An 89,273-nucleotide genomic window follows, 5' to 3' on the forward strand; every position below is an offset into this window, starting at 1 on the left:
GATGTGGCCCGCCGAGGATGCCATCGGGAAACGCGTGCGATTGCCGGCGGCACGCGAGACCGACATCGTCGGTGGCAATGGCTGGCGCACTGTCATCGGCGTGGCGCGCGACGCGCGCTTGCGCAACGTGCGCAAGACCACACCGATCGTCTACTTCCCGATCGGTCAAGGCTATTGGCAAGGGTCTTTCGCCGTTCGCAGCCCCTTGCCGCTCGCGACGTTGCTTCCGGCGCTGCGCGCCACCACGCGCGATGCCGATCCCGGGCTCACTTTATGGAACGCTCGAACGATGGGCGAGCTGCTCGATCGTCCACTCGCCGAGCCGCGCGTCAGTGCCCTCTTGATGTCGACCTTTGGGCTCGCCGCGCTGCTGCTCGCCTCGATCGGCCTCTATGGCGTGATGTCATCGCTGGTGCGGGACCAGACGCGCGAGATCGGCATCCGTCTCGCGCTCGGCGCGACCACGTCGGTGGTGCGGCGCGCCGTCCTGGCGCGCGCCGCGATTGTCACCGCGAGCGGCGCGGCGATCGGACTCGTCGTCGCGCTGGCCACGTCGCATCTGCTCGGCGCGCTCCTCTATGGCGTCAGCGCCACGGATCCACTATCGCTCGGCGTCGCGTGCGCGGTGCTATTGGGCGTCGGTGGCGTCGCCGCGTATCTCCCGGCGCGCCGCGCGACCAAGATCGATCCGGCCCGGGCGCTCCGTGAGGGCGACTGACCATTGCTCGACCCAGCGGCAAAGCTGCGAGGTCGGTCTCTAGTGGAGCATGCGACCGCCACGCACAGCCTGCTCCTCGCGACTAGATCCTAAAGGCCCCGCCGGACAGGAACGGCGCGCTCTCACTGGAGTCCAGCTCCACAGCCAAGTCTGCGTCCTCTGCCCAACCGCGTTCGATGAGCTCGCGGCCCGATGCGCAACCACGGATCATGTCGGGCACCCCCGCGCGCGCGGCTTCGAATGCCGTTCGGGCCGCCACGCTTTCGGGTGAGAGGTCGGTCGTGTCCAGATGCGAGAGGATTGCGCCTGCACCAAGCCAATCCTCGAGCGACGGTCGCAACGTGCCATCGGGCCATTTTCACTACCCGCGTTCCGTCAGTCCCGCGGTGCCAACATGGCCGCAAGATCTTTGCGGGAGCGCAGGCTCATGATCGCCGGCTCCTGGTGGAACCATGCCGGCCACGCGCCTTCGTCGAGCGCGTCCCGCACACGCGCGACCGCGTCGTCGGGGCGGCCGAGCAGTGCGGCGAGGCGCGCGCGGTAGACGCTGGCGCTCCAATTGACGCGTGACACCGGCTGCGCGGCGAGCCAGCGGTCGAGCGAGTCCGCGAGCGCGGTGTCGCCGCGTTCGGCTGCCAGCCCGGCGAGCTGCCCGCGAAAATCGACGTTGGCCGAGTCTTCCGCGGCGAGCCCTCGCACGATCTGCTCGGCTTCGGCATAAGCGCCAACCATTTCGAGCGAGCACGCGGCGGTGAAGCGCTCTTCCACGGTCGCGCGCTCGGCGGCCGGACGGCTCCGATACCACGCGACGGCGCGCATCGCGGCTTGGCGCGCGGCAACAGTATCGCCGTGCACCGCGAGCTCGCGCGAAATCCACGTCGCGACCCACGCCGGCGTCGCGGTGTACTGCGGTCGCCCATCGGTGTACGGTGCCAGGCCGATGTCGATCGCCGTCTCGACCGGAAGCGAGAGCGAGCTGTCGATCAACGCCAGCGCGGCGGTTGGCTGCGACAGCGCAGCCAGCGCATCCCCGCGCAGCCACACCCGGCCGAGCGGGGCAGCCGTCGTGAGTCGATTGGCCGCGGCCAATTCCTCGCGATAGCGACCCAGCATGTGGAGCGCTTCGGTGACTGCGCCCCAGTACACAAAGCGCGTGGTATCCGTCATCCAGGCCAGATCGACCGTGGGGTCGACGCGGCCAAGCACATCCAGCGCTCGTTTGGGACGGTTGGCCCACGACGCGGCCGCGGCAGCGGAGAGTTGAGCGCCCGCATCGCCCGGTTGGCGATCCGCCCGCTCCAGCGTCAGCCGAAGCATCTCATCATTGCGTCCGCGGCACCGCGCGTCGGCGATCGCGAGCGTCAGGCGATCGGCATGGTCAATTGCCGGCGAGCGCGCACTGAGGGCGCGCGTGAGGGAGTCCACCAGCGGACAGTTGTTGCTGTTCGCCGCGACGATGGCGGCGCCGAGCGCGGCCGGGCCGAACGCGGAATCGCCGTGCGCCGCGCGTAAAAAGAGCGCTTGGGCTCGAGGCGAGTCGCCATGCCAGTAGGCGTCCCACGCATCCACGTAGTCGCGGTAGACGTCGAACGGCGGCAGCTCGCCCGTTGTTTCCAGACCTTGCGTCGCCCGCACGTCGACGGCTGAGGCGAGGGCGGTCATCACGCGGGATCGTAGCTCGTCGAGCGCGGCAACGGGCGCGCCGACTCGCGATCGGATCGGCCCCACCGCGCGCACGATGCGTCCGGTCTTCACGTCCATCACGTTCGCTTGGAAGAGCAGCGTGTCGCCGGTGCGGTAGTAGCTCCCAGACACCACCATGCCGGCGCCCGTGCGATGCGCGATCGTGATTGGGTCGACCGTCAGGCCAGAGGCCGCGCGCCCCTGCACGAACACCGCGCGCTGGTCCACCACCTCCGCGAGATGAGAGCTCAAGATCCCCTGCGTGAGCCAGTCCTGCGTCATTCGACCGAGCGGGAGCAGCTCGGGGTCGTCGGTGCGATTCTCGAACACGGCGACGAGCACTCGGGCCGGGACGGCGCGTGACTCGGCGCGCGCGGGGCGCATCGATCGAAGGGCTGCGACGCCGATGATCACCGCGACTACGACCGCGGCCGCCCAGGGCCCGATGCGCCGCACCGGGCGGACGCGCCTCGCCGGCGCTTGACGGGGCTCGACCCTGTCAGGCTTGGTCGCCGCGATGACAGGATTCTCTTCTCGTGGCGCGCGCGGCGTCAACGCGCCGCTCCGAATCCGTGTCGCCAGCGCCTCGGTCTCCGCGCTAGGCTTCGCGTCGAATTCCGCGGCCACGTGCTGCGCGAACGACTCGTACAGACGCAGCGCGCCACCGGTGTCGCTGGCTCCAGCGAGGAGTGAGATCGCCCGCCGCAGCAATCCTTCGTCGTCCGGTGCCAGGGCAGACGCTCGCTGAGCCCAGTACGCCGCGGCGGAGACATTGCCCGCGTGGTCCTCGCGCTCGCTCAGCGCAAGGAGCGCACGGCGCACGAGCGCTGTGATGCGGCCGCGCTCGAGCGACAGCCACTCCTCGAACGCTTCGCCCGCCGCCGGGACATGCACGCCGGCGAGGAGCTCGCCGCGGTAGCAGTCGACCGCTTCCTCGTATCGCCCCGCCTCGACCGCGTCGGCGAGCCGCGTGACGTCGCACGTGAGGAGGGCGGGGTCGATCGACACCGCGTCGTTGCCGCGGGCGATGATCACGCCGTCGCCCAGGGTCTCACGAAGATGATAGAGGGTGTTTCTGAGCGCGCGCCTGGCGGCGAACTGATCCATCTCCGGCCAGAACATCGCCGCCAGGCTGTCGCGCCGGTGATAGCCGCCGCCTCCCGAGATGGCCAGATAGGCGAGAAGGGCGAACCGCTTCGGTTGCGCCGGCAGCGAGTCGAGCTCGCGTCCATCTGCACTGCGCACGGCGTGCAGCCCGAGCAGGGTGAGCTCGATCATCGATTCAGACGTTACGCCGCGTTGCGTCGCTCGGCAACAGACGGCGGTCCAACGGCGAAACGACGCACCACAAAGAAATTGGCGCCTCGTGAAGCCGCTGGTGCGTCGCACAGCCCATTCAGGAAAATGACATGATCCGATTGATTCGAACCGCGCTCCCCGGTGTCCTCGTGCTCACGCTGGCGAACCCGCCGGCCGAGCCGCGCCATGCCGTGGTCCTCGCGCCCCCGACAACCCCCGTGGTTCCGGCGCGAACACGCACCTACTACATCGCCGCCGACCAGGTGGACTGGAACTATGTGCCCGGCGCGCGGGACGAGGTCACCGGGCGCCCGTACGCCGACTCCGCCTTCTTGGTCAAGGACAAGCCGCGGCCGGTGAGCACCGTGTACAAGAAGGTGCTGTACCGCGAGTACACCGACGGCGCCTTTCGCACTCTCAAGCTCCGCACGCCCGAGTGGGAGCATCTTGGCTTCCTGGGACCGCTGATTCGCGCCGTAGTCGGCGACACGATCCGCGTCGTGTTCAAGAACAACGGCGACCGCCCGTACAGCGTGCACCCGCACGGCGTCTTATACGACAAGAGTTCCGAAGGCGTGCCGTACAACGACGGTACCAGCGGCGCCGACAAGGCCGACGACGGCGTGCCGCCCGGCGGCACCCATACCTATGTCTGGGTAGTGCCCGAGCGCGCGGGGCCGGGCCCGATGGACGGCAGCTCGGTGATGTGGATGTACCACTCGCACGTCGACGAGGTCCGCGACATCAACACGGGATTGTTCGGTCCCATGATCGTCACGGCGCGGGGCAAAGCGCGCGCCGACGGTTCGCCCGCGGACGTGGACCGCGAGATCATCGCGTCGTTCATGCAGGTGGAGGAGCAGGTCAGTTGGCTGGCGAACGCGAACTTTCATCCGTCGCTCGACTCGCTGATCAAGCTGGGTCCGAAGCCGAATCCGTCGTTGGTCGAGGATGGATACCCCTGGTTCGTGAAGTTCACGATCAACGGGTTCGTCCACGGCAGCATGCCACTCGCGGCGCTCACGATGCGGAAGGGCGAACGCGTGCGCTGGTACCTCATGTCGTCGACCAACGACTTCGATTTTCACGCTCCACACTGGCATGGCAACACGGTCATCCTGAATGGCATGCGCACCGACGTCGCGCAGCTTTCGATGATGCAGATGGCGACGGCCGACATGATCCCCGACGACGTGGGCGTATGGCTCTTTCACTGCCACGTCTCCTTTCATAACGAGGAGGGAATGGCGGTGCGGTATCGGGTGACGCCGTAATGCGCGCGCTTGTGAACGCGTGCCGATTCGTGCTCGTCGCTTCCGCGAGCTCGGCCGTGTTGGCTGCGCTGCGGAGCGAATAGTGAGGCGGCCTTACTTGTGACGAGTCGCCGTCAGGTGCTGCTCACCGGCGACGATGGCGAGTCGGTCGATCTTCCCGGCGTCGCCTTCGAAGGTGATCGTGATGGTGCTCCCGCGCAGGACGAATCGCGTCGGAGTCTCCGCGATCAGTTCGTTCACCGCCGTCTGGTTGCTCTGCTGAAACGCGAGCGCGCGACCGACGCGGGTCACGATGAAGGCGACCGGAGCCAAATCGTACGTGCCGACGTAGCTGTCGAGGACCTTCTCGTCCACGGCGATTCCCTTTTTCGTCGGCCGGGGAACGTAGTTCTCTCCGCGCAACAGCTTGAGCGCCGCATACACGATCTCCGATTGCGCCGGCGGAGTCGCGTCGGGGAGATAGTCGGAGTTCGTCATGTAATAGACGCCGACGCGGGAGTCGAGATCGCCGATCAGGAACGCGCGCTGACCGCCGATCGCGCCGCCGTGGTGGATCAGCGTGTGCCCGCTCGAGCTGTCCTTGACTATCCAGAATCCGAACCCGTAGTCGCCGCCAAAGCGAGGCGTGTGCATCTCGCGCACCGACTCCTCAGATAGGATCCGGTGGCCTTGGAAGACACCGCCGTTGAGTTGCGCGGCGAGGTAGCGGGCCATGTCTTCGGCCGTGAGATAGATGTCGCCCGCGGGATAGACGTCGAAATGCACCTGCACCTCCGGCGCGGGCTTGCCGAACGACCCGCCGGCCTTGTAGGGCAGCGCCATCCGCTCGACCATCTCCGGGGACGGATACACTGGATGCGGCGTCGTCACGCCGAGTGGCTTGAGCACGTGCTCGAGCATGTACGCCTCGTACTCCTGGCCCGAGATCTTCTGCACGAGAAGGCCGGCCGTCCCGTAGCCGAAGTTGTTGTATTCCCACTTCGTCTCGGGCGGCCGAACGGACGAGAGCGACGAGGTCATCGCCTCGAGCGTCTTGGGCAGCTTCCGACCCCAGATCGGTTGCGTCTCCGCGCCGTTCTTGAGCCCCGACCAGTGCGACAGGAGGTGCGTGAACGTCACCGGCTTGTCGGGCTGATCGTGCACCTGGCTCTCGCCGAGGTAGCGATTGATCGGATCGTCCAGCTTGATCTTGCCTTGCTCGACGAGCTGCATCACGGCCGTCGCGGTCACCGACTTGAACGACGAGCCGGTGCTGTAGAGTGTCTCGGTCGTCGCCGGCGTGCGGGTCCGCATGTTGGTGTACCCGAACGCCGCCGTCCAGACGATCGAGTCGCCGCGAACCAGAGCGATCGACATCGACGGCACGCCGTTCTCGGCGAGCGTCTTTTGGATCAGCCCGGAGAGCACGGTTTTCGTCTTCTCGAGATCGAATCGTCCGCTCTGGGCGACCGCCGCGGATCCAGGGAGGACGACGAGCACCAGCAGGGCGAGCTGGCGGAGGTATCGACGCGTCATTGTGTTTCCGCGAGAGTTGGCGGACGGCAGGTGGGCGAGCCAAGCTACGCCACGGCGCGGCCGTTGGATAGGCGAAAGACTTGGTCGGCCTTCGGCAGTTTCGGCGTTCGGCAGTCTCGGCGTTCGGCAGTCTCGGCGTTCGGCCTTCTCACTACGCAGAACCGAATGCCGCCTAGAAACCGAGCCCCAGACGAAGCTGAATTTGGTGGCCCGGTTCCGTCGTTCGAAGCAGCGTGAGTGTCTGCGATCCGTACACCCGGCCGACCCAAATGCCCTCAGCGGTCGCGGAATGCCAGCCGCTCGGCGATTGTCCGCCGAAGTACACTCGGCCGGCCTCGGCGTCGCCGGCGATACCGGCCTGTGCCGGGATCAAGAACTTGAAGCGGGCCAGGGGAATCAGCAGCTCCGAGGTTCCGTAGAGCGACGCGTCGCCCGCGTACCGCTGCGTGTCCATGAAGCGCAGGGTCTCCATCCCTCCGAGCGTCGCCGCCTCGAAGAACGGGAAATCACCCCAGAGTTTCTTGCCACCGGCGCGCACGTTGAGGATCGGATGCGTCGGGATGGGAACGATGAGCGCGGCGCCGAGCGCGAGTGACGCCTCGCCGAACGCCGAGCGCACGTCCATCGCGGATGGGTAGTACGCCCCCTTCGCTTCGACGAGGACGCGGTTGGTGGGGACAGTCGGCTGCGAGCGGTCGTCGTGCCGGTCGTAGCGCGCGTCGAGCAACACGCCGGCTTCAGTGAAATTTCCAAACCCATTCGGGTGGTCTTTCGTCAGAAGCGGACTGCGAGTGCTGTCGGTCGTGGTGTGCTGCAGGACCGGACCGAGCGTGATGTCGGTCCACGAGCCAAACGCGAAGCCGACCGACGGATTCGCCATCCATTGACGCTGGTGCGTCTGGAAGTAGGTGTCGGGCAGCGTGCTATCGGAGGTTGCGTTGCCGAACCCGTGAAAGTTCACGAATTGCAAATCGGACATGCGCCCGTAGAACATCGTATGGAAGGGCGACGACTCGAAGCGCTTGTCCGCCGTGAATACGACACGCGCCCCTTTCCAGAATGCCGCATATTCGGCGTCGAGTCTGAGCATCGACGCGTAGGGTCGGTCCATGAATCCGTAGTCGTACCGCGCAACGCCAATGCGCGGGTCGAGCCCGACCGTGCGGTCGTCGCTGAGGCCGACGAATCCCCGGAACGCTCCGCCGTAGTTCGGCACCGGCTGCGCGAGCCGTCCGTTCCGGCGCTCCAACGGCAAGCGCTCGAAGAGCGTGTCGTCCTCGAAGCCGCTCGTCAGGCCGGCGTCGTAGAATCGCGTGGGGTGTCGAGCGCCACCAACCGCGGACGAATCGACGAATTTGTTATTGCCGTTTCCGCCGATCACGCGCACGAGGATGCTGCTCGCGGACTGCCCCACGACGATGGCGGTGTCGTCGCCACCGTGCAGGTAGACCAGGATCTCGTGCGTCTCGGATGGATAGAACGTGCGTGAGAAATACTGCTTTCCGCCCGACTCGAGTCGCACGTTCACGGGTCCGTCCGGCGTGCGGCTGATGGTCGCCGCGTCGGCGGCATCGGTGCCGTGCACTTCTACGCGCGCGGCGAGCCGGCTGTAGTACTCGTCAGCGGCGGCGGGCATCGCGTCGCGTCGCTGCTTGAGCACCGCGATCGTGTGCGGCGCGATCGATCGATACTCCGGAGGCAGCGCCAGAGTCGCGGCGACGATCACCGAATCGGTCACGCGCCTGGTGAGCTCGCGGGCCACGGAGTCCCACACCGGCTTTTCGAGGCCGGCGAACAGCCGTTCGTCCATGTAGTTGGGGAACGTGAGCCCCGGGATGTCGATCTTCCCGTCGAATTTGACCTGGCTCACGCGCATCAATCGGCCGATGCTGTTCTCGAACCCCGTGGCTGACACGAAGGCGTGATCCCGGTCGCGCGCGATCGGCTCCCACTCATCCTTTGGGCCGGACGCGAGTCGCGCCCACTTCCACTGATCGGCCGTGCCCCGGTCGTTGTCGTTGACCAGGAAGTCCGAGAGCCGCGCCATCAGGAACGCCCGTTCGTCGACGCGCTCCTTGGCCTCGGTGTTGATCAACTTCAAAAGCTCGGGACTGTCGATGATCTTGGTCGCCCCGCCAAAGCCCAGCCGCTCCGCACCGTCGCCTTTCTCTTTTTCTTTTTCCTTCTTGTCGGCGTTCTTCTTGGTGCTGTCCGCGGCGACCGTATCGGCCTTCGCGTTCAGAGTGTCCGTGACGATTTTGCCCGCCGCCTCTTTGGCCTTCTTCTCATCCTTTCCAGCCTTTTCGGTCTTCTCACTCTTCTCGCCTTTGACAGCCAACTCGCTCGCGCCCGCGCGCTCGAGCTTGTCCGCGACCTCGCCCCCCGGGGCCTTCGGCACGTTGGGGAACTCCTCGATCATCCCGAGCTTGTTCGCAAAGTCGCGCCGGAATTCACCCAGGGCGGGATCGTCCGGCATCCACATCAACACGGCGGTTGGGTGCAAGACGCCCGTCGCCGTGAGAATCGGCGCCGTGAGCTGGGCCGCCCCCGGATTCATTTCGCTCACCCCGTCCTGAAACAGCCAGTTGATCGGCGTGTCTTTCAGCTCGGGCGGATCGCCGGTCGCCCCCTTGTCGACCAAACGAAATACCCACTCTTCTCCAGTGCTCGTCGCCAGACGCAGGTTCTTGGTCTGCGCGCCGCCCCCTTCCTTGAGGACGTGGAGGCCGCCGGAGAACGTGTGCAAATCAAGGACGGGTACGCGAACGCTCGTCGCCCAGAGATCGCGATAGCCATCCCCCGCGAACCAGCGGTGAAACGCCCCCGCCCGATATTTCGTGCTCGCAACCGCGGAGACGCTTTCGGCTCGCGCGGCAGCGGCGCGTTCACTGTCGAGTTGGGCGTTCGGCACCAGCCGAGCAGGCGGCTGCTGCGCGATCGTCGCACGTGGGCTGGCGACGCCAATCGTCGATGCGCCAAGTATGGCGCCCGATATGAAACCCCATGTGACTGTGCGCATGCTGCCACCGTTGTGACGTGTGACCATCGAGCTCACGGGAACTCGTGAGGCTCATCACCCCTCGCAACGGAGTCAGCAGAGGCGGCTCAGAGCCGCGGTTGCGGTTGGCGAAACGCACAATCGATACCAGAACGAGCACAGCAAACCGCCGATACGGAACTCTTAACGCCACGCTTTCTCCGTCAGCATGGTTGAACTCAGATCACAGCGGCGCGATTGTCGGCAAATCGTTGAATTCGCCTGTGGCTCACCACGGTGCAGCAGGTTTCGGTCTTCGCCCGTTTCGGTCTTCGCCCGTTTCGGTCTTCGGCCGTTTCGGTGTTGGGCAGTTTTCGGAGTTCGGCAGTTTTCGCAGTTTCGGCCTTCGGCAGTCTCGGCATTCGGCAGTTTCGGCATTCGGCAGTCTCGGCGTTCGGCCCTCTAGCTCCCCTGTCCTTGCGTCCGCCGCGATGTCGGCCCGGTCTGCCGAATGTCGTTGTCCAATGGGGGAGCTCACTCGCGAGGAGTGCCAATGCCGACCGTTCGAACAGTCCGGGTTCCATGGTTGCTCGCTCTGGCGAGCCTCGTTGCGGCATGCAGCGGCGACCCCGCCTCGCCCCCGACGAGCCCAACCTCCAATGCTCCAACCCCACCTCTGACGCCGACACCCAATCCTTCCGCTCCTACTCCCGCGCCCGGCTCGTTCACAATCACGGGCGTCGTCCAAGAAGGGGAGCGCGCGGTCCCCGGCATATACGCGAACGCGTGGGTGCAAGAAACGGGTGGGTTCGGGTACTCCTGGTGGTGGGCGCACGGCCCGCTCCACGCCGACAGCGCGGGACGGTTCGTGATCTCGCATCTGCCCATGGCGGCGCGCGTGTGGCTGCAGGCGTTCGACGTCGCGCATGACCAGCCCTGTGCCGTATCCATCGCGGCCATCCGAGGCGACACGACGGTCAACATCACGGTCGTGTCGACAGCCGCCGCGACGCCGACAGCGCAATCATCGGCGGGCTCGCGGTCGGTGTCCGGCACCGTCGTGACATCAGGTGGCCAGCCGGCCGTGGGCGCGTGGATCGATTTCGAGCCGATCATGGACTTCCCGGCCGCCACGACCCACACTGACGCCGCTGGACGATTCGCCTTGTGCGGCCTGCCCGTCGATGAAGCGGTCTGGCTCGGAGCCGTGTTGGGGTCGAGCGTCGGATACCTGGCCGTGCCCGTCGGTCAGACCGAAGGCCTAAAGATCGTCCTGCCGTGACCATGCGCTCGGCCGTCAGTTCGCTCGCGTAAATGTCGCTCACCGCGGCATAGCAGTTTCCGTCGCCGGCCGTTTCGGTCTTCGGTCGTTTCGGTCTTCGGCCGTTTCGGAGTCCGGCAGTTCCCGTAGCTTCGGCTTTCGGCAGTTTCGGCGTTCGGCAGTCTCGGCGCTCGGCAGTCTCGGCGTTCGGCCTTCTCACCACCCCCGCCGTCTCTCTATCGAGTCCAACGCCCCGAATCGCCGTTGTCGACTCAGCTCACCGTCAACACGATTCGCCCGAGCGGGTGCTTCCGCTGGCCGCACTCGAGCGCGGACGCCGCTTGGTCCAGCGGAAACTCCGCGGCGATCGGGATACGCGCGCGCGTCGCATCCAGGCGCTCGCGCAGCTTGGTGAGGAGGTCGGCACCGGGCAACGTTTGGATGTTGATCGCCTCGATTCCTCGGCTGTGATATGCGGCGGGGTCTGCGGCATACAGCGTCGTCGCCAGTCGCCCACGGTCATGAAGAACGGTTGCGACACGCGACAACTCGGTCGACCGATTCACGAGATCGAGCACACCGTCGATGCCACGTGGATATCGGGCCTTCACGATGCCAACGGTGTCGCCCGCCATGTAGTCGACCGTCTCACCCGCGCCGAGGCCGCGCGCGTACTTCTCCTCCTGGGCTCGCGCGGTGGCGATCACGTGCACGCCGGCCGCGGCGGCGAACTGCGTCACGAAGCTGCCTACCGATCCTGTCGCTCCGATGACCAAGAGCACTTCGTTCGCCTGCATCCGCATCGCGTCAAGTGCGGTCACAGCGGTTTGCCCGCCCATGGGGACGGCCGCGGCGCTCACGAAATCCAGCGACGCGGGTTTTCGCCCGATGAACGACGCCGCCGGACTCACCACGTAGTCCGCGAACGTTCCGTCCAGGAGCACCTGCTTCCAGAGCGTACCGTAGACTTCGTCGCCAGCCCGGAACCCGTCGGCGCCCTCCGCCGCGGTTTCGACCACGCCGGCCATGTCGAAGCCGAGCGTGATCGGAAACCGGTGTTCCTGCATGTCCTTGTACGCGCCGTGCCACAGGCGCCAGTCCGCCGCGTTCACACCGGCGGCGCGGACGCGCACCAATGCCTCGCCACGCTTCGGCTCGGGTTTGGGGATCTGACGCAGCGTCACCGGTGCATCGAATGCGTCGATCATGATTGCTCGCACGACAATTCCTTTGAGTCTTCTCGCGGCGTCGCTGCAACGATGCGGCCAACGACTCTTACATCTTTCCTTGACTTGTCGCGTTGCGGCTGGCGAGCAGGTGAGTGTTCGACGGACGCATGACGTCGTCATATGATGTCCGCCGCGCGATCGCAACATGTGCACCGCCACGCTCACAGCGCAGGGACCACCGTTGTACCTTGGGCCAATTGCGTCGCGCTTGTTGCACGGCACTTTCGTGGCCATGTCACATCATTATTCCGGCCCCGAGTTTGGCTCGCCGCATGACGACGCCCGTCTGGATTTCACCGATTTGTTCGCGTTCCCGAAACCTGGAGACAAGAACGCATCGGTTCTGATCATGGACGTGCACCCGTCCGTCAATGTGAAACCGCCTGGTCCGACGACGACCGACCCGTTCTCGCCCGACGCCGTGTACGAGATCAAGATCGATACGAATGGCGACGACGTCGCCGACATCGCGTATCGATTCCGGTTCTCGCCTCTCAAGGACGGCAAGCAGACGGCAACGTGGCGCAGAGCCGATGGTGACGCCGCTGCCGGCATCGGCGATGAAGGACGGGTGATCGTCGAACACGCGCCGGTGTCGACCGGCCGAGAGGCGCAGATCACGAAGGCCGGCAACTGCCGGTTTTTTGCGGGATGGCGCAGTGATCCGTTCTTCTTCGACGTCGAAGGTGCGCTCGACAACCTGCGTTTCACGGGCAAGGACTATTTCGCCGACAAGGACATCTGCAGCATCGTCGTGGAACTGCCCAATTCAGAGCTGGGATCGAGGCCAGTCCGTCTGTGGGCACGCACGGTGGACGGCCGCACCGGCAAATGGGTCCAAGCCGACCGCGGAGCGCGAGCGCAGCAAACGCCCTTCCTTCCCGGAGACGATCGAGATGCGTACCTCGCCGGCGAGCCCGCGAACGACAGCCGCTTCATCGCTACCTTCGCGCACTCGCTCGAGCACAGTGGCGGATACACGCCCGACGACGCGCGGCGCGTGGCCGGGACGATGTTGCCTGACGTTCTGCCATACGATCCAACACGCCCCGCCGTCTATCCGGTGAACGGGCGGCTGCTTACGGACAGCGTCGTCGAGTACTTCATTCCTCTCTTCTCGAACGGAAAGGTAAAGACGGACAAGACGCGAGCCCACAGCGACCTGCTCTCTGAATTTCCGTATGTCGGACCGCCGCACAACCGCTGATACCCAAGTCCGGCATCAAGTCTTCGGCCTTCGGCCGTCTCGGTTTTGGGCATTTTCGGAGTTCGGAAGTTTCGCACTCTCGGCGTTCGGTAGTTTCGGCGTTCGGCAGTCTCGGCATTCGGTAGTCTCGGCGTTCGGCCTCTCTCACCATGCGCGCCTCGCATCAGCCGAATCGGCCCGCCGTTACCTTCGTCTATCCCGTCACCAGGGGCCGAGTCATGTCGCACACTGTCCTCCGCTCTACCAGCAACGCGATCGTGGTTTCGACGCTCCTCGCGGTGAGCTCAGCGAGTTACGCGAGCGCGGCAACCACTGACTGCGAGACGATGAGCGCCGCGTCGGTCGCCACCGTGCTCGGCGTGCCGAAGGCGAGGGCCAATCCATCGTCGGGGCACAGCAAGCAGCCGCCCGACAACATGGACGTGATTGGGTGCAGTTTTGTCGAGGTCAGCCCCGACCCGCTGGCGAAGACGATGGTGTACTTCGTCTACACGCCCATTCCCAAGGATCTCGCGAGCGTGTTCTCCAGCCTGTCGACGCCGAACATTCCGGGCAAACCGCAGAGCTTCTCGCCCGGCATCGGCACCGGGTCGACCGGGTGGGTTCGCGCTAGTGCCAACGGCGAGACGTACGACGGGAGCATCGTTTTTCACGGAGCAACCAGCATTATCGTTGTGAAAGTTGGCGGCATGCCGAACGCCGACGCGGCGAAAGCTGCGCTCGTCAAAGCGGGCAACATCCTCGCGAAGTCCTAATCGCTCAATCCAACGAAATCGCCATGAACATCCGATTTTCCGCAGCGGCACTCTTAGCTCTGTGCCTCGCCGCGCCGTCGATGGCGCAGAAAACCGTCTCGACTGGAACGGGCAGCGGCGGAAGCCCACACGAAAAAACCACCTGGACGGTCAACGGCGCCACCATCTCGGTCGAATACGGTCGGCCGTACCTCAAGGGAAGGCCGGAGTCGAAGATGATGCCGGCGGGTCAGCCGTGGCGCACAGGCGCCGACGAAGCGACGGTGATTACCACCGACAAGCCGCTCACCTTCGGCGACGTCAAGCTTGCGCCGGGCAGCTACACGATCAACACGGTGCCCGGCGACAGGGAATGGCACCTTGTCCTCGGCAAGCTCGGATCGCCGGGGCAGTGGGGCATCCCGTACTTGGCGAACCTCGAGATCGGTCGCGTTCCAATGAAGCTGGACCACGCGTCGACACCAGCCGAGCAGGTAACAATCTCCATCGACGCGAAATCTCCGACGCTTCGCATCGAATGGGGACGCGTGCGCGCGAGCGTTCCGTTTCACGTAGGCTCGTGAGATAGCGCTCCGGAAACGGTGGACGGGGGGACGGGTGGACGGGTGGACGGGTGGACGGGTGGACCATCGACGCGATTGATGTTCGGGCGATCCTGCGCGAGGCCGCCGAGGACGGCGTCGATCGGCCGCGCATCGAGCTCAATACGATGCGCGCCGGCGCGGGCAAGATCCGCGCGACCTGTCGCTGCGAGATGGCGCTTCGACTCCTCTGCGCGTGGATCGAGGTGGCGGCCCGTACGCCCACCAATGAACGCGGCGCGCGAACGCTGCACGCCGCACGAACGGCGGCCGCCGAGATCTACGCCGCCTACGACGACGTGCGAAACCCGCGACAGATGGCTTTGGCCAAGAGCGGATATGTCGGGCCGGGGTAAGCGGGGTGGCGTGAGCTAGCGGCGGTTCACGCGGCGAGTAGTTTCGACCGCATGGGCCGATGGTTTGGAGCACTCATCGTCGCCGCGCTTGTCGTGGCCTTGCTCTACCTCGCGTCGACGTACCGCTGGGCGTAAGCGGGGTTCGAATCGTCGCGGCGTCTCGCCGGCGAGCAGGCATCGTGTGCTCGCAAACGACTGAGCGTTGAGAGGTATCTGTCCACCCGTCCCCCCGTCCCCCCGTCCACCCGTCCACCTATTCGTATCGCAGAGCCCGAACAGGGTCCAACCGCGACGCCCGGCGAGCAGGAAGGTATCCGGCTCCGAGCGCGACGAAGGCGAGCATCAGCGTCGAGATCGAAACGACGAGCGGATCGTATCCACTCATGCCGAACAACAGCGACTGTACCGGCCTGCCAAACGCGAATGCGCCGGCAACACCGACTGCGCCGCCGGTCAGCGTCATGAGTGCTACCTGTCGAAGCACCATGAGCTGCACCTTCAGCGGATCGGCGCCCAACGCCATGCGCACCCCGAGCTCGCGCGTGCGTTGCATGACGGAGTAGGCCAACACGCCGTACAATCCGATCGCCGCCAGGAGCGTCGCGAGTACGGCGAACCCCGCCGACAGTTCGCCGACGATGCGATCCAGATAGACGTTGTCGCTGACCTGCTGCGGCAGCGTCTTCAGATTCTCGACCGGAAGGTTCGGATCGAGGTGCGCGACGAGCGATCGGACGGCGCGCAGTACCGGCTCCGGATCGCCGGAGGCGCGGACGTAGTAGTACGTGGAGCCAACGGTCGAGTCTTGCGACGCGGGGAGATAGAACACCGGCGGGATCTTTTGTTTTACTTCGCTGTACGCCGCGTCCTTGGCCAGGCCGACGATCAGAATGTCCGGCGCGCGTCCGGCGCGATTCGCCATGAACTTGCCGATTGGATCGCGGCCGAGGCCGAACTTCTTCACGAACGTTTCGTTCACGATCGCCACCTTCTGACTCCCGAGCCGATCGCTGCCGGTGAATTCGCGGCCTGAGAGAATCGGAATGCCCAGCGTCTTGAAGAAGCTCGGGCTCACCTTGTCATAGCGGGAGTTGTCGTCGGTGTCGGGTCCTTTGTGAAAACCCTGCACTTCGATTCCGCGCCCCAGGTTCGAGCTTCCCAGCAGCGGCACGACCGATTCGGCGACTCCCGACACGCCCGGCAGAGCCGCGAGTTCGCGGTCCACATCGTCGAACAGCGCGCGCGTTCGATGCCAGTCGTAGCCGTTTCGCTCCGGTGAAATCGAGAACGTCACGACGTTGTCGGTCTTCACGCCCAAATCCACTCGGCTCACGTTGCGCAGGCTCTTCGTGAAGAGCCCCGCCGCGATCAGCAGCGCCATCGAGAGGGCGATCTGCGTCGTGACCAACCCGTTGCGAACGCGCGATGCCGTCCGCGCTCCCGAATGCGTGCCCGTGCCCTCACGCACGAGGGTCACCAGATCCGGGCGCGTGCTGTGGATGGCAGGGAAGGTCCCGAACAACAAGGCGGTTCCGAGCGACAACGCGGCCGCGAACCCGAGCGCCGCGCCGCTCAGGGGAACGACCAGCGCGTCGGCCGCGCCGGGGGCCACGAATCCCGTGAACGCACCGAGCGTCAGCTTCGCGACGAGCAGGCTGAGCGCGCCGCCCATCACGCCCAGCATCAACGACTCGCTCACCAACTGCGCTACGAGCTGCCTGCGGCTGGCGCCGAGTGTCAGCCGCACGGCGACCTCGAGCGAGCGACTGGCTCCGCGGGCGAGCAGCAGGTTCGCGATGTTCGCGCAAGCGATGAGGAGGACGATGCCCGCGGTTGCAAAGAGCAGGATCAGCGGCGTCTTGGCCTTGCCGTGAATGTCGCTTTGACCTCGGCGTCCATCCTCGAGCACCACTTCCTTGGCCTTGAACTTCGCGAGCGTCTGAGCGCTCATGTCCTTCTGCAGCGGCACTTCGACGTCGGCGATGATCCGATGGTACACGGTGTTCACGGCCTTCGAGGCCGTTTGGATCGTCGTGCCTGGTTTCAAGCGTGCGAACGCGTAGATCCAATAGTCTCGGCGAAAGGTGTATTCGTCCGGGTCGGCCAAGCCTAACGCCGTCTTCATCGTGAGCGGAACGTAGAGCGCGGGTACCGTTCCCAACGTCGTTCCGTTGAAACCCTGAGGCGCAACGCCGATGATGGTAAACGGCTTGCCATTCACGACGATTTGCGTGCCCAGCACGCCCGGGTCGCCGCCAAGCTGGGCCTTCCAATAGCCATAGCCGAGCACCACCGAAAAGTTGGCGCCGACTACCTCGTCGTCTTGTGGCGCGATGAGCCGACCGATGGCCGGCCTGAGGTCCAGCACCGAGAAATAGGATCCGGAGACGAGCATCACGTCGCTGCCACGGGTCTGGCCTCGATACGCGATGTTGCCGGCGACCAGCTCATGGCCCGCGATGCCGGCGAATTCCGTCTGGGCATGCTCCAGATCTCTAAACATCGGATAACTCCAGACGACGTCGCAGGAGCCGGCCTTCGTGCAGGTCTGGTACAGAGGGTTCGGACCCTCGGCGTTGACGTTGACGAGCTCCTCGGGGTGGGGCACGGGGAGCGGTGCGAGCAGCACGTGGTCGAACAGCGAAAAGATCGCGGCGTTGGCGCCGATGCCGAGCGCGAGCGTGAGCACGGCGATCGACGTCACGAACGGCGTCTTGAAAAGCGCCCGAAACGCCAGCTTCAGATTGACCATCTCTACCTCACGTCTGTGTCGTGGAGTCGGTCGTGGAGCCGAGTACCCGTTCGACCCTCAGACAGCGGCGTTCGCGGCAGGGTTGAAGGCGTGGGGCTAACATTTCTTAAGACCCGGCCAGGCAAGGAACCAGGGTTCCTCCCCCGCACACCGCGGCCAGGTAGTAGGTTGAAGACGATGGGTCTACCGTCTGCTCGATTGACGATTGCGCTGCTCTGTGCCTCGGCAGGTGTTGGTTTTGCACAAGGCACGGGGCGCAGTGCCGCTTCGGATTCCGCGGCGAGGGAGCGCGCCCGCGCCGACAGCGCGCGGCTTCCCTATACCACGGCGGACGTTCAATTCATGACGGGGATGATCTCGCATCATGCCCAGGCCATCGTGATGGCCAAGATGGCACCCACGCACGGTGCCAGTTCCGCGGTGCAGACGCTGTGCGGCCGCATCATCAACGCGCAGAACGACGAAATCACGTTGATGCAGAACTGGCTGCGGGATCGAAACCGGCCGGTGCCCGAGGCGAAACCGGTGCCCATGAAGATGATGATGAACGGTCAGGAGATGGTGATGCTCATGCCGGGCATGCTCTCCGACGATCAAATGAAAGCGCTCGACGCCGCGCGCGGCGTCGCGTTTGATACGCTTTTCCTGCGCGGGATGATCCAGCACCATGGTGGCGCGATCACCATGGTCCAGCAGCTCTTTGGTACGCCGGGCGCCGCGCAGGACGAGTCCGTCTTCAAGTTCGCCAACAACGTGAACGTGGATCAGAACACGGAGATTCATCGCATGCAACAGATGTTGTTGCTCGAAGCGATCGAATCTCACAAACCCTAAGCGATACCTACCGAGTTCCGTATGCGATCACTCCGCCTTGCACTCGTGGTTCCCGCGGCGCTTCTTGGCGCCTGCACGCACACGTCCAGCGTTACGCTGTCCGGGGGGCCCGTCCGCCAAGACGCGAGCTTCAACATCGAGCCGATGGCCAAGGCGGCGGCGCCGAATCCTGATACGCGCGTCGGGCTCAAGGCGGGGCTGAACGACGCGGGTCAGGCCAGCTGGAACATGCGGCTGGTCTCGACCACCCCCACGCCCGAGCAGTTCAAGAGCGTGAACTCGGATCTCGGGTTCTTCGGCAAGTACGCGCTTCAGGGAACGTTCGACGGATGGCTGGTCTGGGACGTTTCGAATCCGAGCCATCCGACGCTGCGCAAAGGATACTTCTGCCCGGCGTCGCAGAACGACGTCTCGGTCTACAAGAACCTGCTGTTCATGTCTGCAGAATCCGAGTCGTCGCGCCTCGACTGCAAGCCAGGCGGCATCACGGAGCCGGTCAGCGCCGAGCGAATTCGCGGGCTGCGCATCTTCGACATCAGCGACTTGGACAACCCGAAATACATCACGAGCGTCCAGACGTGCCGCGGATCGCACACGCACACGCTGGTCGTGGATCCCAAGGACGCGAACAACGTCTACGTCTACATATCCGGGTCGTCAGGCATCCGCCCGGCCGCGGAGCTCGCGGGATGCAGCAACAAGCTCCCCGAAAGTGATCCGAATTCCGCGCTGTTCCGCATCGAAGTGATCAAGGTGCCGCTGGCGCACCCGGAGCAGGCGTCGGTCGTGAGCAGCCCGAGAATCTTCAACGACCTCACGGCGCCAGCGCATCATGGGTTGGCGCAAGGCGACGTCGAAGATGAAAAGGCCATGCTCGCGCAGGGCAAATTCCCGATGAGCGTGCTCGGCATCACGATGGAAGCACCGGCGCAAATGGTCGGGCCGCTTTTGGACAGCGCGGCCAAGGCAAATCACGGCGGCGGTCCGGCGAACGGCGCCGACTCCGCCGCGGTGCGAGCGGCGCTGCCGCAAATCGTGCTGAAGCAGTTCGGCATGAGCGCGGGCGCGGACCGCGGCCCGACCCAATGCCACGACATTACCGTGTATCCGGCGATCGGATACGCCGGCGGCGCGTGCGAAGGCTATGGAATGCTGCTCGACATTCACGACCCGGCGCATCCGGTTCGCTTGGATGCCGCCTCCGACTCGAACTTCTCGTACTGGCATTCGGCGACGTTCAACAACGACGGCACCAAGCTGTTGTTCAGCGACGAGTGGGGCGGGGGCAGCGCGCCGAAATGCCGCGCCAGCGATCCGCGCGACTGGGGCGCCGACGCGATCTTCGACATCGTGAACAACAAATTGGTCTTTCAGGGTTACTACAAGCTCTCCGCGCCGCAGACGGCGCAGGAAAACTGCGTGGCGCACAACGGCTCGATCATTCCGGTGCCGGGCCGCGACGTCATGGTGCAGGCGTGGTACCAGGGCGGTGTATCGGTGTTCGATTTCACCGATCCCAAGCACGCCGCCGAAATCGCGTTCTTCGATCGTGGGCCGATCGACCCGAATCGGATGGTGGAAGGCGGCTCGTGGTCCGCGTACTGGTACAACGGCGTGATCGTGAGCTCCGAGATCGCGCGTGGGTTGGACGTGCTCGAGCTAACGCCCAATCCGTTGCTGACGCAGAACGAGCTCGACGCGGCCAAGACGGCGCACGTGGACTATCTCAACGTCCAGGGGCAGCCGCGATATTCGTGGCCGGCCAGTTTCGCCGTCGCGCGCGCCTACGTCGACCAGCTCGATCGATCGAAGGGCCTCAGCGACGCGCGCATCTCGGCGGTTCGCCAGGCGCTGTCGAGCGCCGAGAGCGCATCTGGGTCGGCGCGGAACAGCGCGCTGTCACAGCTCGCGAGTCAGCTGGATGCAGACGCCAGCGGTTCGCGCGATTCCGGGAAAGTGCGGACGCTGGCGGCGGCCGTTCGGGATCTGGCGCAATGAGCGGGTGGACGGGTAGACGGTGGACGGGTGGACCGGCCTACATCCGCCATCCGAGGAGATTCCACTGCAACAGAGACCACGTAAATAGGATTGCAACCACAGTGGCGGCGGTGAAGCGAAGGCGCGCGGCGCGCGTGCCTTCGTCGAGCCCCCACTGCCGGAGCGCATAGAGCGCCGCGCCGAGCACGCAGATCGCCGCCAAGACGGGCAAGACGAGCACGATCTTGAGCGACGTGAGTTTGCCGTTCAGGAGTCCGCCGCCCGAAGCGCTGGCAATCGCCACGACCGCGATCGCGAACACGATCTGGAAAACCGACGCCGTCACCAGCAGCCAACGTCCCGGCAGCGTGTCCTCGCGCCGCGGAGTGCCGAGTCGGCGCCGCACCAATCGGGCGATCGCGGCCAGCACCATGCCGACGAAGACCAGCACGCCGAGGCCGAGAATCATCCAGTGGAGCGTCACCGAGTGGCTGAACGGCACTCGCTCCATCGTCATCATCGGCGTGGGACCAAAGAACGCACGCACGATGTGACCGCCGCTGTCCGCCTGAAACGCGACGAGCGCGTCGCCGAGCTCCTCGCGATAGAGCAGCGGCCCGACGGGCAGTAGGCGCGAGTCGCCGAGCGGCGAGTGCATGAGAAGGCGGCCGCTGTCGGCCTTGATGCGAATGTCGCCGGCGAGGCCGATAGCCTTCTGGAACGTCGTGTACGATCGCCGGTTGAATTCGTACTCGCCCTGGACGCGCCGCGCTTGCGCCGCCGCGTCTGCCGTGATGGCTACGACGGACGGAGTAGACGGATAGTAGTGATCGAGAAACTGTGTGAGGAACTGCGCGAAACTCAGCTCGCCGCCCGTGCTCGTATTATAAGACACGAAAACGCCGAGCCTTTCATCCGGGATGAGCGCGAGGTCGGTGTGGAACCACTGCGTGTCGCCGCCGTGTCCGATGATGCGCAGACCATGGCTCGTTTTCTCGTAGAACCCGAGCGCGAAGCCGGGAAGCCGCGGGTCGTGTCCGAACGCGCGCGCGTGCATGCGCTTCGCGGTCGAGTCGGCAAGAATGCGCTGGCCATTCAGTTCGCCGTCGTTCAGGTGCGCGATCATGAACTTGGCCATGTCCGTCGCGCTGGCGGCAATCGACCCGGCCGGCATGGGCTCGACGATCTCGAACTTTTCCGGCCGATACGAGCCGCCGGCCCACGCGTAGCCGTGCGACATGTCGTCTCGCAGGCGAGCGGGAAGCGGTTGGCGCGTCGTCGTCTGGGTCATCCCCAGCGGCGTGAGCACGTGCTGCTCGATGTAATCGTCCCACGGAATACCGGACACACGCTGTACGACGTATCCGGCGAGCGCCGTGGCATAATTGGAATACGACGCGTATGTGCCAGGCGGCCGGACGCGTCCGGGGATATGCGTCGCGAGCCAGTGGCCGAGCGGAACGAGCTGAGTCGAATCGTCGCTGATGAGGTCTCGTGAGTCTTCCTCGAAGCCCGGCGTGTGGGTCATGATGTGGCGCAGCGTGATCGGCTGCGGGTAAGTCGCCGGAATCTTGAAGTCGAGGTAGTGATTGACGTCGGTGTCGAGGTCGAGCTTTCCTTGCTCGACGAGCTGCATCACCGCGGTCCAGGTGAAGAGCTTGCTGGTGGATCCGATTCGAAAGAGCGACCGGCCGGCATCGACCGGCTGACGCCGCGCGACGTCGGAATAGCCGTAGCCCTTCGCGAACAGGAGGGCGCCGTCCTTCACGACGGAGATGGTCGCGCCGGCGACGTGTTTGTCGCGCAGATTCGCCTCCATGACGCCGTCCACGAATGCCTCGAGCTCGGCACGATCGCGCACGCCGCGCATCGGAGTCGGAGTCGACGCCGGCGGTGTTTCGCTGGGGCTCTTCGCCGTCAATCGACGAGGGGATGTCGCCTGCGCGTGCAGCGCGTTGGACGAAGCGGCGACGAGGCAGATCGCGAGCAGAGAGATGCGATGAGTCATCGTGGGCTCGGGATGAGAGGCGAATCGCGCAGGCGGCAGGGAGGCGCGTTGCATCGCCAATATGTGCCTGGGGCGGCACGACGGCTACGTGGCCGTCCATTCAATACAGTAAGACGCGACGTCATCATATTGCGCGGCGATCAAGCTCCTTGCCGAGCCGTGAAAGCAGATGAAAACGACTTTCGATGTCGCAGGCATTGGCCGACAGGGGGGGAAGGGTTCATGAGAAATGATAGATGGTGGCTCGCGTTGGGGGCGTGCCTCGCGGTGTGCTCCTCGGTTCATCCCTTAGTTGGTCAAACGTGCTACGCGACAGCCGAGTCGTTGACCCCGGCCGGGTGGCGAGCCCCCTCTCCGGCTCACCAGACGCGGCCCGCGTCCGGGCTCAAGTTGGTGCGCGAAATCCCGCTGCCGGGTCCCGCGAACCGGTTCGATTACCAGAGCTTCGATCCGTCCACCGGCCGGATCTACATGAATCACATGAACGCCGGGCGAACCATCGTGTTCGACGCGGACAGCGATCGAATCATCACCGAGATCACCGATGTTCCACGCGCGACCGGTGTGTGGGCGGTGCCGGCGCATCACCAGGTGTACATCTCCGCCGCCGGGGCGCACGAAGTTGCAATCGTCGACGACAAAACGCTCAAGGTCGTGAGTCGAGTCGGTGGAGTGCGCTTCCCGGATGGCATCGCCTACGCTGCAAACGCCGACAAGGTGTTCGTGTCGGATGAATCGGGCGGCGCCGACATGGTCATCGACGCAAAGACGCGAACGAAACGCTCGATGATCGAGCTGGGCGGGGAGGCCGGCAACACGCACTACGATTCGGTGTCGCATTGCGTTCTCGTCGCCGTGCAGACGAAGAATCAGATGGTCGCCATTGACCCGATCAGCGAGAAAATCGTGCAGCGCTACGACCTTCCGGGCTCCGATCACCCACACGGATTCACGATCGACGAGCCGGACCGCCTCGCCTTCGTCTCGAACGAGGGGAATGCGGCCCTGATCGTGCTCGATCTCCGCACCATGAAACCGATCCAACGGCTCAAGGTCGCCGACGATCCGGACGTTCTCGCCTGGGATCCCGCCTGGCGGCGGCTGTATGTTTCGGCGGAGTCGGGGGTAGTATCGGCGTTCTGGCTCGACGGAAACACGCTCGAGCCGATCGGTGAGGTCCGCGCGCCGCACGCCCACACGGTATCGGTCGATCCGCGCACGCATCGCATCTATCTCCCGCTCGAGAACGTTGGCGGCCGTCCGCTGCTTCGCGTCTACGAGCCGGCGCGTTGACACTTTGAGTCTTGCGGTGCCGACTTACGAGAAATGGTGGACGGGTGGACCGGTGGACGGCAAGGGGCGCCCGAAACGGGCGCCCCTTTTTGTTCGCGTGCGGAATGCTCTCAGTTACTTCGCCGCTTTGATCGCCGTCGTGAGCTTGTCGTAGCCGTCCTGGGCCAGCGCGTTGAAGCGCGTATCCTCGTACGCGATCTTGCCGTCCTTGCCGATCACAAACACCGTGCGCTTGAAGTAGGGCCGGGCTGCGCCCTGCGAACCGTACTTGGCCGCCACGTCGCTCTTGGTGTCGGCGATCATCGCGAAGGGGAAGTGCGCATCCTTGGCCCAGCTCGAGTGCGACTGAAGGCTGTCGACCGACGTCGGAAACACCACGACGCCGTCGCCGAACAGCGACGCATATTCGTCGCGGAATTTGTTCAACTCGGCGGTGCAACCCGAGGAGCGATCCGCAGGGTAGAACGCAAGCACGACAACCTTGCCGCGAAGTGCCTTGAGCGACACCGGGATCGACTTACCGGTCGAGTCGGTCGCCGTCGCCGTGAAGTCCGGGGCGAACTCGCCCGCGGCCGGAAACGCGGCGGCGGGTTGACCCGACTGGCTCGGCGCGGCCTGCGCGTGCGCCGCGGCGGCGGAAGCGACCGCGGCGAAACCGGCGAAAGACACGCGAAACAATCGGTTCATACAATCCTCAGTTGGTCGGTCGGTGAAGAACTGCGCCCGGCGTGCGGAGCGCGGTCGAAAAAACCCTGCCGCAATCGCACGACCCCTACAAGCGGAGCTCTGGCGACTATCCCGCTTTTCTGGATTGGATGGCCGCCAGCCGCTTCTTCGCGCTCTGGACCTTCGGCTGGAGCTCCGGATCCGCGTGCTGCCACAGGGTGATGAACGCGGAAAAGTTCGAGGCGGCCTTGTCGAGATTGCCCTTGGCCTCGTACAGCTCGCCGAGCCGCAGCAGCAGCGGCGGCAGGTTCGAGATGTCCGAGTTGATGCGACCCGACGACGTCGTCGCGAGATAGTGTTCCCAGTACGTGATCGCCGAGTCGGGCATGTTCGCGAGGTCGTACGCGCGCCCGATGTCGACGTACAGACAGGTACCGCATTCGCGGGCGGGGCCGTCGGGCAGCGAATCGGATTTCCAGAATTCCGAGACCGCGACCAGTGGTTTATGCTCAGCCAACGCTATCTCCGCGAGCGTGGAGTGATAGGTCGGCACCGCCAGGGCGCGGAGCGTCGAATCCCTCATCTCGGCGTCGTACTTGGCGAGCATGGCGCGCGCTGCGTCGACACGGCCGCCAAGCGCATATGCTTTGGCGAGGGAGAAATAGGGGCGTTGATCCACGGGCCGGGTCGCGAGCGACGTAGCCGCGAGCGCCGCGTCCATCGCGTGCAAGGCGCGCGTCGTGTCGGCGAAGTACCACAGCCTGATGTACGCCACGCCGAGAGAATCGGACAGTGGATTCGGCGGGGTCGGTCCGCGCAGAGCCGCGACAGCCGCTTTGACTTGGTTCGACAGGTCGTGCGCCTGTGTCAGCTGGCCTCGGAGGGTGGCGATGCCGCCCAGGTTACTATATGCGCCGGCCCGAATGAGCGGATTGGGATCGTTGACCTGCGTACGGAACCACGCGTCGGCCGAATCCAACTGCCCGCGCGCGAAAAACGGCAGTGCAGGGAACTGCCGGGCGGCGCTCGAGTTGGGTGCCCGCGTCCTGATTTGGTCGAACAGCTTGGACGCTTCGTCGATCTTGCCCTCGTCAAATAACGTGGAGGCCAGACTCTGGACCGCGACAAGTGGCGCACCGGGCGTCGATGCCGCCTTCTTGTACAGCGACTCCGCCTGCGGCAGTTGCCGGCGCGCTTTGAGAATGTTTGCGAGATTGATCGACGCTATCTGATCGTTCGGATCGATGGCGATAACGTGTTCGAGCGCATCGGCGGCCCTCGCGCGGTTGGGCTCCGGACCGCTCATATAGTAGCTCCCGATCGTGAGATAGCGCTCGCGGTCGGGAAGCTTCGCGCTGAAACGGAGCGCGCTCCGGTACGCGCTGTCGCTCTGCGCGCGCGGCATGCCACTATTGCCCAGCGCGACACCGAGTTTGCGGTAAGCCATCGCGAACGTCGTATCGCGCGCGACCGCTTCGCGAAGCAGCCGTGCCGCCGTCGCGTAATCCGCGTTGAGGTCCGCCGCGCGAACCCCCTCCGCGTATTTCTTGAGCGCCTCGAGCGACGAGGTCGTCACCTGGTCGAGTGCCGGCGCGTCGCGCACGGCCTTGAGCGACTCGCCGATCCGCCCGCGGAGCTTGCGCGTGAGTTTGTCGACCGCGTCGAGCAGCTGGCTCGGGCCGTCGACCGTCTGCTGAAACCCGGCGAGCTCACCGCCGGAGTCCGCCGAGACGAGTCGCAGCGACAACGCATAGCCGCTGCCGAGTGGCGTCACGCTGCCGTCAACGACGGCTTTGGCGCCTTCGCGCTGTGCGACTTCGCGCGCGAGCCCGAGGTCGAGGTTCGTGGACGCCGGCTTCTGCATTCGTTGCAACGCCGCCGCGATCGCGGTCGGCGGCATGATCGAGACGACCTTCGATTGGCCGAGGTTCGTGCGAACCGCCTCCGTCACGACGTGCGACAGCGACGAATCCTTGCCCGCGTTGAAGTCGACGACGAGCAGCCGCTCGCGCCCGGTCATCTTGCCCGCCGCGAGCAGAGAGCCAGCCGGCCCGATGCCGAGCGAACGCAGAATCATCACGACGGCGACGAGGACAACGAAGCTCGCCAGCGCGCCTCCCGTGAAGCGGAACGTGCGCGACCAGTTGAGGCGCGGGCTCACGTTGAGCGCCGTGAGCACCGCCGCGATCCCGCCGATCGCCAGGGCGATGAGCGCGCCGACGAACACCCAGTCCGGCACGCCGAGCGCGATCACCGCGGCCTTGGCCAGCACGGCGACGGCGACGACAAGCGCCGCGTACACGCCGATGCCACGCTTGGCCGCCTGCGGTCCCGCGAAGAACGCCGCCGCGGTCATCGATCCGGAGGTTCCGCTCGCGACGCCGTCGAGCGCAGTCGCGATCTCGCTCGCGTTGGGCCGCCGCGATGGATCCTTCTCGAGACACCGCATCACAAGATCGGCGAGCGCCGCCGGCGTGTCGGGCCGTTTCGTGGCGACTGGCGCTGGCTTCTCGGTCAGATGCGCGACGAGCGTCTTCTGCGGCGACAGCCCCGGGAAAGGCGGTTGGCCTGTCAGGAGCTCGTACGCGACACAGCCGAGCGAATAGATGTCGGCTCGCTGATCCACGTCGGGATCGCCGGCCGCCTGTTCCGGAGAGATGTACGTCGGCGTACCGACGGACGTACCGAGCTGCGTGAGCGACGAATCGGCGGGCGCCGCGGGCGACGGCGCGTCCTTCGCCGCGCTGAGCGCCTTGGCGATGCCGAAGTCGGTGACGACCGCGGTCCCGCCACTCAGCAGCACGTTGTCCGGCTTGATGTCGCGATGGACGATCCCGCGTTCGTGCGCGTACGCGAGCGCGCGGGTGATGTCGCGCAAGACGCCGACGACGTCATGAATCGACAGGCGCGCGCCGTTGGCCAACCGGGTGCGCAGCGACTCACCTTCGACGAACGGCATCGTATAGTACGGGACGCCGTTGAGCTCGCCCGCGGAGAGGACAGGAACGATCTGCGCTTGTTGCAAGCGTGCGGCGACCTGGATCTCTCGCCGGAATCGGTCGACGCTGACTTCAGCGGCGAGCTCGCGCGGAAGGACCTTGACCACCACTTTGCGCCCCAGCGCCTTCTCCTCGGCGAGAAACACGCGCGACATGCCGCCACCGCCGAGCTCGCGTTCGAGCACGTACGCTGAGCCGAGTGAGGACTGGAGCTCGTCGCGAAGGTCTGCCATCGGGGCCGGGGGGGGCCGAAGGGTTGGGCTAAACTACGCACCTGCCCGCGGGACGTAAACAAGCACGGTCGATTTCAAATCGACCTTCTTTGAACAACCATGAACCGTTCACGGAAAAGTTTCGTTCGTCGATACGAGGGAATCACCCTCGGTGCGGCGGTCCTCGCCCTTGCCGCCTGCGGGGGCGAGCTTCCTGACGCTCGATAGCATTCCACGCGGTGCCCGCGATGCACTTGCCGCCCAGGCACCGGACTTCGTGCCTTGGTCCCCGGACGGGTATTTGCCCGCCGCCCGCGACTCGGCTCAGCCGTCGAGCGACGAAGGTCTCAGCATCGTCCGGTCGAGATTCCGGGTGCCCAACGCCGTCGACTATGTCGTCGCCGGTTATGATCGCCGACTGCACGCGTTGCGAATCGTCGCCATTCTCACTCAGCCGGCAGATAGCTCCTACCGGGTGATCAGCGTCTGTGATGGCCCCGAGCGCCCTGACTCGATTGGCGGGCGGCCGGACAGATATCTCTCCGTCGACAGCACGTCCGTCGCCGGGAGGATCCACCTGCTGGTTGTGCCCATCGGTGGAGGGGCACCGGTGAACACTCAGCGCTACGTGTGGGTGCCCGCGCGCGGCGAATTCCTGCTCGTGACGCCGAACTAAGTGCACGTTCGGCGACGCGACCACGCCGATTGGAATTGCGACGAGGCTGTGCTGAAAGACTAATGCGGCTTTGACCGTCGCTCGATCAGGATCACGCCGTTTCCGCCACGCAGCCCGTACGCGGCCCCGCTCGATCCGCGCAGGATATCGATCCGCCGAATGTCCCCGGGGTTGATGCCGGAGAGAACGAGCTCGGTCGGCACATTGGGAGACTGCGCCACGCCGTCGACCACGATCAGTGGATCGCCTCCGCTCACCATCGCTCCGCGGATGCGCACCGTGTATCCGCCGGTGGCCGTGCGAAGCACCTCGACGCCGGGCGCGCGTCCAATGAGCAATTCCTCGACGCGCCCGACCGATGCTGCTTCTTCGTGGGTCGGGAAGATCGATGTGATGGCCGACGTGACGCGCGTACGCGGCAGCTCGCCGTAGCCGATCTGGGCGTCATCGCCCGGCGCCGGCGTTGTCGCGCTCGTGCGCCCCGCACTCACGCAGGCCAGAGCTGCTGAGGCGGCGACTAGCAGGGGAACGATCCTGAATGCCGCCGGTCGGATACCAGTGAACATGCCCGCCTCGCCGAAGATGCCTAGAACTTCTACCTGTCAATAGGTAGATGTTCTAGTGCTCTGGCGTCAAGCGGCGTGTGACGAGATGGCCTGCCCCGTGGACCGACGCCGTGAGCGTGTCCGTGATCAAATCGCGCAATTCGGTCACGATCACGTCGGGCACGTCGTCGCGGGTGAGGAGCTCGCAGAGCGCCGGGAGATCGGCGAGACGCGCACGGAGAGACCAGTCGCCGGCCGGCTCCCAGCCTCCGTCGACGAGTCCCCGCGAGAAATGGGGCTCGTACCGCGACTGTCCCGGCCGCTCGTAACGCAGCATGTTGCCGATATCGGCAAACATGGAACCGGAAAACGCGAACTCCCAATCCAAGATCGCGGCGACGACCCAGCGGCCGCCGTCTTGGCGAACGAAGATGTTCGGCGAGTTGAAATCCCCGTGAACCAGTGATGCTGGTTCACTCGGTGACGCGTGCAGCGGCTCGGTCGCGCGGACGAACGATCGAAGCCGCTCTCGCAACCCGGCGTCGAGCCGTCCAGCGACGACAGGCGATTCGACGAAATGGTCGACGACGCCGACGAGCGACACGCCCGCCAACACGTCGTCCTCCACCGTGAGGCCGGCCGACAATCGACCCGACCTGTCGAACCGGTGGCGTTGCAATCGCGCCAGCAAGCGACCCGCGTCATACGAAGCATCGGCCAACGCCTTCGCGTCGCCGCGCCGCCGAAGCTCTCGCAGCGAAATGCCTTCGATGAACTCGAGAACGCAAAATGGAGGATAGCCGGCCGCGCCTCGCGGCTCGACAAATAACACGCGGGGAACCGGAACGTCGCTCTGCACGAGGTCGAGAATCTTGACCTCTTTCGCGCAGGACTCGGGATTTCGGTCGTAGAAGCGCAGCACAAACTGCTCGGCGGACCCGCTGAGCCGGATCCGGTAGTTCCAGTTCATGATGCCGCCGGCGAGCGGTTCTACCGCCGTCACTGCGACGTCGCCACGCCACGCCGTCAGCAGCGCATCTATAGTAGCGGGCGTCAGCGCCGGCGGTGGTGATACGACCTTCCAAGTCGCTTTGTCGAGATGGTTGGGATTCGTCACGCAAAAAAGAATACCCCGTTCAGACCTCGCGTGGGTTTTCGCACCCTTGTGCGTCGTATGAACATCACGTTTCCTCACGGATGCCTGCCGCCGATCGCATAAGCGAATCCGAGCTCGAACGGATCTACGACGACACGATTGCGGAGCTCTACGGCTTCGTGTCTCGCCGTTGCGGCGGCCAGCGCGAGCTGGCAGAGGACATCACGCAGGAGGCGTGGTTCCGCGCGCTGCGGCATTGGCGCGAGCACGGCGTTCCGACAAACCCGGTCGGCTGGCTGACGACCGTCGCGAAGAATCTGCTGACGAGCTATTTCCGCCGGCATCAACCGACCGCGCTGGACGAAGTCTCGCCGGCGGAGGTTCTCGCCGCGGTGGACGCGAACGCGGTCAGTGAGTCCGCCGAGGTGGCGTCGCTGGTGACGCAGGCGCTCGGGCGCATTCCCGAGGCGGAGGCGAAGCTGCTCGAGACGTTCCACTACGACCGAATGAAGACGTCCCAGCTCGCGGAGCTCTATGGAATCTCCGAGCGGGCCGTCGAGGGGAGGTTGCGGCGCGCGCGCGAACGATTGCGCCGCGAGCTGAAGATCGCCCTCGAGGACTATGAGCAAGGAAACGGGGGTATGGCATGAATCAGCCTGACGATCCACACACACCGACACCCGAGTTTCGGGAATCGCTCAAGCGAGAGCTCAAGCGGGCGTATCGCGCCGAGCTCCAGTTTGGAGTCCGGCCGTCGCGGTCGGCGCCGATTGGAAAGGTCGTCGCGGTGATCGGCATCGCCGCGGGCGCGGTGTTCGCGCTCACGACAGGGCTCGTGCTCGGCATGAACACCGGACCGGCGGCGGCCGAGGCGCTGGCGACCAATCAGCGAGAGGTGGCGGCGACGTCGCTGGCGACGACACGGGCGTTCACCTCGTCGCGATTGGCGTTGGCGCGCGTGGTCTACGACTCGATCCGCCGCGCGTACGCGGCAGGGCAGGCGACGAAGGCGGATCTCGACAAAGCGAAATCGGAGGTGGACACCATGGAAGCAAACGCCGCGCAGGTCGAGGTTGACGCCCGCAGCGCTCCGGCGCCGAAGCCGCGAACCTGCCGTTCCATCTTGAAGGAAGCGCCAGTCAAGAATGCGCTCGCGGCACTCGTCTGCGGAGCGGTGGCATCGGCGCAGACGCCGGCGTCGCGGCAGCAGGGTATTCCAGTCCTCAGCCTGACCGCGCCGGTTGCGCGAACGACGTCGACGTTCGGCGCGATTCTCGGTGTGCGCGAGCTCTCCGACGGACGAGTCCTCGTCAACGACGCGGGCAGACGCCAGCTCAAGATCTTCGATGCGTCGTTGGCCAATGCGACGATCGCATTCGATTCGACGCCCGGAGCGTCGAACAGCTACGGGACGCGGGCCGACCAGATCGTCCCGTATCTCGGCGACTCGACGATCTTCAACCAGGGTTACGGCGAGCCGAAATTGATGTTGGATGGCACGGGGCGCGCTGTGCACGCGATCGCGCTTCCCGACTACAGCGACGGCGCCACGCCATTTCCGGTCCCGTTCGCGGCCCCGCAGGCCTCGGATCCAAAGGGGCGATTGTACGCGCGCGGTGGAACGATGGTCCGGGGGGTGAACGGCGTGGGCGTGACCGCCGATTCAGTCCTCATTCTCCGTGCCGATCTCGAGGCGCGAACGGTGGACGTCGCCGGGGCGCTGCACATCGCCGTCGGAAAAAACCGGGGCGACCCTCCCGAGAATGGCAATCGCGTCGTAACGACCATCATCCAACCGGTGCCGACCGAGGATTCATGGGCGGTGTTGTCCGACGGGACGCTCGCCTTCGTCCGCGGGCGGGATTACCACGTCGATTGGGTGCTGCCGGACGGCGGCATGAAGTCCACGGACAAGCTGCCGTTCGATTGGAAGCGCCTCACCGACGACGAGAAACAAAAGCTCGCGGATTCGGCGAAGGTGGTTTGGGATTCTCTCATGGCGATCCGAAATCGGCGCGTGAACACGCCGGTAAATCCGGGTCGTCCTGACGGGGGAGGCGGCGACGGAGCGAATCAGGGTCGTGGTCGCTCGAGCGGCGGCGTCGACCCGACGGGACAAGCCGGGAGCATTCAGCGAATGATCTCCGTTCCACTCTCCGAGATTCCCGACTACTTCCCGCCAATTCACCGCAACGCCGCACTGGCGGATCTCGACGGCAACCTCTGGGTGCTCACGACGACGACCGCGCAATCGCTTCACGGAGAGTTGGTGTACGACGTGCTGAGTCCAGCACGTGGGCTGTACGAACGCGTGCGCATGCCGGTCGGCCGATCGATCGCCGGGTTCGGCAAAGGCGGCGTCGTATACCTCCAGTCCGGCGACCGTGCGGCTGGGTTCACGCTCGAGCGCGTGAAGCTCGAAACCTCGAAGCCGTCGAAGTAGACACTTCGCCACTCACACAAGCATTCGGCCATGCTGCTCTCGCGCATGGGCGCGGCCGTAGGCGCGCTCTTGATTGCCGCTCACGCCGCGCTGACACCAGTCGCTGCGCGCGCTCAGGTGTCGACCGACATCGTTCGCGGCCGGGTCACCGATACCGATCAAAAGCCCGTGCAGGGCGCCGAGGTGAAAGCGACGTCCTACATGGGACAGGTCTCGAAGACCGCCACCACGGACAAGGGCGGCCGCTTCACGATCATCTTCATAAACGGCGAAGGCGACTACTGGATCGACGTGCGCAAGCTCGGCCTCCAGCCGAAGCGATTCGAGGTCAAGAAGGTCGGCGACGAGGAAGTCATGCTCGCCGACGCGCGGCTGTCGTCGGCCATCGTTTCTCTCGACGCCGTGGACATTCGCGCGCAGCGAACGCGCGCGCTGCCCGACCGGAGCTCGAAGGAGCCCGACGTCGGCGGTGGCGCGCGTCCGCTCACGAACAACCCCGTGTCACCCGACCAAGAGGGCAACCTCGCCGCCATGGCCGCCGCGGCCGGCTTTCAGTTGGTGCCTGGTCTCAATGGCGCGCCCGACATGTACTCGGTCCTCGGTCTCTCGGGCGATCAGAACAACGTGACGTTCAACGGTCTCGGCTCGGGGATCAGCGCGCTGCCGCCCGACGTCCTCGCGACGACGTCGATCAACCCATACCCGTTCGACGTGTCGCGCGGCGGATTCAGCGGAGCGCAGATCTCGATCCTGACGATACCGGGGTCGAACTTTTCGCGCCGCGTGGTCACGAACTCCAGCCTGGCGCCGCAGCTCGAGTGGGCCGACCAGCCGTCGGTTGCGCAGGGAGACCGATATACGAGCGTGCGCGTGGGCGGAAACGCCGCGGGCCCGTTCAAGGTCGATGAGATCTTCTACAACGGCGCGTACAACGTCGGACGGAGACTCAAGGACGTGTCTTCGTTGGTGGACGCGAACGAAGCGGGTCTCATCGCCGCCGGTGTAGCGCCCGATTCAGCTGCGCGGTTGCTGAACGTACTCAGGGCGGACGGTATTTCCGTGAACCGCGGCGGAATTCCTGGGCGGCAGGCGCAGGACGTCGCGCAAGGCCTGTTCAACATGGATCTCATGCCGAGCGCGTCGGGGGCCGGCCACTCGTTCACGTTGGGACTGGCCGGCGACTTTCGGCGAACGAGTCCTGTGGACGTCGTCAGTCCGCTGCTCGCGACGCCGGGCCATGCGGATGCAACGACGTTCTGGGGCGCGAACGCGTCGCTCGTGCACACCAACTACTTCTGGTTCGGCGTGCTCAGCAAGACCACGATCGGTCTCGCCGGACAGAGCACGACCTCGGATCCATACCAGCGGCTGCCCGAAGGCATCGTGTCGGTCGCGTCGGCGTTGCCGCCCCCCGATGGCGGATCGTCCGTGCGGTCGTTGTCCTTCGGGGGCAACGCGCTCACCACGGCGACAGGGAATCGCACGGTTCAAATCACGAACCAGCTGAGTTGGTTCAGCCTCGACAACACCCACACGCTTCGTCTCACGTCGAGCCTCGGTCACGACACGTTCAAGAGCGACGTGGGGCGAGACCTGCTTGGGACCTTCCGCTTCAACTCGTTGAGCGACGTCGCGGCCGGCGTACCCGCGAGCTTCACGCGCACGCTCACGAGCGCCACGCAGTCCGGCGGACAAGTCGTCGGCGCTTTGGCGCTCGGCGACTACTGGCGGCCGAAGCCCGGATTGCAGGTCCAGTACGGCGTGCGCGTGGATGGAGCGCGATTCACCGACGTGCCGGCGGCGAATCCGGCGGTGCAAACGACGTTCGGTATCCCGAACGATCGCTTGCCGAGCGACGCGTACTTCAGCCCGCGCGTCGGCGTGCAGTGGGCGTATGGAACGTCGTCGCAGGTTGCATACGCGCCCGGCGCGGCTCGCCCGCCGCAAGCGGTGATTCATGCCGGAGTCGGCGTCTTTCAGAACGTTGCACCGTCACCGTTCGTCGCCGGGGCGATGAACGCGACCGGGCTCCGGTCGTCGTCGCAATCGATCACGTGCGTCGGATCGGCGGTGCCGTTCCCCGCGTGGGCCTCATTTCTTGGCGATCCGTCGTCGGTTCCGACCCGCTGCGCCCCCGATGGCTCCGCCGGAACTGTCTACGCCACGGGTGCGCCGAACGTCGTGCTGTTCGACCCGGCGTTTCGTGAGCCCCGCGCGTTGCGCGGCGCCGCCGATTGGTCAGGTCCGGTGTTCGACAACCGGTTCGTGCTCGGCGTGCAGGCAATCGTTTCGAACGGTCTCGACCAGGCGAGCGGGTTGGATTTGAATCTCCACCGTTCGCCGGAGTTCTCGCTGCCGGGGGAAGGAAACAGACCCGTGTTCGCCGAGGCAGCGGCGATCGTGCCGTCGACAGGGAGTATCGCCGCGGGCGCTGGGCGTGTGTCTGCCGACTTTGCTCGCGTCTGGATGCAACGATCGGATCTGGCCGTTCACTCTCGACAAGTGAAGGTAGATCTCAAGCCGATCACGGCGAACCTTCGCTTCAAGTGGGATCTCACCTACACATTCCTCGGCGTGCGAGAGCAGTACCGCGGGTTCTCGAGCACGGCGGGCGATCCATTCGCGGTGAGCTGGGGGACGCAGCCGCAGACGCCCCGCCATACGATAGATCTGCGCTGGACGGATCTTCCGATTTTTAACTTCCTCTTCCTGACGACCGTCCTGCATGCGACGTCCGGTGAGCGATTCACGCCGCTCGTCGCGTCGGACGTCAACGGCGACGGGATGGTCAACGATCGCGCGTTCATCTTCGACCCGACGAAGTCGTCGGACTCGCTCGCTTCCGCGATGCGAACACTTCTCGCGACGGGCGCGCCCGCGGCGCGTGCATGTCTCTCGAAGCAGATCGGGCAGTTGGCGTCACGCGCGAGCTGCCAGGCGCCGTGGACGATTGCCAACGCCGTGCAGCTCAAATTCAACCCGGCGAAAGTCGGACTGCCGAAACGCGCGACGATCGCGCTCACGGTAGCCAACCCGCTCGGCATTCTCGACCTGGCGCTGCATGGCGGCGCCGACACGCGCGGGTGGGGACAACAGATTCCCCCGGATGACAACCTGCTCTATGTACGCGGCTACGACCCGACAACCCGCGCGTTCAAGTACGACGTCAACCAGCGCTTCGGTTCGACGCGCCCGCGGGAGTCCGTGACGCACACGCTGCCCTTCGTGAGTCTTCAAGTGAGCGTCGACGTCGGAGTTCCGCGCGAGCGGCAGTTACTCACGCAGCGGCTCGAGGTCGGTCGCACGAGAGAGGGAAGCCGTGCGACCCCCGAGTCGATGAAGAACTTCGCGACGAGCGTGATTCCCAACCCGATGGCGATGGTGCTCACCCAGCAGGAGGAACTGAAGTTGACGCGGGCGCAGGCCGACAGCCTGGCGACGCTCAGCTACAGGTTCTCCCTGTTCGCCGACTCGGTGTGGACGCCGGTCTCCGACTATTTCGTCACGTTGCCGGAGGTGTACAGCCACGGCGAGGCGTACTCGCGATACGTGTCGGCACGCGAACGAACGATCGACTACCTGATGACGCTCGTGCCCGCGGCGAACGGTGTGTTGACCGGAACGCAACGGCGGCAGCTGCCGTTGCAGATAGCCAATTATCTCGACCTGCGAGTCTTGCGGTATCTCCGGTCGTCGTCGGCACCGTGACGGTGACTACAACTGACGGAACAGAGTGCGGATTTCGCGGATAAAGGGCCGGAGTTGGCGGGTACTGCAAAGACTTTTTTGGAACGGCAACTGCAACTGCGACGGCAAGTGCAAGTGCAAGTGCAAGTGCAAGTGCAAGTGCAAGTGCAACTACGTACACCCGCACGCCCGTCCACCAAGTCGTGTAGCGACGTCAGAGCGAGATGCCCCGGCCGAACACGGCGACGAAGAGGAGTCCTACCGCGATCGCGGCGCCAATTGTGATCTTGCTGCGGGGAATCGTGAGCGGGGGGGCGTCGTTGACAGCTGTCGCGCCGCGCATGGTTTGGGCGCCCCACGCGAGTCCGGAGGTGCCTCCCAATGACGCGGCGGTCGAAGAGATGAGGAGTATGAGGACGCCACCGGGATTGAACAGGCCGGCGGCGCATGCGATTAGGACGCCTGTCACGTAGGCGATGAGCGAAAGCTTGTTTGCCAGTTTGTAACGCTCGTCGGCGTCGCCGCGCACGATCGTGGCGAGCAGACGGTAGAGCTGCACGGTGGCCCAGCAGTACGCCGCGAAGCCGCCGGCGGCGATGAGGGTTCGCCAAAGCCACGTCGGATTCTCATCATGGATCACGTCCGCCCAATCGCCGATGTTGGAGACGCCTGAGTAGAAGAAGTAGCCGAGCCCCACCATGATGTTGGTCGCCGCGAAAAGCCAGAGCGCGAATCGTCGCGTGCCGTGATCCGACGAGCGTCTGAAGAGCCACAGCGCGATCGCGCCGGTGATGAGGTTGATGATGGTTCCGCCGGCGGCGACGATCTTGCCCGCGGCCACGCGCGTTGGAGCGACGTTGCAATCGAAGCTGGCCGACGTGAGCCGGAGCGGTGTGCCGCCGACCAACAGGCACGCGCCGCCATGGCCGAGTCCTTCGTGCAACAGCGCGGTGGCCGCGTGGACGATGATCCCCACGGCGATGACGGTCAGCACGTCGACGACGGGCGCAGACGAACCGGTCGTCATCGTGCGGTCGAGGGGATTGGCGGGTGCTGCGGTGGACGAGTGGCTGGCCATGAAGAGCTTCGCTGGTTCTGGCGGGGCGGTTGACCGACAAACTACAGCTGCAACTGACGGAACTGAACGCGGATGTCGCGGATAGAAAAGCGGATATCGCGGATAGCAACAACTTTTTTGTGGAACAACCTCGGGAAGGTCGTGCTGAGGCTCTCGGGCGTCGGTGAGGTGACCTCCAGAACCGCGGGGGGCGCGGGGTTTAGAACGAGAGCCGAACGATCACGTTCATCAAAGGGATCATTCCGAATCGCGTGCGCTCGAGCCGTTTCTGTTCGACGCCTACATCCAGCCGGCCATCCCGCGATCCGATTTCCAACGCGACGAGGCCGCCGCGTTCAGCCGCTGATTGCCCCACGGATGCGTCCACGTCGCTGCCCCACAAGGGACCGGCGCCCGCGCGGGCGTAATATTTCCATTCGCCGCGAACAAAGCCCGCCTCATGCAACGCTGGCGACGCACAGCATTGACCAATTCCGACTGGTTCTATACGTTCCTTCAGGGCATCTGAAGGAGTCGGGCGTGACGGTGGACGAGGATCGCGGCGGGGAACTCGTGCAGGGCACCCTGGAGATGCTGGTCCTCAAGACCCTCGCGCTCGAGCCGATGCACGGCTGGGGAATCGCCCACCGCATCGAGGCCATGTCGGGGCGAGTGTTTCTCGTCACGCAGGGCTCGCTCTACCCGGCGCTCGTCCGCATGAAACGACGCGGATGGATCTCGTCGTCGTGGCAGACCACGGCGAACAATCGCCGCGCGCGCTACTACGCGCTCACGGCGGCGGGTGAACGGCAGTTGTCCGAGCAACGCGCCGCATGGCAGCGCGCCACGTCGGCGGTCAACGCAATCCTCGGCGCGCGTACGGTGCCGGTGAACGCATGAGTCTCTTTTCCGATGTCGTCGAGCGCCTGCGGGCGCTGGCCTTCCGCCGACAAGACGAGCGTGACCTCGACAACGAGCTGCGCTTCCATCTCGAGATGGAAGCCGAGGAGATGCGGCGAAAGGGAATTGCGCCGCAGGAGATTCGACGGCGCACGGTTCTCGCGCTCGGCGGCGTCGACCGCACCAAAGAAGAGGTGCGCGACGCGACCGGTGTTCGATGGCTGAGCGACGCATGGGACGACGCCCGCTTTGCGCTCCGAGTGTTGAGGCAGCGCCCGACCTTCACTGTCACCGCCGTGCTCACGTTGGCCCTCGGCATCGGCGGCACCACGGCGGTGTTCAGCGCCGTGGACGCGGTGCTCATCAAGCCGCTGCCGTACGGTCAGCCGGGGCGGCTCGTCCGGCTGTACTACGTGGATACGCGCCGCAAGATCGACGGTTCGTTCGTCACTCCGGTTCACTATCTGGCCTACCGCGACGGACTGAAATCCTTCGAGAGCCTTGCCGCGCTCAACACGTACGGCGAAAGCGGCGGCGACATCACCGGAGACGAGGGGCGCGGGGCACGCCGCATTCACGTGCTTTACGTCAGCCGCGACTATTTCGACGTCTTACGTTCGCCTCTCGCGGCAGGGCGCCCCTTCGATGCGCAGGATGAGGTCAGCGGCCGAGCGATCGTTCTGAGTGACGCGCTCTGGCGCGACCGGTTCCATCGCGATGCGTCGGCGATGGGACGAACGTTGACGATGAACGGCGTGCCGTACGTCATCACCGGCGTCATGCAGCCGGGATTCACGGATCCCGTCGTGATCGGGGGAGCCGTCGACGCGTGGATCCCGATCGACTTGGCGCCCGGGCGCATTCCGAGCAACGTGGACAACCACTACATGACGGTGATCGGCCGGCTGCGGCCCGGCGTGACGATCACCGCCGCGCAAGCCGAACTCGACGCGCTCGGCGTGCGGCTCTCAGCCGAATATCCCCACACCAAAACCGTGGGGGCGGTGCTCAAGCCGCTGAAAGAGGACGTCGTCGGCGAATCGAGTCGCGCGTTGCAGCTGATGCTCGCCGCCGCCTTCGCGGTGCTGCTGCTCGTCTGCGTGAACGTCGCGAACCTGCTGCTCGTGCGCGGATCCGAGCGTGGACGCGAGTTCGCCCTGCGCGGCGCCCTCGGCGCCGGCGAAACGCGCATTGTGCGGCAACTGCTCATGGAGAGTTTGGTGCTCGCGCTGGCGGGCGACGTCGCGGGTCTTGTCGTCGCGCAGCTCGCGATGCGCGGAATCGTCGCGCTCGGCGGCGGCTCGATTCCGCGGTTGACCGCGCTCTCGCTCGACCCGCGGATCCTCGGCTTTTCAATTCTCATATCATCGGTGTGCGCCATTGCGTGCGGACTCGTCCCGGCGATGCGCGCGGGGCGTTCCGACCCGAACGAGACGCTTCGAGGCGGAGGAGGCGAGTCACGTTCGTCGACCGACGGACGCTCGCACGCCCGTCTGCGCTCGCTGCTCGTGGTCGCGCAGGTCGCGCTCGCCTTCGTGCTCGTCGCCGGCGCCGGGCTGCTCATTGCCAGCGTTCGCCGCCTGCGCGAGCTCGACCTCGGCATTCGCGCCGAGAACGTGCTGACGTTCGAGTTGCATCTGCCGGAGGCTCGCTACGACTCGACGGCGCGCGCCCGTACATATGAAGAGGTCGCGCACCGGTTGGAGGCCATCCCTGGGGTGAGCGCCGCGGGCGGCGTGTCGAAGCTGCCGGCGACGGGCCAGTACAACATTTGGGGTGCCGAAGCCTTGTCGGGACCGCTCGCCGGGACCAAGAGCGCCGACGTCCCGGCGGAGAACCGCGTCGTGTCGGGCGATTACTTCAAGGCGGTTGGAATTCAGATCGTCTCCGGTCGAGCGTTCAACGCCGGCGACGTGCCTTCAGCCCCGCGGCGAGTGATCGTGAGCCAATCGCTCGCGAAGCGGATTTACCCGGGCGTCGATCCGATCGGTCAGACGATCAGCGCCGGCGACGCTACGTGCCTCATCGTCGGTGTCGCGAATGACGTGTCGGTCGATGCCGAGGGTCGCGCGGAGGATTTCGTCTACCACCCGCACGCGCAGTTCGCGGGAGATCGCAATTGGGCGCTGGCTCAGGTGGTGGCCGCGACGACATCGCCGGAAGCGATCGAAGCCGACGTCCGCCGAGTGGTGACGGCGACGGATCCGGAGCTCGTGATGCACCATCCGATGTCGCTCGCCGAGGCGATCGGCCGCGGTGAGGGGCAGCGAACATTCACGCTGCGCCTGCTCGCGAGCTTCGCCGCGATGTCACTCGGGCTTGCGGCACTCGGTCTGTTCGGCGTTCTGTCGTATGGTGTGAAGCTGCGCCGCCGAGAGATCGCCATTCGGGTGGCGCTCGGCGCGGAAGCTCGCGCGATTCGCCGAATGGTGCTGCGGCAGGGGATGTCGATGACGGGGATTGGAATGGTCATTGGGCTGGTTGGCGCGTTGGCAGCGTCGCGATTGATGGCATCGCTGTTGTTTCGAGTGAGCCCCGTCGATCCGCGGATTCTCGCGAGCGCCGCCTGCTGCCTCTTTGTCGTGGGCGGGCTTGCGGCGTATCTGCCGGCAAGCCGCGCGAGCAGCGTCGATCCGAGAACGGCGCTCCAGTAGCCTCCCCCGGTCGTGGCGAAACCACGACCGGCTCCCAGCGTAGGGCTCTGGGCCACCCATCGGCCCGCTCATGCCCCGTTCGCTTCGCGTCGCCCCAGTCGTGTTCGTGTCGCTGGTCGCGACGCCGCTGAACGCGCAAGTCGTTACGGCTCAATACGACAACGCGCGCACCGGGTCGTATACCGCCGAATCGACGCTCACGCCGCGCACCGTATCGCCCGTGACCTTCGGAAAGACCGGCGTCCTCAAAGTGGACGGCGACGTCTACGCGCAAGTGCTGCACCTGCCGTCGGTGGCGATCCCCGGAAAGGGAACGCACGCGGCGATCTTCGTCGCGACGGAGCACAATTCGGTCTACGCGTTCGACGCCGCGAGTGGCGATCCGCTTTGGCGCGCCAACCTTTCCGGTGGTGCGTCGGGCGCGACGCCGCTCTCGATGCGGAACGTACAGTGTCCGTTCATTCGACCGGAGGTTGGAATCACGCCGACCCCCGTGATCGACACGACGACGAGGACGATGTTCGTTCTTGTTCGAACGAAGGAGGGTGGGCGCTACGTTCAGCGGTTGCACGCGCTCGACGTCGCGACTGGGGGGCCGCGGCACGCCGCGGTGGAAATCTCGGCGTTCGTGCCCGGCACCGGTGCCGGCAGCGACCATGGTGTGGTGGCGTTCGACGCGTTGCGCGAGAATCCTCGCGCCGCGCTGCTCCTGGTCGGCGGCCGAGTCGTTTTGAGCTGGGCGTCGTCGTGCGACGTGGGGCCATATCACGGATGGATCATGGCGTACGATGCCAAGACGCTCTCACAGGTCGCCGTTTTCAACACCACGCCCGACGGCAGCGACGGCGGCGTGTGGCAGGGCGACGCCGGTCTCGCGGCTGATGAACGCGGCCGCATCTACGCCATCACGGGGAACGGAACGTTCTCGGCGGGGCGTGCCGGCGGTCGCGACTACGGCGACACCATGCTTCAGTTGACGCTCGGCCCCAAGTCGTTCACCGTGAGCGACTACTTCACGCCCTTCGACCAGAAGCGCCTCGACGAACAGGATGGTGACCTGGGCGCCGGGGGGCCGCTGCTGTTGCCCGACCAGCGGGGCGCGCGCCGGCGTCTCGTGTTCTTCGGAGGAAAGGGCGGCGGCGTCTATCTACTCGACCGTGACCATCTCGGCAAATTCGATTCGACGGGGAATCACGCCGCCGTTCAAACGATGAAGGCGCCGGGTATGGTGATGGGAGCGTCGGCGTATTGGAACGGGCGTGTGTTCAGCCTGTGGAGCAAGGACGTGATCAAAGCGTTTTCGCTCTCGAACGGTCGTCTGAGCGACGCGCCGACGTCGAAGGGGTCGCACGTCTTCACCGATCCCGGTGCGACGCCGACGGTGTCGGCGAACGGAACGAGAGATGGAATCGTGTGGGTCGTCGAGACGAAGACGTGGAACGGTTCCGACCGTCCGGCGATTCTCCGCGCGTACGACGCGCTGGATGTGTCTCGTGAGATCTACACGAGCGAAGCAAATCCGTCGCGTGACCGCGCCGGCACGGCCGTTCGCTTTGCGATGCCGACAGTCGCCGGTGGACGCGTGTATGTAGGAAGCAAGGGCGAGGTGGACGTCTACGGCATCTTGCCTCAGCGCCGCTGATCGGATGGTAGAAAACGGGTGCGACTACGGTGACCGCTGCAATCGTCGCGCATCCTCCCAGCTCGACAACTTCAAGTGCTCGGCGGCGACGCGCAGCGGAGACAAGTGCATCCGATCGACTGCGGCCCAAGTTTCATCCAGATACTGGGTCGGCACGCTGAGCGTCTGGACGTAGTCGCTCGCCCATAGCAAGCGATCCGGCGCGAGGAAAGCGGCGAGCGCACCTTCACTGGCCACGCCGTCGATCGCGAAAACCGTGATGTCGCCGCCGGCAAGCCGGACTGAATCGTTCACGACCCGAACGTGCGGCTTTACCATGGCGCGACGGCGCTCGAGCAGATCGGGGTTCGCGGTCCAGCGGCGATCGATGACGCGTTGGAGAAACTCGCGGTTCGTGCGGTGGGTGAGAATCGTCGCGCCGTTCGCGGCCCAGAATCGGAGGCCCGCGATGTGCGGCCAGGCGATGTCGGTGACGACGAGCGCGACCGGATGCTTGCCGGGAAAGAGCCGGGCGATCCACGCCGAGTCCTCGCGCCCTCGAGTCTCGCCCTGCGTGGCGTCGAAGACATAGACCGTGTCACGAACGAGCGTCACCGTCTCGTTGAACCCGATGTTGTGCAGGATGAACGTCTTCGGTCCGACACGAATGGTGTCGGGATTCGTCGGAGCGAGCCACGACGGCGGGGCGATCGGCATGGCCTCGGCGCGCGACGGGAGAGAGAGTGGCGGCGCGCTGTCGAGCGGAACCAGCCGGATCGCTCCGTACGTGCGCGTCACGTCAGTCGATCCGTCCACGACGCGGAAGCTGCTTGCCGGCCACCGCAGCGCGCCGTCGCGCTGCCACGTGGAGTACAAGTACTCGACGTGGACGGTGCCCCACAAATAGTGAGGCTCGAAGCGGTCCAATTTTACGGGATACCCGGACTTCGGATCGATGAAGAGACGTTCTTCGCCCAGTGGCCCGCGTCTCGAAAGCACGAGGCGCGGATAGTTGCGATACGAGCACGTGGCGGCCGTGTGCACATCAGCCGCGCTGTTCCAATCGGCGAGCGTCGCCCAGACGTCGAGCGGCCGCGCGACGTAGCGGTCTCCGTGCGCGGAGGGAGTCGGCGTCATCACCGTATCGCCCACGACGTACGATGCAGCCGCGCCGCCGAGCGTCGTCATTCCCGGCTGGACGCCGCCGAGCGTGGTGCTCGACGTCGTTCGGTCGACGCCGGTGCGCGGATCGAGCCACGATTCGACCGTGGACACGGCCGCAAGGAACGGCGGTGCGTCGGGGCGATCCGATTCGAATGCGTGGTTGGTGACGTCGAAGCCAGTCATATGCAGGACGCGGCCCGCGGCCGCGTCGAGGCCGATCGCCGAGGCGGCGCTCTGAAGCACGGCGCGAGCGGTGGGAGTCGTCGTCGTGCGGCACTGATCGCCGTGAGAGACCGCGAGGAGTGCGAAGATTGCGCGGAGCATTCGTGAGAATCCGGTTGCCAGGACGCCTTGAATGTCGTGGCTTCGGATGCCTGCCGCGCCGCATTTACAAGATTCTGACTACTTTGCTTTCACTTTTCGAACGTCGCGTGCGGCGCTCACGTACGGTCGACCCGTCCTACCACTGGCCTTGTCGTTGGTCGATCCGCCCGGCCACGATGCGCAGCGGAGCCGTGGCGGCGAGGTACAACGGAGGCGCGAGCAGCGCCCAGACGAGGAGCCAGACCAGCAGGCCAAGCCCACCGATGCCTAGAAGCTCGAGGACGACATGGGTGAGCGCCCATCCGCCCGCCATGGGCAAGCCGATCGTGAGAATGCTCGCCCAGCCCTCGTGCCATCGCACGAACGTCCGTGATCCGCGGAGCCACTGTTGATAGTGGCGGAGCCAGGCAAGCCCCGGGATCGCCAGTCCGTCGACCATGAATTAGAATCGCGCCGCATGCGCGAGTTCGCAACGCCAAGGTCCCGATGCGTGAACGAGACGTCAGCGGCACGACTGGCTTTGCGCGTCCTCCCCGGTCTCTCCCTACCGAGTTCACTAAACTCACGCTAGCGCTCGGTGCGTCCGTAGCTCGACGATGGAGCGAGGTTCCAGTCGAGACTGATGAGAAGTTTCCCTCATCTGGTGGGATCGACCGGGGTCGTCGGGGATGACCGATGCCCCCGTGAGCGATTTTATCGAGGTTTTCACGGGCACCGGGCTCGACAGCCGACGAGACTTGATGGTTCGATGGGTGCGCGGCACGCTCACTGCTTGGATGCCGTAGCATGCGGCCCCCCATCGACTTGGTCGCCATTGCTCGACGCATTCGAGGCCTCATCGCCGGCGCAGATCGCGGAGATTTGGCGGCGACAGCGAGGCGCCTCGGCGTGGATTTGTCGGCGCTCAAGCGGTCGATCGACCTTCGATTTCCGCGGCCGAGCGCTCCGGTCCTAGCGTCGGTCATGCGGGCGTATGCGATTCATCCATTGTGGCTGCTTTACGGGACGCCGGGTCACGCAATCGCCGCCGGGAAAAACACTGAGCGTCAATCCCGCTTGCTGCTCGCGCTGGCCAAGTTCCCGAGAGACTAACCGTCGTCTTTGAAACACGGCGCTTCGAGGATCTGCTGTAGCGTGTCCTCGATTACAGTCTCCTGGTGAGCGTGCGTCGAGCGCTATCACGATCATCGGGAAACAGATGGCTCGCTGTAGCAGGGCGGATTCGCGGGGCGAACGCGCCAGCGCACAGAGGCGTATCTTCAGTTGATACCACCTCTCGACCCCCCCCCACGACCTCCCCCATGTTGCGTCTACGTCTCTTCCCGACCCCACTCGGCGCCGTCGCGGCGATTCCTCTGTTCATGCTCGCCGCTACCCCCGCCAGCGCGCAGGGGCCTCAGCCCGCGGCCAAGGCCGCGCCGGTCTTCGCGAACGGCATGGCACAAGTCGTCCCGGCGTTTGCGGACTCGGCCCAATGGATTCGGCAGGAGCTCTGGGTCGAGACCAACTTGGACAGCGACCACGACGGCAAACCCGACCGCGTTCACGTCGACGTGACCCGGCCGCGTCAGACCGAGACGGAAGGTCTCAAGGTCTCGATTCTCTACGGATCGAGCCCGTACTACGCCGGAACGGCGCGCGGGCAGGTGAATTGGAACGTCCAGCAGGAGTTGAACGACCAGCCGCAGCCGCGCGGCAACATGACGGAGCCTGCCTACGAGCCGAATCGTTCACGGATCTCTAACGCGCTCGTCAACGAGTGGGTGCCGCGCGGCTTTGCCGTCGTGCACTCGGAAGCGCCGGGCACCGGACGATCGCAAGGTTGCCCCACGGTCGGCGACGATCCGGAGCGCCTTCCGATGAAGTTCGTCGTCGATTGGCTCAACGGTCGCGCGAAGGGCTTTACGACCGAGACCGGCAGCGAAGAAGTGAAGGCGACCAGCTGGTCGACGGGCAAGGTCGGCATGATCGGCACTTCATATGAAGGGACGCTTCCGCTCGCGGCGGCGACGACCGGCGTGAAAGGGCTCGAGGTCGTCGTGCCCGTGTCGCCCAACACCTCCTACTACCACTACTACCGCTCGAACGGGCTGGTTCGCTCGCCGGGCGGCTACCTCGGCGAAGACGTCGACGTGTTGTACGACTTCATCGCGAGCGGCGACAGCGCGGGCCGAGCGAATTGCGACGCACTCTATAAGAACGGAATATTCGCGGCGCCAAAGGGCCAAGACCGCGCCACGGGAGACTACAACGACTTCTGGGCGAAGCGCGACCTTTTGCCACACGTGAAGGACATCAAGGCCGCGGTCCTGCTCGCCCATGGGTTCAACGATTACAACGTCGTTCCCGAGCACAGCGTGCGCATCTACAATGAGATGAAGGCGCATGGACTGCCGGTGTCGATGTATCTCCATCAAGGCGGTCATGGCGGCAACCCGCCGGCCGACATGCTGAACCGGTGGTTCAGCCACTATTTGTACGGCGTCGACAACGGCGTCGAGAAGGATCCGCCGGTGTGGATCGTTCAGGACGCGGCGGCGCAGGAGCCGCGCGCGGTGGCGGCTGCCGCGGCAGCCGCGGCAGCGGCTCAGGCGGCGATGCAAGCGGGGGGCGGAGCTGGTCGTGGCGCTGATTCGGCGGCAGCCGGTGCGGGGCGTGGTCGAGGGCGGGGAAGAGGCGGCGTCGTCACGCCGCCGACACCATTCGCGTCGTTCCCTGTTCCAGGTTCGGTGCCGGTGGTGTTTCATCCAAGCACGGGCGGGACGAACATCGCGAACCTCTCGCTCACCAGCGCGCGCAGCGGGGGGACCGACAAGGTGGTCGACGACGTCGGCAAGAGCGGCAGCATGTACGCGATGATGGATCAGTCGCAGAACCGGCTGCTGTACGCGACGCCGACCTTCTCCGATACGGTGCACATCTCCGGAACGCCGAGGGTGACGCTTCGCATCGCGTCGAGTGCGCCGGCGGCGAATCTGAGCGTGTGGCTGGTCATGCTGCCGTACGATTCGGCGCGCGTGGGATCGCAGAGCCACGCGGGATTGATCACGCGCGGCTGGGCGGATCCACAGAACTACAAGGCCCTCACGAAGGGCGGCAACTACGACTCGAAGGCAGCGGGAGAGAAGCTCGCGCCGGGGAAGTTCTACGACCTCACATTCGACCTACAGCCGGACGACGAGTTCGTGCCCGCGGGGAAGCGATTGGCGGTGATGGTCATGTCGAGCGACCGCGAGTTCACGTTGTGGCCGAAGGCGGGCACGGAGCTGACCGTCGATCTCGCGCACTCGTCGTTCTCGGTGCCGATCGTGGGCGGGACGACCGCACTCGAGAAGGCAGGCATGCGTTGAGGAAGTGATGAAAGAGCGCGAAGGCGCGCGCTTGACAGGGCTCGGTCCGATTTACACCTTACCGGAGGTTCTCCGGGGAAGGGGTTCGTGGCCAAAGAGCCGGAAGAGTTGCTGCGCGGCACACTCGACGCGCTGATTCTCAAGACCCTGTCGTGGGGGCCGCGTCACGGCTATGCCGTCGCCGGTTGGATTCGCGAGACGTCCAATGAAGCGCTGGCCGTGGAGGACCGCGCGCTCTACCTCGCGCTCCACCGCCTCGAGGATCGTGGGCTCGTCGAGAGCGAGTGGGGACTGTCCGACAACAACCGCCGCGCGAAGTTCTATCAGCTCACGCCGCGAGGACGAGCGGAGTTGCGCGCCGAGTCGAATCGGCTGACGCGTTACGCGGACGGTCTCTTTCGCGTGCTGAACGCGACGCGCTGGGGTGGAGAGCCCAAATGAGCCGCTTGGAACCACGGTTTCCGGGACTGCGGCGCTTTCTGCGTCTGCGCGACCGGTCGGTACAGGCGGAGGTGGACGACGAAATCGCCTTCCATATGGAGAGTCGCGTGCGTGACCTCGTGGCTCGCGGCGAGCCGGAATCCAATGCGCGCCGAATGGCTGCCGCGCAGTTCGGCGACGTCTACGAGGCTCGCCTGGAGCTTGCCGCGGTCGATCGGCGTCGGCGACGACGGCGGCGGTTGGCCGGCGCGTTCGACGCGGTGGGTCAGGACTTACGCCATGCCGCGCGGTCGCTACGGCGATCGCCGGCGTTCACCGGCGCGGCGATCGCGACGCTTACGGTCGGAATCGGGGCCGCGACGGCGGTCTTCGCCGTCGTCGACGGCGTGTTGCTCCGGCCCCTGCCGTATCGGGACCCGAGCCGGCTGGTGGCCGCGTGGTACGACATGCCCAAGATCAACTTGGCGCATGTTCCGCAGGCGGCGGCGACCTATCTCACGTATCGTGACCTCGCGCGCACACTCGACGGCATCGGGATTTACGTCGAGCAAGAGACGAATGTCGCCGACCGCACCTCGCCGAACGACTCCCAGCGCATGCGGACGACGGTTTGCACCTCGACTCTCCTCAGCGTGTTGGGAGCGTCTCCGCTGCGCGGCCGCGTGTTCACGGAGGTCGACGATCGTCCACAAGCCGCGCCGGTCGTGCTCATCAGCGAATCGGTATGGCGATCTCAGTTCGGCGGGGATCCTTCCATCGTCGGACGCCGCCTCGACGTCGACGGCGTCGCGCGCGAAGTCGTCGGCATCATGCCGCGGAGCTTTCGCTTCCCGAGTGGTGAAACGCAGGTGTGGGTGCCGCTGGGGCTGGACCCGAACAAGCTGCCCGCGAACGCGTTCAACTACAACGCCGTCGCCCGCCTCGCACCCGGCGCGAGCGTTGCCGCCGCGGAGCGGGAGCTCGCGCGACTATTGCCGCGCGTCGCGGAGCGCTTTCCGGATTTCGTTCCAGGCATCACGACGCGCGCGATCATGGACCAGGCGCGGCCTCAGCCGCGCGTCATTCCGTTGTTGGAGGACACGACGGGCGCCGTCGCCGGAACGCTCGGCCTCGTCGCGGCAGCGGCGGTACTGCTGCTACTCGTGACCTGCGTCAACGTCGCCAATCTCTCGCTTGTCCGCTTCGACGCGCGACAGCGCGAGCTCGCCGTGCGTGAGGCGATCGGCGCGGGTACGGCGAGAGTGGTCCGGTATCTTGCGTCGGAGTCGTTGGAGCTGGCGGGGTTCGCCGGACTGCTCGGGCTGTTACTCGGGTGGTGCCTGGTGCGGGCGCTTGTCACGTTCGGACCGACCGACGTACCACGCTTGGCCGAGATCGCGCTCGACTGGCAAGCCGCGGCGTTTGCCGCCGCGGCGGCTCTGCTGAGCGCGATAGGGTGCTGCCTCATTCCCGCGTTTCGTGTCGGCCGCCGTCGCGTGTCATTCCGAGAGACGACGCGTGGCGGAACGGCATCGCGGTGGCAGCACCGTGTGCGCGGGGGTCTCGTGGCGGCGCAAGTCGCGTTCAGTGTGGCGGTGCTCGCGGGCTCGGGACTCCTGTTCCGATCCTTCCAGCGACTTCACGCGGTGCGCCTCGGTTTCGATCCGGATCACGTCGCTACCTATTGGGTCTCGCTGCCGCCGGCGCGGTACGCCGAGCGCGCGGACGTGGCGCGCTATTTCGCGACGCTTGCGAGGCGCGTGGCGCAGGTGCCGGGCGTTCAAAGCGTCGGCGTCACCTCTCGGCTGCCGCTCGAACAGCGGGGCATCAATCAGAATCCGTTCTATCCCGACGGCACGGAGAAGAACGACAAGAAGCTTCCGCCGCTTCAGCTATTCACCACGATCGGGGGAGACTACTTCCGCACGTTGCGCATCCCCCTGCTGACCGGGCGGACGTTCGAGCCGATGGAGACACAGCGGTTCGGCGAGGCCATCATCTCACGCCGAACGGCGGAGCTCTTCTGGAAGGATTCGTCGGGCGCCGCCGCGGTGGGACAACACTTCCGCGCGCTGCCCAACGGGCCGCCTTACACGGTGATCGGCGTGGTGGCTGATGTTCAGGACACGAGCCTCGCGATCGCGTCTTCGCCGACCGTCTATTTCCCCGAGGTCGTGCGACAGGATTCGCTCACACGACAAATCGCGCGCACAATGGCAGTCGTCGCGCGAACGACGTCCGATCCGGCGAAGATCGCGCCCCTCATCGAGCGAGCAGCGCGGGAGATCGATCCGACGCTGCCCACGTACGGCGGGCAAACAATGAGCGAGGCGCTCCGCGCGTCGACGGCCAGGCTGGCGTTCGTGGCGCTCCTTCTCGCTTCTGCCGCACTGATCACCCTCGTCCTGGGCGGCGTCGGCTTATACGGTGTCATGGCGTACGCGGTCGCATTGCGCCAGCGCGAGATCGGCATTCGCATCGCACTCGGCGCGTCGCCGCAGGGTGTGGCGGCGGCGACGACGCGCGGAGGGATGGCGCTGACCGCCATCGGCGTTGCGGCCGGCGTCGTGCTGTTCGGCTTCTCCGCGCGGCTCGTTCGGACGCTGCTGTTCGGCGTCGCGCCGTGGGATCCGGTCGCGATCGGCGGCGCGGCGGCGGTGCTCATGGCGATCGCTCTGCTCGCGAGCTGGGGCCCGGCCCGTCGCGCCGCTCGTGTGAACCCGGTAGATGCGCTGCGGGCCGACTGATCAACCCACGCAACTGGCCGCGGCAGTAAAAGGCTTTCGTCAAGTTCGCGCGCGCACGGGCTTGAGCGACTGTCGCGCTCGCTGAGCGCACTGAGCAGTATCTTTTTCGGGGATCCACGTCACACCCCACGTGTATCACTTGGAAGTCGTCGCCCGACGCGACTCAAACCGTCGGGCGTTTCTTTTTGTCGAGGAGATCGCGAGCGATGAAGCTCTACCACGGCACTGCGAAATTCTTGTTTGGATCGACAGCTCTTCTGATCGGTACGGCGGGCTTTCAGGGCAAGACCAACGCTCCCGCCGCTGCCCCGCAAGCCCTTACCGCTCCGGCGCACGGCGTCGTCGCGGCGAGCACGGCTGCGCCCACCGCGAGCACCGCGTCTTCGCGCGCCAAGACCGCGCTCTCCGCGCTTTCGTCGGCCGTTCGCCGGCTGAGCGATCCGCGGGCGCTCAAGGACGCCTTCAATAGCTATTTCGCGTTCAAGGCGGCCCACCCGAGTCAGGTCAAGAAGCCGTACCTCTACTTCGTTGACTACGGTCTGCCGAACACCACGCCTCGTGGCTACGTGTTCGACATGACGGCGCTGAAGATCATCGACGGTCCGTTCACGGTCGCGCACGGCCGCGGGTCGGGCGCTTCGATTCCGACGCGGTTCTCGAATGCGATCGGAAGCGCGTCGACCTCCTTGGGTCTCTACATCGCCAAAGCGACGTACGCGTTTCACGGCCACGCGAGCGGCCGCCCGTATCAATCGCTCGGCCTCAAGCTGGATGGAGTGTCGACGGGCTTCAACGACAGGGCATTCACTCGTGGCGTCGTCGCTCACGGCGCGCCGTACGTGACGCCGAACAGAGCGGGAATGAGCAAGGGTTGCCCAGCGATGGAGCCCGCCCGCGCGCAGCAACTGCTGCCGAAGCTCGCTGACGGTGGAATGGTGTTCCTGTTCGCGCCCAACGCGAACTGGATGGCGAACGATCCCTGGATCGTCGGCGACTGACGCACTGCCAACGGCGGGACCATTGGTCCCGCCGTTTGTCATTCTAGTCCACGCGTAACGCCGTATTCGGGTCGATCCTCGCCGCCCGAATCGCCGGCGCGAGACTCGCCAACACCGCGACACATCCCGTCACCGCCACAACGGCAACGAACGTGAGCGGATCACTCGGTGTCACGCCCTGAAGCAGTGTGCGAAGCACGCGGGTCAGGAGCAAGGCCGCCACGACGCCGACGCCTAGTCCGGTCATCGCCTGGCGAAGGCCGGACCGAAGCCCGATCGCCATGAGGTCGTTCGGCGTCGCGCCAAGGGCCGCGCGAATTCCAAATTCGTGAAAGCGCGATGCCACCACCTGCGACACGATGCCGAAGATCCCGATCGCCGACAGCAAAAGCGCCACGACGCCGAACATGCCGAGCGTCTGCATCGCGAATCGCTGACCGCCGATCGCGGCGTCGACGATGTCGCGCATCGTCCGAACCTCGGACACCGCGAGCCGCGGATCGGCCGCGTGAACGGCGCCGCGCACGGGAGCGATCAGTGCCTTCGGATCGCCGTCGGTCTGGACGACGAGACTCATCGACCGTCGCGTGCTGCCGGGCGCGACCGCGAACTGCGCCAACGTCGCGTAGAACTGCGGCTTGACCGCGCCAACCAGTGCGTTGTGGTGCACGTCGTCGACGACGCCGACCACGGTGTACCAGCGTGTGGTGTCGCGTCCGCCGATTTGCACGCGTCTGCCGATTGCGCGGCGTCCCGCGAAGTACTGTTGCTCGAACGCACGATTGACGATCATCGCAAGCGGGGCACCCATATCGTCGCCCGCCGTGAACGCGCGCCCCTCTCGCAGCGTCAGTCCCATCGTCTCGAAGTATCCCGGTGTGACGACCTGCCAATCGCCCGGCGCTCCCTGATTCGGCGGGGGCGTGTACCCGTCGATCCTCAGCCCCCAATCGCCCATCTCGGTGGCGAGCGGCAGAAGTCGTACGGCGGCCGCGTGCTTCACTCCGGGCAGCGCCGAGACGCGCCGCTGAACGTCGTTCCAGAACGAAACCACTCGAATCGAATCGGCATACCAGAGCGACGGAGTCGACACGCGCATCGTGAGCACGCCGTCGGCGCGGAATCCGGGATCGATCGACAACAGGTTGCGCACCGTGCGAACCATGAGTCCCGCGCCGGCGACGAGAACGACCGCCAGCGCGATCTCCGCGGCGACGAGCGTCTGCCGCCAACGCAGGCGCGCGCGCCCGCTCGTCGCGCCTCGCCCGCCTTCGCGAAGCTCGCCGGCCGGGGCCAGACGGCGAGCGTGAATCAGTGGAAGAATGCCCGTGATGAGAGCCGTGAAGCCCGCCACCGCCAGCGCGAACGCGAGCACGCTCCAGTCGACCGACGTCTCCGACAGGCGCGGTAGTCCGGCCGGCGCGTTGGCGCGAAGCAGGCGGACGGTGATCGCGGCCAGCGCGATACCCGCCGCCGCGCCGAACGTCGCCAGCACCGCGCTCTCGGTGATGAGTAATCGCGCAAGCCGCTTGTCTCCCGCGCCGAGCGCGACGCGCACCGCGAGCTCGCGGCGGCGTGTTTCGCCGCGAACGAGCAGCAAGCCGGCGACGTTCGCGCAGGCGATCAGCAGCACCAACACCACCGCGCCGAAAACGATCAGGAGAACCGGCTTCACGCGCCCCGTGATCTGCTCGTCCATCGGAATGGCGAACGCGTGGAATCCCACCTTTGCCATGTAGCCGAACTGCTCGAGCTCGGCGACGATTCCGCGCAGCTGCGTGTTCGCCGACGCGGCGGTCGCGCTCGGCGCCAAACGCGCCACGCCGTAGAATCCGTGGCTCGACCCGCCTTTCGGAAACGCGGGCCCCGGAACCGCGCCTTCGTTCGCGGCGTCGGTCGCGAGCGGAAACCACACGTCGGTGCGCTCGCCCGCGGCGTAGTCGAGCGGCATGCGGAATTCAGCCGGCATGACGCCGACGACCGTGGTCGCGTTCCCCTGAATTTGAATCTGACGGCCGACGACCGATGGATCAGCGCCGAAGCGTCGATCCCAAAGCTCATGGCTCAGAATGGCGACGCGCGCGCCTCCCGGACGATCCTCGTCAGCCGAAAAATTCCGGCCGCGCTCGGGGGCGACGCCGAGAATCGGAAGGACGTTCGCCTGGACGCTCGCCGACCTGACGCGTTCGGGCGAATCGCCGTCGATCGACGCCGCGCCGTCGGTATAGATGCCGATGTCCGAGAAGGCCGAGACGCGCGCCTTCCACCCCTCCCACTCGTCATATGAAAGCCACGTGCGATCGAATCCCTTCCACGCGCTCCACACGGCGACGACGCGGTCGGGCTGAGTGTAGGGGAGCGGCTTGAGCAGCACGTGTTTGACGACGCCGAATACCGCGCTCGTCGCGCCGATGCCAATCGCGAGAGTGAGTGTCGCCGCCGACGTGAGGCCGGGCCGATGGCTGAGCGAACGAAGCGCGAACCGCACGTCGCTCCAGGCATCGAAGAACCCGCTCGTGCCACGCTCGTCTCGCGTGTCGTCCTTGTGCCGTTCCACGCCGCCGAAATCCCGTCGGGCCAGACGCCTCGCGTCCCGCTCCGTCATGCCCGTGTCTACACGACGCCGCGTCTCCATCTCGAGATGGAAGCGCATCTCTTCGTCCAGCTCGGCGTCTCGGTGCCGCCGTCGGATCAGCGACGCGAGCGACGAGCCGATCTCGTGGTACCAAGCCATGTCAGGCTCCCTGCAGTGCGTGTTGGAGCACGCGGTTGACGGCCGCCGACGTGCGGTTCCATTCCGCGACTTCAGCGTCGAGCTGCTTTCGCCCTTCGGCGGTGACGCGGTAGTAGCGAGCCCGTCGGTTGTTCTCGCTCGCGCGCCATTCGGCCCGGATCCACCCGCGGCGCAGCATTGCTTGCAGCGCCGGATAGAGCGAGCCCTGGTTCACGTCGAATACGTCGCGCGAGATCTCGCGCAGTCGGAGCGAAAGCCCCCATCCGTGCATCGGTTCCTGGCTCAGGAGCTTGAGGGCGAGCATCTCGAGAGTGCCCCGGACGACCTCCGCCCGCGGCCCGAGTCGGTCATTTGCCATGCCCTTTAGATAACCAAAAGGAGCAAAAGGTTCGAGGGGAACGTGGCGGAACGGTGGCCGCGGGGGGTGGAGAGGCGTGGGCGCCCCACAGGATTCTGTCTCACGCCGCCAGCTCGATGTCCAAGCCGAGCCGAGACCGTGCGCGCACGATGCTCAGCCGGCCCCGGTGATGTGATCGCGGAGCAGCCGCCTTGGTCGAGTCACGACGACCATCGGGCACCGCTCGACGATGACGACGAATCCGCGCTGACGCCGTCTGCGTACATCGAAGACCATGCGCTTACGCTCTGTTTACGTCGGGGGGTAGGCTGTTGCGCGCGAAATCGAGCTGTGTTTGCATCCTGGGATGCGGGAATATCCCTGCGTGTTCTCCAGACGTACGTGGCGAGTCGTCGCGATCGCCGCCGGCGGCATGGCCTGCGCGGCGCCGTCCCAACGCATCGACCCGATGCGCTCGGTGCCCGTCGCGGCGTGTCCGCCAATGGTCGAGCCCCGGTTGCAATTCGAAAGCAGCTTCTGGCTCAACCTTCACAACTTCCTCGTCAAAGAAGCCAAGCGTCGTCAAGGCATCGATGACGCGGGGCCCGGTGCGCGTGGAAACATTCAGGCCGACACGGCCGGGCTACGCGCCCTGACTCAGCCCGAACGCCGGCTGTGGAACGACGCCTTGAGCTACTATGCGGCTCAAGTCCTCACGGACAGCCTGATGGGCGGCGACAGTCTCGTCGCACGAGTGAACGACCGTCTCGCCGCATCGCCCGAGGAGTCGCTCATCGCTTCCGGCCTCGACTCGACGCTTGCCGTCGAGCTGGCGGAAGTGGCGCCGATCTACCGTGCAGTCTGGTGGCCCGTGCACGACGCGCACAACCAGGCGTGGATCAGGGCGTCGCGCGGGCTCGTCGATCGCTACGGTGGCTGTGTGTTCACGCAGTTGGAGCGGGACCTGAAGCGCCCGTGGCCCAAGGCTCCGATCACCATCTACGCCACGACGTACGCGTCGTGGTTCGGCGCGTACACAACCACGGTCGCCGGCCCTCGCGTCACGATCTCGACGAACGCGATCGGGAATCAGGAGACGTACGCGCTCGAGAACATTTTGCACGAGAGCGCGCATGCCGGCGAGTTGCTCGGGCCAGGGGAAGCCGTGATGGCCGCCGACGCCGCGAAGCGCGGGATCCCGCTGGAACGCGAGCTGAGCCACGTCATTCTTTTCTATACGACCGGCGAGATCATCGCGAGCGTGATTCCGGCGCACGTCCCGTACGCGGAGCGGTTCGGCATCTGGTCGCGGAACAGCGAAACGAAGCGACTCGAGGGGATCCTCACCGACAACTGGAAACCGTATCTCGCGGGAACGACCTCCTTCCAGGCCGCGTTGGACGCGGTGGTGCAGCGCTCGCGACGCTAGGTCTCTTGACGCCAGCTCTTTCAAGCAAAGCAGCCGGATGCGCGTGGGAATCCTGGGTTCCGTCTGCGGGTCGCCGCTCGTGCATCTGGTGGGGAAGCCCGGCCGGAGACAGAGTATGTGCGAGGAGCGGTCAACCGAATCACTTCGGGGGAGGGGCGATGTCAGCGATCAGCGTCGTGCGCCGCGGAATGCTTCCATTTGTTCTGTCGCTGGCCAGCGTCGGTCTATCCGGGCAGACGCCCAACGGGCGGCCGTTGGCGATCGAGGACTACTATAAAGTCAAAACGGTTGGCAATCCCGACCTCTCGCCGGACGGTAGGTGGGTCGCGTTCACGGTCAGCACCCGTGTCGAGGCGACGAACGACAACACGAGCGAAGTGTGGCTCGTGGCGTCCGATGCGTCCGGGCCGGCACGACGCGTGAGCGCTGACGGCGCAAACGCCGTGGGCCCTGCGTGGCTCGACGACGGCCGGCTACGCTTCTCCGCCGGCGGACGCGCCTTCGTTCTCCATCCCGCAACGCCGAGTGATGTCACCGAGGACGCCGATGCGCGACAGGCCGGCGCGATCGCGGGGGGCGGGGGTGGGCGTGGCGGAGGCCGAGGTGGGCGCGGAGGTGCCGCGGGGCGGTCGATGCCCAACGCCGCGGGCACCATGAGCGCGATCGTGCGCGATACGCCGCCGCCGAAACGCGAAGCGGTCTACGAATCGGAGTTCGCGAAGCGACACGAAGAGCGCTTCAAGGGCGTCGAGTTCGACTGGATGGATTTTCAGCGCGACGCGGCGCCGTTCCCACTCCCGAACCGCGCCGATCCGCAGGTGAATCCGCCTCAGGAGATCTTCGTCACTCCGACCGGCGGCGCCGAGCGACAACTCACGCACCTCGGCTTGCGGCCGGCGGGGGTGAACTGGAATTCCGCCGGCACCGCGCTCGCGTTCACGGCAGACTCCACGTATCGCAACGAGATGGTGTACGGCCGCAGCGACGTCTGGACGGTGACGGCGGACGGCGCGCTCAAGAAGCTCACGTCGAACCCCGCGTACTCGTACGCAGGCGCGCAGTATTCGCCGGACGGCGCATGGATTCTCACGACGCGGTCGACGCCGACCGACTGGGTGATCGCCAAGGAGATGGACAATGGCGGTCCGGTGGACGTCGTGCTCCTTCCCGCGGGTGGCGGCCGTGAGATCGATCTCACCGAGACGTGGGACTACCTGCCATCGGGGCCGTTCTGGAGCCGAGACGGGAAGTACGTGTACTTCACCGGCGGGGTTGGTGGCACGACGCATCTCTTCCGCGTCCCCGCGCTCGGCGGAAAGGTCGAACAGGTGACGACGGGCCAGCGCCGGTTGAGTGGATTCAGCTTCGACCGCGCGCAGACGCGCATCGCGTACCAGGTCGGAACGTTCGAGGCACCGTCGGAGATCTTCGCCTCTCGGATGGACGGGAGCGGTGAGGTTCAACTCACGCACGTCCAGGACGCTTTTATCCACGAGGTCGCACTGAGCAAGTCGGATCGCCTGAGCTTCGCGAGCGCGGACGGCATGCCGGTCGAGGGGTTCCTGTTGTATCCGTACGGCTATCGCGCGAACGCCGGTCCATACCCGCTCATCGTCAGCAACCACGGCGGCCCTCACTCGGCCAACGAGTACGGCTTCGATTTCAAGAATCAGTATTTCGCGGCGAACGGATACTTCGTGCTCGAGGTGAACTTCCGGAGCTCGACGGGTTACGGCGAGAAGTTCCTATGGGGCACGTGGGGCGCCTGGGGAACGAAGGACGGGCAGGACGTCATGGCCGGCGTCGATTACGCGATCGCGCACTATCCGATCGACCATAAGAAGGTCGCGTCGATCGGGCACTCGTACGGCGGTTTCATGACGAACTGGCTGATCACGCAGTACCCCGACCGATTCGCCGCGGCCGCGTCGGGCGCCGGGATCGCGAATTGGACCAGCGACTACGCCAACTCCGACATCCCGCGAACCAAAGAGACCGAGTTCTACGGTCCGCCGTCGGATCCCAAAGCGCGCGAAATCATGATTCGGCAGTCGCCGATCACGTACGCCAACCGCGTCAGGACACCCACGCTGTTCATCAACGGCGAGATCGACCACCGGGTGCCGTTCTCGGAAAACGAGCAGCTCTATGTGGCGATCAAGAAACAGGGCGTTCCCGCCAAGATGATTCAGTACGCGGGCCAGCCGCACGGCATCGCCGGATCATGGAACAATGTTCATCGAATGCTCAACGAGCGCGCCTGGTTCGACCGGTACGTGAAGGGAGCGACCGTACCCTAGCGAGCGGCGTCGAGGAATCGTCGTCAAACGGATTCACGGCGAACCGAGCCGGTGCGCTCAGTGTGTCGGGATCGGACCGATGGCCAATCGTCCAATTCAGACCGACCAACCGCCGAGGTATGCTGGGGCACTATTCGAGGAGTCGAACGCATGAGTCCCAGCGAAAAACCGGGGCGACCGTCAACGCTGGAGCTCGGCTCACAACCGCCCGTCACACGGCGCGGATTTCTGACGAGTACGCTCGCGTGCGCGGTGCTCGGCGGTCCGACCATCGCCCGGCACCTGCGACAAACTCCTCGCGCGGAGTCGCAGACCGGACTGACGCCGGATGCCGCGCTGCGCGAGCTGGTTGCGGGGAACGCGCGATTCGTCGCCGAGCATCTGACCTCGACCGATCACGATTTGCAGATCCTGCGATCGCACACCGCCGACAAGCAGGAGCCGTTCGCGGGCGTGCTGGCGTGCGCCGACTCTCGCGTGCCGGTCGAGTTGATCTTCGATCAATCGATTGGCCGTGTATTCGTCACGCGAGTCGCGGGCAACATCGTGACTCCGGAAATCATCGCGAGCCTGGAATATGCCGTCGCGGTGCTCGGCATTCGCGCGCTGCTGGTCCTGGGACACTCGGGATGTGGCGCGATCAAAGCGGCGATGAAAGCGGAGACGGTGCCGGGGCAAATCAGCTCGCTGTATCCCTACCTTCGAGGCGCGGTGCAACAATCCGGCGGCAACATCTCCAAGGCGATCGACGCGAATGCGCGGGCGCAGGCCGAGTTGCTTCGGACGTCTTCGACGGTAATTCGTGACGCCGCGAGCAAGGGCGGCATCAAGGTCACGGCCGGCATCTACGACCTCGGCACGGGGAAGGTGACGCTGGCCTGAGACACTCCCCCTCCTTCGTCATCACGAGGCCCTGAGGGCCGCGAGCGGATCGATGCGCACCGCGCGGCGGGCAGGAACGAGGCATGCCGCCAACGCGACGCCAAACAGCGCGATAGTCGCGACGCCGAGCGCCGAAAGACTGTACGGTTGAATTCCGTACAGTTGTGAGCTGACCGCTCGCCCGGCGAGAAGGGCCAGCGGCACTCCGGCCGCGAGACCGATCGCGACGATCGCGAGAGACTGCCGCAGCACGAGGCCGACGACGGCGCTGGGACTTGCCCCCAACGCCACGCGGATCCCGATCTCTGTCGTCCGCGCCGCCACTTGATAGAGCATGACGCCGTACAACCCCACCGCTACGAGACTCAACGCAATAATGCCGAACAGCGTGGCGAGCGTCGCGGCGATTCGCTCGCGTGTGAGTGCGGCATCGATCGACGCGGCGAGGGAAGTCGGTTCCCCTCTGCCGATCCCCGGCGCGATCGCCGAGATGGTTCGCCCCGCCGACGCGGCGATTGTCGCGTCCACGCTCGAACGCATCACGAGCACGAGAAAAGGCCAATCGCCATCGTTGATTGGCACGAAATACATGGGGCGGGCCGGAGACCGTGCATCGGCGAATTTGGCGGCGGCCACAACGCCGACGATTCGGTCTTCGGTGAACGTCGTATCTCCGTCGTCTGCGTCGCGGAATACTTGACCCACCGGATTGCGATCGCCAAAGAACTTCTTGACGAACAAATCGTTGACGACGACATCGCGAATCGCGCCGCGGGGCAGCGTGGCGACCGGGGGACCGATGTCGTGCCCCGTGAGCAGCGGCATGCCGAGGGACTCGAAGTAGTCCGGCGTCACGCCGACGAAGAGCGTGGACGCGCCGTCCGACGGCGCCTGAGCGCCCGGGACCGTGACATTGTCCGTCATAGTCCGCCCGCCGTACACCGGAACGAGCGATGCAAACGCCGCCGTCCGAACCCCCGGGATACCGCGAATGCGTCGGAGCATTTCATTGGCCATCTGCGCCGTCATGGCTTGACGCGCATATGACGTAGCTCGTGTCTCCACGGTGATGGCCAATCGCTGGGCGGGTTCGAACCCGAGCTTCGTATCCTGCAGATTGCGGAGAGTCTGGACGAGCAGCGTCGCTCCGCTCACCAAAAGGACGGCCAGCGCCACCTGGAGCGCGACGAGTCCGCGATCGAGAACGCCGCGGCGGCCTGGTACGGCGCGACGCCCCGCTTGACTGAGCGGCGACAACAAGTCACCGCGCACGAGGTGCGCCGCCGGTGCGACGCCGAACGCAAGCGCTGACGCAACACTCACGACGGTCGTGAATAGGAAGACCGCCGGTCCCACGCTCGGCTGCACGACCATCGCCAGGTCGCCGACATGCTCGGCCGTCAGATACTTCGTGCCCCACCACGCGAGGAGGCCGCCGGCGGCGGCGCCAAGCAGAGAGAGCTGAAGGCTTTCGATCACGAGCTGGCCGGCGAGTCTCGCACGCGACGCGCCGAGCGCGAGTCGCATCGCCAACTCGCCGGTGCGCGCGCTCCCGCGTGCGAGCAGCAGATTCGCGACGTTGGCGCACGCGGCGAGAAGCAACAACCCAACCCCCGCCATCAGCGCCCAGAGGACGCGCCCGAACATTCCGCGCAGGTCCATCTTCGGATGCGGGATGCCGCGACTCACGTCATCGAGCACGAGCCGCGCGGCGACCACGGTTTGTCCTTTGGCCGGCGTGAAAAGCTGGCCCATCGCGCAACAGTGATCCCAGAGCGCGCGAAGCTGTCCCTGCGCGCCCTCGAGCGATTGTGATGCGCCGAGTCGCCCGAATACGGTGAGGCCTTGGCGACGGTCGTTCGCTCCGGCCAGCACGCCGAGTGTCGCCGCGGAGCGGTAAGGAATGAAGAGGGCCGCGAATGCCGGGAATCGCAGCCCGGCGAATCCGGATGGCGTCACGCCGATGACGGAGAAGCGTTGACCCGAGATCGTGATCGTCTTCCCGATCACGTTCGGATCGCCGTTCATGCGGCCGCGCCAAAACCTGTCCGTGAGGACGACGACCGGTGCCGCCGCCTCGTCGTCGGCGGGAGAGATCAGGCGCCCTCGCTCGGCACGCAGGCCCGTGACGCCGAAGTAGCGGCCATCGATGACGTCAGTCGACGCGTTCGCGCCGACGCCGTCGATCTCGACCGGCGCGAACGTCGAACCAAACATGGCCAGCGAAACCGGTCCCGCCGCCAAGGCGTTGAACTCGGACCGCGAGAAGCGGTCGTCGACCCCGTCGGGGCCGAGGTCGCGCTTGAGGTGGATGAGTTGACTCGCCGACGGGACGGGAACTCGAGCGAGTAGAAGACCGTCGAGGAGGCCGAACACGGCCGCGTTCGCGCCGATCCCCACGGCCAGCGACGTCACCGCGACGAGGGTGAAGGCAGGCGAGTGTCGCAGTCCGCGCCACGAGTATCGCCAGTCTTGGAGGAACGCGTCGAGCCGGGGGGCGAGCCAAACGCCCCGCGCTTGCTCGCGCATCGAGGTCTCGTTTCCCATTGCGCGGCGGGCGGCGTCGCGCGCCGCGTCGGCGGTCAGGCCACGCCGTTCGAACTCGGCGGCCACCAAGGCGCGATGCTGCGCGATCTCCTCGCGGAGGTCGTCCTGCTCGGCGCGGAATCGCAGCCAGTAGAGAACGCGGCGGAAAAAACGCATCGGCGTGACCACGCTAAGCGAAGCGGAGGACGGCGCGGATGGCGCCGACCATGCGCTCGAATTCATCCTGTTCGGCGACGAGCTGCTTCCGGCCGATGGCCGTCAGCGTATAGAAGCGCGCCCGGCGGTTGTTCTCCGACGCGCCCCATTCGGCGCGCACGTATCCGTCGAGAAGCAGTCGCTGCAGGGCAGGGTAGAGCGAGCTCTCGCCGACTTGGAGGACGTCGTCGGAGACGGCCCGGAGCCGCTCGGCGATCCCGTATCCATGGAGGCTTCCGCCGCGCAGCGCGCGGAGAATGAGCAGGTCGAGCGTGCCGGGGAGCAACTCGGAGTTCTTGTCGCCGCGGGCCATGTCGCGTCCTCTCCCATCGATAGACGATGGGAAGAATGTGGGGCGACCCGCGGCGCGTCAAGCCCCATCGATAAACGATGGGAAGGGCGGAGGAGATTTTCGGCTCCCCGGCGGCCCCATCCTTGCTTAGGAGGCGACCATGGCCCCAGAGCCGCTGATTACCTGGTCCGAGCCGGTCCAGCAGCTGGTGGCGTTCGTGGGATCGTTCCTCGCCGCGGGCGCGGTTGGGTTTCGGTACACGGCCGCGCGCGCGTTGCGCCTCGCGCCGGGCGAAAAGGAATTCTTCGACTCGTCGCTGCGACGCGCCGGCGCCATCGGAATCGTTGGGGCGGCGGTCGGCCTGACCTTCGCGCTGATGGGACTTCCCGGACTGGCCGCTCGAGCGCACCGGAGCGTCGGTGAGTTGCTGACGTCCGACGCGAGCGCATTGCTCTCCGTGGTCTGCCCCGCGCTCATCCTCGCGGGGGTGGCGCTCGCGTCAGCGAGGGTTCGCCTGGGCTGGCCGCTCGCGGCGTTCGGACTGGTGGCGACCGCGCTGGCGCCGCTCGTCGCGGGACGATGGGCGTCCGTAATCAACCCGATCCATCGTCTCGCCGCAGGTCTCTGGCTCGGGACGTTGTTCATCGTACTCACATGCGCACTGACCCCGCTTCTGCGTCGCGCGGAGCTCAGTGACCGACGCGGGGCGCTCGCCGCCGACATGGTCAATCGCTTTTCGCCGGTGGCGCTCTCGATGGGCGGGATCGTCGTTCTCTTCGGCGTCATCGCGGCGTGGCGCCACCTCCCCACGGTTCCCAGCCTCTGGGAAACCCCTTACGGCAGGACGCTGATCATCAAGTTGGTGTTCGTCGGGAGTGTCTTCCTGCTCGGCGCCTTCAATTGGCGACGCCAACGGCCGTCTCTCGGAACGGAGCCGGCGGCGTTCTCGATTCGCCGTTCGGCGGCGCTCGAGCTGTCCGTCGCCGCGATCGTTCTCATCGTCACGTCGATTTTGGTCAGCCTCCCGTCGCCCAAGCGAGCGCCACCGTCCCGACCGCCCTCGACCGCGGCACAGGCGCCCGGTTCATAGAAAGCGCGGATCAGGGTTTGCTAGTGCACCAGTGTCCGTCTCACGGGTGGATTGATCATGATTGCGATTCACGCGATGTTGCTGTGCGCCACGGCGGCCGGCTGGCCCTGTCACGGGCGCGCGATCCACATAGACACGGAGCCGCGCGCGCTGCTTCCGATCGACACGCCCACAGTGTCGCTGGACACGCCGATCACGCGACGACCGAAGGCGATTCAATACAGCGATTGGTACGCGCGGAGGCTGCTGGTGCATCGCATCGGGAGCTACACGATGCTTCCGCTTTTCGCCGCGGAGTGGTCGCTTGGGCAAAACCTTCTCCAGGATCAGGACCCGCCAAGTTGGATGCGGGGTACGCATCAGGGAGTGGCGGTGGCGATTGGCGCGCTGTTCACGGTGAACACGGTGACCGGCGCTTGGAATTTGTGGGATTCGCGGCACGATCCCGCGGGGAGAACGCGTCGATATCTCCACACGGCCGCGATGCTGGCATCGGACGCCGGGTTCATCTGGGCGGGGGCGGTTGGAGGAGACGCGAACCGATCGCGTGCCAACGCCGATCACCATCGCGCGATCGCGCTGACGTCGATCGGTGTGAGCACGCTCGGCACCGTGATGATGTGGCTGTGGAAGGATTGAGAACTCTCACCTGGCAGCGTGGAGCAGTGTGATGGATAGGCAGCGTGAGGGCCGGGCGGGTTGCCCGTGCATGGCGCGCCGGGCCGACGACATCGATCGGCGCGTGTTCCTCGCCCGAAGCGGAATGACGGCCATCGCGGCCGCTCTCGCGGCGTGCGGTCTCTCGAATACTCCGACGGCGCCCGGAAGCTTGTCGCAGCCGATCACGATCACGCTGTCGCAGCATCCGACGCTGGCCAACGTCGACGGCGTCGCATACGTCGATGCGAACGGAAACCCGCTCGCGATCGTTCGGACGAGCACATCGACGTTTGTCGCGTTGTCGCGAATCTGCCCGCACGCCGGGAGCACCGTCAACACGGCGAGCTACGGGTTCTTGTGCCCGGGACACGGCGCGCAGTTCGATTTCTCGGGGCATTGGCTCGGTGGGCAACGCACGAGCAGCCTCACGTCGTATCCGACACAGTACGACGCGGCGGCTGGAACCGTGATCGTCGGTTAGCCCGTTCCCCGCCGCGCGAGCCCGCCGTTGCGCCACGGAGGACGCAACGGCGGTTGACCGACGTCAGCTCGCCACGAACGGGATCTGAGCCGTGCCGAGCACAGCACCCGATACCGCGTCGACGACGTCCACGTTGAGCGTCAACGTCTTCGCGCCGCGGCGGAATGCCTCGAAGTACACGAACCCCTCGGCGTGTCCGCCTGGGGCCATCACGCCCTCGGGCAGCGCGCGCTGCACCATCTCGGGGGTCGGCAGAGCAACGTTCACATATCGCGTATAGTACGGCCGATAGTAGGCCGGATCGTACGCGAACGCGCCATTGTACCGCGAGAAGCGCGGATACCAGCGCGACAAGTACGGCGCGACGGAGAACCGGCTGAATCCATAATACGGATTCTGAACCGTGTACGACTCGGACAACGTGCCGTCGATGTCGTACGGCGGCATCACCGCGAAGCGGTTGCCCGCGTCATCCGTAAGCGAGATGTGATTGTAGCGAATGATGACCGGCCGAGTCCCGTTGTTCTGGAGCTCCACCAGCATCGGCGTGACCTTCGTGTCGAGATCGGCCGGCTCCCAGTGCCACGCTTTCGTGCGTGCGATCACCTGGACCGAGGCGATGGTCGCCGTGGCGCCTTCGCCTGTTCCCGAGACGCGCGTCGCTCCCGGCGCCGGACTCAACTCGGCGACCGTTCGCGTGCATCCCGAAGCCCACATCGCGCCGGCGGCCGCGCCGACGGCGAGGAAGATTCTGGAATTCATATGTACCTCCTTCAAACAGACAGGGTCATCATTTCCTGCGCTTGCGACGTTTCGTCTTGTCCCTCCTGAGTTCGGTGGTGTCCTCCGGATGGGGCTGAGATGCCCCTCCGTGAATGTCGATCGTTGGCTCGCCGCCTGGCCCGGCTGTCGTGCCGCCCAGCAGTTGTCCGTCGCGATAGATCAGCTCGGATCCGCCCGAGTCTTCGAAGCCCGCCGCGCCGCGTTCTCCCTGGCCCCACGCCGCCGGCGTGCGGATCTCGAGGTGCTTGCCCTTCGGAATGCCGGCCGACATCGGATGGACGCCGGTCGGACCGACTTCGTCGCGTCGGCCGGCGCCGCCGCCGGGCAAGCCGCTTTCGCGGCGGGGGTCGCCGACGGTCTCATGAGTATTCTCTCGAGACGTCTGACGGGGCCGATTGCTCCGGTGGCTCTTGCTTCCCCGGCTGCGGCTGCCGTGACTTCTGCTGCGCACGCTTCCTCCTTGGCACCCAGTGGAAATCATGGGGAGGCGCCACTGGCCGAAGGCCGCAGACTTCGGGCCCGCGGTCATACGAATTGGGGTCGAACGGACCAATTTTTCACGCATCCGGCGACACGATGCCGGCGCGAGATCAAGGCAAACGCATCCGTCGCAACAGTGCTTGAAATCGCGGGTGCGACCGCAGCCCAGCGAACAGAAACGATCCCTTGATGCCATACGCCGCCCCGCTTCGCGCGGCGACCGCCTGCTCGAGCAACTCGATCGCCCGGTCGGCCTCGCCGAGTCCCGTGTACACGTAGGCGAACGTGTAGGGCGAGACGTACGACTTCGTCGCCCGTTCCTCGAGTCGCCGCAGCACGTCGCGCGCGCGATCGGTCTGGCCGGCGAGGCCGTAGGCTTCGCCGAGTTGCCCCAACCAGAACGACGCGCCCTGAGAGATGGAAACGGCCTCTTCGAGCTCGGCCAATCCCTCTTGGCGAGAGCCGCCGAGGAAGAGGGCCCAGCCGAGCGTCGCGCGTGCACGATCGCCCGACGGATCCAGATCCACCGCGATTCGTGCGGCCGTCGTGGCCTGCTCGTACCGTCCGGCGCGCAGCAGCGTCGTTGCCATGTCCAGCCGGTGTGCGAGCGGGTCCAACTCCTGGGCCCGGGCCACGAGCGCCAGCGCGTCGTCGTATCGCTCGGTCGCGGCGCACAGGCGGCCGCACAAGTCGTACGCGTCGGCGCCGCTGGGATTGAGGTCGATCGCCCGCTTGAACGACTCCTCGGCGCCGGCCCAATCCAGCTCACGCGTCATCTTGAGATGGCCGATCGTACAATGCGCTTCACTCGAGTCGGGGTCCAACGTCAATGCGCGATTGGCCGCGGCCGCGGCGTTCTCGAACGCGCGCTCGGGAATCATCGCGCCGATCTCGGCGAGCTCGATGTACGCGAGGGCCTTCGTGGCGTGCGCGAGCGCGAACGACGGATCGCGCGCGATTGCGCGATCGAAGAAATCGATGGCCGTCTCCATCCGCTCGGCAGTGTACTTGATGAGCGCCTGACGGCCGAACAGGAAGAGCTGATACGCCTGGATGTCGCGCGTCGGCTCTTTGCGGACCCGCGATTCTTCGTCGCGGGTCAGCTCCGCCTCGAGCGCCGCCGCGATCTGCAACGCGACGTCGGTCTGAATGTCGAAGATGTCGACGAGCTTGCGATCGTACGTCTCCGCCCACAGGTGCCGGTCGGATTCGGCATCGATCAACTGCGCGACGATGCGCACCCGGTCGCCGGCGCGTCGTACGCTTCCTTCGAGCAGCGTCGTCGCGCCAAGCGTGGCCGCGATCTCGCTGAGGCTCTGCTCGCGCTTCTTGTACGGCATGACCGACGTCCGCGAGATCACCTTGAGCGACCGGATCTTCGAGAGGTGGGCGATCACGTCCTCGGTGATGCCGTCGGCGAAGTACTCGTTCTCGGGGTCGGCGCTGAAGTTGGAAAACGGGAGCACGGCGACGCTCTTCGACCGCCGCTCGCTGGGTGCGGTCAACGCGCGCGCGAAATCCGCGACCGACGCGAAGCGGGCCGCCGGCTCCTTGGCCAACGCTCGCTTGACGGCATCGTCGGCCGCGACGGGCACGGTCGAACCGAGCCGGCGCATCGACGGCGCCGTGTCCATGAGACGGCGCGCGATCATCGCTTGTGAGCTCGGCGCGGCGAAGGGCGGCTCGCCGACGAGCATTTCGTAGACGACGCAGGCGAGGCTGTATTGATCGCTTCTCGCGTCGCTGCCCTCATCGAGCAGCGCTTCGGGACTCATGTACGCGGGCGTGCCGACGATCAGGCCGGTGCCGGTGAGACGCCGGTCGGCGGCGGCGCTCGCGGCGAGGGCGATGCCGAAGTCGGCCACGATCGCTTGGCCCTCGAAGATGAGAATGTTCTCGGGCTTGATGTCGCGATGAATCACGCCGCGCGCGTGCGCGTGCTCGAGCGCCTCGGACACGTCGCGCGCGATCGCGAGGGCGTCGGCGACCGGAAGGTGCCGCTCGCGCTCGAGCCGCTGCCGCAGCGATTCACCTCGCACGAACGGCATCACGTAAAACAGATGTCCACTCGCGGTGCCCGAATCGAAGAGGGGCATGATGTGCGGATGGCTGAGCCGGGCCGCGATTTCGATTTCGCGGAGGAATCGCTCCGGACCGACGGCGTGCGCGAGCTCGGGATCGAGCACCTTGAGCGCGACCTGTCGTCCGTGACGCAAGTCGTCGGCGAGATACACCGTGGCCATGCCCCCGCGCCCGATCTCGCGCTCGATCCGGTATCGGCCGTCGACTGCGGCGCCGATTGCGTCGGCGGACGTGGATTCAGTCACGGTCTTCGATGCGGAGGCTTCGTGGGGATGCCGCGCGGGTGTCGCGGCGTCGTGTCGGGTCCGCGCATGCGAGTCGCGCAAATATGGAGAACCCTCCAATCGCTGTCACGGGGAGCGGCCGCGCCGGGGAATCGCTCTTGCCTTTCGAGAGGGCAGGTATGCGAGCGACAAGGATGTGTCTGCGGTTCCTGAGCCCGGTGTTGTTCCTCGGACTCGCCTGCCGCGGCTCGCGCGACGAACGCGACCGTCTCGTCGCCGCCGACGGCAAGCGGCACTACACGGCGTACACGGCGGCGGGCGAGGTCGAGGATCCCAAAGGCGTCGTCAACATCTACGCGGCGACCGGCGCCAACGCCCTCTCGCCCGTGGCCGCCCGGGCCAAGCCCTTGGTCTACGTACCGAACTCACGTTCGGGAACGGTGAGTGTCATCGACCCGACGACCTACACGGTCGTCACCACCTTCAAGACCGGCAAAGTGCCGCAGCACGTCGTGCCGTCGTACGACCTCACCACGCTGTGGGTTCTCAACAACGGTTCGAGCACGCTCACGCCGATCGATCCGTTCACGGGCAAGGAAGGCACGCCGGTTCACGTGGTCGATCCGTACAACATGTACTACAGCCCCGACGGGCGGCTCGCGATCGTGGTGGCTGAGGGGCACCAACAACTCGATTTTCACGACCCGGTGACGATGGAACTCCTGCAGTCGGTCAAGACCGACTGCCGCGGCATCGACCACATGGAATTCACCGACGACGGCCGTTATGCCATCGCGACGTGCGAGTTCGACGGGCGGCTCCTGAAGGTGGACCTCACCGACAAGAAACCGGTCGAATACCTCGCGCTCGACGATACGTCGGGCGCCATGCCGCAGGACATCCGGTCGTCGCCCGACGGGAGCGTTTTCTTCGTGGCCGACATGAAGGCCGACGGCGTTCGTCTCATCGACCCGATTGCGTTCAGGCAGATCGGCTTTATTCACACGGGGAAGGGAACGCACGGGATCTATCCGAGCCGCGACGGCCGGCTGTTCTACGTGACGAATCGCGGGTGGAACACGCTCATCGCGCACCCACACGGCGAAGGGTCGGTGAGCGTCGTCGACCCGATTGCCCGCAAAGTCGTCTCGACATGGACGATTCTCGGCGGCGGAAGCCCCGACATGGGGAACGTCACGGCCGATGGAAAGGAGTTGTGGGTGAGCGGGCGGTACGACCGCGAGGTCTACGTATTCGATACGGCGACCGGCACGCTCACCCACCGAATTCCGGTCGGCAATGAGCCGCACGGCTTGTGCGTTTGGCCACAGCCGGGGCGGTATTCTCTCGGGCATACGGGGAACATGCGATAGCGCAACGACGCGGACCGGCAAGCCTGTCTTGCGTCCCTCGTGGCTAACTCCTCAATTCCCGAGCGAGTCCCTCTCTCACGGAGCCGCGATGTCCCGCTGTGTCCTCTCGCTCTCGCTCGCCCTCTTCGCGCTTGCCCGCGCCTCGGCGGGGGCGCAAACACAGGCGGGAGCATCGGGCTCTCCTTCGGATCCGTATCTGTGGCTCGAGGATCAGCGCGGCGCTCGCGCCATGGCCTGGGTCGCGACCGAGAACGCGAAGACGATGGCGGTGCTCGAGAAGGACCCTCGCTTCGCGTCGTTGAATCACGACGCGCTCGCCGTGGCGCAGGCGAGCGATCGCATTCCCCGCGTTCACTTTTTGGGCGGCCAGCTCTACAACTTCTGGCAGGACAGCGCGCATGTTCGCGGCATCTGGCGTCGGACGACGCTCGCCAGTTATCGCACGGCATCGCCGCAATGGACGACGGTGCTCGACCTCGACTCCCTCGCGCGCGCCGAAAAGGCGAATTGGGTTTGGGAAGGTGCCGACTGCGCGTTGCCCGCCGAACGAAAGTGCCTGCTCAATCTGTCCGACGGCGGCGAAGACGCGATCACGGTGCGTGAGTTCGACCTCGCGACGCGCTCGTTCCCCAAGAACGGCTTCGTGCTGCCGCACGGGAAACAGAATACCGCGTGGGTCGGCGAAGACACGCTCCTCATTTCGCGCGAATGGAACAAGGGCGAGTTGACGGCGTCGGGCTATCCGTACGTGGTGAAGCGACTCGTGCGCGGGCAGCCGCTTTCCGCGGCGGTGGAAGTGTTCCGCGGGGTCGCCAAGGACGTCTCGGTCGGCCCGGGGAGCATCTACGACGGCGCCGGTCACCGGATCGTGATCGTATATCGAGGTGTCAGCTTTTTTCAAACAGAGTACTACAACGTCGGCACGTCAGGGGTCGCGAAGCTCGCCTTGCCGGCAAAGTCGCAACCCGTCGGCATGGTCGACGGCCAGGTGATCGTCAAGCTGTCGGAGCCATGGGACGAAGGGTCGGCGCACATCCGCACGGGGTCATTGGCGTCCTTCGACGTCGTGAAAGCGGCGACGAGTCCGACGCGCCTCGCTCCGGTCGCGGTCTTCGAGCCCGGACCGCGCGAGTCGGTCGACGGCGCCGCGGCGACGCGTGACCGGCTGGTCGCCACCGTCTATGAAAACGTCCGCGGACGGGCCTTCGTGTTCACGCGCGCGGCCGATGGAACGTGGACGCGCGCGCAACTGTCGCTTCCCGACAACCTGGCGGTCTCGATCTCCGACGTGAACCGGCAAGGCACGGAAGCGTTCGTGAACGTCGCCGGGTTCTTGACGCCGAGCAGCGTCTGGCTCGCCGACGCGCGCGCGGCGACCATCGCCGTGACGAAGACGCTCCGCGCGCAATTCGACGCGTCGCGCGATACGGTCGAGCAGCGAGAGGCGACGTCGAAGGATGGAACCAAAGTGCCGTACTTCGTCGTGCATCCGAAGGCCATGAAGCTCGATGGCGCCAACCCGACGGTCCTGACCGCGTACGGTGGATTCGAGGTCACGAACACGCCGTCCTATTCAGGAACCGTCGGCAAGCTCTGGCTCGAGCACGGCGGCGTGTTCGTTCTCGCCAACATTCGCGGCGGCGGAGAATTCGGACCGGCCTGGCACGAAGCGGGGCTCAAGACGCATCGCCAGGTGATCTACGACGACTTCGCCGCCGTCGCGCAGGATCTGATCTCGCGCAAGATCACGAGTCCGCGCCGCCTCGGCATCATGGGCGGATCGAACGGCGGGCTCCTCATGGGCGTCGAGATGACGCAGCATCCCGATCTCTGGAACGCGGTCGACATTCAGGTGCCGCTCCTCGACATGCTGCGCTACGAGCAGATCGACGCCGGCGCTTCGTGGGTCGGTGAGTACGGCAGCGTGTCCGTCCCGGCCGAGCGCGCGTTTCTCGCGTCGATCTCGCCGTACCAGAACTTGAAGGCCGGCGTGAAGTATCCGGAGCCGCTCATCTGGACGACGACGAAAGACGACCGCGTCGGCCCGCAGCACGCGCGCAAATTCGCGGCGAAGATGGCCGCGATGGGTCTGCCCTACATGTTCTTCGAGGTGACGGAGGGAGGACATGGCGCCGGCGCGAACCTGGCCGAGCAGGCGCACACCTCGGCGCTGGAGTACGTGTATTTCGCGCGCAAGCTCATGAACTGACCGAAGTGGGGACCGGGATTGCTTGAGACTCGGTTCTACAATTTCGCCACGGCGTCCTTCGCGAGCGCGAGCTCGCGGGCCTTCAGCTGGGCCTCCCCGATTGGTTTCAGCTTCAATCCGTCGAGAAGGCGGACGGTGAATACCACGTTGCCTTTGCGCACCACCAGCAGGGGTCCATCGGCGCGATAGATCATGTAGTAGGCGTCATCGCCGAGCCCCGTCACCGGTTCGGTCTTGATGTTCGGAATCGACTTGCCGTTGTTGAATCCGATGAGCGAGCCGATCGACATCGTGACGCGCCGATGACCGACGTCGTGCTTGGGGTCGTCGGACCAGATGCACGCCTTCCCTTTGCCGGAAGGCTCCCCTGGCAGGGACTTCGCTTCGATAGCCGCGCTCACCTGGTCCTGAGTGAGCAGCGAGCACGCGTCGGGATCGGCCGCCACATGGCCGGACCGTGCGTGGCTCGCCGCGACCGACTCCGTTCGGAGCGCCGGGAAGAACGCAACGGCGAGAGCGATAGCGACACTGTAGCGCGGCGACATGTTGGCGGCTCGGCTGAGGAGGTGCCAACATATCGCGGCTCCGGAGCCGGTCGCGAGCGAACTGAGCCGTCGCGAACGGATCATGAAGAGTCCTTTCTGAATCGGGGAAGTCATCCGCGGATCGCGGTCGTCGGGTCGACGCGCGATGCTCTTCTCGCGGGCAGATAGCAGGCGACGGCCGTCGCAACCGCGAGTGCGGCGATGGAAAAGGCCAGCGTTCGCGGGTCGTCGGGCGCGGTGTCGAACAGCAAGCTTCGCATCGCGCGCGTGCCGGCCCACACGCCGCCGAGGGCGAGGGGCAGCGCGAGCGCGAAGAGCACCGCGCCTTCGCGCATCACCATCGCCAGCACGTCCGTCGCGCGCGCGCCGAGCGCCATGCGGACGCCGATCTCGCGCGTGCGTTCGCTGACGCCGTACGCCATCACCGCATACGTCCCCAGCCCCGCCAATAAAAGCGCGAGGAACGAAAAAGCGCTCAGAACCACCGTCGTGAAGCGGTCCGAGACACTGGCCTTGTCGAGCACGTCGCCGATCGTTTGAACGTCGAACAGCGGGACGCCGTTGTCGATGGATTGCACCAGTCGGCGCACTTGGGCGACGATCGGCGCCGAGGTGCCCTCGTAATAGATGACGAGATTGCCGCCGCTTTGCGGCGCCTGCTGGGCGGACAAGAACACCTGCGGACGCGGCGCCTCGCGCAGCGACGGGTCATGCACGTCGCGGACGACGCCCACGATCGTGAACAGCGGGCGGGCGTTTCCACCCAGCCCCACGCGCCTGCCGATTGGATTCGGCGAATGAAGAATCGTTCTCGCCGCGGTCTCGTTGACGATCACCACGAGGTGCGCCGTCGAGTCGGTGTTGTCCGTCGCCGCGAAGTCGCGGCCGGCTGCCATCGAGATTCCCATGGCGCGGAAGTACCCGACGCTCGCGATCCGATAGTCCGCGGTGGGAGCCAATCCCGGAGGCGGCGCCGGATCGCCTTCGACCATGACGGCGGTGGTCACCATGCCGTCGTGAAGCGGGAACCGGTTGATCGTCCCGGCAGCGCGTACGCCGGGAAGGGCGCGTACCTGCTCGAGCAACGATTGATTGTACCGAAAGCGCGACGCGGGCGTCGCGTACGTATTCTGCGGCAGGGCGAACTTCATGCGAACGACGCGATCCCGGCGGAAGCCGGGATCGACGCCGGAGAGTCGAGCAAAACTATTGATGAGGAGTCCGGCGCCCGCCGTCAGCACGAGCGCGAGTACGAGCTCGCCGACGACGAGAGCTCGGTACATGCGGCGCGTGCTGCGCCCGTGTGACATTCGCGCCGACGCGACCAGTGTTCCGCCCGACGTGCCTCGCGCCGCGCCGAGCGCCGGCGCCGCGCCGCACGCGAGTGTCACGACGACGCTGACGGCGAGCGTGAACGCGAGCACGCGTCCGTCGAGCGCGACCGGTCCAAGTCGCGTGATCGACAACGGCAGCAGACTCGAGAGGGCGCGCGTGGCGACCATCGCGAGCGCGACACCCACCGCGCCAGAGGCGATCGCGATCACCGCGCTTTCCACGAGCAGCTGCTGGACGATGGCTCCGGGCGACGCACCCATCGCCATTCGCACCGACAGCTCCTGACGGCGGCTCCACGCGCGGCCGAACATGAGATTCGTCACGTTGGCGCACCCGATGAGAAGCACGGCGCAGACCGCGGCGAACAGTATGAGAATGGGGCGCCGCACCTCGCCGGCCAGATCGTCGCGCAGGGGACGCACGGTGATCCCAAGCGCGCCGTCTTCCTTGGCGTGTTCCTCTCTGAGTTGGGCCGCGATCGGAGCAGCCTCGCGGCGAGCGGCGTCGATGACAACGCCATCGCGAAGCCGCCCGACGACGGAAAGCATGTGCACTTCGCGCCGCTCGAGGTACGTGCCGAGCACAGAGAGCGGGAGTAGCACGTCGACCCTCGCCTGTGGAAACACGAAGCGCGAGCTGAGGACTCCGATCACGACGTAGGGTTTGCCGTCGAACGTGAGCGATTGGCCCACGATCCGCGGGTCGGCTTGCAAGGCACGCGACCAGAAGTCGTGCGACAGGATGACCGTGCCGGCCGCTCCCGGGCGGTCCTCGCCGTCGGCGAAATCGCGGCCGAGCGACGGCGACGCGCCGAGCGTCCGGAGGAAATTCGCCGATACCGCGCCGACGTCGATTCGCTCCATGCCATCGGGTCCGGCGTAGAGCGCATTCCACGACGGAAAAAAGCCGGCGAGCTGCGCGTACGAATGCGTTCGCGCCCGCCAGTCGACATAGTCGCCCACCGAGACCTGATAGTGGTCGTTGCTCTCCTTGGGATTGTCGGACCAGACGGCGACGAGCCGGTCGATCTGGCGGTAGCCCAGGCCGTTGAGGAGCGCCGACTCGACGATGCTGAACACCGACGTCGTCGCGCCGATGCACAGCGCGAGCGTCGTGACGACGACGGCCGTGAACATCGGCGTACGGCGAAGCGACCGAACGGCAAACCAGGCGTCGCCCGCCATGCTGTGCGAGCGACTCTCGTCACCGCGCTCGATGCGGCGTCGGAGCGTCACCGCGTCGACGATCGCGCCGACGCATCGCAGCCGAAGCCGGAATGCATCGCGGGGCGAGCGTCGCGCCTGGGGATCGCCCCGCCAGTTCCACTCCAATTCGGCCAGCCACTCGGCGAGCCATTCCTCGCGTCGGGACGCAGGGAGAGCGTAGGCCGCGAGGCGTACGAGCGTCTCGCCTGGAAGGCGCCCTTGATCGTGCGCGGTCACGTGGTGGCGGGCGTAGCGCCGGGCGCGAGGGTGCGCGCGAGTCCGGGATATCGCTCGTGGGCGTCGCGCAACGCCTGCGAGCCGGCCCCGGTGATCTGGTAGTAGCGTCTCGGCGGCCGCTGCGCGTCGCGCGCGTCGGCGACGGATTCCCACCGCGCGCGAAGCATGCCGGCGTCTTCGAGCCGGCGGAGAATCGGGTAGACCGTCCCGCTCTTGAGTCCCGACACGTCGATGATGTCGAAGCCGTGACGAAAACCACGCGTGACGGCGAGCAGCACGATCGCGGTGGGGTAGGTCAAGCGGAAAGAAGGCATCGGGAGCGGAGGTAGGTAGAACTCTACATAGGTAGAGTAATGCGCGGCCCGCGGCGCCGAAAGAGCGAAAAGGCGAGGATACAAAATCCGAACGGCGCCGAGAGCGGTGCTTCGCTCTGGACGCCGTTCTCAGTCTTCGTCGATGTTCGCCGGTTGTTGCTGTGCCGTCGCTCCCCCTTCGCCGTTCTCTCGCGTCGTCTACTCCTGTTGGCTGACCAGGTCGTCCGTCGCGCGGGCAAGCCGTTCGCGATACGAGCGAATCGTCTCGTCGGCCCGACGGAGCGGAAGCGCGAAACGGGGATCGTCAGGCTGCGCCACGGTGCCCGGGGGATTTTCGTCGAGCATCAGATCGCCTCCGCATTCCTCAACCGCCTCCTCGAACCGCTCCACCTCTTCGAGCACGAGGATCAACGCTTCGGGACTCTCGTCGCCGTTGAGCGCGATGCCGAGCCCTTCCAATCGAGCGATCACCTCGTCAGACGCCCGCTGCAAATCGGCCGATCGCGAAAAGTCTCCGGAGCTGTCCATTCTCGCCATTGGTTCCTCGTCTCGCGTGAAGGGAGTTCGTGGTGGCGCCCATCAGGTCGCATAAATGAAGCCACCAGCGAACGAGCTCAGATGCTCATTTCCACGTAATGGCCAAGCCCGCGTCGACGGTCTGCACGCTGCGCAGTTTCGCGTGCGCGAGCAACGCGTTGGCGAAGACGCTGAGCGCAACCGGCGCGCCGGGAAACGTGATGTCGTACATCGCGCCGAGCTGACCCGCGAGCCCGGCTACGTTGCCATTGCCATCGGGGTCGCCGTTGCCGTAGCCGAGTCCGGCCTTCACGTGAAGTGGGATGACCGGGAGGTGCGCCTGCACGAGCGCCGTGGCGAACGCCACCTGTGATACGCGACCCTTCCAGTAGTCGACTTCCGCGCCCAGACCGAGGCCGGGAAAGAGCGGCCGGACGACTTCGGCCATGAGAACCGGCGCGCCGCTTCCATCGGAGAGGGAAGATTCAGTCGAACCCGACAAACCGGCGCCGGCTCCGACGGAAACGCGGAGCTGCGCCGAAGCCGTCGATGACAGCGTCACGAGCGCGGCGAGCACGAGATGGCGCATGAGCGAAACCTCCAGTGTATAAAGAGAAACAAACGGCACTGGCGTGATCAGTCCGCCGTGCGAGCTTCATACCAGGCAAACGATCGAACGTTCGAAGGTGTGACTCACAATGTCGGCGTGGGGTCGTCCAATCATCGAGCGTTCAGGAGAGGAGCATGCGTCGCTCCGTGATGGCAGGGGTGTTCGCGATGTCGGCCGGCGTGTCGATCAGCGCGCGAGTCGCCGAGTTGCCGCGAGCGAAGTCCGGCGAGCTCACGGTGCACGAGTGGGGAACATTCACCAGCGTCGCCGGCGCCGACGGCCGGGCGATCGACTGGCTGCCGCTCGGCGGGCCGAGCGACCTGCCGTGCTTCGTGCAGCACTTCAACAACGATCAATTCGTCAAGACACTGCCCGCTCGGCCCGCGGGAACCACCGTCGCCACCGCCGTGGCGTCCGCGACCTATGACCTCGCCCGCCGTCAGATGGCGGCGCGCGTTCGGATGGAGACGCCGGTCCTCTACTTCTACTCGGACCGCGACACGACGGTGCACGTCCGCGTCAGCTTCCATCACGGGTTGATGACCGAGTGGTTTCCACCGGCCACCGTTTCACAAGGAGCCGTGAGCGCGGCGACGCTTCACGATGCGGCGACGACCGGCGTGATCGATTGGCCGGCGGTGCGGGTGACGCCGACGGCCGCGCCGGTGTTCCCGACCGAGCGCGTCGAGTCGCGGTACTACGCGGCCAGAAGCACCGATGCCGCGCCCTTGTCCGTGGGCGGAGCGCGCGAGCGCTTCCTCTTCTATCGCGGCGTCGCCGACTTCGACGTTCCGCTCGGCGCGTCGTTCGAGAGCGACGGTCGGGTTCTGCTGAAGAATCTCTCGGCGAATGAAATCCCGGCAACCATTCTCTTCGAACGGCGCGGCGCGAAGCTCGGATACCGCGTCCTGGGGTTGATCGGCGGCGACCTGCTGTCGGTGCCGCCCGCGCTCGACGGAACCATGGACGGACTGCGCCACACGCTCGAGCAGACGCTCGCCGCGCAGGGACTCACCGCCAAGGAAGCTTCGGCGATGGTGGAGACATGGCGCGACTCGTGGTTCGAGGACGGGCTGCGCGTGTTCTACATCATGCCGCGGCACATGGTGGACGACGTTCTTCCGCTGGACATCACGCCGGCGCCGACGCGAGTCGCGAGGGTCTTCGTCGGACGCTTGGAGCTGTTCCCGCCGGCGACGGTACAAGCGGTGCGCGCCGCGATCGACGCCGACGATCAGACGTCGCTCTCCAAGTACGCGCGCTTCCTCGGCCCGCTGACCGACCGCGTTCTGGCCGAGATCCATCACCCCGCGGTCTCGGCGAGAATCCGCGACGTGACCAACGCGGCGCTCACGACGTATCTCCGGAGAACCGCGGTCTGTGAATAGACGGATCGTCGCCGCGACGGCGACACTGCTGCTGTTTGCCGCGACGCCGCCGGCGACGGGCCAACGCAACGGGTTCAGCGGCTACCTCTGCCCGGACCCGCCGATCTACAACATCCCGTACGACGGCCGGTTCACGTTCGCGCGACTCAAATACACCGGTGGTCCGGGGCAGTGTTACTATCGCGGCGAGCCGTCGTGGGCCCACGGCTACGGGTACACGGATCACGGGACGGCCGAGTCGAACCTGCTCAAGATCACGGCCGACATCAGCACGCTTCGCCCGCATCTCGACGCGACCAACGTCATCGCGATCGACGATCCGGCGTTGTTTCGCTACCCCGTGGCTTTCCTCGTCGAGGGCGGCTACCTGACGCTCAACGAGAAGGAAGTCGGGGCGCTGCGGAAATACCTGCTCAAGGGCGGCTTCCTGATCATCGACGACTCGCGGGAGGACACACGGCGCGGGCAATCGGGGTGGACCAACCTCGAAGCCATGCTCGGCCTCGTGCTGCCGGGGCTTCATCCGATCGACATGGAGCTGTCCCACCCGATTTTTCATTCGTTCTTTGACATTCCATCATTCGATATTGTAAAGCAGTATTATGACTACGGGCCGCCGGTCTTCAAGGGAGTCTTCGCGGGCAACGATCGGACGAAGCGCCTGATGGTGATGATCAACTTCAACACCGACCTCTCGAACTACTGGGAATACTCGGCGTCGGGGTTTCGCCCGATCGACGAGTCGAACGAGGCGTACAAGCTCGGCGTCAACTATCTGATGTACGCGCTGATCCACTGACGAAGGCGGCCGGAGCGGGAAGGGTACCCGCCCAAGACGCAGGCAAGGGCATGGTTGCTGCCTTCCTCGCCTGCGTGTCGAATGACGAGATGGATCGCGAGGCGTGGCAGGACGCCCGGCGGCTAGGTCGCCATCTGTTCATAGAAGAGCGTGTGTTGCACGTCGGCATGGTACTGGGCGCCAGTCTGGCCGCCGGGAACGCCGTCATGGGCGGAACGTTCGCCGAGTACAATCCCACGCGCATCGCGCTCGAAGCGGTGTACTACCTCAGCGGCAGCATGGTGTTGAGCGGATTCGCCGCCATGCTCGAGTGGCGCTTTCTCTCCAAGCGATTCGGTTCTCTGATTCCCACTCGGCCGGGCGCGCGTGGCGTCGGCCGAAATCGTGTATAATCAGAACGACCGTTGTCCGGTCCCGCTCGCCGGGACCGTTTGACCAAGGACGGCAGCCACGACTTAACGCCGCTCCCAAAGAGGAGGCGCTTGATGAGTGCCGTTCCGACGCGTGTCGCGCGCTTCACCCCGCCGTCGCGAATCACAGCGGCGGCGCTCGTCGCCGGCCTCATGCTGTCGCCAGCGCGAACGGTTGCCGCCCAGGACCACTCGCGCATCGACCGCTTTCTGCAGAGCTACGTCGACTCGAACCGGATCGGCGGCGCGGTCGTGCTCGTGTTGCGCGACGGCAAAGTCGTCCATGAAAGGGCCGTGGGGTGGGCGGACCGAGAAGCGAAGCGGCCGATGACCGCCGACGCAATCTTCCGCATCGCGTCGGAATCCAAGCCCGTGACGTCGGTGGCGATCCTGCAGCTCGCCGAGGCGGGCAAGCTGTCGATCGACGATCCGGTGTCGCGCTGGCTGCCGACCTACGCGAAGACATTCGTCGCGAGCGACGCGCCGGGGGACAGCGGCCGCACCCTCATGCCCGCGCGCCGTCCGATCATCATACGAGATCTCATCACCCACACGGCCGGGATCTCGTACGGACTCGAGCCGCAGGTCGCGGCCCGCTACGCGGCCAAGGCGCTGGGTCCCGGCGCGGGCGCTGGGCTCGGGTGGTACACAGCGGACAAGGATGAACCGGCCTGCGCGACGATGGAGCGGCTCGGCACCCTCCCGTTCGTCGCGCAGCCGGGGGAGCGTTGGGTATTCGGGTACAACCTCGACATCCTGGGATGCGTCGTCGAACGCGCGGCCGGCATGCCGCTCGACAAGTACGTCCACGATCGGATCACCGCACCGCTCGGCATGAACGAGACGTATTTTTTCCTGCCTGCCGGAATGCGCGCGCGGCTCGTCGCGGTCTACGCGAGCGATTCCACGAAGCACGCCGCTCGCGCGCCCGATGGGCCGCGTGGACAGGGCAACTACGTGGACGGCCCGCGCAAAAACTTCGCGGGCGGGGCGGGGCTGCTCTCGACGGCGAGCGACTACTCGCGGTTTCTGGAGATGATCCGCGGCGGCGGCACGCTCGGCGGCGTGCGAATTCTCTCATCGCGCTCGGTCGATCTCATGACGCACAACCAGATTGGCGCGCGGTATGGAGTGCCGGGGCAGGGGTTCGGCTTCGGCTTCTACACGATCGACAGCCTCGGCGCGGATGGGCCGAAGTCGCTCGGGACGTTCGGTTGGCGCGGAGGCTACGGCACGATCGCGTTCGTGGACCCGAAGGAGAAGCTCACGGTCGTATTCATGATCAACCAGATCCCGAACACGGCCGACTTGGCGGCACGACTCCCGTCAGAGGTGTACGCGGCGCTTCTGGGTCGCTGAGACCGGCCTACTCCGATCGCATCGATTCGACTGGATCGATACGCGTCGCTTTGAGCGCGGGAACGACTGCCGCGACGATCGCGACGGTGAAGAGGACCGCGCCCATCGCGGCGAAGAGGGGCGCGTCGTACTGATCGCCGTCGAACGAGAAGGCGTACAGCCAGTTCATCGTGTACTTCGTGCAGAGCAGACCGACCGCGATTCCACCCAGCGCTACCGCGTTGCCTTCGCGAAGAACTGCGCGAAGGATGTGACGGGTGTCCGCGCCCAGCGCGATGCGGACGCCGAACTCGCGCTTGCGCTCGGCGACGGAGTGCGCGACGACGCCGTAGATGCCGAGCGCCGCGAGACCGAGCGCCAGCAGGGTGAACAGCTCGAAGATGTCCGCCACGAAGTCGTGGCTCTCGCGAAGCCGCAGGAGTCCCATCGCGTCTTCCATCGTTTCCACGTTCGTTGTCCACGACGCAGGAAGCTTGGCGAACGCGCGGCGGACGTTGAGGGGCATGTGTTCGGCATCGCGCCGCGCACGAACAATGACGTTCGCCGTGTACCCGAACTTGCTGGCGACAAACGAGTCCGTCGCCGCCGGCCGGTAGTACATCGCCCCGAGCGAGTGCGGCGGCGGCGCGTGCGGGTTGTCGACGTCGTGCTGATTGACGTAGTTGCGGATCTGTCCGGCGACGCCGACGACGCGAACCCAGGGAGCGTGGGAGGAATCGCTGCCGAGCTTGATCTGATTTCCGATCCAGTGGCCGTCGGGCCAGAGGTACATCGCGGTCTGTTTGTCGATGATCAATTCGCCCGTCGACCCGACGCCATCGAGGAAATCGCGGCCCTCGATGATCGGGATTTGCATCGTACGCAAATAGCCGGGCGACACCACGTCGTAGCCTTTGCGGAGCGCCTGATAGGCGCGCTTGTCACCGTGCACGTCGACGGCCGCGATCCCATTGTCCTTCATGAAGTCGAAGGATCGAACCGCCGCGCTGGCGATCTCGGGGACGCTGGCGATCAAACTCAGAACTTCGTTCTCCGCGTCCACGTATCGCTTGCTCACGTGAGGAGCGCGGTTGAAGACCCATGCCTCCGACAGCGGCTTGAGATCGAAGCCGGTCTCGTACGAATCAAAGACGAACGCGCTTCGCACGACGAGCGCCGTCCCGCTCAACACGGCGAGCGCCAGCCCCATCTCGACCATGATCATGAGCGAGTACTTGCGGCGGTTACGCGCGTTCGCGCCGGTCCCCGCGCCCGATTTGAGCAGCTCGTTCGGGTCGGCGCGCGACACGTGAAGCGCCGGGACGAGGCCGATGATGACCACGCAGACGACGCAGGCCACGATCCCGAACGCGAACATGCGCCAGCTCGTCTGCGGCGCCACGACGAAGTCGGCGACGCTTGGGGGAATGTGCGCCTCGAGCAGCTTGTTCGCCCAGAGCGTCGCGACCAAGCCGAACGTCAACCCCGCCACGGCGAGCAACGAGCTCTCCAGCAGCAGCTGAGCGATGATGTCCTGGCGCGTCGCGCCGAGCGCGGTTCGCAGCGCCAGCTCTCGGCTGCGCCCGAGACCGCGCGCGAGCTGCAGATTCGCGAGATTGGCGCAGGCGATGAGCAAGACCGCGAGCACGGCGCCAATCAGCGCGAAGTGAAAACCGGCGAAATGAAATTGCCGGTACTCGATCGGCCTGAGCAGGAAGCCGGCGCCCTTGAGCGGCTCACCGGCCGCCGCGGCGAGAAGGCCGAATCGGTGCGAGAGCTCGTCGATCGTGGGCTGCGCCTGCTTGAGCGTGAGCCCAGGGCGCAGGCGCGCGATGTTTGCTGGCAGGGCACTCAGCGGAACGGTCGGTGGCGGGAGCATCCACACCGATAACTGATCGCCCGGCACCTGCGACGCGCGATCGATGACGCCGATGATCGGGTGCGACACGCCGTCGATGCTGATCGTCGACCCGACCGACGACTCGAACGGGAAGAGTCCACCCGCGACCGCCGTGCTGATCACGACGGGCGAAGACGAATCGGTGTAGTCGGCGTCGGTGAAGGCTCGACCCTCGGTCGGCCGGATGCCAAGAAAGCGAAAGATGTTTGGCGATACCTGCGCGACTCCGCCGCGCCGCAACCGGTGTCCATGCTCGAGCATCGCCGGCTCGCGGAAGGCGCCCCCTTGGTAGCTTGCGGTCGCTGTCAGAATGCCGGATGCCGATCCGAGAATATCGGCGCGCTGTTGAAGCGTGATCTTTCCGAACCGATCGCCCCACACGCTGAGGGAGTAGAGCTCTTCGGGATGCGACACGTCGACGCGCGGATTGATCATCGCGTCGAGGACGCTGTACATCGTCGTGTTGAGCGCGATCGCCAAGCCGAGCGAGACGACAGCGACGATGCTGAAGCCGCGGTGGCGCGCGAACGAGCGGACGGCGATGCGAAGGTCGGAACCGGAGAGGCGCACTGGCAGGAGAACGGGTCGCGGGTGGGTTCTGGCAGCTACCACTCACGGGACGACCCGGGTGAGTCAGGCGCCACTCGCCGTCACATTCTTTCCCCTTCAATCCCAAGAACGGACACCCGAAGACCGTCGCGTGCCGCCGGTGGCTCCTTCGTCCTAGGGAGTCCTCTCGACCGCCAACACGACGAACGAACCCGGGACCATCGGCGCGCGTCCTCGTCGACCGCCGGCGTTCCCCGGTGCGGCGCCGAATTTTGCGCCGGCGAGAAAGATTGTGTGCGTCGTCGGGTCGAGCCCCATGTTCCGCGAGCCGGTCATGGTTGGCAGCGTTTGGACCACGTGGTAAGTGTCCGGCGTGTCCTCGTGAATCACCGTGAGTGTGCCGTCGGCGTTCGATGCAAAAGCGTCGCCGGTGGCGGGATCGAACCCCGCACCGTCCACGCCCGTGCCTATGGGGATCGTCGTCACGATTTTGCCCGCGGCGTAATCCGAGATCGCCATCACGCCGCTGCGGCACCCGCTGAACAATCGCTTGTGCCGAGCGTCGATCGCCATCGCCACGGGATTCTTGCAGGGCGCGGTAGACCACCGCCGCGTGACGTTGAGATTCTTCGCGTCGATCTCCACGACTTCGCCGTTGTCCGTGAGATTCGCGTAGACCTTGCCGTCGCCGGCTGAGACGCCGTACTCCGGCTTGCCGCCGAGGGCGATGTTCGTGATCGTCTTGCCGGTGGCAGGGTCGATGACCGTCGACGAGTGCGCGTCGCCGTTGAAGGTGAAGACGCGATCCGACGCCGGGTCGTAAATGACCGCGTCGGCGTCCTCGGCGGCGTGCGCGCGCCCCAGAACCTTGTACGTCGCGAGGTCGAACATGACGACCGAGCTGTCGTTGCCCGACGTCGCGAACCCGTGCCCGGACCTCTCGGCGATCGCGGTGCCGTGCGCGCCGTCGATGCCGGCCACTTGGCCGAGGAGCTTGCCGTCGTTCTCGTCGACGACCATCACGCGGTTCTGCCGGCCGATGAACACGCGGTGGTGGGCCGGGTCGGGGACGAGATAATCCCAACTGCCGTCCCCGCCGACGGGATAAGTATGAGAGATCTGGTATGGCCCCGCGGCCTGCGCGTGGAGCGTCGCGACGGCACCGAGCGCGAGAACGGCGACAATCGAGCGCATGAGACGACTCCGGTGGTGGGCGGATGAGAGTCGAACTCAATGTACGGCCGCCCGGGGATGACGGACCTGTCGTTCGGGTGACAGCCGGACCGGGCCTTCTATCGCGTCCCGACCCTTCTATATTGTGCTCCCGATGGCCGCGCCGCCAAAACAGACCACCGTCCTCGACGCGAGGGCCTTCGACCGAACCGTTCGGCGGATGGCCGACGAGATCGTTGAATTGAACGAGGGGACCGACGATCTCGTCATCGTCGGCATTCAGCGCCGCGGAGTCCAGCTCGCGGCGCAAATCGTCTCCACGATCCGCGAGCGTGAGAAGGCCGACGTCGCCCGAGGCGCACTCGACATCACGCTGTACCGCGACGATCTCCAAACCGTCGGTCCGCGGCCGGTCGTCGGACAGACCGAGATCCCGGTGGACATCGACGGCAAGTGCGTGGTGATCGTCGACGATGTCCTCTACACGGGCCGAACGATCCGCGCCGCGCTCGACGAGCTGGCCGATTTCGGAAGGCCCCGGCGAATCGCCTTGGCCGTCTTGATCGACCGTGGCGGCCGCGAGCTGCCCATCCAACCCGACATCGTCGGCAAGAAGATTTCGGCCCCCGCGTCGCAGCGCGTCGACGTTCTGGTCGAAGAGATCGACGGCAAGAACGGCGTCGTCATCGCTCAGCGCGAGGACACGGTGTGACGCATCCGCTCGGCAAGGATCTTCTGGGACTCGAGCCGCTCAGCGGTGAGCAAATCCGGTTGATTCTCGACACCGCCGAGCCGTTCAAGGAAATCAGCGAGCGCGCGATCAAGAAGGTGCCGACACTGCGCGGCGCGACGATCGTGAATCTGTTCTTCGAGGCGTCGACACGCACGCGCGTGTCGTTCGAGTTCGCGGAGAAACGGCTGTCGGCCGACACCGTGAACGTCGCGGCGTCCGGATCGAGCGTGAGCAAAGGTGAAACGCTCGTCGACACGGCGCGCAATCTCGAGGCGATGCGGATCGACATGGTCGTCATCAGGCACGCCGCCTCGGGCGCGGCGCGGTTCCTCGCCGACCGCATCGAGTCGAACGTCATCAACGCCGGCGACGGGACGCACGAGCATCCGACGCAGGGACTGCTCGACATGCTCACACTGCGCGACCACTTCAAGCGCCTCGAAGGACTCAAGGTGTGCATCGTGGGCGACGTGCTGCACTCGCGCGTCGCGCGGTCGAACATCTGGGGGTTGACCAAAATGGGCGCGCAGGTCGCCGTCTGCGGCCCGCGGTCGCTGCTGCCGAGCGCGATCGACGACTTCGGCGTGACGGTGTTCGACCGCGTCGAGACGGCGCTCGAGTGGGCGGATGCGTTGAACGTCCTTCGTCTTCAGCTCGAGCGCATGACCGCGGGGTATATACCCTCCCTTCGCGAGTACAACAGAGTTTTTGGCGTTTCTCGCGAGCGTCTCGAAGCGGCGAAGCGCGAAGTGCTCATCCTCCACCCCGGACCGATGAACCGCGGCGTCGAGATCGATTCCGACGTCGCCGACGGTCCGTTCAGCGTGATCCTCGATCAAGTGACGAACGGCGTCGCGGTGCGCATGGCCGTGCTCTATCTCCTCTCGGGCGGACGGCCGGAGCTGGCGGAAGCGGCGAAAAAAGGAGGCGAGCGGTGAGCAACGCGCTTCTCCTCCGCGGCGGGCGGATCATCGACCCGACGCAGTCGCTCGATGCCACGGGAGACGTGCTGGTGGTCGACGGCGAGATCGCCGCGATCGGACCGCGCGCCGGCAACGAGGCCGACGGGCGGGACGGACTCGAGACCCTCGACTGTTCCGGCCTCGTCGTGTCGCCCGGGTTCGTCGACGTGCACTGCCACCTGCGCGAGCCTGGGCGCGAGGAAGTCGAGACGATCGCGACCGGCGCGCGCGCGGCAGCGGCGGGAGGATTCACCGCGGTGTGCGCGATGCCGAACACCGATCCCGTCACGGACAATCAAGCCGCGGTCGGCTTCATCATCCGCCAAGCGCAGCGCGCGAACGCGGCGCGCGTCTACCCGATCGGCGCCATCTCCGTCGGCCAAAAAGGCGAGTCGCTCGCCGAGTTTGGAGAAATGGTATCGGCCGGCGCGGTGGCGGTGAGCGACGACGGCCGGCCGGTGGTGAGCGCGCACCTCATGCGGACCGCGCTCGAGTACGCGCGCACGTTCGGCATTCCCGTCGCCGATCACTGCGAGGAGCCGACGCTCGCCAAAGGCGGCGCGATGAACGAGGGAATCGTCAGCGCGCGCCTGGGGCTCAAGGGCGTGCCGTCGGAAGCCGAGGAGATCATGGCGATCCGCGACATCCTTCTGGCGCGGCGGACGGGGGGGCACGTCCATCTCTGCCACATGAGCACGCGCGGATCGGCCGAGCTCATTCGGTGGGGAAAAGAGCGCGGCATCAACGTGACGGCTGAAGTCTGCCCGCATCACCTGTCGCTCACCGAGGAAGCGGTCGGCGACTACGACACGAACGCGAAGATGAACCCGCCGCTGCGCACGGCGGACGACGTCGCCGCGATTCAGGAAGCGGTGCGCGACGGGACGATCGATCTCATCGCGACCGATCATGCGCCGCACCACTACGACGAAAAGGAGCGCGAGTTCTCGGACGCGCCCAACGGCATCGTCGGTCTCGAGACGGCGCTCGCGGTGAACCTCACCTGGCTCGTCGCGCAACAGCGCATCGACCTGCCGACGCTCGTCGAGAAGATGTCGTGTGCTCCGGCGCGCATCTTCAAGCTGCCCGGCGGCACGCTGCGTCGCGGCGGCGTCGCCGACATCACGGTGTTCGATCCCGACGTCGAGTGGACGGTCGATCCGGCGGCGTTCAAGTCGAAGGGGCGCAACACGCCGTACGCGGGGAAAACGCTCCGCGGGCGCGTGCGGTGGACCTTGGTGGGCGGCCGCGTCGTGCACGGCGCGGCGCCGGCGCCCGCGAGGGCGGGGAAAGCGAGGGGATAGTGAGCGCGCGCGATCGCGACGCGCTGGCGCTAGCGATCGTCGGCGTGTGCCGCCGCCTCTACGAGCGCGGGCTCATCGCGGGTCCGGACGGTAACGTGTCGGCGCGCCTCTCGGACGGCTCGATTCTCGTCACGCCGAGCGGGTTGTCCAAGGGGATTGTGACCGCCGAGCACCTGGTCGTCGTCGATGACAAGGGGGCGGTGCTCGACGGCACCCTGTCGCCCTCCAGCGAGCTTGCGATGCATCTCCGCATCTACGCACGGCGCTCGGACGTGAGGGCCGTGGTGCACGCGCATCCGCCCACAGCGACCGGGTTCGCGGTGGCCGGCGAATCTTTTATGGCGCCCGTGCTGCCGGAAGTTATCTTGCAGATGGGTGCGGTACCCCTGGTGCCGTACGCCACGCCCGGAACCGACGCGTTGGCGGATGCGCTGGAACCGTATCTGGATCACCACGACGCGTTCTTGCTGGCCAACCATGGAGCCACGACCCTCGGCGCGACCCTGACCGAGGCGCATCATAGAATGGAGAGTCTCGAACACGCCGCGCGAATTCTGCTTGCGGCGCGCGCGGTTGGCAGAGTGCGGGAGTTGAATGTCGCCGACGTAGACGCCCTTCGCTCGCGGCACGAGGATCATCGATGACCGATACGAATCGCTCGCTACAGGAACTGCCGGCGCTTTTGACCGAACGCCGCAAATACGAAAAGTGGCTGCAGGCGCTCGACGCTCGGCGAGACACCACGCCGCAGCACGTCTTCGAGCGCGTGAAAGCCGACTACACCGGGCGGTTGGAGCGCGTCGACGAAGAGCTGGCCGTCCACCGCCAGGCAGTGAACGAAGAGCGATCGAGCCTTCACTCGCGCCGTTCGCTGCTCGAGGCCGAAGAGCAACTTCGCCGCGACGAGCGCGCGGAGCTCGAGTTGCGACAGCACGTCGGCGAGCTCGAGGGTGGCGAGGCCGATTCGGCCTTCAAGGCCGTTGACGATGCGCTCAAGCAACTCGTTGGCGAAAAGACAGGTCTGTCGGCTCGAATCGGCGAGCTCGACGCGCTCTTGGAGCTGAAGCCTTTCGCGACGCCGCCGGGCCAACCGTCTACACCGCTCGAATCGCCGCCACTCGGTCTTCCGAAAATGCCGGCGCCAGCCTTGGCCCCGGCACCTGCCGCCGCGCCTCCGCGCGCCGCGGCACCGATCAGTCCGCCGCCGCCGCCGGCGCCGCCGCGTCCCGCGCCCGTGCACGCGCCGGCCGCCGCACCGCCGGCTCCGGCGGTCGCAGCCGTGTCGGCCGCCGCGAAGACGGAGCGCGCCGAACCAATCATCCCGTCCACCGAGCCGGCGCCGCCGGATCGCGGGCAGCTGCGCACGCCCGATGGACGCTTCGACGAGATGGCGTTCGTGCGCGGTGTCGTCGGTCCCGAGGGCAATGGACCAGCGGCGTCCGCCACAGCACCGGCCCCGCCGCGCGCGCGCGACGTGGGAAGCGCCAACGTGCCGTTGCGAGGCCGTGCGTCGCAGGAGCAACTGGTCGAAAGCGTGCGAATCGATCCCACGCGCGTCGAGCGCCCACTCGCGGCCAACGTGCCGTCGAACACGCCGATCGTACTGCGCACGTCGGGACAGACGGAGCAGTCGAAGACGCTCAAGTGCAGCGAGTGCGGAGCGATGAACTATCCGACGGAGTGGTACTGCGAGAGGTGTGGGGCTGAACTCGCGGCTCTCTGAGAGAGAACTGCCGGCGCCGAACCTTCCGAACACCGAAACTTCCAAATTCCGAGACTTCCAAACTCCGAGACTGCGAGACTCCCGAACTCCGAACCTGCCAAACTGCGACACCGCCGAACTCGGAGATTGGTGAAACAAGACTGGCGGTGTAGGAAAAACGAAAGAGCCCGGCGATCCCGGGCTCTTCTTCATTTCACAATACCGACTCGCGCAGTTGCGTCGTTCTTCGGAGTCCGGCCGTTTCGGTTTTCGGCGGTTTCGGACTTGGGCAGTTTCGGACTTCGGCAGTTCTCGGACTTCGGGAGTCCCTCGCTACCCGGCTTTCGCGATCGCGCTCTTGCGTCGCGCGGCTGTGTTGCGATGAATGAGGCCCTTTCGCGCCGCGCGATCGAGGAGCTTTACGGCCGCGACTTTCGTGGCCTGGGTGGCTCCCGGCGCCGCCGCTTTCTTGACCGCCGTCCGCAGGGCGGCTCGTTGCGCACGGTTGCGCACGGTGGCCGCGCGGGTTTTGCGCATGTTCTTCTTGGCGGACGCGATATTCGGCACGAAAACGACTCTCCAAATCCAGTGAAACAACGGTGCTCCGGCGAGGGGTTGAAGCTAGACTTCAACAACGCGAAAGTCAAGGCGCGATAATGCTTTGACACCTCCCTCACGCACTACTACCTTACGCGCGGGACCGAAGGCCCGCGCTCGGAGCCATCTCACTTCCGGGCCGGCGACCGCCAACCCGCTCCCGACTGCCGACGTTGCATATCCAAGATGTGTTGATGGCTGCGCCGGTGCTGCTGTTCTCGGTCATCGCGCACGAGTACGCACACGGCTACGCGGCACTCAAACAGGGGGACACCACCGC

68 protein-coding genes are annotated in these 89,273 nt (G+C 66.0%); 39 read left to right on the forward strand and 29 right to left on the reverse strand.

Going from position 1 to position 89,273, the window contains the following annotated elements; genetic code table 11:
* Window positions 1–718, forward strand: a 718-nt coding sequence (locus tag VGQ44_05170) for an FtsX-like permease family protein (GenBank protein ID HEV8446184.1), incomplete at its 5' end; no start/stop codon positions are given.
* 375 nt (window positions 719–1,093) lie between these two features.
* On the opposite strand, the gene VGQ44_05175 is transcribed toward VGQ44_05170, so the two are convergent.
* Complete coding sequence (locus VGQ44_05175; protein HEV8446185.1) at window positions 1,094–3,679, reverse strand: BTAD domain-containing putative transcriptional regulator; 2,586 nt, start codon at window positions 3,677–3,679, stop codon at window positions 1,094–1,096.
* Between the two features lie 131 nt (window positions 3,680–3,810).
* Here VGQ44_05175 and VGQ44_05180 point away from each other — a divergent pair, with 131 nt between their 5' ends.
* Window positions 3,811–4,974 carry a multicopper oxidase domain-containing protein gene (locus tag VGQ44_05180; GenBank protein ID HEV8446186.1) on the forward strand — a complete coding sequence of 388 codons (1,164 nt, stop codon included), beginning with the start codon at window positions 3,811–3,813 and terminating at the stop codon, window positions 4,972–4,974.
* 93 nt (window positions 4,975–5,067) lie between these two features.
* On the opposite strand, the gene VGQ44_05185 is transcribed toward VGQ44_05180, so the two are convergent.
* Window positions 5,068–6,489 carry a serine hydrolase domain-containing protein gene (locus VGQ44_05185; protein ID HEV8446187.1) on the reverse strand — a complete coding sequence of 474 codons (1,422 nt, stop codon included), beginning with the start codon at window positions 6,487–6,489 and terminating at the stop codon, window positions 5,068–5,070.
* Window positions 6,490–6,661: 172 nt separating this feature from the next.
* Window positions 6,662–9,508 carry a hypothetical protein gene (locus tag VGQ44_05190; protein HEV8446188.1) on the reverse strand — a complete coding sequence of 949 codons (2,847 nt, stop codon included), beginning with the start codon at window positions 9,506–9,508 and terminating at the stop codon, window positions 6,662–6,664.
* 511 nt (window positions 9,509–10,019) lie between these two features.
* Between VGQ44_05190 and VGQ44_05195 the strand changes: the two genes are divergently transcribed.
* Entirely contained in the window at window positions 10,020–10,748 is a 729-nt protein-coding gene (locus tag VGQ44_05195) for a carboxypeptidase-like regulatory domain-containing protein (protein HEV8446189.1), read from the forward strand.
* A 251-nt stretch (window positions 10,749–10,999) separates the two neighbouring features.
* Here VGQ44_05195 and VGQ44_05200 read toward each other — a convergent pair whose 3' ends face one another.
* The gene (locus tag VGQ44_05200; protein HEV8446190.1) at window positions 11,000–11,935 is read right to left on the reverse strand and encodes an NADP-dependent oxidoreductase; all 936 of its coding nucleotides are present in this window, start codon (window positions 11,933–11,935) and stop codon (window positions 11,000–11,002) included.
* A gap of 253 nt (window positions 11,936–12,188) precedes the next feature.
* On the opposite strand from VGQ44_05200, the gene VGQ44_05205 reads away from it, so the two are divergent.
* From VGQ44_05205 to VGQ44_05220, 4 genes are all read left to right on the forward strand, one after another.
* Window positions 12,189–13,163, forward strand: a complete 975-nt coding sequence (locus tag VGQ44_05205; GenBank protein HEV8446191.1) for a DUF4331 family protein — start codon at window positions 12,189–12,191, stop codon at window positions 13,161–13,163.
* A gap of 218 nt (window positions 13,164–13,381) precedes the next feature.
* Window positions 13,382–13,918 (forward strand): hypothetical protein, encoded by a 537-nt coding sequence (locus VGQ44_05210; GenBank protein HEV8446192.1) that lies wholly within the window; start codon window positions 13,382–13,384, stop codon window positions 13,916–13,918.
* A 23-nt stretch (window positions 13,919–13,941) separates the two neighbouring features.
* Complete coding sequence (locus VGQ44_05215) at window positions 13,942–14,481, forward strand: DUF2911 domain-containing protein (GenBank protein ID HEV8446193.1); 540 nt, start codon at window positions 13,942–13,944, stop codon at window positions 14,479–14,481.
* Between the two features lie 50 nt (window positions 14,482–14,531).
* A complete protein-coding gene (locus VGQ44_05220) occupies window positions 14,532–14,855 on the forward strand; it encodes a hypothetical protein (protein ID HEV8446194.1) in 324 nt (107 codons plus the stop codon).
* Window positions 14,856–15,108: 253 nt separating this feature from the next.
* Here VGQ44_05220 and VGQ44_05225 read toward each other — a convergent pair whose 3' ends face one another.
* Window positions 15,109–17,607 carry an ABC transporter permease gene (locus tag VGQ44_05225; protein HEV8446195.1) on the reverse strand — a complete coding sequence of 833 codons (2,499 nt, stop codon included), beginning with the start codon at window positions 17,605–17,607 and terminating at the stop codon, window positions 15,109–15,111.
* Window positions 17,608–17,784: 177 nt separating this feature from the next.
* Here VGQ44_05225 and VGQ44_05230 point away from each other — a divergent pair, with 177 nt between their 5' ends.
* Window positions 17,785–18,441: a DUF305 domain-containing protein gene (locus VGQ44_05230; protein ID HEV8446196.1), complete on the forward strand. Its 657-nt coding sequence runs from the start codon at window positions 17,785–17,787 to the stop codon at window positions 18,439–18,441.
* 21 nt (window positions 18,442–18,462) lie between these two features.
* Complete coding sequence (locus VGQ44_05235) at window positions 18,463–20,439, forward strand: hypothetical protein (GenBank protein HEV8446197.1); 1,977 nt, start codon at window positions 18,463–18,465, stop codon at window positions 20,437–20,439.
* A gap of 37 nt (window positions 20,440–20,476) precedes the next feature.
* On the opposite strand, the gene VGQ44_05240 is transcribed toward VGQ44_05235, so the two are convergent.
* Entirely contained in the window at window positions 20,477–22,426 is a 1,950-nt protein-coding gene (locus tag VGQ44_05240; GenBank protein ID HEV8446198.1) for a serine hydrolase domain-containing protein, read from the reverse strand.
* 393 nt (window positions 22,427–22,819) lie between these two features.
* On the opposite strand from VGQ44_05240, the gene VGQ44_05245 reads away from it, so the two are divergent.
* Window positions 22,820–23,719: a YncE family protein gene (locus tag VGQ44_05245; GenBank protein ID HEV8446199.1), complete on the forward strand. Its 900-nt coding sequence runs from the start codon at window positions 22,820–22,822 to the stop codon at window positions 23,717–23,719.
* Between the two features lie 114 nt (window positions 23,720–23,833).
* On the opposite strand, the gene VGQ44_05250 is transcribed toward VGQ44_05245, so the two are convergent.
* Window positions 23,834–24,406: a redoxin domain-containing protein gene (locus VGQ44_05250; protein ID HEV8446200.1), complete on the reverse strand. Its 573-nt coding sequence runs from the start codon at window positions 24,404–24,406 to the stop codon at window positions 23,834–23,836.
* 106 nt (window positions 24,407–24,512) lie between these two features.
* The gene (locus tag VGQ44_05255) at window positions 24,513–27,617 is read right to left on the reverse strand and encodes a protein kinase (GenBank protein ID HEV8446201.1); all 3,105 of its coding nucleotides are present in this window, start codon (window positions 27,615–27,617) and stop codon (window positions 24,513–24,515) included.
* 352 nt (window positions 27,618–27,969) lie between these two features.
* On the opposite strand from VGQ44_05255, the gene VGQ44_05260 reads away from it, so the two are divergent.
* Window positions 27,970–28,272 carry a hypothetical protein gene (locus VGQ44_05260; protein HEV8446202.1) on the forward strand — a complete coding sequence of 101 codons (303 nt, stop codon included), beginning with the start codon at window positions 27,970–27,972 and terminating at the stop codon, window positions 28,270–28,272.
* A 59-nt stretch (window positions 28,273–28,331) separates the two neighbouring features.
* Here VGQ44_05260 and VGQ44_05265 read toward each other — a convergent pair whose 3' ends face one another.
* Window positions 28,332–28,838: a TonB-dependent receptor plug domain-containing protein gene (locus tag VGQ44_05265; protein ID HEV8446203.1), complete on the reverse strand. Its 507-nt coding sequence runs from the start codon at window positions 28,836–28,838 to the stop codon at window positions 28,332–28,334.
* A gap of 52 nt (window positions 28,839–28,890) precedes the next feature.
* Complete coding sequence (locus VGQ44_05270; protein HEV8446204.1) at window positions 28,891–29,934, reverse strand: phosphotransferase; 1,044 nt, start codon at window positions 29,932–29,934, stop codon at window positions 28,891–28,893.
* Window positions 29,935–30,014: 80 nt separating this feature from the next.
* On the opposite strand from VGQ44_05270, the gene VGQ44_05275 reads away from it, so the two are divergent.
* The 3 genes from VGQ44_05275 to VGQ44_05285 are packed head-to-tail and all read left to right on the forward strand — an operon-like array spanning window position 30,015 to window position 36,064.
* A complete protein-coding gene (locus tag VGQ44_05275; protein ID HEV8446205.1) occupies window positions 30,015–30,563 on the forward strand; it encodes a sigma-70 family RNA polymerase sigma factor in 549 nt (182 codons plus the stop codon).
* On the forward strand, window positions 30,560–32,356 hold the full coding sequence (locus VGQ44_05280) for a hypothetical protein (protein ID HEV8446206.1): 1,797 nt from the start codon (window positions 30,560–30,562) through the stop codon (window positions 32,354–32,356). Before VGQ44_05275 ends, VGQ44_05280 begins: the two co-directional genes overlap by 4 nt.
* Before the next feature lie 30 nt (window positions 32,357–32,386).
* Window positions 32,387–36,064: a carboxypeptidase-like regulatory domain-containing protein gene (locus tag VGQ44_05285; protein ID HEV8446207.1), complete on the forward strand. Its 3,678-nt coding sequence runs from the start codon at window positions 32,387–32,389 to the stop codon at window positions 36,062–36,064.
* Window positions 36,065–36,257: 193 nt separating this feature from the next.
* On the opposite strand, the gene VGQ44_05290 is transcribed toward VGQ44_05285, so the two are convergent.
* A complete protein-coding gene (locus tag VGQ44_05290; GenBank protein ID HEV8446208.1) occupies window positions 36,258–37,121 on the reverse strand; it encodes a hypothetical protein in 864 nt (287 codons plus the stop codon).
* Window positions 37,122–37,640: 519 nt separating this feature from the next.
* Between VGQ44_05290 and VGQ44_05295 the strand changes: the two genes are divergently transcribed.
* The 3 genes from VGQ44_05295 to VGQ44_05305 all read left to right on the forward strand — a co-directional run bounded on the left by VGQ44_05295 (window position 37,641) and on the right by VGQ44_05305 (window position 42,296).
* Window positions 37,641–38,000 (forward strand): PadR family transcriptional regulator, encoded by a 360-nt coding sequence (locus tag VGQ44_05295; GenBank protein HEV8446209.1) that lies wholly within the window; start codon window positions 37,641–37,643, stop codon window positions 37,998–38,000.
* Window positions 37,997–40,654, forward strand: coding sequence for an ABC transporter permease (locus VGQ44_05300; protein ID HEV8446210.1), 2,658 nt, complete (start codon window positions 37,997–37,999; stop codon window positions 40,652–40,654). Before VGQ44_05295 ends, VGQ44_05300 begins: the two co-directional genes overlap by 4 nt.
* 70 nt (window positions 40,655–40,724) lie before the next feature.
* Window positions 40,725–42,296, forward strand: a complete 1,572-nt coding sequence (locus VGQ44_05305) for a hypothetical protein (GenBank protein HEV8446211.1) — start codon at window positions 40,725–40,727, stop codon at window positions 42,294–42,296.
* 24 nt (window positions 42,297–42,320) lie between these two features.
* Here VGQ44_05305 and VGQ44_05310 read toward each other — a convergent pair whose 3' ends face one another.
* Window positions 42,321–43,763, reverse strand: coding sequence for a hypothetical protein (locus VGQ44_05310; protein HEV8446212.1), 1,443 nt, complete (start codon window positions 43,761–43,763; stop codon window positions 42,321–42,323).
* A 136-nt stretch (window positions 43,764–43,899) separates the two neighbouring features.
* A complete protein-coding gene (locus VGQ44_05315) occupies window positions 43,900–44,202 on the reverse strand; it encodes a hypothetical protein (protein ID HEV8446213.1) in 303 nt (100 codons plus the stop codon).
* Between the two features lie 347 nt (window positions 44,203–44,549).
* Between VGQ44_05315 and VGQ44_05320 the strand changes: the two genes are divergently transcribed.
* The 5 genes from VGQ44_05320 to VGQ44_05340 all read left to right on the forward strand — a co-directional run bounded on the left by VGQ44_05320 (window position 44,550) and on the right by VGQ44_05340 (window position 51,278).
* Window positions 44,550–44,855 (forward strand): hypothetical protein, encoded by a 306-nt coding sequence (locus VGQ44_05320; protein HEV8446214.1) that lies wholly within the window; start codon window positions 44,550–44,552, stop codon window positions 44,853–44,855.
* Window positions 44,856–45,064: 209 nt separating this feature from the next.
* On the forward strand, window positions 45,065–47,113 hold the full coding sequence (locus VGQ44_05325) for a Xaa-Pro dipeptidyl-peptidase (protein HEV8446215.1): 2,049 nt from the start codon (window positions 45,065–45,067) through the stop codon (window positions 47,111–47,113).
* 87 nt (window positions 47,114–47,200) lie between these two features.
* Window positions 47,201–47,554 carry a PadR family transcriptional regulator gene (locus VGQ44_05330; GenBank protein HEV8446216.1) on the forward strand — a complete coding sequence of 118 codons (354 nt, stop codon included), beginning with the start codon at window positions 47,201–47,203 and terminating at the stop codon, window positions 47,552–47,554.
* Window positions 47,551–50,280 (forward strand): ABC transporter permease, encoded by a 2,730-nt coding sequence (locus VGQ44_05335; protein ID HEV8446217.1) that lies wholly within the window; start codon window positions 47,551–47,553, stop codon window positions 50,278–50,280. Before VGQ44_05330 ends, VGQ44_05335 begins: the two co-directional genes overlap by 4 nt.
* Window positions 50,281–50,486: 206 nt before the next feature.
* Window positions 50,487–51,278 carry a murein L,D-transpeptidase catalytic domain family protein gene (locus tag VGQ44_05340; protein HEV8446218.1) on the forward strand — a complete coding sequence of 264 codons (792 nt, stop codon included), beginning with the start codon at window positions 50,487–50,489 and terminating at the stop codon, window positions 51,276–51,278.
* 43 nt (window positions 51,279–51,321) lie between these two features.
* Here the strand turns inward: VGQ44_05340 and VGQ44_05345 are convergent, their stop codons facing one another.
* From VGQ44_05345 to VGQ44_05355, 3 genes are all read right to left on the reverse strand, one after another.
* Complete coding sequence (locus VGQ44_05345) at window positions 51,322–54,012, reverse strand: ABC transporter permease (protein ID HEV8446219.1); 2,691 nt, start codon at window positions 54,010–54,012, stop codon at window positions 51,322–51,324.
* 1 nt (window position 54,013) lies between these two features.
* On the reverse strand, window positions 54,014–54,370 hold the full coding sequence (locus VGQ44_05350) for a PadR family transcriptional regulator (protein ID HEV8446220.1): 357 nt from the start codon (window positions 54,368–54,370) through the stop codon (window positions 54,014–54,016).
* Between the two features lie 153 nt (window positions 54,371–54,523).
* Window positions 54,524–54,646 (reverse strand): hypothetical protein, encoded by a 123-nt coding sequence (locus VGQ44_05355; protein HEV8446221.1) that lies wholly within the window; start codon window positions 54,644–54,646, stop codon window positions 54,524–54,526.
* Between the two features lie 88 nt (window positions 54,647–54,734).
* On the opposite strand from VGQ44_05355, the gene VGQ44_05360 reads away from it, so the two are divergent.
* The 3 genes from VGQ44_05360 (at window position 54,735) to VGQ44_05370 (ending at window position 58,960) form a co-directional block, all read left to right on the forward strand.
* The gene (locus VGQ44_05360) at window positions 54,735–55,778 is read left to right on the forward strand and encodes a hypothetical protein (GenBank protein HEV8446222.1); all 1,044 of its coding nucleotides are present in this window, start codon (window positions 54,735–54,737) and stop codon (window positions 55,776–55,778) included.
* A gap of 158 nt (window positions 55,779–55,936) precedes the next feature.
* Window positions 55,937–58,078, forward strand: a complete 2,142-nt coding sequence (locus tag VGQ44_05365; GenBank protein HEV8446223.1) for a S9 family peptidase — start codon at window positions 55,937–55,939, stop codon at window positions 58,076–58,078.
* 150 nt (window positions 58,079–58,228) lie between these two features.
* On the forward strand, window positions 58,229–58,960 hold the full coding sequence (locus tag VGQ44_05370) for a carbonic anhydrase (protein ID HEV8446224.1): 732 nt from the start codon (window positions 58,229–58,231) through the stop codon (window positions 58,958–58,960).
* Window positions 58,961–58,981: 21 nt separating this feature from the next.
* Here VGQ44_05370 and VGQ44_05375 read toward each other — a convergent pair whose 3' ends face one another.
* Window positions 58,982–61,663, reverse strand: a complete 2,682-nt coding sequence (locus tag VGQ44_05375; GenBank protein ID HEV8446225.1) for an ABC transporter permease — start codon at window positions 61,661–61,663, stop codon at window positions 58,982–58,984.
* A gap of 13 nt (window positions 61,664–61,676) precedes the next feature.
* Entirely contained in the window at window positions 61,677–62,015 is a 339-nt protein-coding gene (locus tag VGQ44_05380) for a PadR family transcriptional regulator (GenBank protein HEV8446226.1), read from the reverse strand.
* Window positions 62,016–62,154: 139 nt separating this feature from the next.
* Between VGQ44_05380 and VGQ44_05385 the strand changes: the two genes are divergently transcribed.
* The 3 genes from VGQ44_05385 to VGQ44_05395 all read left to right on the forward strand — a co-directional run bounded on the left by VGQ44_05385 (window position 62,155) and on the right by VGQ44_05395 (window position 64,225).
* Entirely contained in the window at window positions 62,155–63,084 is a 930-nt protein-coding gene (locus VGQ44_05385) for a CopD family protein (GenBank protein HEV8446227.1), read from the forward strand.
* A 57-nt stretch (window positions 63,085–63,141) separates the two neighbouring features.
* On the forward strand, window positions 63,142–63,723 hold the full coding sequence (locus VGQ44_05390; GenBank protein HEV8446228.1) for a hypothetical protein: 582 nt from the start codon (window positions 63,142–63,144) through the stop codon (window positions 63,721–63,723).
* A gap of 70 nt (window positions 63,724–63,793) precedes the next feature.
* Window positions 63,794–64,225 (forward strand): Rieske (2Fe-2S) protein, encoded by a 432-nt coding sequence (locus VGQ44_05395; GenBank protein ID HEV8446229.1) that lies wholly within the window; start codon window positions 63,794–63,796, stop codon window positions 64,223–64,225.
* Between the two features lie 63 nt (window positions 64,226–64,288).
* Here the strand turns inward: VGQ44_05395 and VGQ44_05400 are convergent, their stop codons facing one another.
* The 3 genes from VGQ44_05400 to VGQ44_05410 all read right to left on the reverse strand — a co-directional run bounded on the left by VGQ44_05400 (window position 64,289) and on the right by VGQ44_05410 (window position 67,815).
* Window positions 64,289–64,987, reverse strand: coding sequence for a hypothetical protein (locus tag VGQ44_05400; GenBank protein HEV8446230.1), 699 nt, complete (start codon window positions 64,985–64,987; stop codon window positions 64,289–64,291).
* A 28-nt stretch (window positions 64,988–65,015) separates the two neighbouring features.
* Window positions 65,016–65,336 (reverse strand): hypothetical protein, encoded by a 321-nt coding sequence (locus VGQ44_05405; protein ID HEV8446231.1) that lies wholly within the window; start codon window positions 65,334–65,336, stop codon window positions 65,016–65,018.
* 262 nt (window positions 65,337–65,598) lie between these two features.
* Window positions 65,599–67,815 (reverse strand): protein kinase, encoded by a 2,217-nt coding sequence (locus VGQ44_05410; GenBank protein HEV8446232.1) that lies wholly within the window; start codon window positions 67,813–67,815, stop codon window positions 65,599–65,601.
* Between the two features lie 158 nt (window positions 67,816–67,973).
* On the opposite strand from VGQ44_05410, the gene VGQ44_05415 reads away from it, so the two are divergent.
* On the forward strand, window positions 67,974–69,167 hold the full coding sequence (locus VGQ44_05415) for a hypothetical protein (protein HEV8446233.1): 1,194 nt from the start codon (window positions 67,974–67,976) through the stop codon (window positions 69,165–69,167).
* A gap of 88 nt (window positions 69,168–69,255) precedes the next feature.
* The gene (locus VGQ44_05420; protein ID HEV8446234.1) at window positions 69,256–71,376 is read left to right on the forward strand and encodes a prolyl oligopeptidase family serine peptidase; all 2,121 of its coding nucleotides are present in this window, start codon (window positions 69,256–69,258) and stop codon (window positions 71,374–71,376) included.
* A gap of 35 nt (window positions 71,377–71,411) precedes the next feature.
* Here VGQ44_05420 and VGQ44_05425 read toward each other — a convergent pair whose 3' ends face one another.
* The 5 genes from VGQ44_05425 to VGQ44_05445 form a co-directional block, all read right to left on the reverse strand.
* The gene (locus tag VGQ44_05425) at window positions 71,412–72,005 is read right to left on the reverse strand and encodes a hypothetical protein (GenBank protein HEV8446235.1); all 594 of its coding nucleotides are present in this window, start codon (window positions 72,003–72,005) and stop codon (window positions 71,412–71,414) included.
* 26 nt (window positions 72,006–72,031) lie between these two features.
* Complete coding sequence (locus tag VGQ44_05430; GenBank protein ID HEV8446236.1) at window positions 72,032–74,698, reverse strand: ABC transporter permease; 2,667 nt, start codon at window positions 74,696–74,698, stop codon at window positions 72,032–72,034.
* Complete coding sequence (locus VGQ44_05435; protein HEV8446237.1) at window positions 74,695–75,012, reverse strand: PadR family transcriptional regulator; 318 nt, start codon at window positions 75,010–75,012, stop codon at window positions 74,695–74,697. Before VGQ44_05435 ends, VGQ44_05430 begins: the two co-directional genes overlap by 4 nt.
* Before the next feature lie 198 nt (window positions 75,013–75,210).
* Window positions 75,211–75,549, reverse strand: a complete 339-nt coding sequence (locus VGQ44_05440) for a hypothetical protein (GenBank protein HEV8446238.1) — start codon at window positions 75,547–75,549, stop codon at window positions 75,211–75,213.
* Window positions 75,550–75,634: 85 nt separating this feature from the next.
* Complete coding sequence (locus VGQ44_05445) at window positions 75,635–76,117, reverse strand: hypothetical protein (GenBank protein ID HEV8446239.1); 483 nt, start codon at window positions 76,115–76,117, stop codon at window positions 75,635–75,637.
* 155 nt (window positions 76,118–76,272) lie between these two features.
* Between VGQ44_05445 and VGQ44_05450 the strand changes: the two genes are divergently transcribed.
* The 4 genes from VGQ44_05450 to VGQ44_05465 all read left to right on the forward strand — a co-directional run bounded on the left by VGQ44_05450 (window position 76,273) and on the right by VGQ44_05465 (window position 80,094).
* Window positions 76,273–77,526, forward strand: coding sequence for a hypothetical protein (locus VGQ44_05450; GenBank protein ID HEV8446240.1), 1,254 nt, complete (start codon window positions 76,273–76,275; stop codon window positions 77,524–77,526).
* Window positions 77,519–78,325, forward strand: a complete 807-nt coding sequence (locus VGQ44_05455; GenBank protein ID HEV8446241.1) for a DUF4159 domain-containing protein — start codon at window positions 77,519–77,521, stop codon at window positions 78,323–78,325. Before VGQ44_05450 ends, VGQ44_05455 begins: the two co-directional genes overlap by 8 nt.
* Before the next feature lie 50 nt (window positions 78,326–78,375).
* Window positions 78,376–78,717, forward strand: coding sequence for a hypothetical protein (locus VGQ44_05460; protein ID HEV8446242.1), 342 nt, complete (start codon window positions 78,376–78,378; stop codon window positions 78,715–78,717).
* Between the two features lie 93 nt (window positions 78,718–78,810).
* On the forward strand, window positions 78,811–80,094 hold the full coding sequence (locus VGQ44_05465; GenBank protein HEV8446243.1) for a serine hydrolase domain-containing protein: 1,284 nt from the start codon (window positions 78,811–78,813) through the stop codon (window positions 80,092–80,094).
* Between the two features lie 7 nt (window positions 80,095–80,101).
* On the opposite strand, the gene VGQ44_05470 is transcribed toward VGQ44_05465, so the two are convergent.
* Both VGQ44_05470 and VGQ44_05475 read right to left on the reverse strand, forming a co-directional pair.
* On the reverse strand, window positions 80,102–82,543 hold the full coding sequence (locus VGQ44_05470) for an FtsX-like permease family protein (protein HEV8446244.1): 2,442 nt from the start codon (window positions 82,541–82,543) through the stop codon (window positions 80,102–80,104).
* A 153-nt stretch (window positions 82,544–82,696) separates the two neighbouring features.
* Window positions 82,697–83,716 carry a hypothetical protein gene (locus VGQ44_05475; protein HEV8446245.1) on the reverse strand — a complete coding sequence of 340 codons (1,020 nt, stop codon included), beginning with the start codon at window positions 83,714–83,716 and terminating at the stop codon, window positions 82,697–82,699.
* Window positions 83,717–83,849: 133 nt separating this feature from the next.
* Here VGQ44_05475 and pyrR point away from each other — a divergent pair, with 133 nt between their 5' ends.
* The 5 genes from pyrR to VGQ44_05500 are packed head-to-tail and all read left to right on the forward strand — an operon-like array spanning window position 83,850 to window position 88,417.
* The gene (gene pyrR, locus VGQ44_05480; protein ID HEV8446246.1) at window positions 83,850–84,407 is read left to right on the forward strand and encodes a bifunctional pyr operon transcriptional regulator/uracil phosphoribosyltransferase PyrR; all 558 of its coding nucleotides are present in this window, start codon (window positions 83,850–83,852) and stop codon (window positions 84,405–84,407) included.
* Entirely contained in the window at window positions 84,404–85,366 is a 963-nt protein-coding gene (locus VGQ44_05485) for an aspartate carbamoyltransferase catalytic subunit (GenBank protein HEV8446247.1), read from the forward strand. The genes pyrR and VGQ44_05485 overlap by 4 nt, the downstream gene beginning before the upstream one ends.
* Window positions 85,363–86,694: a dihydroorotase gene (locus VGQ44_05490; GenBank protein HEV8446248.1), complete on the forward strand. Its 1,332-nt coding sequence runs from the start codon at window positions 85,363–85,365 to the stop codon at window positions 86,692–86,694. Before VGQ44_05485 ends, VGQ44_05490 begins: the two co-directional genes overlap by 4 nt.
* Window positions 86,694–87,338: a class II aldolase/adducin family protein gene (locus VGQ44_05495; protein ID HEV8446249.1), complete on the forward strand. Its 645-nt coding sequence runs from the start codon at window positions 86,694–86,696 to the stop codon at window positions 87,336–87,338. The genes VGQ44_05490 and VGQ44_05495 overlap by 1 nt, the downstream gene beginning before the upstream one ends.
* A complete protein-coding gene (locus VGQ44_05500; protein ID HEV8446250.1) occupies window positions 87,335–88,417 on the forward strand; it encodes a Ran-binding zinc finger domain-containing protein in 1,083 nt (360 codons plus the stop codon). The genes VGQ44_05495 and VGQ44_05500 overlap by 4 nt, the downstream gene beginning before the upstream one ends.
* Before the next feature lie 312 nt (window positions 88,418–88,729).
* On the opposite strand, the gene rpsT is transcribed toward VGQ44_05500, so the two are convergent.
* Complete coding sequence (gene rpsT / locus VGQ44_05505; protein HEV8446251.1) at window positions 88,730–88,963, reverse strand: 30S ribosomal protein S20; 234 nt, start codon at window positions 88,961–88,963, stop codon at window positions 88,730–88,732.
* Window positions 88,964–89,273: the final 310 nt, after the last annotated feature.

It is taken from the genome of Gemmatimonadaceae bacterium (assembly GCA_036003045.1).
GTDB lineage: Bacteria > Gemmatimonadota > Gemmatimonadetes > Gemmatimonadales > Gemmatimonadaceae > JAQBQB01.

Excerpts from the sequence above, each read along its gene's own strand:
- VGQ44_05175 (HEV8446185.1), bottom strand. The coding sequence starts at position 3,679 with ATGATCGAGCTCACCCTGCTCGGGCTGCACGCCGTGCGCAGTGCAGAT.
- VGQ44_05180 (HEV8446186.1), top strand. The coding sequence starts at position 3,811 with ATGATCCGATTGATTCGAACCGCGCTCCCCGGTGTCCTCGTGCTCACG.
- VGQ44_05185 (HEV8446187.1), bottom strand. The coding sequence starts at position 6,489 with ATGACGCGTCGATACCTCCGCCAGCTCGCCCTGCTGGTGCTCGTCGTC.
- VGQ44_05190 (HEV8446188.1), bottom strand. The coding sequence starts at position 9,508 with ATGCGCACAGTCACATGGGGTTTCATATCGGGCGCCATACTTGGCGCA.
- VGQ44_05195 (HEV8446189.1), top strand. The coding sequence starts at position 10,020 with ATGCCGACCGTTCGAACAGTCCGGGTTCCATGGTTGCTCGCTCTGGCG.
- VGQ44_05200 (HEV8446190.1), bottom strand. The coding sequence starts at position 11,935 with ATGATCGACGCATTCGATGCACCGGTGACGCTGCGTCAGATCCCCAAA.
- VGQ44_05205 (HEV8446191.1), top strand. The coding sequence starts at position 12,189 with ATGTCACATCATTATTCCGGCCCCGAGTTTGGCTCGCCGCATGACGAC.
- VGQ44_05210 (HEV8446192.1), top strand. The coding sequence starts at position 13,382 with ATGTCGCACACTGTCCTCCGCTCTACCAGCAACGCGATCGTGGTTTCG.
- VGQ44_05215 (HEV8446193.1), top strand. The coding sequence starts at position 13,942 with ATGAACATCCGATTTTCCGCAGCGGCACTCTTAGCTCTGTGCCTCGCC.
- VGQ44_05225 (HEV8446195.1), bottom strand. The coding sequence starts at position 17,607 with ATGGTCAATCTGAAGCTGGCGTTTCGGGCGCTTTTCAAGACGCCGTTC.
- VGQ44_05230 (HEV8446196.1), top strand. The coding sequence starts at position 17,785 with ATGGGTCTACCGTCTGCTCGATTGACGATTGCGCTGCTCTGTGCCTCG.
- VGQ44_05235 (HEV8446197.1), top strand. The coding sequence starts at position 18,463 with ATGCGATCACTCCGCCTTGCACTCGTGGTTCCCGCGGCGCTTCTTGGC.
- VGQ44_05240 (HEV8446198.1), bottom strand. The coding sequence starts at position 22,426 with ATGACTCATCGCATCTCTCTGCTCGCGATCTGCCTCGTCGCCGCTTCG.
- VGQ44_05250 (HEV8446200.1), bottom strand. The coding sequence starts at position 24,406 with ATGAACCGATTGTTTCGCGTGTCTTTCGCCGGTTTCGCCGCGGTCGCT.
- VGQ44_05255 (HEV8446201.1), bottom strand. The coding sequence starts at position 27,617 with ATGGCAGACCTTCGCGACGAGCTCCAGTCCTCACTCGGCTCAGCGTAC.
- VGQ44_05265 (HEV8446203.1), bottom strand. The coding sequence starts at position 28,838 with ATGTTCACTGGTATCCGACCGGCGGCATTCAGGATCGTTCCCCTGCTA.
- VGQ44_05275 (HEV8446205.1), top strand. The coding sequence starts at position 30,015 with ATGCCTGCCGCCGATCGCATAAGCGAATCCGAGCTCGAACGGATCTAC.
- VGQ44_05280 (HEV8446206.1), top strand. The coding sequence starts at position 30,560 with ATGAATCAGCCTGACGATCCACACACACCGACACCCGAGTTTCGGGAA.
- VGQ44_05285 (HEV8446207.1), top strand. The coding sequence starts at position 32,387 with ATGCTGCTCTCGCGCATGGGCGCGGCCGTAGGCGCGCTCTTGATTGCC.
- VGQ44_05290 (HEV8446208.1), bottom strand. The coding sequence starts at position 37,121 with ATGGCCAGCCACTCGTCCACCGCAGCACCCGCCAATCCCCTCGACCGC.
- VGQ44_05300 (HEV8446210.1), top strand. The coding sequence starts at position 37,997 with ATGAGTCTCTTTTCCGATGTCGTCGAGCGCCTGCGGGCGCTGGCCTTC.
- VGQ44_05305 (HEV8446211.1), top strand. The coding sequence starts at position 40,725 with ATGCCCCGTTCGCTTCGCGTCGCCCCAGTCGTGTTCGTGTCGCTGGTC.
- VGQ44_05310 (HEV8446212.1), bottom strand. The coding sequence starts at position 43,763 with ATGCTCCGCGCAATCTTCGCACTCCTCGCGGTCTCTCACGGCGATCAG.
- VGQ44_05315 (HEV8446213.1), bottom strand. The coding sequence starts at position 44,202 with ATGGTCGACGGACTGGCGATCCCGGGGCTTGCCTGGCTCCGCCACTAT.
- VGQ44_05320 (HEV8446214.1), top strand. The coding sequence starts at position 44,550 with ATGCGGCCCCCCATCGACTTGGTCGCCATTGCTCGACGCATTCGAGGC.
- VGQ44_05325 (HEV8446215.1), top strand. The coding sequence starts at position 45,065 with ATGTTGCGTCTACGTCTCTTCCCGACCCCACTCGGCGCCGTCGCGGCG.
- VGQ44_05335 (HEV8446217.1), top strand. The coding sequence starts at position 47,551 with ATGAGCCGCTTGGAACCACGGTTTCCGGGACTGCGGCGCTTTCTGCGT.
- VGQ44_05340 (HEV8446218.1), top strand. The coding sequence starts at position 50,487 with ATGAAGCTCTACCACGGCACTGCGAAATTCTTGTTTGGATCGACAGCT.
- VGQ44_05345 (HEV8446219.1), bottom strand. The coding sequence starts at position 54,012 with ATGGCTTGGTACCACGAGATCGGCTCGTCGCTCGCGTCGCTGATCCGA.
- VGQ44_05350 (HEV8446220.1), bottom strand. The coding sequence starts at position 54,370 with ATGGCAAATGACCGACTCGGGCCGCGGGCGGAGGTCGTCCGGGGCACT.
- VGQ44_05355 (HEV8446221.1), bottom strand. The coding sequence starts at position 54,646 with ATGGTCTTCGATGTACGCAGACGGCGTCAGCGCGGATTCGTCGTCATC.
- VGQ44_05365 (HEV8446223.1), top strand. The coding sequence starts at position 55,937 with ATGTCAGCGATCAGCGTCGTGCGCCGCGGAATGCTTCCATTTGTTCTG.
- VGQ44_05370 (HEV8446224.1), top strand. The coding sequence starts at position 58,229 with ATGAGTCCCAGCGAAAAACCGGGGCGACCGTCAACGCTGGAGCTCGGC.
- VGQ44_05375 (HEV8446225.1), bottom strand. The coding sequence starts at position 61,663 with ATGCGTTTTTTCCGCCGCGTTCTCTACTGGCTGCGATTCCGCGCCGAG.
- VGQ44_05380 (HEV8446226.1), bottom strand. The coding sequence starts at position 62,015 with ATGGCCCGCGGCGACAAGAACTCCGAGTTGCTCCCCGGCACGCTCGAC.
- VGQ44_05385 (HEV8446227.1), top strand. The coding sequence starts at position 62,155 with ATGGCCCCAGAGCCGCTGATTACCTGGTCCGAGCCGGTCCAGCAGCTG.
- VGQ44_05390 (HEV8446228.1), top strand. The coding sequence starts at position 63,142 with ATGATTGCGATTCACGCGATGTTGCTGTGCGCCACGGCGGCCGGCTGG.
- VGQ44_05395 (HEV8446229.1), top strand. The coding sequence starts at position 63,794 with ATGGCGCGCCGGGCCGACGACATCGATCGGCGCGTGTTCCTCGCCCGA.
- VGQ44_05400 (HEV8446230.1), bottom strand. The coding sequence starts at position 64,987 with ATGAATTCCAGAATCTTCCTCGCCGTCGGCGCGGCCGCCGGCGCGATG.
- VGQ44_05415 (HEV8446233.1), top strand. The coding sequence starts at position 67,974 with ATGCGAGCGACAAGGATGTGTCTGCGGTTCCTGAGCCCGGTGTTGTTC.
- VGQ44_05420 (HEV8446234.1), top strand. The coding sequence starts at position 69,256 with ATGTCCCGCTGTGTCCTCTCGCTCTCGCTCGCCCTCTTCGCGCTTGCC.
- VGQ44_05425 (HEV8446235.1), bottom strand. The coding sequence starts at position 72,005 with ATGATCCGTTCGCGACGGCTCAGTTCGCTCGCGACCGGCTCCGGAGCC.
- VGQ44_05435 (HEV8446237.1), bottom strand. The coding sequence starts at position 75,012 with ATGCCTTCTTTCCGCTTGACCTACCCCACCGCGATCGTGCTGCTCGCC.
- VGQ44_05440 (HEV8446238.1), bottom strand. The coding sequence starts at position 75,549 with ATGGCGAGAATGGACAGCTCCGGAGACTTTTCGCGATCGGCCGATTTG.
- VGQ44_05445 (HEV8446239.1), bottom strand. The coding sequence starts at position 76,117 with ATGCGCCATCTCGTGCTCGCCGCGCTCGTGACGCTGTCATCGACGGCT.
- VGQ44_05450 (HEV8446240.1), top strand. The coding sequence starts at position 76,273 with ATGCGTCGCTCCGTGATGGCAGGGGTGTTCGCGATGTCGGCCGGCGTG.
- VGQ44_05460 (HEV8446242.1), top strand. The coding sequence starts at position 78,376 with ATGGTTGCTGCCTTCCTCGCCTGCGTGTCGAATGACGAGATGGATCGC.
- VGQ44_05465 (HEV8446243.1), top strand. The coding sequence starts at position 78,811 with ATGAGTGCCGTTCCGACGCGTGTCGCGCGCTTCACCCCGCCGTCGCGA.
- VGQ44_05475 (HEV8446245.1), bottom strand. The coding sequence starts at position 83,716 with ATGCGCTCGATTGTCGCCGTTCTCGCGCTCGGTGCCGTCGCGACGCTC.
- pyrR (HEV8446246.1), top strand. The coding sequence starts at position 83,850 with ATGGCCGCGCCGCCAAAACAGACCACCGTCCTCGACGCGAGGGCCTTC.
- VGQ44_05500 (HEV8446250.1), top strand. The coding sequence starts at position 87,335 with ATGACCGATACGAATCGCTCGCTACAGGAACTGCCGGCGCTTTTGACC.